108 protein-coding genes, 1 tRNA gene and 2 pseudogenes (2 of these 111 cut by a window edge) are annotated in these 112427 nt (G+C 64.8%); 48 read left to right on the top strand and 63 right to left on the bottom strand.

All coding sequences use genetic code 11. The features are described from left to right. The 5 genes from V0R59_RS08150 to V0R59_RS08130 all read left to right on the top strand — a co-directional run. Positions 1-2407: the 3' portion of a bifunctional diguanylate cyclase/phosphodiesterase gene (locus V0R59_RS08150; protein ID WP_330074359.1), read on the top strand. The gene continues 1337 nt to the left of window position 1, outside the view; 2407 of the gene's 3744 nt are visible here — the last part of the coding sequence; the start codon falls outside the window, past its left edge; it ends in the stop codon at positions 2405-2407. A gap of 13 nt (positions 2408-2420) precedes the next feature. Further along, a tRNA-Ile gene (locus V0R59_RS08145) sits at positions 2421-2497 on the top strand. Positions 2498-2634: 137 nt separating this feature from the next. Next, on the top strand, positions 2635-2889 hold the full coding sequence (locus tag V0R59_RS08140) for a type II toxin-antitoxin system RelE family toxin (protein WP_330074358.1): 255 nt from the start codon (positions 2635-2637) through the stop codon (positions 2887-2889). Continuing rightward, positions 2873-3199, top strand: a complete 327-nt coding sequence (locus tag V0R59_RS08135; protein ID WP_330074357.1) for a helix-turn-helix transcriptional regulator — start codon at positions 2873-2875, stop codon at positions 3197-3199. The genes V0R59_RS08140 and V0R59_RS08135 overlap by 17 nt, the downstream gene beginning before the upstream one ends. Before the next feature lie 176 nt (positions 3200-3375). After that, on the top strand, positions 3376-4134 hold the full coding sequence (locus tag V0R59_RS08130) for a FadR/GntR family transcriptional regulator (protein ID WP_330074356.1): 759 nt from the start codon (positions 3376-3378) through the stop codon (positions 4132-4134). 44 nt (positions 4135-4178) lie between these two features. On the opposite strand, the gene V0R59_RS08125 is transcribed toward V0R59_RS08130, so the two are convergent. The 4 genes from V0R59_RS08125 to kdgD all read right to left on the bottom strand — a co-directional run bounded on the left by V0R59_RS08125 (position 4179) and on the right by kdgD (position 9904). Continuing rightward, the gene (locus tag V0R59_RS08125) at positions 4179-5762 is read right to left on the bottom strand and encodes an aldehyde dehydrogenase (NADP(+)) (protein WP_330074355.1); all 1584 of its coding nucleotides are present in this window, start codon (positions 5760-5762) and stop codon (positions 4179-4181) included. A gap of 121 nt (positions 5763-5883) precedes the next feature. Then, positions 5884-7437: a galactarate dehydratase gene (gene garD / locus V0R59_RS08120; protein ID WP_330074354.1), complete on the bottom strand. Its 1554-nt coding sequence runs from the start codon at positions 7435-7437 to the stop codon at positions 5884-5886. A gap of 81 nt (positions 7438-7518) precedes the next feature. Then, positions 7519-8886 (bottom strand): MFS transporter, encoded by a 1368-nt coding sequence (locus V0R59_RS08115; protein WP_330074353.1) that lies wholly within the window; start codon positions 8884-8886, stop codon positions 7519-7521. 106 nt (positions 8887-8992) lie between these two features. Further along, on the bottom strand, positions 8993-9904 hold the full coding sequence (gene kdgD, locus V0R59_RS08110; RefSeq protein WP_330074352.1) for a 5-dehydro-4-deoxyglucarate dehydratase: 912 nt from the start codon (positions 9902-9904) through the stop codon (positions 8993-8995). A gap of 268 nt (positions 9905-10172) precedes the next feature. Here kdgD and V0R59_RS31860 point away from each other — a divergent pair. The 4 genes and pseudogenes from V0R59_RS31860 to V0R59_RS08095 all read left to right on the top strand — a co-directional run. Next, positions 10173-10940: pseudogene (locus V0R59_RS31860) on the top strand (MCP four helix bundle domain-containing protein); the annotation flags it as partial. Next, positions 10935-11798, top strand: coding sequence for a methyl-accepting chemotaxis protein (locus V0R59_RS31855; RefSeq protein WP_375547356.1), 864 nt, complete (start codon positions 10935-10937; stop codon positions 11796-11798). The pseudogene V0R59_RS31860 and the gene V0R59_RS31855, both read left to right, overlap by 6 nt. 35 nt (positions 11799-11833) lie before the next feature. Beyond that, on the top strand, positions 11834-12715 hold the full coding sequence (locus tag V0R59_RS08100) for a LysR family transcriptional regulator (protein ID WP_330074350.1): 882 nt from the start codon (positions 11834-11836) through the stop codon (positions 12713-12715). Positions 12716-12892: 177 nt separating this feature from the next. After that, complete coding sequence (locus V0R59_RS08095; protein ID WP_330074349.1) at positions 12893-13864, top strand: cyclase family protein; 972 nt, start codon at positions 12893-12895, stop codon at positions 13862-13864. On the opposite strand, the gene V0R59_RS08090 is transcribed toward V0R59_RS08095, so the two are convergent. Then, positions 13861-14646: an AraC family transcriptional regulator gene (locus tag V0R59_RS08090; RefSeq protein ID WP_330074348.1), complete on the bottom strand. Its 786-nt coding sequence runs from the start codon at positions 14644-14646 to the stop codon at positions 13861-13863. The genes V0R59_RS08095 and V0R59_RS08090 overlap by 4 nt on opposite strands. Positions 14647-14727: 81 nt before the next feature. On the opposite strand from V0R59_RS08090, the gene panB reads away from it, so the two are divergent. The 11 genes from panB (at position 14728) to V0R59_RS08035 (ending at position 26084) form a co-directional block, all read left to right on the top strand. Beyond that, positions 14728-15549, top strand: a complete 822-nt coding sequence (panB, locus tag V0R59_RS08085; protein ID WP_330074347.1) for a 3-methyl-2-oxobutanoate hydroxymethyltransferase — start codon at positions 14728-14730, stop codon at positions 15547-15549. Positions 15550-15591: 42 nt separating this feature from the next. Beyond that, positions 15592-16053: an Lrp/AsnC family transcriptional regulator gene (locus V0R59_RS08080; RefSeq protein ID WP_330074346.1), complete on the top strand. Its 462-nt coding sequence runs from the start codon at positions 15592-15594 to the stop codon at positions 16051-16053. Between the two features lie 217 nt (positions 16054-16270). Then, on the top strand, positions 16271-17953 hold the full coding sequence (locus V0R59_RS08075) for a flavin monoamine oxidase family protein (RefSeq protein WP_330074345.1): 1683 nt from the start codon (positions 16271-16273) through the stop codon (positions 17951-17953). A gap of 13 nt (positions 17954-17966) precedes the next feature. Then, complete coding sequence (locus V0R59_RS08070; protein ID WP_330074344.1) at positions 17967-18764, top strand: carbon-nitrogen hydrolase family protein; 798 nt, start codon at positions 17967-17969, stop codon at positions 18762-18764. A 42-nt stretch (positions 18765-18806) separates the two neighbouring features. Then, positions 18807-20948 carry a pyrroloquinoline quinone biosynthesis protein PqqF gene (gene pqqF, locus V0R59_RS08065; protein WP_330074343.1) on the top strand — a complete coding sequence of 714 codons (2142 nt, stop codon included), beginning with the start codon at positions 18807-18809 and terminating at the stop codon, positions 20946-20948. Positions 20949-21108: 160 nt separating this feature from the next. Then, on the top strand, positions 21109-21180 hold the full coding sequence (gene pqqA / locus V0R59_RS08060) for a pyrroloquinoline quinone precursor peptide PqqA (RefSeq protein WP_003243383.1): 72 nt from the start codon (positions 21109-21111) through the stop codon (positions 21178-21180). Positions 21181-21248: 68 nt separating this feature from the next. Then, positions 21249-22160, top strand: a complete 912-nt coding sequence (gene pqqB, locus V0R59_RS08055; protein WP_330074342.1) for a pyrroloquinoline quinone biosynthesis protein PqqB — start codon at positions 21249-21251, stop codon at positions 22158-22160. 8 nt (positions 22161-22168) lie between these two features. After that, positions 22169-22918 (top strand): pyrroloquinoline-quinone synthase PqqC, encoded by a 750-nt coding sequence (pqqC, locus tag V0R59_RS08050; protein WP_330074341.1) that lies wholly within the window; start codon positions 22169-22171, stop codon positions 22916-22918. After that, a complete protein-coding gene (gene pqqD, locus V0R59_RS08045) occupies positions 22915-23190 on the top strand; it encodes a pyrroloquinoline quinone biosynthesis peptide chaperone PqqD (protein ID WP_110971515.1) in 276 nt (91 codons plus the stop codon). Before pqqC ends, pqqD begins: the two co-directional genes overlap by 4 nt. Further along, complete coding sequence (gene pqqE / locus V0R59_RS08040) at positions 23162-24313, top strand: pyrroloquinoline quinone biosynthesis protein PqqE (protein ID WP_330074340.1); 1152 nt, start codon at positions 23162-23164, stop codon at positions 24311-24313. The genes pqqD and pqqE overlap by 29 nt, the downstream gene beginning before the upstream one ends. Further along, positions 24279-26084: a S9 family peptidase gene (locus tag V0R59_RS08035; protein ID WP_330074339.1), complete on the top strand. Its 1806-nt coding sequence runs from the start codon at positions 24279-24281 to the stop codon at positions 26082-26084. The genes pqqE and V0R59_RS08035 overlap by 35 nt, the downstream gene beginning before the upstream one ends. Before the next feature lie 107 nt (positions 26085-26191). Here the strand turns inward: V0R59_RS08035 and V0R59_RS08030 are convergent, their stop codons facing one another. From V0R59_RS08030 to V0R59_RS07950, 17 genes are all read right to left on the bottom strand, one after another. After that, positions 26192-26350, bottom strand: coding sequence for a YqaE/Pmp3 family membrane protein (locus V0R59_RS08030; RefSeq protein WP_009681539.1), 159 nt, complete (start codon positions 26348-26350; stop codon positions 26192-26194). A 369-nt stretch (positions 26351-26719) separates the two neighbouring features. Then, positions 26720-26965, bottom strand: a complete 246-nt coding sequence (locus V0R59_RS08025; RefSeq protein WP_028240142.1) for a DUF2274 domain-containing protein — start codon at positions 26963-26965, stop codon at positions 26720-26722. Next, positions 26962-28245, bottom strand: coding sequence for a TrbI/VirB10 family protein (locus V0R59_RS08020; protein ID WP_028240143.1), 1284 nt, complete (start codon positions 28243-28245; stop codon positions 26962-26964). The genes V0R59_RS08025 and V0R59_RS08020 overlap by 4 nt, the downstream gene beginning before the upstream one ends. Positions 28246-28247: 2 nt before the next feature. After that, positions 28248-29240 (bottom strand): P-type conjugative transfer protein TrbG, encoded by a 993-nt coding sequence (trbG, locus tag V0R59_RS08015; protein WP_028240144.1) that lies wholly within the window; start codon positions 29238-29240, stop codon positions 28248-28250. Next, on the bottom strand, positions 29237-29941 hold the full coding sequence (trbF, locus tag V0R59_RS08010; protein WP_028240145.1) for a conjugal transfer protein TrbF: 705 nt from the start codon (positions 29939-29941) through the stop codon (positions 29237-29239). Before trbF ends, trbG begins: the two co-directional genes overlap by 4 nt. A 12-nt stretch (positions 29942-29953) precedes the next feature. Further along, entirely contained in the window at positions 29954-31330 is a 1377-nt protein-coding gene (trbL, locus tag V0R59_RS08005; RefSeq protein ID WP_028240146.1) for a P-type conjugative transfer protein TrbL, read from the bottom strand. Beyond that, on the bottom strand, positions 31327-31668 hold the full coding sequence (locus V0R59_RS08000; protein ID WP_028240147.1) for a hypothetical protein: 342 nt from the start codon (positions 31666-31668) through the stop codon (positions 31327-31329). Before V0R59_RS08000 ends, trbL begins: the two co-directional genes overlap by 4 nt. Positions 31669-31679: 11 nt before the next feature. Further along, positions 31680-32405, bottom strand: a complete 726-nt coding sequence (trbJ, locus tag V0R59_RS07995) for a P-type conjugative transfer protein TrbJ (RefSeq protein ID WP_028240148.1) — start codon at positions 32403-32405, stop codon at positions 31680-31682. Continuing rightward, complete coding sequence (gene trbE, locus V0R59_RS07990; protein WP_028240149.1) at positions 32402-34855, bottom strand: conjugal transfer protein TrbE; 2454 nt, start codon at positions 34853-34855, stop codon at positions 32402-32404. Before trbE ends, trbJ begins: the two co-directional genes overlap by 4 nt. A 15-nt stretch (positions 34856-34870) precedes the next feature. After that, entirely contained in the window at positions 34871-35143 is a 273-nt protein-coding gene (locus V0R59_RS07985; RefSeq protein WP_023083647.1) for a VirB3 family type IV secretion system protein, read from the bottom strand. Further along, entirely contained in the window at positions 35140-35523 is a 384-nt protein-coding gene (locus V0R59_RS07980; protein WP_003103996.1) for a TrbC/VirB2 family protein, read from the bottom strand. Before V0R59_RS07980 ends, V0R59_RS07985 begins: the two co-directional genes overlap by 4 nt. Then, complete coding sequence (gene trbB, locus V0R59_RS07975) at positions 35520-36572, bottom strand: P-type conjugative transfer ATPase TrbB (protein ID WP_028240150.1); 1053 nt, start codon at positions 36570-36572, stop codon at positions 35520-35522. Before trbB ends, V0R59_RS07980 begins: the two co-directional genes overlap by 4 nt. Beyond that, complete coding sequence (locus V0R59_RS07970) at positions 36569-37033, bottom strand: ribbon-helix-helix protein, CopG family (RefSeq protein WP_028240151.1); 465 nt, start codon at positions 37031-37033, stop codon at positions 36569-36571. Before V0R59_RS07970 ends, trbB begins: the two co-directional genes overlap by 4 nt. Next, on the bottom strand, positions 37030-39030 hold the full coding sequence (locus tag V0R59_RS07965) for a conjugal transfer protein TraG (RefSeq protein WP_028240152.1): 2001 nt from the start codon (positions 39028-39030) through the stop codon (positions 37030-37032). The genes V0R59_RS07970 and V0R59_RS07965 overlap by 4 nt, the downstream gene beginning before the upstream one ends. 236 nt (positions 39031-39266) lie before the next feature. Continuing rightward, positions 39267-39545, bottom strand: a complete 279-nt coding sequence (locus V0R59_RS07960; RefSeq protein ID WP_028240153.1) for an EexN family lipoprotein — start codon at positions 39543-39545, stop codon at positions 39267-39269. Beyond that, positions 39542-40486, bottom strand: a complete 945-nt coding sequence (locus V0R59_RS07955) for a LysR family transcriptional regulator (RefSeq protein ID WP_017677032.1) — start codon at positions 40484-40486, stop codon at positions 39542-39544. Before V0R59_RS07955 ends, V0R59_RS07960 begins: the two co-directional genes overlap by 4 nt. Before the next feature lie 67 nt (positions 40487-40553). Next, positions 40554-41405, bottom strand: coding sequence for an MFS transporter (locus V0R59_RS07950; RefSeq protein ID WP_051231742.1), 852 nt, complete (start codon positions 41403-41405; stop codon positions 40554-40556). 65 nt (positions 41406-41470) lie between these two features. On the opposite strand from V0R59_RS07950, the gene V0R59_RS07945 reads away from it, so the two are divergent. The 4 genes from V0R59_RS07945 (at position 41471) to V0R59_RS07930 (ending at position 44901) form a co-directional block, all read left to right on the top strand. Continuing rightward, complete coding sequence (locus V0R59_RS07945; protein WP_028240154.1) at positions 41471-42412, top strand: chromate resistance protein ChrB domain-containing protein; 942 nt, start codon at positions 41471-41473, stop codon at positions 42410-42412. Positions 42413-42450: 38 nt separating this feature from the next. Continuing rightward, the gene (chrA, locus tag V0R59_RS07940; protein WP_051231744.1) at positions 42451-43779 is read left to right on the top strand and encodes a chromate efflux transporter; all 1329 of its coding nucleotides are present in this window, start codon (positions 42451-42453) and stop codon (positions 43777-43779) included. An 11-nt stretch (positions 43780-43790) separates the two neighbouring features. Further along, on the top strand, positions 43791-44390 hold the full coding sequence (locus V0R59_RS07935) for a superoxide dismutase (RefSeq protein ID WP_028240156.1): 600 nt from the start codon (positions 43791-43793) through the stop codon (positions 44388-44390). 61 nt (positions 44391-44451) lie between these two features. After that, positions 44452-44901, top strand: coding sequence for a chromate resistance protein ChrB domain-containing protein (locus V0R59_RS07930; RefSeq protein WP_017677027.1), 450 nt, complete (start codon positions 44452-44454; stop codon positions 44899-44901). 234 nt (positions 44902-45135) lie between these two features. Here V0R59_RS07930 and V0R59_RS07925 read toward each other — a convergent pair whose 3' ends face one another. The 9 genes from V0R59_RS07925 to V0R59_RS07885 form a co-directional block, all read right to left on the bottom strand. Beyond that, entirely contained in the window at positions 45136-47121 is a 1986-nt protein-coding gene (locus V0R59_RS07925; RefSeq protein ID WP_028240157.1) for a relaxase/mobilization nuclease domain-containing protein, read from the bottom strand. Between the two features lie 448 nt (positions 47122-47569). Then, positions 47570-48169 (bottom strand): S26 family signal peptidase, encoded by a 600-nt coding sequence (locus V0R59_RS07920; protein ID WP_028240158.1) that lies wholly within the window; start codon positions 48167-48169, stop codon positions 47570-47572. Beyond that, positions 48166-48723 carry a DUF2840 domain-containing protein gene (locus V0R59_RS07915; RefSeq protein WP_015476696.1) on the bottom strand — a complete coding sequence of 186 codons (558 nt, stop codon included), beginning with the start codon at positions 48721-48723 and terminating at the stop codon, positions 48166-48168. The genes V0R59_RS07920 and V0R59_RS07915 overlap by 4 nt, the downstream gene beginning before the upstream one ends. After that, on the bottom strand, positions 48720-48983 hold the full coding sequence (locus V0R59_RS07910; RefSeq protein WP_023094609.1) for a hypothetical protein: 264 nt from the start codon (positions 48981-48983) through the stop codon (positions 48720-48722). Before V0R59_RS07910 ends, V0R59_RS07915 begins: the two co-directional genes overlap by 4 nt. Further along, positions 48980-49618, bottom strand: coding sequence for a ParA family partition ATPase (gene parA / locus V0R59_RS07905; protein WP_015476698.1), 639 nt, complete (start codon positions 49616-49618; stop codon positions 48980-48982). The genes V0R59_RS07910 and parA overlap by 4 nt, the downstream gene beginning before the upstream one ends. 241 nt (positions 49619-49859) lie before the next feature. Beyond that, a complete protein-coding gene (locus V0R59_RS07900; protein ID WP_156867395.1) occupies positions 49860-50717 on the bottom strand; it encodes a replication initiator protein A in 858 nt (285 codons plus the stop codon). Positions 50718-50743: 26 nt separating this feature from the next. Continuing rightward, complete coding sequence (locus tag V0R59_RS07895) at positions 50744-51013, bottom strand: helix-turn-helix transcriptional regulator (protein ID WP_003488056.1); 270 nt, start codon at positions 51011-51013, stop codon at positions 50744-50746. Between the two features lie 90 nt (positions 51014-51103). Further along, positions 51104-51901, bottom strand: coding sequence for a DUF2285 domain-containing protein (locus tag V0R59_RS07890; protein ID WP_028240160.1), 798 nt, complete (start codon positions 51899-51901; stop codon positions 51104-51106). Positions 51902-52236: 335 nt separating this feature from the next. Continuing rightward, positions 52237-52587, bottom strand: a complete 351-nt coding sequence (locus V0R59_RS07885; RefSeq protein WP_015476702.1) for a DUF2958 domain-containing protein — start codon at positions 52585-52587, stop codon at positions 52237-52239. 318 nt (positions 52588-52905) lie between these two features. Here V0R59_RS07885 and V0R59_RS07880 point away from each other — a divergent pair, with 318 nt between their 5' ends. Further along, on the top strand, positions 52906-53199 hold the full coding sequence (locus V0R59_RS07880; protein ID WP_015476703.1) for a helix-turn-helix domain-containing protein: 294 nt from the start codon (positions 52906-52908) through the stop codon (positions 53197-53199). 70 nt (positions 53200-53269) lie between these two features. Here V0R59_RS07880 and V0R59_RS07875 read toward each other — a convergent pair whose 3' ends face one another. From V0R59_RS07875 to V0R59_RS07860, 4 genes are all read right to left on the bottom strand, one after another. Further along, the gene (locus V0R59_RS07875; RefSeq protein ID WP_014646114.1) at positions 53270-53584 is read right to left on the bottom strand and encodes a DUF736 domain-containing protein; all 315 of its coding nucleotides are present in this window, start codon (positions 53582-53584) and stop codon (positions 53270-53272) included. Between the two features lie 758 nt (positions 53585-54342). Beyond that, positions 54343-54552 carry a hypothetical protein gene (locus V0R59_RS07870; RefSeq protein WP_028240162.1) on the bottom strand — a complete coding sequence of 70 codons (210 nt, stop codon included), beginning with the start codon at positions 54550-54552 and terminating at the stop codon, positions 54343-54345. A 61-nt stretch (positions 54553-54613) separates the two neighbouring features. Beyond that, entirely contained in the window at positions 54614-56677 is a 2064-nt protein-coding gene (locus tag V0R59_RS07865; RefSeq protein ID WP_028240163.1) for a ParB/RepB/Spo0J family partition protein, read from the bottom strand. Positions 56678-56756: 79 nt separating this feature from the next. Next, the gene (locus tag V0R59_RS07860; protein ID WP_028240164.1) at positions 56757-57584 is read right to left on the bottom strand and encodes a DUF932 domain-containing protein; all 828 of its coding nucleotides are present in this window, start codon (positions 57582-57584) and stop codon (positions 56757-56759) included. Between the two features lie 625 nt (positions 57585-58209). On the opposite strand from V0R59_RS07860, the gene V0R59_RS07855 reads away from it, so the two are divergent. From V0R59_RS07855 to V0R59_RS07840, 4 genes are all read left to right on the top strand, one after another. Next, entirely contained in the window at positions 58210-58686 is a 477-nt protein-coding gene (locus tag V0R59_RS07855) for a TIR domain-containing protein (protein ID WP_033041353.1), read from the top strand. A gap of 105 nt (positions 58687-58791) precedes the next feature. Then, on the top strand, positions 58792-59394 hold the full coding sequence (locus tag V0R59_RS07850; protein ID WP_033041352.1) for a TIR domain-containing protein: 603 nt from the start codon (positions 58792-58794) through the stop codon (positions 59392-59394). 14 nt (positions 59395-59408) lie between these two features. Then, positions 59409-60578, top strand: a complete 1170-nt coding sequence (locus V0R59_RS07845; RefSeq protein WP_158407679.1) for a toll/interleukin-1 receptor domain-containing protein — start codon at positions 59409-59411, stop codon at positions 60576-60578. After that, entirely contained in the window at positions 60575-61144 is a 570-nt protein-coding gene (locus V0R59_RS07840; protein WP_033041349.1) for an SLOG domain-containing protein, read from the top strand. The genes V0R59_RS07845 and V0R59_RS07840 overlap by 4 nt, the downstream gene beginning before the upstream one ends. Positions 61145-61226: 82 nt before the next feature. On the opposite strand, the pseudogene V0R59_RS07835 reads toward V0R59_RS07840, so the two are convergent. The 11 genes and pseudogenes from V0R59_RS07835 to V0R59_RS07785 all read right to left on the bottom strand — a co-directional run. Next, positions 61227-61337, bottom strand: a pseudogene (locus tag V0R59_RS07835) (JAB domain-containing protein); the annotation flags it as partial. 63 nt (positions 61338-61400) lie between these two features. Next, entirely contained in the window at positions 61401-62063 is a 663-nt protein-coding gene (locus V0R59_RS07830) for a uracil-DNA glycosylase (protein ID WP_071534888.1), read from the bottom strand. Between the two features lie 2 nt (positions 62064-62065). Next, positions 62066-63196 (bottom strand): nucleoside triphosphate pyrophosphohydrolase family protein, encoded by a 1131-nt coding sequence (locus tag V0R59_RS07825; RefSeq protein ID WP_028240166.1) that lies wholly within the window; start codon positions 63194-63196, stop codon positions 62066-62068. A 3-nt stretch (positions 63197-63199) separates the two neighbouring features. After that, positions 63200-63826, bottom strand: coding sequence for an Nmad2 family putative nucleotide modification protein (locus V0R59_RS07820; RefSeq protein ID WP_033045760.1), 627 nt, complete (start codon positions 63824-63826; stop codon positions 63200-63202). Next, positions 63826-64293 (bottom strand): TIR domain-containing protein, encoded by a 468-nt coding sequence (locus tag V0R59_RS07815; RefSeq protein WP_028240167.1) that lies wholly within the window; start codon positions 64291-64293, stop codon positions 63826-63828. The genes V0R59_RS07820 and V0R59_RS07815 overlap by 1 nt, the downstream gene beginning before the upstream one ends. Positions 64294-64372: 79 nt before the next feature. Next, complete coding sequence (locus V0R59_RS07810) at positions 64373-64675, bottom strand: helix-turn-helix domain-containing protein (protein ID WP_028240168.1); 303 nt, start codon at positions 64673-64675, stop codon at positions 64373-64375. Further along, on the bottom strand, positions 64659-65042 hold the full coding sequence (locus V0R59_RS07805; protein ID WP_028240169.1) for a type II toxin-antitoxin system RelE/ParE family toxin: 384 nt from the start codon (positions 65040-65042) through the stop codon (positions 64659-64661). The genes V0R59_RS07810 and V0R59_RS07805 overlap by 17 nt, the downstream gene beginning before the upstream one ends. 13 nt (positions 65043-65055) lie before the next feature. Beyond that, positions 65056-65355, bottom strand: coding sequence for a hypothetical protein (locus V0R59_RS07800; protein ID WP_033045758.1), 300 nt, complete (start codon positions 65353-65355; stop codon positions 65056-65058). Continuing rightward, complete coding sequence (locus tag V0R59_RS07795; protein WP_028240170.1) at positions 65352-66551, bottom strand: tyrosine-type recombinase/integrase; 1200 nt, start codon at positions 66549-66551, stop codon at positions 65352-65354. Before V0R59_RS07795 ends, V0R59_RS07800 begins: the two co-directional genes overlap by 4 nt. 250 nt (positions 66552-66801) lie before the next feature. Beyond that, entirely contained in the window at positions 66802-68070 is a 1269-nt protein-coding gene (locus tag V0R59_RS07790; protein WP_330074338.1) for an aspartate aminotransferase family protein, read from the bottom strand. Continuing rightward, entirely contained in the window at positions 68067-68765 is a 699-nt protein-coding gene (locus tag V0R59_RS07785; protein ID WP_330074337.1) for an MOSC domain-containing protein, read from the bottom strand. Before V0R59_RS07785 ends, V0R59_RS07790 begins: the two co-directional genes overlap by 4 nt. A gap of 103 nt (positions 68766-68868) precedes the next feature. On the opposite strand from V0R59_RS07785, the gene V0R59_RS07780 reads away from it, so the two are divergent. Next, positions 68869-69789 (top strand): LysR family transcriptional regulator, encoded by a 921-nt coding sequence (locus tag V0R59_RS07780; protein WP_330074336.1) that lies wholly within the window; start codon positions 68869-68871, stop codon positions 69787-69789. 232 nt (positions 69790-70021) lie between these two features. Here V0R59_RS07780 and V0R59_RS07775 read toward each other — a convergent pair whose 3' ends face one another. The 9 genes from V0R59_RS07775 to bioB all read right to left on the bottom strand — a co-directional run bounded on the left by V0R59_RS07775 (position 70022) and on the right by bioB (position 80407). Continuing rightward, positions 70022-71800 carry an acyl-CoA dehydrogenase C-terminal domain-containing protein gene (locus V0R59_RS07775; protein ID WP_330074335.1) on the bottom strand — a complete coding sequence of 593 codons (1779 nt, stop codon included), beginning with the start codon at positions 71798-71800 and terminating at the stop codon, positions 70022-70024. Between the two features lie 123 nt (positions 71801-71923). Next, positions 71924-73207: a GGDEF domain-containing protein gene (locus V0R59_RS07770; protein ID WP_330074334.1), complete on the bottom strand. Its 1284-nt coding sequence runs from the start codon at positions 73205-73207 to the stop codon at positions 71924-71926. A 235-nt stretch (positions 73208-73442) separates the two neighbouring features. Next, positions 73443-75248 (bottom strand): phenylacyl-CoA dehydrogenase, encoded by a 1806-nt coding sequence (locus V0R59_RS07765; RefSeq protein WP_330074333.1) that lies wholly within the window; start codon positions 75246-75248, stop codon positions 73443-73445. Positions 75249-75514: 266 nt separating this feature from the next. After that, on the bottom strand, positions 75515-75811 hold the full coding sequence (locus V0R59_RS07760; RefSeq protein WP_330074332.1) for a pyrroloquinoline quinone biosynthesis protein PqqE: 297 nt from the start codon (positions 75809-75811) through the stop codon (positions 75515-75517). A 137-nt stretch (positions 75812-75948) separates the two neighbouring features. Then, positions 75949-76629: a dethiobiotin synthase gene (bioD, locus tag V0R59_RS07755; protein WP_330074331.1), complete on the bottom strand. Its 681-nt coding sequence runs from the start codon at positions 76627-76629 to the stop codon at positions 75949-75951. Position 76630: 1 nt separating this feature from the next. Further along, complete coding sequence (gene bioC / locus V0R59_RS07750) at positions 76631-77455, bottom strand: malonyl-ACP O-methyltransferase BioC (protein WP_330074330.1); 825 nt, start codon at positions 77453-77455, stop codon at positions 76631-76633. Next, entirely contained in the window at positions 77448-78179 is a 732-nt protein-coding gene (locus V0R59_RS07745) for an alpha/beta fold hydrolase (RefSeq protein ID WP_330074329.1), read from the bottom strand. The genes bioC and V0R59_RS07745 overlap by 8 nt, the downstream gene beginning before the upstream one ends. Continuing rightward, positions 78172-79344 (bottom strand): 8-amino-7-oxononanoate synthase, encoded by a 1173-nt coding sequence (bioF, locus tag V0R59_RS07740; protein WP_330074328.1) that lies wholly within the window; start codon positions 79342-79344, stop codon positions 78172-78174. The genes V0R59_RS07745 and bioF overlap by 8 nt, the downstream gene beginning before the upstream one ends. 7 nt (positions 79345-79351) lie before the next feature. Next, positions 79352-80407: a biotin synthase BioB gene (bioB, locus tag V0R59_RS07735; RefSeq protein WP_330074327.1), complete on the bottom strand. Its 1056-nt coding sequence runs from the start codon at positions 80405-80407 to the stop codon at positions 79352-79354. A gap of 88 nt (positions 80408-80495) precedes the next feature. On the opposite strand from bioB, the gene V0R59_RS07730 reads away from it, so the two are divergent. From V0R59_RS07730 to rarD, 5 genes are all read left to right on the top strand, one after another. Next, the gene (locus V0R59_RS07730; protein WP_330074326.1) at positions 80496-81233 is read left to right on the top strand and encodes a ComF family protein; all 738 of its coding nucleotides are present in this window, start codon (positions 80496-80498) and stop codon (positions 81231-81233) included. Positions 81234-81291: 58 nt separating this feature from the next. Further along, a complete protein-coding gene (locus V0R59_RS07725; protein ID WP_330074325.1) occupies positions 81292-82056 on the top strand; it encodes a TOBE domain-containing protein in 765 nt (254 codons plus the stop codon). Positions 82057-82120: 64 nt separating this feature from the next. After that, positions 82121-84022, top strand: coding sequence for a PhoX family protein (locus V0R59_RS07720; RefSeq protein WP_330074324.1), 1902 nt, complete (start codon positions 82121-82123; stop codon positions 84020-84022). 153 nt (positions 84023-84175) lie between these two features. Continuing rightward, entirely contained in the window at positions 84176-85150 is a 975-nt protein-coding gene (locus V0R59_RS07715; RefSeq protein ID WP_330074323.1) for a serine/threonine protein kinase, read from the top strand. Positions 85151-85210: 60 nt separating this feature from the next. Beyond that, the gene (rarD, locus tag V0R59_RS07710; RefSeq protein ID WP_330074322.1) at positions 85211-86098 is read left to right on the top strand and encodes an EamA family transporter RarD; all 888 of its coding nucleotides are present in this window, start codon (positions 85211-85213) and stop codon (positions 86096-86098) included. 226 nt (positions 86099-86324) lie between these two features. Here rarD and V0R59_RS07705 read toward each other — a convergent pair whose 3' ends face one another. Next, positions 86325-86843, bottom strand: coding sequence for a glycine cleavage system protein R (locus tag V0R59_RS07705; RefSeq protein ID WP_330074321.1), 519 nt, complete (start codon positions 86841-86843; stop codon positions 86325-86327). Between the two features lie 440 nt (positions 86844-87283). Between V0R59_RS07705 and V0R59_RS07700 the strand changes: the two genes are divergently transcribed. Next, positions 87284-89461, top strand: a complete 2178-nt coding sequence (locus V0R59_RS07700; protein ID WP_330074320.1) for a malate synthase G — start codon at positions 87284-87286, stop codon at positions 89459-89461. 150 nt (positions 89462-89611) lie between these two features. On the opposite strand, the gene V0R59_RS07695 is transcribed toward V0R59_RS07700, so the two are convergent. Beyond that, positions 89612-90055 (bottom strand): response regulator, encoded by a 444-nt coding sequence (locus V0R59_RS07695; RefSeq protein WP_330074319.1) that lies wholly within the window; start codon positions 90053-90055, stop codon positions 89612-89614. A gap of 336 nt (positions 90056-90391) precedes the next feature. Between V0R59_RS07695 and V0R59_RS07690 the strand changes: the two genes are divergently transcribed. The 8 genes from V0R59_RS07690 (at position 90392) to V0R59_RS07655 (ending at position 99199) form a co-directional block, all read left to right on the top strand. Beyond that, the gene (locus V0R59_RS07690; RefSeq protein ID WP_330074318.1) at positions 90392-92329 is read left to right on the top strand and encodes a putative nucleotidyltransferase substrate binding domain-containing protein; all 1938 of its coding nucleotides are present in this window, start codon (positions 90392-90394) and stop codon (positions 92327-92329) included. Next, a complete protein-coding gene (locus V0R59_RS07685) occupies positions 92326-93036 on the top strand; it encodes a 3'-5' exonuclease (RefSeq protein ID WP_330074317.1) in 711 nt (236 codons plus the stop codon). The genes V0R59_RS07690 and V0R59_RS07685 overlap by 4 nt, the downstream gene beginning before the upstream one ends. A gap of 120 nt (positions 93037-93156) precedes the next feature. Next, entirely contained in the window at positions 93157-93675 is a 519-nt protein-coding gene (locus V0R59_RS07680) for an RNA polymerase sigma factor (protein WP_330074316.1), read from the top strand. After that, positions 93672-94649 (top strand): FecR family protein, encoded by a 978-nt coding sequence (locus V0R59_RS07675; protein ID WP_330074315.1) that lies wholly within the window; start codon positions 93672-93674, stop codon positions 94647-94649. Before V0R59_RS07680 ends, V0R59_RS07675 begins: the two co-directional genes overlap by 4 nt. A 196-nt stretch (positions 94650-94845) precedes the next feature. Further along, on the top strand, positions 94846-97272 hold the full coding sequence (locus V0R59_RS07670) for a TonB-dependent siderophore receptor (RefSeq protein WP_330074314.1): 2427 nt from the start codon (positions 94846-94848) through the stop codon (positions 97270-97272). A gap of 6 nt (positions 97273-97278) precedes the next feature. Further along, a complete protein-coding gene (locus V0R59_RS07665; protein WP_330074313.1) occupies positions 97279-98385 on the top strand; it encodes a PepSY-associated TM helix domain-containing protein in 1107 nt (368 codons plus the stop codon). After that, on the top strand, positions 98382-98537 hold the full coding sequence (locus tag V0R59_RS07660; protein ID WP_330074312.1) for a hypothetical protein: 156 nt from the start codon (positions 98382-98384) through the stop codon (positions 98535-98537). The genes V0R59_RS07665 and V0R59_RS07660 overlap by 4 nt, the downstream gene beginning before the upstream one ends. A 74-nt stretch (positions 98538-98611) precedes the next feature. Then, complete coding sequence (locus V0R59_RS07655) at positions 98612-99199, top strand: DUF2780 domain-containing protein (RefSeq protein WP_330074311.1); 588 nt, start codon at positions 98612-98614, stop codon at positions 99197-99199. Here the strand turns inward: V0R59_RS07655 and V0R59_RS07650 are convergent. After that, positions 99191-100078 (bottom strand): acyltransferase, encoded by an 888-nt coding sequence (locus tag V0R59_RS07650; RefSeq protein ID WP_330074310.1) that lies wholly within the window; start codon positions 100076-100078, stop codon positions 99191-99193. The genes V0R59_RS07655 and V0R59_RS07650 overlap by 9 nt on opposite strands. Before the next feature lie 179 nt (positions 100079-100257). Between V0R59_RS07650 and rloA2 the strand changes: the two genes are divergently transcribed. The 4 genes from rloA2 (at position 100258) to creD (ending at position 104361) form a co-directional block, all read left to right on the top strand. Continuing rightward, positions 100258-100755 carry a retropepsin-like aspartic peptidase RloA2 gene (rloA2, locus tag V0R59_RS07645; RefSeq protein ID WP_330074309.1) on the top strand — a complete coding sequence of 166 codons (498 nt, stop codon included), beginning with the start codon at positions 100258-100260 and terminating at the stop codon, positions 100753-100755. Between the two features lie 70 nt (positions 100756-100825). Next, positions 100826-101509: a two-component system response regulator CreB gene (creB, locus tag V0R59_RS07640; protein WP_330074308.1), complete on the top strand. Its 684-nt coding sequence runs from the start codon at positions 100826-100828 to the stop codon at positions 101507-101509. Then, positions 101509-102942 carry a two-component system sensor histidine kinase CreC gene (gene creC, locus V0R59_RS07635; RefSeq protein ID WP_330074307.1) on the top strand — a complete coding sequence of 478 codons (1434 nt, stop codon included), beginning with the start codon at positions 101509-101511 and terminating at the stop codon, positions 102940-102942. Before creB ends, creC begins: the two co-directional genes overlap by 1 nt. Positions 102943-103029: 87 nt before the next feature. Next, positions 103030-104361 carry a cell envelope integrity protein CreD gene (creD, locus tag V0R59_RS07630; protein ID WP_330074306.1) on the top strand — a complete coding sequence of 444 codons (1332 nt, stop codon included), beginning with the start codon at positions 103030-103032 and terminating at the stop codon, positions 104359-104361. A 175-nt stretch (positions 104362-104536) separates the two neighbouring features. On the opposite strand, the gene V0R59_RS07625 is transcribed toward creD, so the two are convergent. The 5 genes from V0R59_RS07625 to aceE form a co-directional block, all read right to left on the bottom strand. Continuing rightward, positions 104537-105163 (bottom strand): glutathione S-transferase, encoded by a 627-nt coding sequence (locus V0R59_RS07625; RefSeq protein WP_330074305.1) that lies wholly within the window; start codon positions 105161-105163, stop codon positions 104537-104539. A gap of 9 nt (positions 105164-105172) precedes the next feature. After that, positions 105173-105841 carry a peptide-methionine (S)-S-oxide reductase MsrA gene (gene msrA, locus V0R59_RS07620; RefSeq protein WP_330074304.1) on the bottom strand — a complete coding sequence of 223 codons (669 nt, stop codon included), beginning with the start codon at positions 105839-105841 and terminating at the stop codon, positions 105173-105175. Positions 105842-105928: 87 nt separating this feature from the next. Continuing rightward, a complete protein-coding gene (locus V0R59_RS07615) occupies positions 105929-108619 on the bottom strand; it encodes a putative bifunctional diguanylate cyclase/phosphodiesterase (RefSeq protein ID WP_330074303.1) in 2691 nt (896 codons plus the stop codon). A gap of 373 nt (positions 108620-108992) precedes the next feature. Continuing rightward, on the bottom strand, positions 108993-110639 hold the full coding sequence (gene aceF / locus V0R59_RS07610; RefSeq protein ID WP_330074302.1) for a dihydrolipoyllysine-residue acetyltransferase: 1647 nt from the start codon (positions 110637-110639) through the stop codon (positions 108993-108995). A gap of 13 nt (positions 110640-110652) precedes the next feature. Then, positions 110653-112427, bottom strand: the 3' portion of a protein-coding gene (gene aceE / locus V0R59_RS07605; protein WP_330074301.1) for a pyruvate dehydrogenase (acetyl-transferring), homodimeric type. The gene runs 871 nt beyond the window's last position; the window shows 1775 of its 2646 coding nt (coding positions 872-2646); its start codon lies beyond the right edge, outside the window; the stop codon is at positions 110653-110655.

The raw sequence follows: 112427 nt of genomic DNA, 5'->3' as shown, positions 1-112427 counted from the left end.
CCCGGACATCCTGGTGATCGCCCGCCTCAGCGACGGCTGCCTGCTGGAAGTCAACGAAACCTTCGAGGAGCAGATCGGACTCCAGCCCTCCCAGGTGGTCGGGCGTACCGCCACCGAGCTGAATATCTGGGGCATCGAAGGCATCGGCCCGAGCCTGCTTGAGCGGCTGCAACGGGGCAGTGTGCGCAACCTGGAAATGACCTTCCGGCGCAGCAACGGCCAGTTGTTCACCGGCCTGATCTCGGCCGAATCCTTCGACCTGGAAAGCACCCCGGCACTGGTGGTGGCGGTGCGTGACATCAGCCAGCTCAAGGAAACCCAGGAGCAGCTGCAGATTTCCGAAGAGAAGTTCGCCAAGGCCTTCCACGCCTCGCCCGATGGCATGCTGCTGTCGCGCCAGAGCGACGGCCTGCTGCTGGAAGTGAACGAAGGCTTCTGCCGCCTGACCGGCTTCGATGCCAGCACCTCGCTGGATCACACCGCCATCGACCTGGGCATCTGGGTCGATCTCAACGAACGCAGGCAAATGCTCGAAGTGTTGAAGCGGGATGGCTTCGTCCGCGACTTCAGTTGCAACCTGCGTCGCGCCGACGGTCAGATCCGTCTCTGTGAGTTGTCAGCCCGACCGCTGCCGATCGGCGGCACCGACTGCATGCTGACCATCGCCCGTGACATCACCGACCGCCACCAGATGCAGGAAAAGCTGCAACTGGCCGCCACCGTCTTCGAAAACACCGCCGAAGGCGTTCTGATCACCGACACCGACCAGCGCATCAGCGCGGTCAACCGCGCCTTCAGCGAGATCACCGGCTACAGCGAAGGCGAGTCCCTGGGTCGTACACCGCGCCTGCTCGCCTCCGGCCAGCACGACAGCGCCTTCTACGCCGCGATGTGGCACCAACTGAGCGCCGAAGGCCACTGGCAGGGCGAGATCCTCAACCGGCGCAAGGACGGCGAGCTCTATCCCGCCTGGCTGACCATCAGCGCCGTGCGCAACCCGGAACTCGGCACCACACATTTCGTCGCGGTGTTCGCCGACATCTCCAGCCTCAAGCACGCCCAGGCCAAGCTCGACTACCAGGCACATCACGACCCGCTCACCGGCCTGCCCAACCGCACCCTGTTCGAGAACCGCCTGCAGGCCGCACTGAGTTGTCCACAGGCCTCCAGCCGCCAGGGCGCGGTGCTGTTCCTCGACCTGGACCGGTTCAAGCACATCAATGACAGCCTCGGCCATCCGGTCGGCGACCTGCTGCTCAAGGCCATCGCCCACCGCCTGAAGGAACAGGTGCGCGATATCGACACCGTGGCCCGCCTGGGCGGTGACGAATTCATCATCCTCCTGCCCGGCCTGCACCAGGCAAGCGATGCCGAACATATCGCACAGAAAGTCCTGGCCTGCTTCAACGCTCCGTTCCAGGCCGGCGACCACGAATTCTTCTCCAGCGCCAGCATCGGCATCAGCCTGTATCCGCAGGATGGCAGCGATGTCGCGTCTCTGATCCGCAACGCCGACGCGGCCATGTACCGGTCCAAGGCCAAGGGCCGCAACCGGGTCGAGGCCTACACCCGCGACCTCACCGCCCAGGCCAGCGAACGCATCGCCCTCGAACACGAACTGCGCCGGGCCATCGAACGCAATGAGTTGAGCCTGTGCTTCCAGCCCAAGCTGAGCCTCAAGACCCGGCAACTGGTGGGCGCCGAGGCGCTGATCCGCTGGAAGAGCCCGACCTTCGGCGAGGTGCCGCCCGAGCACTTCATCCCGCTGGCGGAAGAGAACGGCATGATCCTGCAACTGGGCGACTGGGTGCTGGAAGAGGCGTGCCGGCAGATGCAGGCGTGGAAACGCCAGTACCAATCCTTCGGCCCGTTGTCGGTCAACCTCGCCGGCGCACAGCTGCGCCAGCCGGGCCTGGTGCGACGCATCGAACAACTGCTCAAGACCTGGCAACTCAAGGCCGGCGACCTGCAACTGGAGATCACCGAGAACTTCATCATGAGCCAGGCCGAGGAAGGCCTGGCCATCCTGCACCAGCTCAAGCGCCTTGGCGTGCAACTGGCGATCGACGACTTCGGCACTGGCTATTCGTCCCTCAGCTATCTCAAGCGCCTGCCGCTGGACATCCTCAAGATCGACCAGTCCTTCATCCGCGGCCTGCCGGACGACGCCAACGACGCCGCCATCGCCCGCGCCATCATCGCCCTAGGCCGCAGCATGCAGCTGACCATCATCGCCGAAGGCGTGGAGACCGAAGCCCAGCAGCAATTCCTCGCCGCCGAAGGCTGCGAACAGATCCAGGGCTACATCGTCAGCCTGCCGCTGCCGGCAGACGCCTTCGCCGAGTCGTTCCTGCGCATAGTACTTTCCGATCTTTCGGATGGCACTGCCTGGAATCCCTCGATATAATCCGCGGCCACTGGGGCCTATAGCTCAGTCGGTTAGAGCAGAGGACTCATAATCCTTTGGTCCACGGTTCGAGTCCGTGTGGGCCCACCAGATACGACGAAAGCCGCGCATTTTGCGCGGCTTTTGCGTTTCTGGGCTGTCACGCCCGGACAAGTATTCGCCCTTGTCTTCTTCGCTTGCAAAAACTTATATAAGCCTTATATTTTGCTTATCATGGCGCCGCAGGCATGAATACGATCTACTGGTCACGCAGGGCAGTGAAGCAACTCAAGAAGCTCAACAAGGCCGACCAGCCCAAGATCTATGACGCCGCCCAAGCGCTAGCCCACATGCCGAATGTCCAGAACATCAAGACGCTGATCAACCATCAACATGGCTACCGGCTTCGGACGGGCAACTACCGCATCCTCTTCGACTGGGATGGCGGAGTGAAGATCGTCAACATCGAAGAGGTCAGGAAACGCGATGAACACACCTACTAACGTGCAGATCATCAATGATGCAGAAGGGCGCCCCGCCTTCGTCGTGTTGCCCTATGCCGACTACATCGCCAGCCACCCGCAAAACGACCTCGTGCCTAACGCCGTAGTCGGCTACATGGTCAAGGACGGAATGACCGCGATCGCTGCATGGCGCAAGCACCTGGACCTGACTCAAGCAGAGGTCGCCGAGCGTCTGGGTATTTCCCAGTCCGCCTACGCCCAGCAGGAGGCCGCCGAAACACCACGCAAGACCACGCGACAGAAGATCGCCGTCGCTCTCGGCATCCCGGTGCAACTACTCGATATCTAGCATAAGCCACGTGCTACAGCGGGCCCGGATAGCCTGCTGAAAACAGTCCCCTGACAGGACCACTCGGCCCCGACAGGGGGCTGCTCATTTCTTTCCCAATACCCCATGCCAACTATGTGATCGTACAACCGCATCAGCTATGATGACGGTTATTTTTCAACATGAACGACACAGGCATGACAGAGCAGCAGGTACAGGCGCGGGGCCGGCGCAAGCCGCGTAGCCTGGCCCAGGAACTGGTCGCGGTACTGACCGAGCGCATCCGCAGCGGCCAGTTGAAGCGCGGCGACAAGCTTCCCACCGAATCGCAGATCATGGCCGAGGAAGGCGTGAGCCGTACGGTCGTGCGCGAGGCAATTTCGCGATTGCAGGCAGCCGGCCAAGTGGAAACCCGCCACGGCATCGGCACCTTCGTTCTCGATCAGCCAAGCGGCGGTGGATTCCGTATCGATCCGGCCACCATCGTCACCCTGCGCGAGGTACTGGCCGTCCTGGAGCTGCGGATCGCCCTTGAGGTCGAGTCGGCTGGCCTTGCGGCACAACGGCGCAGCGACGAGGCCTTGAGCGGAATGCGGGCTGCGCTGGATGAACTGAACGAAGGCGTCTCCCATGCCTCCGACGCCGTGTCGGCGGACTTCCAGTTCCACCTGCAGATCGCCCAGGCCAGCGGCAATCACTATTTCGCCGACATCATCAATCACCTGGGCACCAGCATCATTCCGCGCACGCGACTGAATTCGGCGCGGCTGGCCCATGATGATCAACCGCATTACATGAGCCGGTTGAGCCACGAGCATGAAGCGATCTACGAGGCCATCGCCCGCCGCGACAGCGAAGGCGCGAAAATGGCGATGCGCATGCACCTGAGCAACAGCCGCGAGCGCCTGCGCCAGGCCCATGAAGATGCCGAGCAGCAGCAAAACCAGACCGCCTGAAACGAAGAAGCCCCGCATTGCGGGGCTTCTTCTCTACGGCTGAATCAAGCGATCACGCCGTCATTCCACTGGCCGTTGACCAAGCGACGCAGCCCCAGCGGGTTGGCGTCACGCAGCGCCTCCGGCAACAGCGACTGCGGGTAGTTCTGGTAGCACACCGGCCGCAGGAAACGGTCGATGGCCAGGGTGCCGACCGAGGTGCCACGGGCATCGGAAGTGGCCGGGTACGGACCGCCATGCACCATGGCATCGCAGACTTCCACACCGGTCGGGTAGCCGTTGATCAGGATCCGGCCAACCTTCTCTTCCAGCAGCGGCACCAGCCAGGCAAAGGCTTCCAGGTCTTCCGGCTCGCCGATCAGGGTCGCGGTCAGCTGGCCGCGCAGGCCCAGCAGCGCGCTGCGCAGTTGCTCGTTGCCGTCGGCTTCCACAGCAACGGTGGTCGGACCAAAGACTTCTTCCTGCAACAGCGGATCGGACTCGACCAGCAGACGCGCGTCCGCCTTGAACAACTGGGCACGGGCCTGGCTGCCTTCCTGCGCCTGACCGGCAAGGTGCTGGATGCCGTCGTGGGCCTGCAGATGCTCCAGTCCACCGACGTAGCTGCGCAGCCCGCCGGCGTTGAGCATGGTCTGTCCGGCCTGCTGGTCCAGATGGCCGCCCAGGTCGCCCAGCAACTTGCTGAATTCAGGCGATTGCAGACCGATCACCAGGCCTGGGTTGGTGCAGAACTGACCAGCACCCATGCACACGGAACCCGCCAGCTCACGGGCGATGGTCTCGCCGCGCTTGGCCAGCGCCGCCGGCAGGATGATCACCGGGTTGATGCTGGACATCTCGGCGAACACCGGAATCGGTTGCGCACGCTCGGCCGCCATGCGGCACAGGGCGTCGCCGCCTTTCAGCGAGCCGGTGAAACCGACCGCCTGGATGGCCGGGTGCTTGACCAGCCACTCGCCTACCCCGCCACCAAAGACCATGTTGAACACGCCCTTGGGCATGCCGGTACGCTCGGCAGCGCGCTGGATGGCGCAGCCGACCAGGTCGGCGGTCGCCATATGGCCGCTGTGGGCCTTGAACACCACCGGGCAACCGGCGGCCAGGGCGGCGGCGGTGTCGCCACCGGCAGTGGAGAAGGCCAGCGGGAAGTTGCTGGCGCCGAAGACTGCGACCGGGCCGACGCCGATACGCATCTGGCGCAGATCCACACGGGGCAGCGGCTGGCGATCGGGCAGGGCCAGGTCGATGCGCGCACCGAGATAATCACCGCGACGCAGGACTTGGGCGAACAGGCGCATCTGGCCACTGGTGCGACCGCGTTCGCCCTGGATACGGGCAGCCGGCAGCGCGGTTTCGCGGCAGACGATGGCGACGAAGGCGTCGTCCAGTTCATCCAGTTCGGCAGCGATGGCGTCGAGGAATTCGGCGCGGCGGGCCGGGGCCAGTTGGCGGAATTCGGCGAAGGCAGCGGCGGCGGCCTGGGCAGCCTGGTCGACTTCGCTTTCGGTGGCCTGGGCAAAGCTGTACGGCAGGGCTTCGCCGGTGGTGGCGTCGAGGCTTTGCAGGCGTTGCGAGCCGGCGGCGCTGCGCTGGCCGGCGATGAAGTTGTGGCCGAGGATCTCTGGCATTTCGGGGCTCCTGTGGACAAAGGTGGAACGCGGACCCTGTGGGAGCGGGTTTACCCGCGATGGCGTCGGTGGCTTCACTGCCGTCATCGCGGGTGAACCCGCTCCCACATGAGAGAAAGCATCAAGTAATCGGGGCCGGGTTGAACAAGGTGATGTCGTTGTGCAGCTTGTGCTGCTCGGCCCAGGTCTGCTTGCGGCCGCTGGCGACATCCAGGTAGTAGTGGAACAACTCCCAACCCAGTTCCTCGATGGTGGCGCGGCCGGTGGCGATGCGGCCGGCGTCGATGTCGATCAGGTCGGGCCAGCGCTGCGCCAGCTCGGTACGGGTGCAGACCTTGACCACCGGAGCCATGGCCAGGCCATACGGCGTACCACGACCGGTGGTGAATACGTGCAGGTTCATCCCTGCTGCCAATTGCAGGGTGCCGCAGACGAAGTCGCTGGCCGGGGTGGCGCAGAAGATCAGGCCCTTGCGCTCGATCCGCTCGCCCGGCCCGACCACGCCCTGGATGGCGCCGCTGCCGGACTTGACGATGGAACCGAGGGACTTCTCGACGATGTTCGACAAGCCGCCTTTCTTGTTGCCCGGCGTGGTGTTGGCACTACGGTCGGCAGCGCCGCTTTCCAGATAGCGGTCGTACCAGTCCATCTCGCGGATCAGGGCGTCCGCCACTTCCTGGGATTCGGCACGGGAGGTGAGCATGTAGATGGCGTCACGTACTTCGGTGACTTCCGAGAACAGCACGGTGGCACCGGCCCGCACCAGCAGGTCGGAGGCATAGCCCAGGGCCGGGTTGGCGGTGATGCCAGAGAAAGCATCGCTGCCGCCGCACTGCATGCCGAGGATCAGCTCGCTGGCCGGCACCGTCTCGCGGCGGCGCTGGTCGAGCTTGGCCAGACGCGCTTCGGCCAGGGCCATGATCTGCTCGATCATCTCGACGAAACCCATGCTGGCGTCCTGCAAGCGGTACAGCCATGGCTCGCTGAGGTCCACCGACGGATCGTTGTCGTGCATCACCTGGCCGGCCTGGAGCTTTTCGCAGCCCAGGCTGATCACCAGGGCTTCGCCGCCCAGGTTGGGGTTGCGCGCCAGGTTGCGCACGGTGCGGATCGGGATATAGGCGTCGCGGGCATTGATCGCCACGCCGCAGCCGTAGCTGTGGGTCAGGGCGACCACGTCATCGACGTTGGGATACTTGGGCAGCAGTTCTTCGCGAATGCGCTTGACCGCATGGTCGAGCACACCGGTGACGCACTGCACGGTGGTGGTGATGCCAAGGATATTGCGCGTGCCAACGGTACCGTCGGCATTGCGGTAACCCTCGAAGGTGAAGCCTTCCAGCGGCGGCAGGGGCGCGGGAACGGCGTCGCAGCGCGGCAGGCTGTCCAGCTCCGGCGCGGCCGGCATGGCCAGTTGGGTTTCCTTGACCCAGCTGCCTTGCGCCAGGTCTTCCAGGGCGTAGCCGATGATCTGTCCATAGCGCCGCACCGGCTCGCCCTTGGCGATAGGGGTGACAGCCACCTTGTGGCTCTGCGGCACGCCTTCGACCAGGGTCAGGCCGTCGGCGAAGCGGGCGCCTTCACCCAGGCCGCCATCGTTGACCACGACCACGACATTGTCGTCGTCGTGCAGGCGTACATAGCGAGGCGAGTCGGAAGTTTCGATCAACTGCATGGTGGTGCCCTTCTTGTTGTCTCTCAGGCTTTGTTCATCCGCGAACGCCCGGTCAAACTGACCGGGCGCTGCGTGTTCTTCTTAGTTCGACGACTCGGCCAGCTTGCCCGATGACGCCGTTGTCGCTTCATCCTTCGGCGCATCACGCAGCTCGATGCGCTTGATCGGACCGACGATCACCAGGTAGCTGAACACCGCCACCAGGGCGTTGGCGCCCACATACACCAGGGCCCACTTGAACGAGCCGGTGGCGCTGATGATGTAGCCGATGATGATCGGCGTGGTGATCGAAGCGATGTTGCCGAAGGTGTTGAACATACCGCCCGACAGACCGGCGATCTGCTTCGGCGAGGTGTCCGAGACCACCGCCCAGCCCAGTGCACCCAGGCCTTTGCCGAAGAACGCCAGGGCCATGATGCCGACCACCATCCATTCGGCGTCGACGTAGTTGCAGATCACCATCGAGGTGGACAGCAGCAGGCCGATGACGATCGGCGCCTTGCGGGCGAAAGTCAGCGAGTTGCCGCGACGCAGCAGGTGGTCGGAGATGATCCCGCCGAGCACGCCACCGACAAAGCCGCAGATCGCCGGCAGCGAGGCGATGAAGCCCGCCTTCAGGATCGACATGCCGCGCTCCTGCACCAGGTACACCGGGAACCAGGTGAGGAAGAAGTAGGTGATGGCGTTGATGCAGTACTGGCCGAGGTAGACGCCGAGCATCATGCGGCTGGACAGCAGCTGCTTGATGTAGCCCCACTTCGGACCGCTGGCACCGGCCGCCTTGGGCTTGTCCATGTCCACCAGGCCACCGTTCTTCTCGATGTGCTCCAGTTCCTGGGCACCGATCATCGGGTGTTCCTTCGGGTTGTACACCAGCTTCAGCCAGACACCGGCGAAGAGGATGCCCATGACACCCATGACGATGAACACGTGCTCCCAGCCCCAGGCATGGACGATCCAGCCCATCAGCGGCGCGAACAGCACAGTGGCGAAGTATTGCGCCGAGTTGAAGATCGCCGAGGCGGTGCCACGTTCGGCGGTGGGGAACCAGGCCGCCACGATCCGCGCGTTGCCGGGGAACGACGGTGCCTCGGCGAAGCCGACCAGGAAGCGCAGCATGAACAGGGCGATGATCGCGTTGGCCACCGGCATGTAGCCGACGAAGCCTTGCAACACGGTGAACAACGACCAGGTAAAGATACTGAAGGCGTAGACCTTCTTCGAACCGAAGCGGTCAAGCAGCCATCCGCCAGGAATCTGCCCGAGCACATAGGCCCAGCCGAAGGCGGAGAAGATATAACCGAGGGTGACAGCATCGATGCCGAGATCCTTCTGCAGGCTCGAGCCGGCGATGGAGATGGTTGCGCGGTCGGCATAGTTGATCGTGGTCACCAGGAACAGCATGAACAGGATCAGATAGCGGACATGCGTCTTCTTAGTCGCGTGCATCTGAACTACTCCCACTAATTATTCTTGTGCGGGCTCTTGAGTTGTAAGCCGGAGCGGGGGTTTCCCGCTCCAGGGTGCGGCATTTGGCAGGCCGCGGGGTCGTCGCTTATTGCGGACCCATCTTGTCCATCAGGGCAGCAAGCATCTCGACTTCTTCAGGGGTCAGGTCGGTCAGCGGGGTACGCACGGGACCGGCGTCGAAACCGGCGATCTTCGCACCGGCCTTGACGATGCTGACGGCGTAGCCGGCCTTGCGGTTGCGCAGTTCCAGGTACGGCAGGAAGAAATCGTCGATCAGCTTGCCGACGGTGGCGTGGTCGTCACGGGCGATGGCGTTGTAGAAGTCCATCGCGGTCTTCGGCACGAAGTTGAACACCGCGGACGAGTAGACCGGCACACCCAGCGCCTTGTAGGCGGCAGCATATACCTCGGCGGTCGGCAGGCCACCCAGGTAGCTGAAGCGATCACCCAGGCGACGACGGATGGAGACCATCAGCTCGATGTCACCCAGGCCGTCCTTGTAACCGATCAGGTTCGGGCAACGCTCGGCCAGGCGCTCCAGCTGCACGGCGTTCAGGCGGCAGACGTTGCGGTTGTAGACGACCACGCCGATGTTCACCGATTTGCACACGGCTTCGACGTGGGCGGCGACGCCGTCCTGGCTCGCTTCGGTCAGGTAGTGCGGCAGCAGCAGCAGGCCCTTGGCGCCCAGGCGCTCGGCTTCTTGCGCGTATTCGATGGCCTGGCGGGTGGCACCGCCGACACCGGCGAGGATAGGTACGGAGCCGGCGCAGGTGTCGACGGCAGTCTTGATCACCTGGCTGTATTCGCTGGCGGCCAGGGAGAAGAACTCACCGGTGCCACCGGCGGCGAACAGGGCAGTGGCGCCGTAAGGGGCGAGCCATTCCAGGCGCTTGATGTAGCCGGCCTGGTGGAAGTCGCCCTGGGCATTGAAGTCGGTGACAGGGAAAGACAGCAAGCCATGGGAGAGGACAGTGCGCAGTTCTTGTGGAGTCATTGTTGTAGGCATCCTGTGGCGCTCGGGGGTGGAGAAGTGAATGTTTCGACCTGGATGTAGGTTATCGTACAAGTTGTACGATGACTAGCCCAGAAAACCACATAAATGCGCCAGTCATCCGATCTCCATCGACCGTTCATCCCCTCTTTATAGGTTTACCGAGCGTCTTGTGGCGTCGCCTCGCCTCAAGAAGGTCATTTTCTTGCCGATAGACAGGGACTGTTATCGTACAACTATAAAGACCTGCCCCCACGACGGATCACTGCCCATGAACCTGCGCCATCTCTCCATTGCCCGCCGTGCCGGCCTGGGCTTCACCCTCATTGCCCTGCTGGTCGCCCTGCTCGGCGGCTTCGCCGTGGTGCAGATGCAGGCCATCCGCCAGAGCGAGGTCGCCGTCGAGACCAACTGGGTGCCGAGCCTGCGGGTGATCGGCGATGTCCGCGAGATCATGTTGCGCATTCGCACTATCTCCCTGCGCATGGCGCTGGACCCGGACCCCGCCAACACGGCCACCTACCAGGGCCAGATGGACACGCGCCTGAAAGACCTCGACGCCAGGCTCGCGGTCCTCGAAGGCTTTATCGATACCCCACAGGAAAAGGCCCTGGCGGAAACCTTCCGCACCAGCCTCGGCGAATACCGCAGCGGGCTGAACCGCTCCTTCGAACTGGCACGCAACAAGGACCTCGCCGGCCTCAACAAGCTGCTGCTGGTGGACATGAAGCAAGTGGTGGACGCTTCGGGCAAGGCCCTGGCCGACTTCGGCGAGCTGTATGGCCAGCAGATCGATAGCGAGGGCAAGGCCGCCGAGCAGCAGTACCAGCGTTCGTTGCAGATCATCATCGCCTTCGTGGTGCTTGCCGCCCTGGCCACCATCGCCCTGGCCCTGTGGCTGACCCGCGGCATCGTGCGCCCGCTGGAACACGCGGTACGCGCCGCCGAGCAGGTGGCCGCCGGGGACCTCAGCCAGCCGCTCCAGATCGAAGGCAATGACGAAGTGACCCGCCTGCAACGCGCCCTGCAACAGATGCAGGCCAACCTGCGCGGGGCCATGCGCCATATCAGCGACTCCGCCACCCGGCTGGCCAGCGCGGCGACCCAGCTCAACTCGGTCACCGAACACAGCTACCGCAGCCTGCACCAGCAGAACGCCGAGATCGAACAGGCCGCCACCGCCGTCAACGAGATGACCTCGGCGGTGGAAGAGGTGGCGCGCAATGCCGCGTCCACCAGCGACGCCTCCCATCAGTCCAGCGCCTCGGCCAGCGCCGGGCAGTCGCGGGTGCAGGCCACGGTGCAGTCGATCCAGGTCCTCAGCGACGACGTGCAAGGCACCGCCGCGCTGGTGCGGACCCTGGTGGACCAGTCACAGGACATCGGCAAGGTGCTCGACGTGATCCGCGCCATCGCCGAACAGACCAACCTGCTCGCCCTCAACGCCGCCATCGAGGCGGCCCGTGCCGGCGAGTCCGGGCGCGGCTTCGCGGTGGTCGCCGACGAGGTGCGCGCCCTCGCCCACCGCACCCAGCAATCGACCCTGGAAATCGATGGCATGGTCGTCGCCATCCGCGCTGGCTCGGCGCAGGCGCTGGAAGCCATGCTCGGCAGTTGCCAGCGGGCGGCGTCGACCCTGGACATGGCCCGCGATGCCGGCGAGTCGCTGGTGCAGATCACCGAATCGGTCAGCCAGATTTCCGAGCGCAACCTGGTGATCGCCAGCGCTGCCGAGGAACAGGCGCAGGTGGCGCGGGAGGTGGACCGCAATATCGTCAACATCCGCGACCTGTCCGACGAGTCGACCCAGGGTGCGAACCAGATCAGCGCATCGAGCAACGAACTGTCGCGGCTGGCGGAAGACCTCAACCAGATCGTCACGCGCTTCCGGATCTGATGAAATAGCCCGCCTCCACAGCAAGGATGGCGGGCATGGACACCTTTACCCTGATGCGCTCGTTCCGGCGCATCGTCGAACTCGGCGGGCTGGGCAAGGCCGCCGATGACCTCAACCTCTCCGCCGCCGGGCTGAGCAAGCAACTGCGCGCCCTGGAAGCCCATCTCGGTACCGTGCTGCTGCAACGCACCACCCGGCGCATGAGCCTGACCGCCACCGGCCAGGCCTATTACGAACGCTGCTGCCAGTTGCTCGATCAACTGGAGGCCCTGGAGCGCTCGGTACACGAGGAATCGCAGCAGGTCAGCGGCAAGCTGCGGGTCAACGCCCCGCTGTCGTTCGCCCTGAGCACCCTCGCCCCCTTGCTCGCCGGTTTCCTGCGCGAGCACCCCGGAGTGGAACTGGACCTGGTGATGGAAGACCGCCTGGTGGAAGCGGTCAGCCAGGGCTTCGATGTGTCGATCCGCCTGGCACCCGCACTCCCGGACTCCTCGCTGATCGCCCGGCAACTGGCGTCATTGCGCCAGGTGCTCTGCGCCGCTCCCGCCTATCTGCAACGGCACGGCCATCCTGCTTCGCTCGCCGAGCTGGCCGGGCATGCGCAACTCGGCTACAGCCTGAGCCAGCAGGCCCCCGCCGGCCCGGCGCAGGACGCGCGCGTGACGGTGAACAACAGCCTGATGCTGCGCGAGCTGCTGATCGCCGGCCTGGGTATCGGCTGGCTGCCGTCATTCCTCGCCGACCCCGCGCTGGCCGACGGCCGGCTGCGCCAGGTGCTGCCAGACCACGCCGACGCCCCGCGCCAGGTCTACGCCGTCTACCCCACCAGTCGCCACCTGCTGCCCCGGGTGCGCGCCTTCGTCGACTACCTGGCCGAGCATCTGCCGGCCGCCATGGGCAGCGATCATCAACCCTGAGCGAAATATCCCTGCACCGTCGCGGCCTTAATCCCGCCGCGCGTTGCGCCTAGACTGGGCTCGTTTCGTCGGGCCCGACGCAGCCTCACTTTCCCGCCCTCGCCCATCGCCGCGACCGCCACTTGCGCGTCCGCGAGCCGTTGCGCCCGGGCATTCGCGAAACAGGAGCGACTGCTGATGAAAACCCCGCTGCTTGCCACCTTGCTGGCCCTGAGTGCCGTCGTCCACGCCGGTGAACCCCCGAAGGTCGGTACCAGCCCCTGGGGCCCGGAAGACGAGATCGGCCGCCTCAACCTGATCACCGACAAGTCCCGTGCCGCCGTGATGTCGCGGGTCGATGCGACCCGGGTCTACGACCTCGCCACCGAGTACTACATCGGCATGCCCAGCTGGCAGGCCGCCGGCGATCCGCACTACCAGTTCTGGATGACCCACACCCCGCGCGGCACCGTGGTCGACGACCCCCTCGGCGTCGGCCACGGCATGAACGCGCTGCGCAGCTACAGCGGCAGCGCCTTCTCCATGTACGGCCATACCGGCACCCATATCGACGCGCTCAACCACTTCGGCATCGACGGCAAGGTCTGGAACAACTTCAGCGCCGACGAACACCTCGGCGACCGCGGCTGGAAGAAGACCGGCGTGGAGAAATTCCCGCCGCTGGTAGCCCGTGGCGTACTGATCGACGTGGCGGCGGCCAAGGGCGTGGACATGCTGGCCGACGACTACCGCATCACCCGCCAGGACCTCGAAGATGCCCTCAAGCGCCAGGGCACCCAGCTGGAGCGCGGCGATATCGTGCTGATCCGCACCGGTCGCATGAAGCTCTACGAGCAACCGCAGGCCTACATGCGCCAGTCGCCGGGGATGGGCCTGGATGCGGCGCGCTTCCTGGTGGAGAGCGGCAAGGCGATGATCCTCGGCGCCGACAACCTGAGCTTCGAGGCCTTCCCGTCGGAAGTCGCCGATGACTACGTGCCGCTGCACAGCTACCTGCTGGCGCAGAAAGGTGTGCCGATCATGGAACTGGTGGCGCTGGACGAGCTGTCCCGGGACAAGGTCTACGAGTTCGCCTTCATCGGTGGACCCCTGAAGATCCGCGGCGGCGACTCGGCACCGTTGCGACCGGTCGCCATGCCGTTGCGCTAGAGCGCCTGGGAAGCCCAGGCGCCCGGCGTGGTGCCGTAGTGGCGCTGGAACAGGGCGATGAAGGCCGACACCGAGTCGTAGCCCAGTTCGTTGGCCACGACGGTCACGCTGCTGCCTTGGGCCAGCAGGGGCAAGGCGGTGAGCAGGCGCAGACGCTGGCGCCAGGTCTGGAAGGACAACTGCGTCTGCGCCTGGAACAGCCGCGCCAGGGTGCGCCGCGAGGCGCCGACCTGGCTGGCCCATTCCTCGATGGTGCGCCCGTCCTCCGGCGCCGCCTGCAAGGCATCGGTGATCCGCCGCAGGCGCGGGTCGCTGGGCAGCGGCAGGCTGAAGGGCGCCTCCGGCAGCTCGCGCAACTCATCCACCAGCACCTGCAGCAGCCGCGCCTGCGGGCCGTCCTCGGGATAGTCGTTGCCAAAGCCGCTGGCCCTGCCGATCAACTCGCGCACCAGCGGCGTCACCTGCACCACCGCGCAGTCGCGGCGATAGCCCAGGAGGATCGCGTCGGTGAGGTACAGGCTGCGAAAGGCCAGGGCCTGCTCGCTGTACACGGTGTGCCGCACCCCTGCGGGGATCCACATGCCGCATTGCGGCGGCAGCAGGTAGCTGTGGTCTTCGGTGAGCACCTGCATGATCCCGGCACTGGCGTAGGTGAACTGCACCCATTCGTGGGTATGCATCTGCACCCGATAGCCCGGCGGAATGTCGAACATGCGCCCGTGCACCGCCCGCCCGATGCGGTCCGGCACCGGCGGCACAAGGTCTTGGCCTCTTTGCGGCATTGATCGTCTCCTTTGCTCAAGTGAGCCATTAGCAGCGATGTTAGCCTGCGGCGCGTCTCGTTGACCAACAGGAGCCTTGTCATGAGCACGCAGATCCGCGAAAGCCGCCTGAGCATCCCCGCCATCCGCCAGCGCAAGGGCGCCGGCCGCCTGGTGGCGCTGACCGCCTACAGCCTGCCGATGGCGCGCTGGGTGGATGCCCACGCCGACATCATCATCGTCGGCGACTCGGTAGGCATGGTCCTGTATGGCATGACCAGCACCCTGGGCGTGACCCTGGACATGATGATCGCCCACGGCCAGGCGGTGATGCGCGGTGCGCAGCGCGCCTGCGTGGTAGTGGACATGCCGTTCGGCACCTACCAGGCCTCGCAGGAACAGGCCTTCCTCAATGCCGCGCGGGTACTGCGCGAAACCGGCGCACAGGGCCTCAAGCTGGAAGGCGGCGAGGAGATGGCCGACACCGTGGCCTACCTGTGCCAGCGCGGCATCCCGGTGATGGCGCATATCGGCCTGATGCCGCAACAGGTCAACGCCGAGGGCGGTTTCCGTGCCCAGGGACGGGACGCCGAAAGCGCCGCCAGGGTCCGCCGCGACGCCCTGGCGATGCAGGCGGCCGGCGCCTTCTCGGTGGTGCTGGAAGGCATCGCCGAACCGCTGGCCCGGGCGCTGAGCGAAGAACTGCAGATCCCCACCATCGGCATCGGCGCCTCGCCGGCCTGCGATGGCCAGGTACTGGTGACCGAGGACCTGCTGGGGCTGTTCGGCGAATACCAGCCCCGCTTCGTCAAGCGTTACGCCGAGCTGGCCGGGCCGATCGACCAGGCACTCGCGGCCTACGCGCAGGAGGTGCGGGGCGGCGCGTTTCCGGGGATGGAGCACTGCTTCAAGGCGCTGGGTTGACGGTACACTGGCGCGGTTCGCCACCTCGCCCTTGAGAAGCCCATGTCCGAAAGCCGCACCCACGCCCTCGACGAAATCGACCGCCAGTTGATTGCCGCCCTGCAGATCAATGCCCGCGAGAGCGTCGCCACCCTCGCCCGGCAACTGGGCATCGCGCGCACCACGGTGACGGCGCGGATTGCCCGGCTGGAGAAGACCAAGGTCATCAGCGGCTATGGCGTGCGCCTGGGGCAGCGGGTGATCGATGGCGGGTTGCAGGCGTATGTGGGGATTACCGTGCAGCCCCGGGCCGGGCGCGAGATCGTCCGGCGCTTGAGCGCCATGGGCCAGGTGCAGCAGCTGTGCGCGGTGAGTGGCGAGTTCGACTACGTGGCCTGGCTGCGCAGCGAGTCGCCGGAGCAACTGGACCAGTTGCTGGACCAGATCGGCAGCCTGGAGGGCGTGGAGAAGACCACCACCTCGATCATCCTCAGCAGCAAGGTGGATCGCGGGCAGCCTGTTTGATCCGTGGTGTATTCGATCGCTGGCAAGCCAGCGATGAGGCCATAAGAATCACCACAATCGTCACTCTGTAAATAAAACCGGTCATATCGACCAAAAACACCACAAAACGACAACACTCTGCATCTTAATAACGAACACCCGCCTCCCTAAAATTGACCCCCAGGCATTTCCTATACTCAGGCTGCGCACCCCGCGAAGCCCCCTGGCAAGGTCAATCATGAACAAGAACAACCGCCACCCGGCCGACGGCAAAAAGCCCGTCACCATCTTCGGCCCCGACTTCCCCTTCGCCTTCGACGACTGGATCGAGCATCCCGCCGGCCTGGGCAGCATTCCGGCCGAGCGGCATGGCGAGGAAGTGGCGATCGTCGGTGCCGGGATCGCCGGGTTGGTGGCGGCCTACGAACTGATGAAGCTGGGCCTGAAACCCGTGGTCTACGAGGCCTCGAAGATGGGTGGGCGCCTGCGTTCGCAAGCCTTCGCCGGCACCGAAGGAATCGTGGCCGAGCTGGGGGGCATGCGCTTTCCGGTATCGTCCACGGCGTTCTACCACTACGTCGACAAGCTGGGCCTTGAGACCAAGCCTTTCCCCAACCCCCTGACCCCGGCCTCGGGCAGCACGGTGATCGACCTCGAAGGCAACACCTACTACGCGCAAAAGATCAGCGACCTGCCCAAGCTGTTCCAGGAAGTCGCCGACGCCTGGGCCGATGCCCTGGAAGACGGCGCGCGCTTCGGCGATATCCAGCAGGCCATCCGCGACCGCGACGTGCCGCGCCTGAAAGAGCTGTGGAACACCCTGGTCCCGCTGTGGGACGACCGCACCTTCTATGACTTCGTCGCCACCTCGAAATCCTTCGCCAAGCTGAGCTTCCTGCACCGCGAGGTGTTCGGCCAGGTCGGCTTCGGCACCGGCGGCTGGGACTCGGACTTCCCCAACTCGATGCTGGAAATCTTCCGCGTGGTGATGACCAACTGCGACGACCACCAGCACCTCGTCGTCGGCGGCGTCGAGCAGGTGCCGCTGGGCATCTGGAAGCACGTGCCGCAGCGCTGCGCACACTGGCCCGAGGGCACCAGCCTCGCTTCGCTGCACCGTGGCGCACCGCGCCCGGGGGTCAAGCGCATCGCCCGCAACGAGGACGGCAGCCTGGCGGTCACCGACAACTGGGGCGACACCCGTAGCTACGCCGCAGTGCTGACCACCTGCCAGAGCTGGCTGCTGACCACCCAGATCGAATGCGAGGAATCGCTGTTCTCGCAGAAGATGTGGATGGCCCTGGACCGCACCCGCTACATGCAGTCGTCGAAGACCTTCGTCATGGTCGACCGGCCGTTCTGGAAGGACAAGGACCCGGAGACCGGCCGCGACCTGATGAGCATGACCCTCACCGACCGCCTCACCCGCGGCACCTACCTGTTCGACAACGGCGACGACAAGCCAGGGGTGATCTGCCTGTCCTACTCGTGGATGAGCGACGCCCTGAAGATGCTCCCGCACCCGGTGGAAAAACGCGTGAAGCTGGCCCTCGACGCGCTGAAGAAGATCTACCCGAAAGTGGATATCGCCGGGCATATCATCGGCGACCCGATCACCGTGTCGTGGGAGGCCGACCCGTATTTCCTCGGTGCCTTCAAGGGCGCCCTGCCAGGCCATTACCGCTACAACCAGCGCATGTACGCGCACTTCATGCAGCAGGACATGCCGGCCGAGCAGCGCGGCATCTTCATCGCCGGCGACGACGTATCCTGGACCCCGGCCTGGGTCGAGGGCGCGGTGCAGACCTCCTTGAACGCGGTTTGGGGCATCATGAACCACTTCGGTGGGCGCACCCACCCCGACAACCCCGGCCCGGGCGATGTGTTCGACGAGATCGGCCCCATCGCCCTGGCCGACTGACAGGAGAATCGCCATGCGTATCGCCCTCTACCAGGGCTCTCCGCAGCCGCTGGACCTGCCCGGCAACCTGGAGCGCCTGGAACACCAGGCCCGGCTCGCCGCCGCCCGCGGCGCCGAGCTGCTGGTGTGCCCGGAGATGTTCCTCAGTGGCTACAACATCGGCAGCGAAGCCGCCGCGCGCCTGGCCGAGGCCGCGGACGGTCCGTCGGCGATGCGCGTGGTGGAGATCGCCCAGGCCAACCGCCTCGCCATCGTCTACGGGTATCCCGAGGCCGCCGACGATGGCCGCGTGTACAACAGCGTGCAACTGATCGACGGCCACGGCCGCAGCCTCGCCAACTACCGCAAGACCCACCTGTTCGGCGGGCTCGACCGGGCCATGTTCAGCCCCGGTGCCAACCACTTCCCGGTGGTGGAGCTGAATGGCTGGAAGGTCGGCATGCTGATCTGCTACGACATCGAGTTCCCGGAGAACGCGCGGCGCCTGGCCCGGGACGGCGCCGAGCTGATCCTGGTGCCGACGGCGAACATGGAGCCCTACGACTTCATCTGCCAGGTCACCGTGCGCAGCCGCGCCTACGAGAACCAGTGCTACCTGGTGTATGCCAACTACTGCGGTGCCGAAGGCGAGATCCAGTACTGCGGGCACAGCAGCATCGTCGGTCCGGACGGCAGCATCCTCGCCATGGCCGGTCGCGACGAGGCGCTGCTCTCGGCGGACATCGAGCTGCAACGGGTGCTCGAAGGCCGCGCCAACACGCCCTACCTGCAGGACCTGCGCAGCGAACTGCACGACGCGCCACGGGACTGAGTTATCCGCTAGCATGACGGTTCGCGCGTTTTCGGAGCCGTCATGTCCAGCCCCCTCCAATACCTCACCCTGAGCAACGGCCTGCGGGCCAGGTTGTGCCATGCGCCGCACCTGAAGCGCTGCGCGGCGGCGGTGCGGGTACAGGCCGGCAGCCACGATGCGCCGGCGACCTATCCCGGGCTCGCGCACTTCCTCGAACACCTGTTCTTCCTCGGTACCACGCGCTTCCCGGTGGAAGACGGGCTAATGCGCTTCGTCCAGCGCCAGGGCGGGCAACTCAACGCCACGACCCGCGAGCGCCACACCGAGTTTTTCTTCGAGGTCCCGCTGAGCGCCTTGCCCGGCGCGCTGGAGCGCCTGTGCGACATGCTGGCCAATCCAGTGCTGACGCTGGAGCGGCAGCGCGCCGAACGCGAGGTGATCCACGCCGAATGGGTCGCCTGGTCCGGCAATGCCGAGGCGCAGCGCGAGTACGCCTTGCTGCGCAGCGTGTCGGCGCAGCATCCGCTCGCTGGCTTTCATGCGGGGAACCGGGAGTCGCTGCCCATCGACGAGCCGGCGTTCCAGGAGGCTCTGGCCGATTTCCATCGGCGCTTCTACCAGGCCGGGCAGATGCTCTTGAGTCTGAGCGGACCGCAGCCACCGGAGGCACTGGCAGCCCTGGCGCAGAAGTTCGGCGGGCTGTTCGCCACGGGATCGACAGTGGTGCAGACCGCCCCGCCGCCCTTGCTCGACAGGCCGCTGGACCCCGAACAGATCCCCGGCCAGCTGGACCTGCTGGTCGCCTTCGAGGATCTTCCCGCCGACGCCAATCTCGATTACTACCTCGCCGGCATCGCCGACAGCCGTCCCGGCGGCCTGGTGCATGAACTGCGCGCGCGCGGCTGGCTGGAGCATTTCAGCGCCACTGCGCTGTACCGGTTCGCCGGACAGGCGCTGCTGCAGGTGAAGGCGAAGCTGAGTTCAACGGCGGACCGCGAGGAAGTCGAAAAACTGATCCACGACTGGCTGGCATTCTTCGGCACGGCCGATCACCGCGAGCTGCTGCTGGAGCATGAGCGCCTGCAAGCCATCCGCTCACCCGGCGCCCTGGAACTGGCGAGGCGCGACGAGGGTGTGTCCACCGTGCCTAAGCATCCCGGCACCTCCCGGCACCCCTGGCAACTGCCGGCGCCGGAACCGCTGCTGACGGCGGTCATTCCCGCCACCGCAAGCACGCCCGTGCCGCCCGGCCTGGTGGTCAGCCCGGTCCTCCCGGCCTCGCGCAACTTTGCCGCGCTGTATCTGCGTTGGCAGGCCGGCCACTTGGGCGATGTGCTGAAACCCCTGGCCGAGCGCGCCAGCCGCGCCGGCGTGGAACTGCAATGGACCCGTAGCGCGAGCACCTGGCAATTGCGCTGCAGCGGATCCCCTGCCCCCGTGCTGGCGGTGATCGGGCAAGCACTGGCGATACTGGAGCACCCGGCGCCGGCCAGCGAACCTCATGAACCGCGCCTGATTCCGATCCGCCAACTGATGCAGCAACTGCCGCACCTGCTTGCGCCCGCCAATGCACCCGGCTGGACCGCGCTGGCGACCGGCTTCGATAACCAGGCGCAGAACGCCCTGAACCAGCTGCTGGCGCGCCTCGACGACAAGCCGCAACAGCCCGTCCCGCCGCCGCGCCTTCCGGCCGGGTGGTACCCATCCGGCGACACCGGGGACGAACAGGCCCTGCTGCTGTTCTCGCCCGTCGCTAACGAAGCCGCAGGGCGCCTGCTCGCCCAGCTGATCCAGGGCCCGTTCTACCAACGCCTGCGCAGCGAGCTGCAACTGGGCTACGCAGTATTCAGTGCCTTTCGTCAGATCCAGGGCCACAACGGCCTGATGTTCGGCGTGCAGTCGCCGAGCGCCAGCCACGGGGAAATCCTCGATCACCTGCGCGACTTCCTGGCCCGCCCCGCCCCGCTGCTGGACGCCAGCCGGGACACCCTGGCCGCACAGTTCCACGAGCCACTGATGCCCAACGCAGAAGTCGCCGAGTGGCTCTGGCAGGCGCATCTGGCGGGCAATCAGCTTGCCGATCCGGACGTTCTCGCCGCGCGAATCGAGCAACTGCAGCAGCACGATATCGATCGCGCCTGGGCCGATCTGGCCAGCGAAACGCACTGGCTGATCCTCGCCAACGGCCCCGCACCCGGCTGATCGTTACCGCCCGGGTAAAAGACCTTTCATTCTTGATTAACCATCCAGTTCAAAAACTCTTGTAAGATTGCGCAATCCCGGCGACTTGAACCCTTCATTCCCTGGGATGGACTAAATGAGTAGCTGTCCCTCACCAGACCTATCCGGAAGGAGTAATCCCATGTGGACCAAACCTGCATACACTGACCTGCGTATCGGCTTTGAAGTGACCATGTACTTCGCGAATCGCTGAGTCTTTTTGCGGTACGACGCCTCGGCCAGCCGGGGCGTTTTCATTTTCGGAGAAGGCGGGAGCCAACCATGTACATCCAGATCCTGGGTTCCGCCGCCGGCGGCGGATTCCCGCAGTGGAACTGCAACTGCGCCAACTGCAAGGGTTTCCGTGACGGCACCCTGCGCGCCTCGGCCCGCACGCAATCGTCCATCGCCCTGTCCGACGACGGCGTGCACTGGATCCTCTGCAACGCTTCGCCGGACATCCGCGCGCAGTTGCAAGGCTTCGCCCCGATGCAGCCGGCCCGCGCCCTGCGTGACAGCGGCATCGACGCGATCATCCTGCTCGACAGCCAGATCGACCACACCACCGGCCTGCTCAGCCTGCGCGAAGGCTGCCCGCACCAGGTCTGGTGCACCGACATGGTCCACCAGGACCTGACCACCGGCTTCCCCCTGTTCAACATGCTCCAGCACTGGAACGGTGGCCTGGCCTGGAACCGCATCGAACTGGACGCCAGCTTCGTCATCGACGCCTGCCCCAACCTGCGTTTCAGCCCCTTCCCGCTGCGCAGCGCTGCGCCGCCCTACTCACCGCACCGCTTCGACCCGCACCCCGGCGACAACCTCGGGCTGATGGTCGAGGACCTGCGCACCGGCGGCAAACTGTTCTACGCCCCGGGCCTGGGCAAGGTCGACGCCAGCCTGCTGCAACGCATGCACGACGCCGACGTGCTGCTGGTGGACGGCACCCTGTGGGACGACGACGAGATGCAGCGCCGCGGCGTCGGCACCCGCACCGGCAGCGAGATGGGCCACCTGCCGCAGAACGGCCCCGGCGGCATGCTCGAAGTGCTCGACGGTTTCCCGCGCCAGCGCAAGGTGCTTATCCACATCAACAACACCAACCCGATTCTCGACGAGGACTCGGCCGAGCGCGCCGAGCTGGACCGCCGTGGCGTGGAAGTCGCCTTCGACGGCATGAGCATCGAGCTTTAGGAGCCGCCATGAGCAAGCCGCTGTCCCCCGCCGAATTCGAACAGGCCCTGCGCGCCAAGGGCGCCTACTACCACATCCACCACCCCTACCACGTGGCGATGTACGAAGGCCGCGCGACCCGCGAACAGATCCAGGGCTGGGTCGCCAACCGCTTCTACTACCAGGTGAACATCCCGATGAAGGACGCGGCGATCCTCGCCAACTGCCCGGACCGGGAAGTGCGCCGCGAGTGGATCCAGCGCCTGCTCGACCACGATGGCGCGCCCGGCGAGGACGGCGGCATCGAAGCCTGGCTGCGCCTCGGCCAGGCGGTGGGCCTGGATCCGGACCAGTTGCGCAGCCAGGAACTGGTGCTGCCCGGCGTGCGCTTCGCCGTCGACGCCTACGTCAACTTCGCCCGCCGCGCCTGCTGGCAGGAAGCGGCCAGCAGCTCGCTGACCGAATTGTTCGCCCCGCAGATCCACCAGTCGCGCCTCGACACCTGGCCGCAGCACTACCCCTGGATCGACCCGGCCGGCTACACCTACTTCCGCACCCGCCTGAGCCAGGCGCGGCGTGATGTCGAACACGGCCTGAGCATCACCCTGCAGCACTACACGACCGTGGAAGGCCAGCAGCGTATGCTGGAAATCCTCCAGTTCAAGCTGGACATCCTGTGGAGCATGCTCGATGCCATGAGCATGGCCTACGAACTCAACCGCCCGCCCTACTACAGCGTCACCAGCGAGCGGGTCTGGCACAAGGGGATCGCGCTATGAGCTTCGACCGTCACCTGACGCCGCGCTGGCGTCCCGGCTACCGCTTCCAGTACGAACCGGCGCAGAAAGCCCATGTGCTGCTCTACCCCGAGGGCATGATCAAGCTCAACGAGAGCGCGGCGCTGATCGGCGAGCTGATCGACGGCGAGCGCGACGTGAACGCGATCATCGCCCTGCTCGACGAGAAATTCCCCGGTGTTCCGGAACTGCCTGAAGACATCGAGCAATTCATGGAGGTGGCCCGTGCCGAACACTGGATCACCCTTGAGTGACAAGCCCGAGGTGGGCCTGCCACTGTGGCTGCTGGCCGAGCTGACCTACCGCTGCCCGCTGCAATGCCCGTACTGCTCCAACCCGCTGGACTTCGCCGAGCAAGGCAAGGAACTGAGCACCGAGCAGTGGTTCAAGGTGATGGCCGAGGCGCGGGAAATGGGCGCGGCGCAGCTGGGCTTCTCCGGCGGCGAACCGCTGGTGCGCCAGGACCTCGCCGAGCTGATCGGCGAAGGCCGCCGCCTGGGCTACTACACCAACCTGATCACCTCCGGCATCGGCCTCACCGAGGAGAAGATCGCCACCTTCCGCAAGGCCGGCCTGGACCATATCCAGATCAGCTTCCAGGCCAGCGACGAGCAGGTGAACAATCTGCTGGCGGGCTCGAAGAAGGCCTTCGCGCAGAAGCTGGAGATGGCCCGCGCGGTCAAGGCCCAGGGCTATCCGATGGTGCTCAATTTCGTCACCCACCGGCACAACATCGACCGCATCGACCGCATCATCGAGCTGTGCATCGCCCTCGAAGCCGACTTCGTCGAACTCGCCACCTGCCAGTTCTACGGCTGGGCCCACCTCAACCGGGTCGGCCTGCTGCCGACCAAGGCACAGCTGGAGCGCGCCGAGCGCATCACCAACGAATACCGCGAGCGGCTCAAGGCCGAAGGCAATCCGTGCAAGCTGATCTTCGTCACCCCGGACTACTATGAAGAGCGGCCCAAGGCCTGCATGAACGGCTGGGGCAGCGTGTTCCTCACCGTGACCCCGGACGGCACCGCCCTGCCCTGCCACGGCGCGCGGCAGTTGCCGGTGCAGTTCCCCAACGTGCGCGAGCACAGCATGCAGCACATCTGGTACGACTCGTTCGGCTTCAACCGCTATCGTGGTTACGACTGGATGCCCGAGCCGTGCCGTTCCTGCGACGAGAAGGAACGGGATTTCGGCGGCTGCCGCTGCCAGGCGTTCATGCTCACCGGCGACGCCAGCAAGGCCGACCCGGTATGCTCCAAATCGGCGGACCACGGCGTCATCCTCAAGGCACGGGAGGAGGCCGAGACCGCCGCCCTGACCATCAAGGAGATGACTTTCCGCAATGAGCGCACCTCACGACTTATCGCCCGCGGCTGAACATTTCAGCGCGCAACAGGCCGTCGCGGCCGGCACCGACTTCGCCGAACTCGAAGCCGGCCGCCACGGCCTGTTCTGGAACGAATTCCGCCCCCGCGACGGCGCCTGCCGCATCTGGCAATGGCGGGATGGCCAGGCGCGCTGCCTGACGCCGGATGGTTTCAGCGTGCGCAGCCGGGTCTACGAGTACGGTGGGCGCTCGTTCTGCCTGGGCGACGACAGCCTGGTGTTCGTCAACGAGGCGGACCAGCAGCTGTATCGGCAGGGTCTGGACGGCAGCCCGCCACGCGCGCTGACCGAGGGCGAGCGGCGCTACGGCGACCTGGTCCGGGCCGGCGATCGGGTGCTGGCTGTCGAGGAAAGCGGCACCCAACATCGCCTGGTCGCCATCGCCGAACGCACACGCGAAGTACTGGCAGAAGGTGCCGATTTCTACGCCTCGCCGACCCTGAGCGACGACGGCCAGCGCCTGGCCTGGATCGAATGGAGCCGTCCCGATCAGCCCTGGACCGCCACCCGCCTGTACGTGCGCGAAGCCGATGGCCAGACCCGCTGCGTTGCCGGTGACAGCGGCCCGGCGCAGTCCCTGCAGCAGCCGCGCTTCGATACCGAGGGCCGGCTGTATTGCCTGTCCGACCTGAACGGTTTCTGGCAACCCTGGGGCGAAACCGCCCGGGGCTGGCAGCCGCTGCCGGCCGAAGCCGCCGACCACGCCGCCGCGCCCTGGCAACTGGGCGCCAGTACCTGGCTGCCGGTGGATGGCGGTTACCTGGCGACCTGGTTCGAGCAGGGCTTCTCACGCCTCGGGCTGCGCAAGGCGAACGGCGAGCTGGAAGCCTTCACCAGCGACTACAGCCGCTTCCGTTGCCTGGACCTGGACGGCGACTTCATCTACGCCGTCGCCGCCTCGCCGGTGCTGCCGGCGGCGGTGATCGCCATCGACCGCCACGATCACTCGGTGCAGGTGCTGGCCGGTGGCGTCGCGCCGCTGCCGGCCGACCAGGTCAGCCGGCCACGCGGCTTCACCTACCCCAGCGGTGACAGCGAGGCACATGGTTTCTTCTACCCGGCGATGAACGGCCGCAAGCCGGCGCCGCTGATCGTCTTCATCCACGGCGGGCCGACCTCGGCCTGCTACCCCGTGCTCGACCCGCGCATCCAGTACTGGGCCCAGCGCGGCTTCGCCGTGGCCGATCTCAACTATCGCGGCAGCAGCGGCTATGGCCGTGCCTACCGACAGGCGCTGCACCTGCGCTGGGGCGAGATCGATGTGGAAGATGCCTGCGCGGCGGTGCTGCATCTGGCCGCAGAGGGCCTGATCGACCCGTACCAGGCGTTCATCCGTGGCGGCAGTGCCGGCGGCTACACCACGCTATGCGCCCTGGCCTTCCAGGATGTCTTCCGCGGTGGCGCCAGCCTGTACGGGGTCAGCGATCCCCTGGCGCTGGCGCGGGCCACGCACAAGTTCGAAGGGGATTACCTGGACTGGCTGATCGGCGATCCCGAGCGGGATGCCGAGCGCTATCGCGCGCGCACGCCGCTGCTGCATGCGCGCAACATCCGCGTGCCGGTGATCTTCTTCCAGGGCGAGCTGGATGCGGTAGTAGTGCCGGAACAGACCCGCTCGATGCTTGATGCCCTCAAGGCCAACGGCGTCGAGACCGAGGGGCATTTCTACCCGGGCGAGCGACATGGTTTCAGGCGAGCCGAGAACCTGGCCCATGCGCTGGAAGAGGAATGGAAGTTCTACAGCCGGATTCTCGAAGGCTGACTTGATACGGACCCTGTGGGAGCGGGTTCACCCGCGATGACGTCGGTGGGCTCGCTACCCTCATCGCGGGTAAACCCGCTCCCACAAGGCTCGGTGTACAACCCGCCTCAGCGCTTGGCGATGATGTACACCGCATGCACGATCCCCGGGATATAGCCCAGCAGGGTCAGCAGGATATTCAGCCAGAACGCCCCGCCGAACCCCACCTGCAGAAACACCCCCAGCGGCGGCAGGATGATGGCGATGATGATGCGGATAAAGTCCATGGAAAGGCTCCCTAAGTGATGTTTTCCCTCTGACTCTGGCTCAAGCCCGGCGGTTCCGCTTGTTTCCCGCACACAAAAAAGTGCCGGTGTCAAGTCTTTCGTGTAAATCACGAAGGGCTTGAAACCGTATGTGGGGCAGTAGGTTAGCTCTTTTCGGGGCCGCTTTGCAGCACTGCGGCTTCGTGGGCTAGGAGCCACATAAGAGCGTCGGGAGGGGAAGCCGCATCGCACTGTGTCGTGCTTGATTGCCGAGGAACGGCGGGCCTGCCGCATCATCATAGCCCAAGAGGCTTGGCGGCATCCAGAACGAAGAACGCGCAGCCTTGGGGCTGCGCGTTCGATGGATGCGGCGGGCGATGTACGACACCATCATGCCGGCTTCGATGGCGCGCTCCGCGTGGCCGTGCCCTTCCTGAATCCCCTGTCTCCCGCCATGAAGGCTTCCAGCATGTGCGGGATCAGCGTCATGGCATCTACCGCCTCGCCATACGCCTGCGCGTGCAGCGCGGCGTAGCGATCGAGGTCGGCTTTCAGGCTGGCCGGACAGGCGAAGGTCAGCTTGACGCTTTCGGTCTTGGGCAGCGGCCCGAGCCGCAGCTTCTTGGTCGTGCTCATTGCGAAGCCCCCCGGTTGAAGAACAGCGGCTGGTACGGCCGCAGCACAAGATCCCGGTTGACGATGATCCGCACCGGCAGGCCGGGCCGGCTGGTCAGCGTGGGTTGGATGTTCATGTTGCGCCGGGTCATCTCCTGGCCGACCTGATTGATGCTGTCCTGTGCGCTGTCGCGTCCGGCGATGACGATGCGGTTGCCGTCCTGGCGGTTCTCCGGCGCGGCCAGCTCGGCGCCAACGCCCAGCAGCGTCGTCAGCACAGCACCGGCGACGATGCGATCCCAATGCCAGTCCACGTCGTCTTCCAGGCCGGCGTAGCCGGCCGGGTCGGTGCCCACGAGGTTGTCGAGCGTCAGCGAGGACGTATCGGGCAGGATGATCCGGTTCCACACCACCTGCACGCGGCTCTGCCCGTAGCTGACCTGGCTGTTGTAGCGCCCGAGGATGCGCGATCCCTGCGGGATCAGCAGGAACTTGCCCGTGGCCGTGTCATAGACCGGCTCTGTCACCGTGGCGATCACGTCGCCCGGCAAGTCCGACTTGATACCTGTCACCAGCGCGCCGGCGATCACCGTGCTCGCCATCACCTGATAAGGCGATGCCGGCAGCGCCAGGTTGCCGGAATTGCGGGTTTCCGTAGAGCCGCCTTTCAGGAATGCCTCTTTCTGGTCTTGCCGGTTCTGCACGGCGGTCGGATCGGCTGGCTGTGCAGCCACAGAGGCCGGCCCGGCAGCGAGTGGGTCGAAGGCCGCGAGCGCGCTGGCAGCGCCAGGCACCCCCGGCGCCGCCTGCGCCACCGTGGCGGCGGCCTGGCCTTGGCCGCCCGAGCGGAAGAACACCGACGAAGCCGCCGCCGCATCAGCTTCCTTGCGCAAGGCATCCTCGGGATCGTGACCCGGAGGCGTATAGGCCGGTGTCACCGGCTGCTGCGAGTTCACGATGGCCGGGCCAAGATCGCCCGGTAGTGGCGGCCCCAGTTCGGGTGCGGCGGGCGGCAAGGCCGGCAGCTTCGAGTAATCGGTTGGCAGCGCGTCCAGCCCTTCGGACTTCGACACGCGATCGACGTTGTAAAGCTCGGCCTGCTCGCTGGCTCCGCGCCGCTGCGGCTGCAATGACCAGATCGTGGCCCCGAACACGGCGACCGACAGGCCGCCGGCAAGGATGGCCAGCGTGCGCCGATTCAGGCGCGTGACCGGGCGCGGCTGGGCGCGCAGCGCCACCGCCTCGGGCGCTACCTTGCCCGCCTGCGGCGTGGCAAGGTCAGGGGCGTCGTCTTGGCTCATGGTCAGTTCCTCCGCGCAACGCCGTCCGTGCGCTCGATTCGCACCACGTCGCCCTTGTCACTGCCCAGGCGCAGTTCGGCCGCGCCGAACAGCCGATCCACGATGTAGTACGGCGAGCGGAAGCGGTAGTTCACCAGTTGTCCATCGCCCTGCGCGCCGATGACGAACAGCGGTGGCAGCTCGCCTTGCGCGATGCCCGGCGGAAACTGGATATAGACCTTCTCGCCGTCATCGAAGGCGCGCAGCGGCTTCCACGGCGGATTGCTGCCGCTGATCGCGTAGCGGAACCGCAGCTTCTCCAGCGACAGTCCGGTATCGACCGGGGCGGCGGCACTGGCCGCCTGCGCCTGGCGCTGCAATGCCAGCATCCGGTCGCGCGGGTACTCCCATGACGCCGACGCCATCCACGTCTTTTCCGTCGAGGTCAGCTCAAGCAAATAGGTGCGGCGGCTGGTAGTGATGACGAGGTTGGTCTTGAGGCTCGAGCGAATCGGCTTGACCAGCACGTTCACGCGCAACTCGGCGCCGCTGCCGCTGGACGTGTCACCCACGATCCAGCGCACGGTATCGCCGGCGGCTACCGTCACCAGTTCTTCGCCCGGCTGGAGCGAAATCACGGTCACGCGACCCACGGCGGCATAGACCTGATACAGCGCGCCATCGGTGAAGGGCCAGACTTGAATCGCGTTGACGTAGCCCTCGCGCGTGGGTGCGACGCGGGCCTCGGCATTGGCGCGCGAGACGCGCACCTTCTCGTCGGCCGGTTCCGGCGTGGGTTTGGCGTCTTCTGCTTCGGGCGCTGGCTTCAACTGCGCCGGCATCGGCAACACCTCGGGTACGGCCACCACCTCCACCGGCGCGGGCGGCTCGGGCAGCGGCTGAGCCTGCACCGGCTCATCGAGCGAAATCACCGGCGGCGGTTTGCCCTGCGTGGCGCAGCCCGCCAGGGCCGCAAGCATCAGCACGGAAACGTAAATACGGAAAGACAGGTTCATGGCTTGGCTCCTTCGGAAGAATCCAGTTCTCGGCTCCACGACAAGCCGTTGACGTAGATGCCCAGGGGGTTCTTGCGCAGGCGTTCTTCGGTGCGCGGCGGCTGGAGCACGATGGACACCACGGCCGTCCACCGCTCTAGGCCAGCCGCGGCGCCGTTGACGTAGCGGCGTTCCGTCCAGCGCACGTTGAAAGACGTGTCGCTGGCGCGCACGACGCTGGCGATCTGCACTGTCACCGACTCCCTGCCGATGCGTGCGAATGGGTCGTTGACCCGCGCGTAGTCGTTGAGCACGGCTGCGCCCTTGTCGGTCGTATAGTCGTAGGCGTCCAGCCAGTTTTGGCGGACGACGATGGGGTCGATGGACAGCGAGCGCACCAGCGTCACGAAGCGCGCAATGTGGTGCGCGGTCTGCGCATCGTTGGGCCGGTAAGGCGTGGCGGCTTCGCCGACGGCGCGCACCTGGCCCGCGCTGTCCACCTCCACCACGTAGGGCGTCACGATGGACTGCGCCGAGCGCCACACCAGGCCGCCAGCCATCAGCAGCGCGAGTGTCAGGCAACCGAAGGCCATCAGCCGCCAGTTCTTCGCCTGCACGCGCGGCGAGCCGATACGCTCGTCCCATACCTGGCCGGCAGCTTGGTACGGCGTGGCAGGCTGCGGCGTGTCGGCATAGCGCACCTGCGGTTTCTTGAATCGCATTGTCAGTTCTCCTTATGAATCGGAATCGCGCAGGCTCGGCCCCTGGCCGGAGCCGCCGCCGTCGCCGCCGCGCAGCGCATGGGCGGTGGTGGTCGCGGCATGGGTGAGTTGCTGGCGGCGATGCAGCCGCTTGGCCCAAGCGGGCTGTGTATTGGCTGCGCCGGACGTGGCCTCGCCTGCGGCGGCCTGGCCGGATGCTCCGGCTGCCGAGTCGCCGTCAGCCGCCTGGCCGTTCCAACCAGAGCGGAAGGGAGCTGCCATGCGTTGCCCAGCAGCGGAAGCACGGGATGCGATGCCGCGCCCGGCGGACTGCGCGCCGGTCTTGGCGACGTTGCCCAAGCCGGCCATCGCGCCCTTCGCGCCACCGCCTGCGGCGGCGGAACCGGCCTGAAACGCCGAGCGTGCGCTGCTGGCCGTCGAGGCGGCAGCACGCGCGCCGCTGCCAGCGAGCTTGGCGGCGGCAGGCGCCATGCGCGCCCCGGCCATGACGGCGCCGCCTACGCCCGTCGCGGCAGCGCCGACGGCAACGGCCGTGCCGGCGGCGCCGACAGCGGCCCCGGCCATCGCGCCCGCGCCGAGTTGCGGCGCACCGGACACCAGGCCCGTGGCGATACCGGGGCCGAAGATCCCGAGCGCCAGCAAGGTGAGCGAGGCCAGCATGATGACCAGCGCATGGTCGATGGAAGGCTCGGCGGGATGGACTTGGAACTCCGCGAACACGCCCGAACCGATGCCGACGATGACAGCCAGCACCAAGACCTTGACGCCAGACGACACCACGTTGCCAAGCACCTTTTCCGCCAAGAAGCTCGTCTTATTCCAGAGCGCGAAAGGCACCAGCACGAAGCCTGCGAGCGTGGTCAGCTTGAACTCGATCAACGTGATGAATAGCTGGATCGCCAGCACGAAGAAGCTCAAGACCACAATCAGCCAGGCGAGGAACATCACCGTGATGGCGTCAAGATTGACGAACACCTCGGGGAAGCCGGCCATCTCGCCGACTTGCTCCAGAATCGGCGCTCCTGCGTCGATGCCGGTTTTCGCCAGCCGGCCCGGCTGCAAGAAGTTCTCCATCGTGATGGCCGAGCCGGTGGCGGTGATGCCCAGCCCGGCGAAGGAGCGGAACACGATGCCGGCCAGCCAGTTGAAGTTGCCGATGATGTAGGCGAAGGCACCGACGTAGAGCACCTTGCGCAGCAGCTTGGCGATGACGTCCTCGCCCTGGCCGGTGGCGTGGCTCATCGCCCAATACAGTCCGGCGATCGTCATGTCGATGACGATCAGCGTTGCGGTGAGGAAGGCCACTTCGCCCTGCAACAGCCCGAAACCCGAGTCGATGTAGGCGGCGAAGATACTGAGGAAGCGGTCGATGATGGTCACGTCATTCATGGCGCGTCCTCTTGATCGGATGCGGCCGGCGATTCGCTGCCGTCGTCCGATTCGGCCGGTGCATCGAAACTTGGCGGGATCGGCGGCAGGTCGGCCAGCGTCTGGTACTCATCCGGCCCGGCCTGGCCGGAGAAGAAGCGCCGCCGGAAGGCTTCGGCGGCGGCGCGGCAAGCGTCCTCGCCCGTGGCCTGCCGGTCGGCCGCGCATTGCGCGCGCAATGCCTTGAGCCGCACGGGATCGGCGGTCAGGGCATCGGCAAGGTTGTCGGTCGGCTGCTCGCTGCAAGCGGCCAGCAGCGCCACAAGCAGCGAAACCGACAGGGCGAGGACGCATCGCATGGCGGCCTCCGTCAGTTGCCGTAGAAGTCCACGCGCTGCGGCGTGTACGGCGTGCCTTCACCCAGGAAGCGCCGCCGCACCTCGCGGGCGCGTTCGGTGGCCGCCGCCTGCCGCGCCAGCTCCAGCGAGGCGGCCCGGTCTTGCGTGATCTGGAGCCGCTGCGACTGGATCGACTGCTTGGCCTGCAAAGCCAGCAACTGGTTCATGGCCTGCATCGCCTGCAACGCGCCTTCGGCCGACTGGCTCTTGCCCACGAGGTCGGCCAGCACGCTTTCGTCTTCGCCCAGGTTCTGCGATACCTGCGCTTGCATCTGCATGGTGGTCTGCAAGCCGTGGAGCGTGTTCCTCCAACGCTCCTGCGCGTCGCGGTACATCTGGTCGCCGCTGACGGTGGCGGCGTACTGCTCGGGATACAGGCGCGCGAACTCCCGATCCAGATTCGTCACGTCGTAGGCCAGGCCGCGCGCCTGGGCGATTAGCCGCTCGGTCGTCGCCAAATTGGCGCGCAACTGGTTCACCACGCTGGACGGCAGGCTGGCGAGGTTGCGCGCCTGGTTCATCAACATCTGCGCTTCGTTCTGAAGCTGCTGGATCTGGTTGTTGATCTGTTGCAACGTGCGGATCGCGGTCAGCGTGTTCTGCACGAGGTTCGTGGGATCGACCACGACCCATTGCGCATGGGCGGTGGCGGTGCAAAGCATGGCCGCGATGGCGGCGGCGATAAGGCGCTTATTCATGGCAGGTTCTCCAGAGGTTGGTCAGCGAGGGAACCCGGCGCGAGGCCGGGGAACGAGGGCAGCAGGTCGGCCGCCCAATCGAGGCCGCGATGGCGCAGCCAGGCGCCCGCGAAGCCGGGCACGCCGGCGTCCAGCAGCACGCGGTCTATGTCGCGCTGGTCTTGCGGCGTGGAAGCGCCCGCAAACGCCAGAGCCGCCGGCCCCAGGTCGAGTTCGAACAGGCGGTTGCCGAGGCGGGATTGGTAGTAGTAGTCGCGCTTGGGCTGCGCGGTGGCGACGATCTCGATCTGCCGCCTGTTGAGGCCGAAGCCCTCGTAGATCGTGCGAATCTGCGGCTCGGTGGCCTGCGGGTTGGGCAAGAAAATCCGACTCGCGCAGCTCTCGATGATCGCGGGCGCGATGCTCGAATCCTTGATGTCGGCGAGGCTCTGCGTGGCGAAGATGACGCTGACGTTCTTCTTGCGCAGTGTCTTGAGCCACTGGCGGATACGCGCGGCAAACACCGGGTCATCGAGGAACAGCCACGCTTCATCAAGGATCAGCAGCGTGGGCGCCCCGTCGAAGCGTTCATCGAAACGCGCAAAGAGGTAATGCAGCACGGCCATGACGGCGGCCTTGCTGTGCATCAGCTCCTCCATCTCGAAGCACTGCACGTCGGCCATGCCCAGCCGGTCGTGGTCGGCGTCCAGCAGCTTGCCGTGGGCGCCACCCAGCACATAGGGCGACAGCGCTTGTCGCAGCGTGTTCGATTGCAGCAGCACGGAAAGTCCCGTCATCGTGCGCTGCTCCACCGGCGCACCGGCGAGACTTCCCAGCGCCGACCAGATAGCCGCCTTCTCGTCGGGGCCGATCGCCACGCCTTCGTGCAGCAAGCGGCCTTCGATCCATTCGGCGGCCCAGGTGCGGTAGCCCTCACGGTCGATGCGCGCGAGTGGCTGGAAGGCGATTTCGCCATCCGTGCCCAGGTCGTAGTGTTCGCCGCCCAGGCCGAGGATGGCGGCCCGCATGGAGCGGCCCATGTCGAAGGCGAAGATGCGCGAGCCGCGATAGCGGCGAAATTGCATCGCCAGCGTGGCGAGCAAGACCGACTTGCCCATGCCGGTCGGCCCCGCGACCAGCGTATGGCCCACGTCGCCGATGTGCGTCACCAGCCGGAACGGCGTGGCGCCGTCGGTGCGTGTCACGATCAGCGGGGGGCCGTCGAGGTGTTCGTTCTTCTCCGGCCCGGCCCATACCGCCGACACCGGCATCATGTGCGCCAGATTCAGCGTCGAGACGATGGGCTGGCGCACGTTGGCGTAAGCATTGCCGGGGAGCGAGGACAGCCAGGCATCCACGGCATTGAGCGTTTCAGGGATGGTGACGAAGCCCCGACCCTGGATGACGCGCTCCACCATGCGCAGCTTCTCGTCTGCGACGGCGGCGTCCTCGTCCATGACGGTGACGGTCGCCGTCAGATAGCCGAAGGCGACTTGATCGCTGCCCAACTCCTGCAAGGCGGCGTCGGCATCGGCGGCCTTGTTGTTGGCGTCGGTATCGACCAGCGGGCTTTCCTGCTGGAAGATCGTTTCGCGCAGCAGCGCGATGACGTTCTTGCGCTTGGCGAACCACTGGCGGCGCAGGCGGGAAAGTTCTTTTTCCGCCTCGGCTTTGTCGAGGCAGAGAAAGCGCGTGCTCCAGCGGTACGCAAAACCGAGGCGGTTGAGGTCGTCCAGAATCCCCGGCCAGGTCGAGGTCGGGAAGCCCCGCACCGACACCAGCCGCAGGTGCTGATCGCCTAGCATGGGCGCCAGGCCGCCGATCAGTGCGGAATCGGTGAGCAGCGCGTCGATGTGGAACGGCACTTCGGGCACGCCGACGCGGTAGCGCCGCGTCGAGATGGTCGCGTGCAGGTAGGTCAGCGTCTGCGCGTCATCGAGCCAGTCAATTTCCGGCATCACGCCGTCGAGCAGGTCAAAGACGCGATCCGTTTCCGCGACGAAGGCTTGCAGCCGCTCGCGCCAGTCCACGCCATTTGTCGGCGTGTTCTCGTAGAGCATCTTGGCTGCACGAGCACGGGATTCCTCCGGCGGCAGGTACACCAGCGTCAGGTGATAGCCGCTCTCGAAGTGATGGCCGGATTCCTCAAACGCGGCCCGGCGTTCTTCCTCCACCAGCCACGAAAGCGGCTCGGGAAACTCCGAGCGCGGATAGTCGGCGGCCGCATGGCGCTCGGCTTCGATGAATAGCGCCCAGCCCGATCCCATGCGGCGCAGCGCGTTGTTCAGTCGCGCCGACGTGGCGATCAGTTCGCCTTGCGTCGCGCTGTCGAGGTCAGGCCCGCGAAACCGGGCCGTGCGCTGGAAACTGCCGTCCTTGTTCAAGACGACGCCCGGCGCGACCAGTCCGGCCCAGGGCAGCCAGTCGGCCAGCAAGGCCGGGCGCTGGCGGTATTCGGCGAGATTCAGCATCGCGGCGTCCTCCCCTCAAACATCCAGCAGCGGCTTGTGTTTGATGTGGCGGGCGAACACGGCCATGAACTGCGGATCAAGGCGCGCGCCCCAGACCGCCAGCGAATGGCCGACGATCCAGAGCACCACGCCCGGTATCCACAATTGCAGGCCCAGCCCGACAGCGGCGGCCAGCGTGCCGTTGGCGATCGCCACGGTGCGCGGCGCACCGCCCAGCAGAATCGGCTCGGTCAGCGAGCGATGCAGCGGCACCTCGAAGCCGGCGGCGAAGGTGTCCGGGGCACTCATACGACGGCCCCGCCGGAGAAGCTGAAGAACGACAGGAAGAAGCTCGAAGCGGCGAACGCGATGGACAGGCCGAAGACGATCTGGATCAGCTTGCGGAATCCGCCCGACGTATCGCCGAAGGCGAGCGCGAGGCCCGTGGCGATGATGATGATGACGGCCACGATGCGCGCCACCGGCCCCTGGATGGATTCGAGGATGGATTGCAGCGGGCCTTCCCACGGCATCGAGGAACCGGCGGCCTGCGCGGTTCCGGCCAGGAACAACAGCAGCGCGGCCAGCAGCAGCCCTTGTCCCGCAGGACGGGCCAGGCAGCGCAGCCGCGCAAGACGCAAAGCCGGATTTGCAGAAAAACGGAAAGCAGGAATGGTCATCTGCGTCATGGCAGTTCTCCAAGTGAGTCAGGGGGTGGGGAAGTCGCCGCAGCGGGTGCGGCATCGGGAAGTGGCTGAAGCTCGGGAAACGGCGTTTCCAGCGCGTCCGCCAGTTGGTAGCCCACTGCGTCGAAGCCGACGACACGGGCGATGCTCTCGATGCGGCGCTTGCGCCCGCGTCCGGCGATGTGGATCACCACGTTGACCGCCTCGGCGATCAGCGCACGGGGCGGATTCACCGCCACTTCGAGAATCAGTTGCTCCAGGCGCAGCAGCGCGCCGAGCGCGGAGCCGGCATGGATCGTGGCGATGCCGCCGGGGTGGCCCGTGCCCCATACCTTGATGAGATCCAGCGCCTCGGCGCCGCGCACTTCGCCAACGACGACGCGATCAGGCCGCAGGCGCATGGACGAGCGAACCAGCTCGGTCATCGACACCACGCCTGCGCGCGTGCGCAGGGGAACGTGGTCACGGGCCGCGCATTGCAGCTCCACCGTGTCTTCGAGCACCAGCACGCGGTCGCCCGTGGCGGCAATCTCGGCCAGCAGCGCATTGGCCAGGGTCGTCTTGCCGCTGCTGGTAGCGCCGGCGATCAAGACGTTCTGCCGCTCGCGCACGGCGCGAACGAGAAAGCCCGCTTGCGCGCTGGTCATCATCCCGTCGATGACGTACCGCTCCAGCGGAATGACGCCGATGGCGCGCTTGCGCAGCGCGAAGGCTGGCCCCGGCGCGGCAGGCGGCAAGATGCCCTCGAAGCGTTCTCCCGTTTCCGGCAACTCGGCCGACAGCAGCGGTTGGCCGCGATGCACCTCCGCTCCGACATGGGCTGCCACGAGGCGGATGATTCGCTCACCGTCCGCTTCGGACAGTTCCACGCCCATCGGCGCCCGACCACTGGAAAGCCGATCCACCCAGAGGGTGCGATCGGGATTCAGCATCACCTCCACCACGTCCGGGTCTTCGAGTGCCGCGGCGATCAGCGGCCCCATCGCCGTGCGCAGCATCTGGAAGCGGCGGTCGAGCGACGTGGCGCTCATGGACTGCGGAACGGCGCTCATGACGCACGCTCCTGCGCTTGCGCGGCTGCCGCCGCGTCTTCCATCCGCATCGGGTCGGGATGCAGTTCTTCCACCACGTCGCGCACCAGGCTGCGCCCGCGCAGCAGGTGCCGGCCCAACTGTTCAACGAACTGCTCGAAGCGCGCTTTGCCTTGGGCGCGGGCGGCCTCTTGGTGTGCCTCGGGGACTGGCGTGCTGACCGTGAGGTAGTAGCGAATGAACAGCGCCAGCGTCTCGATCTGGATGTTCTGGTCGCGCTCCAGGCGTTCGGTTTGGCGCGACAGGCGATCCAACCGCTTGGCGATGGCCGCCTCGCGCTGGTCGGCGGCATCGGGCGACAGCCAGGACGCCAAGGCAGCGGCGACGATGGACGACTTGGACACGCCTTTCATGGCGGCCAGCTCGTCCAGGCGCTTGGCGTGCTCTGGCTGGATGAATAGGTTGAGGCGGTAGTGGCTCATAGCTCGATTCCGTCGTTGGGGTCGAGGGAAGCCAGCCGCGCCGTGCGCTGCATGACCGGGTCAAGCTGGCGAGGAAGGGGAAGCGGCAGGTCGTCGTCGTCATCGAGCAGCGCGAGGTCGGCAGTCGGCACGGCCAGCTCGGGGGCGTAGGTGACGGTTTCGGAGAGTTCGGGTTGGCGGCGCGGGCCGCCGTCATCCGTGGAACCCAGGCCATCGGCGGATGCCGTGGCCGGTGCGGCGGGCACGGCGGGAACCGCCAACCCGCTCCAGTCGTCGGGCCGCGATGGCGGCGCGTCTGCGTACTGCCCGCCCGCCAGTACGGGCGGCGACAGCACGCGACGCTTGAAATTGCCGTCCGCGTAGTAGCGCAGCTTCTTCGCCTTGATTGGCGCGACGCTGGACACCATCACCACCGCCTCGTCGGGCGGAAGCTGCATCACTTCGCCCGGCGTCAGCAGCGGGCGCGCGGTTTCCTGGCGCGACACCATCAGGTGGCCCAGCCACGGCGCGAGCCGATGGCCCGCGTAGTTGCGCTGGGCGCGCAGCTCGGTGGCCGTGCCCAGCGTCTCGGAGATCCGTTTGGCGGTGCGCTCGTCGTTCGTGGCGAACGTCACGCGCACATGGCAGTTGTCGAGGATGGAGTGGTTTTGCCCATACGCCTTGTCGATCTGGTTGAGCGACTGCGCGATGAGGAAGCTGCGGATGCCGTAGCCCGCCATGAAGGCCAGCGCCGTCTCGAAGAAGTCCAGGCGCCCCAGCGCAGGGAACTCATCGAGCATCAGCAGCAGCTTGTGGCGGCGCTCGATGCCATCGGAGCCATCGAGCGATTCGGTGAGGCGCCGTCCGATCTGGTTGAGGATCAGGCGAATGAGCGGCTTCGTCCGCGAAATGTCCGAAGGCGGCACCACGAGGTACAGCGATACCGGATGCTCGACCGCGATCAGGTCGGCGATGCGCCAATCGCAGCGCGAGGTGACTTCGGCCACCGTCGGGTCGCGGTACAGGCCGAGGAACGACATGGCGGTGCTCAACACGCCGGAACGCTCGTTGTCCGACTTGTTGAGCACTTCGCGCGCCGCCGAAGCGACGACAGGATGCGGCCCATCGCCCAGGTGGGGCGTGGTCATCATCCGGTGCAAGGTCAGCTCGAACGGGCTGGCCGGGTCGGAGAGGAAGTTGGCGACGCCGCGCAGCGTCTTGTCTTCGCCGGCGTAGAGCACATGCAAGATCGCACCGACCAACAGCGCGTGGCTGGTTTTCTCCCAATGGTTCCGGCGCTCCAATGCACCTTCGGGATCGACCAAAATGTCTGCGATGTTCTGAACGTCGCGCACCTCATGCGCGCCTCGCCGCACCTCCAGCAGCGGGTTGTAGGCCGCCGACTTCGCATCGGTCGGGTTGAACAGCAGGCAATGCGAGAAACGCGAGCGCCAGCCTGCGGTGATCTGCCAGTTCTCGCCTTTGATGTCGTGGATGACGGCGGATGCGGGCCAGGAAAGCAGCGTCGGCACCACGAGGCCAACGCCCTTGCCCGAGCGCGTAGGCGCGAAGGTCAGGACGTGTTCCGGGCCTTCATGCCGCAGGTACTGGCGGTCGTGCTGGCCGAGGAACACGCCGGCCGGTTGCGTGAGGCCCGCCTTGCGAATGTCCTGCGCGCTAGCCCAGCGCGCAGAGCCGTAGGTGGTAACGAGGCGAGCTTGGCGCGAGCGCCAGACCGACATGGCGATGGCAACGCCCACGGCGACCATGCCGCTGGTGCCGGCGATGGTGCCGCCGGTGTCGAATACTTCCGGTGCATAGGCCCCGAAGAAGAACCACCACTCAAACAGTTTCCAAGGGTGGTAGATCGACGTGCCAAGGAAGTCGAACCAGGGCGAGCCAAGGCGTACTTGATAGCCAAGGGCGGCTGCTGTCCATTGTGTGGCGCCCCACACGCCGGCGATCACGATGCCGAATACGACGGCGATCTGACCGAACAGCACGTTCGTCCCTTGCATGACCTGGCCTCCGATTTCTCCTGAGCTGATTCCTCATGGAAAGAGCGGCACAAAGGCGTGCCGCAGGCGTCAGGATCGGTGCCGGGTCAGTGCCGGTCAAAGACCGTTTTCAGCAGAAAGGTCGAGCAAAAAGACAGAATGAGTGTGACGGCGAGCCAAAGAAAAACGCCGCAAGCGAAGGCGCATTGCGGCGTGTCGAACAGAAAAATGAAGGCGATGCGGCGAATCGCCAACGATCAGAACTTGGGCGGTTCCTTCGGCGGCGTGTACGGCGTTTCGACGTCGCCATAGAACCGCTTGCGTGTGGCCTCGGCCACTCGGTTGCACAGCAAGTCGCCGAGCTTGGGGCGATCGGTCTTGCATTGCTGGCGCAACTCTTTGAGCCGTTCGGGGTTGGCCGCCAGTTCTTCCACTGTCGGGATATTCGCTTCCGACGTGTTGGCCTTCTGAGGCGTCTCGGACTGGCCGCAGGCAGTCAATGCGGCCACCAACAAGAATGGGACGGTCTTCTTCATGGCGGAGGCTCCTCTAGGAAATCGGAATGACGACCCGCCTTGGGCCTTGCGGGTTCCGGTGACTCGATGGCCTGCACGCGCTCAACGAACCGCGCCAGCACCTCGGACGGCTCGCCGTCGGGGTACAGCAGGTAGGTTGTCAGCGGCGGCACGCGCAATGCCAGCGGCCGGGCCACCACGCCTGAATCGGGATTGGCGGCAATGCGCGCGGCGCCAGTAAACCCAAGCGCGAGGCCGGCCGATACCAAGGCCATCATCAGATCGCACGTAGCGACACGCTCTGCGACCAGCGGCTCAATGTCGGCTCGGCGCAGCACCCGATCGACGAATTTGGCATGGCCTTCGCACACTTGTGGATCGCACAGAACCAGCGGATAGCGCAGCAGTTCCTCCAGAGGGATGCGCTTGTGTGCCAGCAGCGGATGCCGCGCTGGCACCGTCACGATGAGCGTGTCATTCCAGGCCGGCATGGTGGCGATGCCATCGCCCACGTCATCGGACTGTGCAAACCCCACGTCGTACATATCTTCATGCAGCCCCTTGATCTGCTGAGACAATGGCACCTCGAAGAATCGCAGTTCAACCTCGGGTTCTTCTTGGCGGCACAACGCCAGCAAAGCTGGCAGGCGCGATGGCGTGATGCCATCGGACAAGGCCACACGCAACTGCCCATGAAAGCCATTCGCCGCTGCTTTCACACTGTCGCGCGCTTGTTCCAAGGCGGAGAACACGCGGCGCACATGCACTATGAAGAGTTTGCCAGCACGAGTCAGCCGCGTACTGCGTGTGGTACGGGCGAGTAACACAACGCCCAATTCTTCTTCCAACTCCTTGATGGCTCGGGACAGGGGCGATTGCTCGATGTGCAGCTTCTCTGCGGCACGTGCGAAGTGAAGTTCCTCCGCTACAGCGAGAAAATATCTCAGGTGTCTCAATTCCATCGAATACTCACTCCCTGCGAACCAAGAAAGAAGCCGCTCCTTAACCATTGCCGGAACCTCGACTTGTTCATCCGGGCCAGCGCCGATGCAGCGTGTCGATGACAAACGGATGTGCGTGCGGCGCTACGCCATACGACCGAAGATGCGCATGGTCATCTGGAAGATCGCCATGCTCATGCACAAGAACTGATTGGTCGTCTCGCGGCCAGCTCCGAACTGCGGCAAGCATCCCAACGACCGCAAGGCAACTCAGAGCAGCCAAGGCAACGCCAAGACCGAACTTGAGGCCGACCCAGCCTGCCAATGGGTACGCCAGCAGCCAACAGATATGCGAGAAGGAGAATTGCGCGGCGAACACCGCTGGTAGATCCTCCTCGTGTGCCGACCGCCGTATCAAGCGCCCTCCAGGCGTCACCAATCCGGCATAGGCAACGCCCAACACGCCCCATGCCGGCAGCAGCAACGCCCAATCTCGCCAAGATGGCAATGCGATCCAGGCGGCAGCAGTGGCCAGCAGCGCAAGCACCATCATCGTCGCGGCGGACAACATCACGCAGCGATCAGAGATTCGGTCAAGCACCTTGGGCAATAGCAGCGCGGCCAACGTGGAACCGCCTCCGAAGGTCGCAAGCGCCAGTGCAACCTGCTGTTCGCTGCCATCCAAGAAGTTCCGAACGATCACGATGGTGTTGACGAACACCATCGCCCCACCGGCCGCCGCGCAAAGATGCAATGCCAGCAGACCGCGCAACCGTGGCGTTTGGAGGTAGATGCGTGTTCCGCGAAGGAGTCTTTCGCCGAATCCACCGTTGCGCCTACTAGCGACGACGACTGCCGGAAGCGCCGCCGCCTTAATCAGTCCGGCCGAGAACAGAAAGCCGAAAGCCGTACCTACTAAGCCAGCAAGGTGGATGCTCATGTGACCCTCCGCCTCAGAAAAAAATGTTGTAGAGTATTATTCTACATTGAGATAATATCTACAACATGAAGATGATCACCCTGATTCTGTCTTTGCCCACCGAGAACGCCACAGCCCGGCAACGGGTCTGGCGTGCCCTCAAGGCATCCGGCGCCGCCGTCCTGCGCGACGGTGTCTACCTGATGCCGGAACACGAAGATTGCCGCACCACCCTGGAAGGGCTGGCGGCCGAAGTGCGCGAGGGAGGAGGGAGCGCCCATGTGCTGCACATCGAGGAGCCGGAGGGAGAGAGCTTCGTCGCCCTGTTCGATCGCGGCGCTGAATTCACCGCCCTGTCAGCCGAAGTGGCACAGGTGCGGGAAACGCTGACCCCCGAGACCGTTCAAGACGCGCTCAAGCAAGTGCGCAAGCTGCGCAGGGCCTTCACCAATCTAATCGAAATCGACTTCTTCCCCGGCGAAGCGCAACGGCAGACGGATGCCGCCCTGTGTGAACTGGAACTGGCCTGTGCGCGGGCCTTGTCCCCGGACGAACCGCAGGCGATGAACGGCGTGATTGAGCGCCTGGGCCTGTCCGACTATCAGGGCCGTACCTGGGCGACGCGGCGCCGGCCCTGGGTGGACCGGCTGGCCAGCGCCTGGCTAATCCGCCGTTTCATCGACCCGCAGGCGCGGATTCTGTGGCTGGACAGTCCTGACGACTGCCCGCCCGACGCGCTGGGCTTCGATTTCGATGGTGCCACCTTCAGCCACATCGGTGGTCGCGTCACCTTCGAGGTGCTGGCTGTGAGTTTCGGGCTGGAACAGGCTGCCATCGCACGGCTTGGCCTACTGGTGCATTACCTCGATGTCGGTGGCATCCAGCCGCCCGAGGCGGTCGGCATCGAGAGCGTACTCGCCGGGCTGCGCGAAACCCTTACCCAAGACGATTCGCTGCTGGCCGCCGCATCTGCTGTCTTCGACGGCTTGCTCGCCAGCTTTGACAACAAAGGAGCAACCATAACGTGACAAATAACGTGACAGAAAGTTTGACGGAGGACGTTGTAGTGGCGGCTCCGCCGCCGGTCGGTTTTTGGGAGGCTTTTCGTCTCTGGCTAAAACTCGGTTTCATCGGCTTCGGCGGCCCCGCCGGACAGATCGCCCTCATGCACCGGGAACTGGTCGAACAGCGCCGCTGGATCAGTGAACGCCGTTTCCTGCACGCGCTCAACTACTGCATGCTGCTGCCGGGTCCGGAAGGGCAGCAGTTGGCCACCTACATGGGCTGGCTCATGCACCGTACCTGGGGAGGCATTGTGGCGGGCACCCTGTTTCTGCTGCCGGGGCTGGGCTTCCTGATCCTGTTGTCGTGGCTCTACATCGCCTACGGCGACACGGCCCTGGTGGCGGGACTGTTCTACGGCATCAAGCCCGCCATCACGGCGGTCGTGGTGCAGGCCGTGCATCGCATCGGCTCGCGGGCACTCAAGAACAGCGTGATGTGGGCCATTGCCGCCGCCGCTTTCGTGGCCATCTTCGCGCTGAACGTGCCCTTCCCCTACATCGTTGCCGGCGCCGCACTGACCGGCTACATCGGCGGGCGCATTGCACCGCACAGGTTCAAGACGGGTGGTGGTCATGCCGCAGCGGACAAGTCCTACGGCCCGGCACTGATTGATGACGACACACCAACGCCCGAACATGCCCGATTCCGCTGGTCCGGCCTGTTGCGCGTGGCCGTCGCCGGCTTTCTCCTGTGGTTGATTCCCATGGCGCTGCTCACGGCAGGCTACGGCTGGGATCACAGCCTGACGCAGATGGGATGGTTCTTCACCAAGGCGGCCCTGCTGACCTTCGGCGGCGCCTATGCGGTACTGCCCTACATCTACCAAGGCGCGGTTGGCCATTACGCCTGGCTCACCCCGACGCAGATGATTGACGGCCTGGCCCTCGGCGAAGCGAATCCGGGGCCACTGATCATGGTGGTGGCTTTCGTCGCCTTCGTGGGCGCCTATGTGCAGGCGCTGTTCGGTCCCGACCTTCTGTTCGTCGCCGGTGCCGTCGCGGCGGCGCTGGTGACCTGGTTCACCTTCCTGCCTTCCTTCATTTTTATTCTCGCCGGCGGACCGCTCGTCGAATCGACCCACGGCAATCTTCGCTTCACGGCGCCCTTGACCGCCATCACCGCAGCCGTCGTCGGTGTGATCCTGAACCTGGCCGTGTTCTTCGCCTATCACGTGCTATGGCCCGAGGGCCTGGCCGGGCGCTTCGACTGGATATCGGCGCTGATGGCGCTGGGAGCGGCTGTAGCCCTGTTCCGCTTCAAGCGCAGCGTCATCCAAGTCATTGCCGCCAGCGCTGTCGTGGGCCTGGTGTTGAAAACCCTGATTCTGTGAGGAACGAAGCCATGTCACTTGAAATACGCGCCTTGCCAATTGATCCAACCAGTCTCAGGGGTCTATCGGAACGACTGATTGTCAGCCACCATGAAAACAACTATTCAGGCGCGGTCAAAAGACTCAATGCCATTCGCAGAAAGCTCGCAGAACTTGATTACTTGAATGAGGCTGGATTTCTGATCAATGGCCTCAAGCGAGAAGAACTGGTGGCCTACAACTCGATGGTGCTGCATGAAGTGTACTTTGCGGCGCTGGGCGGTGATGGCCAGTTGCCGCCCGGCGACTTACGGGACGCCATTGAGCGCGACTTCGGAAGTCTGGCTCGCTGGCAAACCGAGTTCTCTGCAATGGGCAAAGCATTGGCGGGGGGTTCTGGCTGGGTGCTGTTGGTCTGGTCACCGCGTGATGGTCGGCTCAGCAATCAATGGGGATCTGATCACTGTCACGCCATGGCAGGGGGAACGCCCATACTGGCCCTGGATATGTATGAACACGCCTACCACATCGACTACGGCGCGAAGGCAGCAGCCTATGTAGATGCATTTATGGAAAATATCCTGTGGGATGAAGTGGCCAACCGATATATCCAGTGCGCCCGGACAGCCTGATCAGCATCTGCGCTTTGATGAAGGGTTCGATCAAGTCAGCCGAGTCACGAAGGAGGCAATGATGAAGTGGATTACACGTGAACGTCCCAAAATCGACCGTATCGCTTGTCCCTGGCTAATTCTGCGCTTCATCGACCATGATGCCGAGTTCCTTTACGTACCCGCATCAGAGGTTCTAGCCATTGCAGAGAAAACGGGTGCGATACCCTATGACATCCCAGGAGTAGAGTTTAGCCACGTCGGGGAGCAATGCAGCTTCGATGCCTTCTTGGCAAAGTACCAGCTAACCGAACCAGCACTCGTGCAGTTGGCCAACATCGTGCGCGGTGCCGACACTTCACGCCTCGAACTCACACCACAATCGGCGGGCCTCTACGCGATCTCGCTCGGCCTATCGCGCATGTTCGTGGACGACCACGAGATGCTGCGCCACGGCCTGGTGATGTATGACGCCCTCTATGCTTGGAACCGAGAGGGTCAAGACGAAACCCATAACTGGCCGCCTGCCTGAATGAACCCAAGCCCTTGGGATCAACAACCCCCAGGCGGCCTGGCAACACATTGAATCAGGAAGTGCCCTTTCGAATAGGCTGGCACTCCACTTCCGATGTCAGCTAGCAACGCACGACGTTCGTGAGGCTGCGATAGGAATATTCTGCGTATGCCAGACAGATTTCTATAACCAAGCTCTTTATGACAAGACCTGCGGTTTCATGTTGACGCTGGATGGATCTATATCAGGAGATCAGCCAACGGCAGGCCCACGCTGCCGTCCTATCTCCCAGGACACCCCGCCGCCGCGCACCGTAGCGGCAAGCTGCTGGCCCAGCCGCTGCTCGACCACCGGCCGCCACGGCACCAGACTGAACCCCTTGCCGTCATCGAGCATGGCGTAGCGCCCGCTGGCGAGCATGACGCTGCGCCGGTAGATACCGGCCACGCGCTGACCGTCACCCGCAGGCCGATATTCCAGGCCGGTTTCGGCCGCAATGTCCCTGGCGGCCTGCGCCAGCTCCCGATTGCGCAGCGTGCCCAGCAGATTGCGCGCCAGGATCACGCGCTGCCCACGCCGCTCTGCCAGCCCCTGTTCGGCCAGGAAGTCGGCACGGTGCTGCATCGCCTGTTTGGCCTCGCTGCCAAAACCCAGGTCACCCAGCCCCGACCCGCCACCGATCAACTGCTGGTCGAGCCAAGTGGCACCGATCACGCGGGCCTGCCGCTCGATGGGCAGGTGCGATTTCAGTTCCACCGCCACGCCGCCCAGGCGCTGCGCGTCATAGCGGCGGCCCTGTTCGGCCAGGTCGTTCGGCACCTTCCATAGCCCCTCGGCCACGCGCTCCACGATGCCGGCGCGGCGCAGGGCTTCCAGCCGGCGGACGTGGGCCGCGACGACTTCGTGCGAATCGCGGCCCGGCACGGCCTGACCCTGCGCGACGGCCAGGTGGTGGTCAGTGCGGTACAGGCCATCGCTCGCCAGCGCGGCGATGTTCTTGTCGGCCGCGCGCACGTCGGCCGACCCCTTCACCTCCACCACGGCGCCAGTCGGGTAGTTCGCCAGCTCGTCGCGGGCATTGAGCGCGACGTAGTGGGCCTTGCCGTCCACGCCGTCGATGACCAGATAGCCCCGGTCGCGCAGCTCGTCGGCCAGTCCCTTCGCGGCCACGCGGCCGAGGATGGTTCGGCCCTCGTCGCCCGGCTCGAACACCGCCAGTTCGCGCGGCTCGCCGCGCATCGCCCGCTGCATGGTGCGGATGATGTCGCCACGTTCGCCCAGGGCGCGCAGGGTCTTTTCCGCGTCGGCATGGACGGCCCAGGTGCCCGGCTGCATCTCGTCGGCCAGGCCCAGGCGCTGCAAGCGTTGCAGCCGGCCGATCAGCAGCAGGCGCTGGCGTTGCAGCCCAGGTTCGTTGAACCGTTCGATCTGCACCCGACCATCCTCGCCGGCCTCTCGTTGCAGGGTACGGTCGAGGCTCGTCCACCGTTCCTGCTCCACCTCGCGTTGCAAGGTCTGCTGGATCTCCAGCTCGGTGCGCGGCCCCAGCCATTCGGTCGCCAGTTCGGCGGCGCGATGGCGGAAGCCATCGGCGATGTAGTCGCCCGCGATGATGAGGTCTTTGCCGGTGTCGTCGCGTCCGCGCACGACGATGTGCGTGTGCGGGTTGTCGGTGTTCCAGTGGTTGACGGCTACCCAATCGAGGCCCATGCCCAGGTCGGCCTCCATGCGGCCCATGAGGTGCCGCGTGTAGGTGCGCAGGTCTTCCAGCTCGGCGCCGTCCTCGGGCGAGAGGATGAAGCGGAAGTGATGCCGGTCGTCGGCGCAGCGTTCCTTGAAGGCGTCGAGGTCGGCGGCATCGGTCTGCGGCCCGTAGGCTTGGCCCGGCTCGCCATCGCGGCCTACGCCATCGCGCTCGATGTAGCGCAGGTGCTTGGCGAGCGACTGCGGGCTGGCCTGGCGCTGGTTGACCAGCAGCGTCTTGATGGTCACGCGCCGCGACATGGGCGTCAGCTTCGCCCCGGCGAAGCGCGCCGCCGTGTGGCCGCGACCCAGGCGCGAGCCGGGCCGCTGGCCCGTGCCCCTCCCGGAGCCGCCGGCAGCACCAGGACGACGCACCGACGACTTGCCGCTGCTGGCCTTGCCTGCCTGCTTGAGCACCTTGGAGACGAAGCCCTGGCCCCGGTTCTTCGGGGCGCTGGGGCGGATGCGGAAATCATCGTCGCGGCGGTCGGTCATGGCTGCGCCCCCTGCAAGCTCTGGCGTGTCCGGTCGTGCGAAGCACGCGGACACGCCCGCATCGGCGCGGGCTTCGCGCCCCACGCGGCACGGCGGCGAAGCCGCTCCGTGCCGCGCAACCCCCATGTGCAGACTGGCTTTCGACGCGGCCCGGTGCCGCGTCCTTTTGTCTTGCCTTCCGCCTTTGCCCCTCGCTGTCGCTCCGGGCGTCGGCGGCCCGGCGGCGCTGCGCTGCTTGCAGCCAGCCCGCCGGCGAACGCGCCAATGGCCGCAGGCCGGGCGCGTTCGAGGCAAGACACCTGCACGCTGGACGGCTGCGCCGGATGTTGCGCGAGGCGCGGCGCGAATGCGCCCGCGCTGCACGCGCGACGACACGGCGGCAGCCACTGGAACGACATGCTCGATGGCACGACGAGAGGCACGGCAACGTGCAGCGAATCGACGGCCATCATGGGCGTGTCTCCAGCCAGACCGGGTGCGCGACGCCGATCACGGCGGATGCGCTGACCGGGCCGAAATAGCGGCTGTCGAACGATGCCGGATTGGTCACGCTCAACAGGAACAGCTCGCCCGGTTCGAGGCGGCGGCAAAGCTGCAAGGATGGCAGCGGCCGGCCCAGCCGGTCGGCAGGCAGCGAGGCGGCCGCAGGCACGCCGTCGATGCGTACCTGCCCGGCGACCATGCAAACGTGTTGCGGCGCGACCGCGCCCACACGTTTGAGCAGCGGAACGCGGGTCGGCAGGTAGCCGCGCTGCGCAGCCAGCATGGCGGCCCTGTCGGGCAGCGGCACCAGCACGATGCTGTCCACGGACAACGGACGTGGCAGCGAGGCGGTGCGCGGGTCGAACGGTTCGATGCGATACCAGCCGACCGCCACGCTGTCGGACGGGTTGTAGGTCAGACGCGGCAGCGGCGACACGAAAGCCGCCCAGGCCAGCGCAGCGAGGCCGACGGCAGCGAAGCCCGCCAGCACGATGCGAACGCGCAGGCGCGAGCGAGGATGCGGCGCGGCTTCGTGCGTGCATGTGGTGTTGGATTGGGTCGTCATGGCAGCGCCTTTCCGGCCAGCCAGGCGGCGTGCCGCTCGGCGGTGTATTCGGGCAGCGCCAGGCGGGCCGCCAGACGGTTGCCCAGCGTGCGCCAGTACGCGGGCGACACGTCGATGGCGGCGATGCCTTGCCCTTCGATGCCGTCGATGCGTTCCAGCACGGCAGGCACCGCGTTTTCGCCTTCGGCGTGCAGCAGCAGGCGTGCGCCCGGCCGCACGCCGGGGATGCGCTGCATGTCGTCCAGCGGCGTGGCGGCTTGCATCACCATGAGTTGCCAGCGGATCGTGCCGTAGTCGTTTGCTTCCCAGCGCACGCGGCAGAACATTGCACGCGGCAGGAACACCGCGCAGCGCCGCCAGCGGTCGAGCCGCAGCGTGCGCGCCGGCTCGCCGAAGCGCAGGTAGAGCTTGAAGCGCGGTTCGATGTAGGCGAGCGATACGCGAGTCAGCGGCACGCTGCCAGCTTGGTCGGCGAGCGTCGAAAGCGAAGGCGGCGGCGCAGCAGCCGGTGCAGCCGTCGCCGCATGAGCGGCAGGCAAGGCGGATCCGTTCATGGCAGGTTCTCCGGGCGCTTGTCGGGAAACTCCCGCTCCAGCAGGCCGCGCAGCAGTTCGGCCACGGTCACGCCCTGGCCGAAGGCGGCGATCTTGATGCGCGCGCGCAGCGCAGGCGTCACGTCGAGCGTCAGGCGTGCGGTGTAGAGGTCGCCTTTGTTGAGTGCATCGGCATCGCCCTGGCGAATCCACGCCTCGGCGTGCGGATTCGCGGGCGGACGTGCGCCGATGCCGACGCGCTTGCTGCGCGGGCTGCTCATGTCGGCCACCGCAGCAGTTCATCGGTGAGCACGGCAATCTCGCGTGCGGCGGCGCTGTCGGGCGCGGTTTCGCGGGCGAGCCGGCCAGCGGCCACGCTGTCGGCGAAGACGATGCGCTGGCGCACTTCGCTGTGCAGCGCCGGCAGCGGCTGTTCGGCCAGCGATTGCCGTGCTTCCCTGCCGATGATGGTGGTACTGACGCGCCGATTGATGACGAAGGCCGCGCGCAGCGCAGGCCGGAACACCTGTGCCTCGCGGATCAGCGCCACCATCTCGGCGCTGGCCCAAAGGTCATACGGGCTGGGCTGCACGGGAATCAGCACGCGCTCGGCCGCCAGCAGCGCGGAACGCGCCAGGGCGGCGATGCGCGGCGGGCCGTCGATGATGATGTGATCGGCGCGGCGGGCCAGCTCCGGCGCTTCCTGATGCAGCGTTTCGCGGGCGAGGCCCACGGCGCTGAACAGCCGTGGCAAGCCCTGCTGGCTTCTGCGCTGCGTCCAGTCCAGCGAAGAACCCTGCGGGTCGGCGTCCAGCAGGATGACGTGCAGCCCGCGCATCGCCAGCTCGCCCGCGATGTGGGTAGCGAGTGTGGTCTTGCCGACGCCGCCTTTCTGGTTGAGAAACGCGAAGATCATGGCGCGGCCCTCCCTGCTGGAAAGCCGGCCTGGCCGTGCCGTTTCGTGGTTGTCCACCGAAACGACGCGTTTCTACTAAAAGTTAGAGATTTATAGTTAGGTAAGTTAGAGGGGTCGCAAACCCGCGCCGTTACTGGCTTTGCGGCGTTTTCGTACTCCTGATAGCACGATAGGCGTACTCCCGATAGCACGATACCCGGCACTCCTGATAGCACGAGGCCGTCCACAGCTTTTCCCGCAGTTATCCCCGTGCCGTGAACGGCACGGGCCGGAAGGTCAGCAGTTCCAGCTTCTCGTCCGGCATCGACTCGATGCCCAGGACGTAGCCGGGCAGCGACTGCCGCGCGACCAGCACGCGCAGGTCGTAGGCGAAGTCCGAGAAGCGCGCCGCGCTGCCGGACTTGCGGTGCAGATGCCGGAAGTCGAATTGCCAGCCGTGTTCCTGCCGCCCGCCGTGCTTGCGCACCAGGCGATACAGCCAGCGTTCGATGCCACCTTTCAAGCGGAAATAGGCCGGGTCGATGGTCAACACCAGGGCGGCATCGAGCACGCCGGCATAGAACCAGTCCGGCAGGATCAGCTCGATGCCCAGCGGCGTGCCGCTGGCGTCGGCCAGCTCGCGCCATTCGTTCACCCACGAAAAGCGGTGCAAGCGCCTCCCGGTGGTTTCGCGGATGGAAGTCGCCACGCTGGTCGATTGCAGCCGGTCGAGCGCGGCTTTCAGGCGCTGGTAGTCGTTCAAGGACGTGCCGCGCCCGATGAAGCGCAGGATTTCGTAGGGCGTGGCGTGTATCCAGCGCGACGGGCGAATGCCTGCGTCGCGCGCCTCCACGATCTGCGAGGCCGCCCAAATCAACACGTCGGCATCCCATATCGTGGCGATGCCGTGCTCGGCCGTGCCTTCCACGCGGATGGTGATGTTCCCGCTGCGGAAGTCGATCGGCGCCGTGCGCCGCGACTTCGCCAGCGAGAAGAACGGAAAGGCCATCAAGTCCTGGCTGTCGCGCGGCGCCATGCCGTCGCCCGGCAGCGCGCGGAACAGGTCGAGCTGTTCCCGCTGCTGCGATCGCTGCCCCGACGGCAGCGATGGGCTGGACATGACGATGGCCACCGGCGAGCCGACGATCAGCGGCCATCACGGTAGTCGCCCGCGTGACGCTCGGCATATTCCGGGTCGGACGTGGCCTCGTAGCTGCGCTGGTCGGCCCAGGCATCGAGGTCGGCCACCGCGTACATGACGCGGCGGCCGAACTTGCGGAACTTCGGGCCGCCGCCGATCACGCGCTGTTTCTCCAGCGTGCGCGGCGACAGACGCAGGTATTCGGCGGCTTCGTCGTTGGTCAGGTAGCGTTGGGGCTGCACGGGCGCAGCGACAGCAGCGGCGGCAGGCCGCAAGGGAGCGGGTCGCATGGGATGTACCTCCATCAAGCCCGGCCACACCACGCGGCCGGATAGAGGCACTTTCAAGAAAGCAAGGCTTCCTGCTCAGGGACGTTTTGCAGGGGATGCAGCGCGTCCCTGTGCAACGGGCGGAAGCTGTGCCAGGCGGCGATAGCCGCCGCGCATCAGCGCATCGCCCCGGTGCACCAGTCGCCGCACGCGGGCGCGCAAGGCGCTATCGGCGTACCAGTCGGCGGCGACAGCATCGACGCCGAACAGCCCTTCGGCCACGTCGCGCAGGGACGCGCCCGCGAGGGTGCCGTCGAGCGCCTGGAGCGTGTTCAACTCCAGCAGCGCAGCGGGTGCCGGCCGCGACCGTGCCGTTCCCGCTGGCGCTGCATCGCCAGCGGCGGCCAGCTTGTCCAGTTCGGCCGCCAGCGCCTGATAGCGTCCGCAGGATGCGGCGCAGGCGCGAATGGCATAGGCGTAAGCCATGCCGTCGGCCAGGCCGGGAGCGATCACCAGCCGCAGGCAGCAGCCCAGCCAGCGTGTCAGCAGCACCAGGCGCTTGCCGTCGTGGATCAGGTGCTTCTGGCCGGGAAGGCACCAGAACGCGAAAGCCACCGCGTCGGGCGGCGGGTCGGCGTCCGGGTAGAGCTGCACTACCGCATCGTGATCGGGGAACCAGGCCGGGTGCGCGTCGCGCGCATCCAGGGCGGGATCTTCCAGCAGGCGCAGTCCCCAGCGCGCGGCGGCCTCTGGCCGGCGGCGGCGGCGCAGCCAGTCGCGGCGGTAGTCGGGGTGGCGACGCAGGTATTCCCACGCCAGCGCGGGGCCGTCGAGGTGCAGCATGTAGAGATACGCGGCGGTCGGATACCAGTGTTCGGCGCTCGGGTCAGCCATGACGCAGCCTCCTGTCATTCAGCAGGAACGTCGCCACGGATTCCGCTGTGCGGGAGCTATCGAGTCGCCATCAAGTCGTCATCGAAATCGGGGTACTCTGTAACTGCGGTGTCAAGACCGATTGGCTCCAGGGCATTGCGGAAATCGTCTGAATGCGACGGTTGCGCGCCACAAAAATGGTGCGCAGCATGGAGCACCGTGCAGCAGCCCGCGCCATAGATCATGACTGTTTGCATCAGAAGCGCACCGCTTCGGTGCAAGAGTGCGGATTCAGACCAATCAGGTCTTGGGTAAGACTGAAATAGTCAGAATGCGCCGTCGTTGGCTGGGACTGCTCAGTCGGTGATCGAACCGTTTTCCTCGGCCAGCCGCAGGTACTCCGACAGCCGCCGCACGGGCTGGAAGTAGCGATCGCGCATCACAGGTTGCTTGTGCGGCCCGACGATGGACGCCAGATCGGACAGCTTCACATGGCCCAGGCCGGGCATGCCTATTCCCAGGTCGATCAGCCCCCATGCCGTATCGCCATCGGCCGGGTCGAGCGCGGCCAGCAGCCAGGTGGCGTGCGCGTCGGGGGTGAACAGTCGCACCGCCGGCATTGGGTCGATGCTTCGGCCAGCGGCGCGTGCCGCGCCGACGGCGAGCAGTTGCGCCCGCTGTTCAGCGGTGACGAGCGGCTGGGTCATGGCCCGAATCCCCACGCATCCGAGGATGCACGGATACGATTTTCCACCGAAGCGCGGAACCGCCGAAGCGGATGCGTGCTTTGGCGGGAAAGCACGAAGGCGCAAGCCATCGAATCCGTACATGCACGGAAACGCGGAAGCGGAATTGCGCAGGCCAGGAAAGACACAGATGCGGTTCCCAGATTCTGTCGGAATCCGCCCATGCGGATTTCTGCAAAGGCACGAATACGGAAATCAACGACACCAAATGCGCACTATAGTTTGTAGCCCTATAGTGCGCAATCGGCTGTCATCTTGGTTTTCTAAGGAAAACCATAGGTGGCGGCGAAAGACTCATTGGCGACAGCAATACGGACGGTCAGGAAAGCGCGCGGCTTGAGCCAGGAAGCGTTCTCCGACGTGTCCAGCCGTACCTACCTGAGTTTGCTGGAGCGCGACCTGAAGAGCCCGACCATGCACAAGCTGACCGAGCTGTGCGAGGTCATGGACGTGCATCCGCTCACGTTGCTGACGCTGGCCTATGCCGGCGACAGCACGCGCAGGGCCGATCAGCTTCTGGCGCAGGTGCGCCAGGAGCTGGAGGCGGTGTTGAAGGAACGCGACACGCCGTAGGCGCGTGCGTGACGTGCTGCGCCAGCAGCACGGCGCCCCGCCGCAATGGACGGGGCGCGGTGGGCGGCCGTCAGGCTGCCTTGGGCTTGCTGCGCGACCAGATCAGGTCGTGCGTGCCGTCCTCGTTCTCGATCAGGCGGGCATAGACCGTCGCCGGGAACGAAGGGTCGTCGATGCTCACGGACAGGTACTCGCGCCCGGCCTCACTGGTCTTCTTCCACGCCGCGCCGATCTCGTGGCCGGCCGCCTGAAGGTGGAAGTCGGGGGCGTTCTCGCTGTCGCCCTTGTCGTTGGGAACCAGCTTGACCTTGACGTTCAGGGTCAGGGTGCGGAGCTGGCCGGTGAAGCCGTCTTTCTCTGCGGTGAAGGTGCCGATGTTAGCCATGATGTTTCTCCTTTCGGGTTGAACAAGGTCGCGCCAGTGCGTCCTTGTTGTGATCCGGCCGGCGGGGGATGGGCTGGCCGCACCGCGCAGCGGTCGCAACACCGTGGAGAACCTGGAAGCGAAAAGAATTTGCCGCGCGAGGAAGCCGCGCAGCGGCGGGGAAATTGTTTTCGCTGGAAGGTTGCGGCCATGAAGCCCAAGGCGTAGCCGTTCCCTCGCCAGGATTCACGACAAGCCAAGGACGCACGGGCCGCCCGCCCCCGAAAGGAGACATGGCCGACTCGGCATCCCCGCGTGACGGCTGCACCGGCTTGCGCCCTGACGCGAACCAGGTCAAAGCCCCGACGACAAGGCCAGAGCGCCCCTGCCGCAGCGCGCGACCACATGCTTGAGGCGTGGTGTGGATGCTCCATAGCGAGGCCGGGTGGCGTGTCGGTGAATCGCCCTTCGTGACGTACAGGCGCGAATCGCCAGCGTCGGGGACGGCACGCTATCGCACAACCTGCCGCAGCAAGCCGGGGCGTAGCCCTACAAGCCCCGCCCATTGCGGCGGGGCGCCATCGAAACCTTGCCCGCGCCAGCGGGCACCGATGGACGTGTCGCGTGCAAGGCACTTGCACGTCCGCCCCGTTGCCGCCTGGACGAAGGCGGCAACGGGGCGATTTTGACTTCGACGTTGGAACCGGGCGCGGCCACCGACGCCCCGGATTTTTGACCACCGGCCCCAAGGCGGAACGGCTTGGGGCCGGTGCTGCTCGTTATTCCTTGGTTTCGACAATCCACCACGCGGCACGCGGCAAGGTGTGGCCGGTAATGGGATGTAGGTCGGTCAGGTCGGCGCGGGCCGTCCAGCCACGCGGCGGACGGTAGCCGCGCACGTCGCCATCGCCGTGCCAGCGGCGGGCGCGTACCGTACCGGGGGCATAGATCGCCGCCATGCGCGGGCGGTCCGTGGTGTTGCGGCTCATGATAGGAATCCTTGGCGTGAAGCGCCCCGGCCGGAACCGGGGCGCTATCTGCGGTGCAGGATCACGCGGCCAGTGCCTCGGCCTGCGGCAGCTCATCCGCCACGGCGGCGACTTCCTCCGGCGCTTCGGCGCCCGCATCCACTGCCACGGCCTGCGCGTCCTGTTGCGGGCTTTCGGTGCGGAAGATGGCGGGCATCCAGCCCGTACCATCGGCCAGCCGTTCCGCTTCGCTGGCAATGTCGGCCTTCTTCAACTTCGCCAGCCGTGCAGCGTGCGACGGTGCGAACTCGCCCACGGCTTCCAGAATCGCGGCCTTCGGCACATGCTGGAAATACCCGTCTGCGGTGGGCTGCCACCATGCGGCCATGTCCAGCCCCACAGCCTGCGCCAGTTCCGCGCCCGGCTGGTGCGCAGTGGCGCGAGGCGTCACCACGTCCACGGTCGCCGCTACGCATACCGCCAGCAGCCGCACCAGTTCGCCTTGCTCCATCGCCAGCAGCGCGACGAACAGTTCGGCGCTGTCCTGCGGCAGCGCTTCGCCCGCGACCTGCTGCAACTCGCGCTGGGCGACGGCGGCGGGCGACTCGGGCCAGTCGGGGGCCATGCCTTCCAGCCGGTCTTGCACTTTCAGGCTCACGCCCAGCGGCAAGTCGTGGCCGTAGTGGTTGTCCTGCAAGACGCTCTGCACCATGCCATGCACCAGCGCGGCCAGCGCGACTTGCGGATGCCGGGCGACTTCGATTTGCAGCGCGGCGGTGCGGTGCGCGCTCAACCGCTGCGCCAGCCGGTCGGACAGGCTCGCGGCCTTGGGCTGCTCGGTGTCCTCGCCTTCGTCGTCGTTCCCGGCCTCGCCTTCCGCGCTGCCGAAACCCTGCCGCAAGCGTTCCAGCGTGCGCAGCGCCTTGGCTTCTGCCTCGCGCAGCAGCCCGCGATGAATCACGGCTTCGCCGCTGCGGTCGAGGGTGACGATGGCGCCGGCCACGGCGCGCACATCCGGGGCGTAGCCCTGCAAGGCTTCCTCCACGGCTTGCAGTTCCCCGGCAACCTGTTCGCGGCGCGGTTCCAGCGCTTCGGTCTTGTCCTCGTCCTCGGCGTCGTAGGCTTCTTCCAGTTCGGTGTCGATCTTGTCGAGGCGGGTTTGCAGCGAGGCGATGCGGCGGGCTTCGCGGGCGCTCGGTTCGCGGCGCTGGCGCGGTGCGTTCTGGAACGCCTGCCGCTCGGCGTAGCTCATGTGCGGCACGGCTTCGACCCACGCCCAACCCTCGGCGCGCACGTCCCCAGCCAGCGCATCCAGCTTGCCGCGCACCAGCGTTTCCAGCAGCGTGGCGTCGGTCAGGTAGGTTCCGGCATCGCCTTCCGCGAACAGGTCGCGGCGGATGCCGCCGCCCGCCGCCGTGTAGGCGTCCAGCCCGGCGAAGCGCACCAGCGGATGCGTGGCGTCGATTTCGCGTTCGGTCAGGCGTTCGCGCAGCGCGGACGCGCCACGCTGCCATTCTGGCGCACCGTAGAACGCGCTTTCCTGCGCGGCGTGGTCGTCGGTGATGGTCAGGGCCATCAACTGTTCCAGGGTGACGGCTCCGGCGCGGTAGTCGGCCAGCAGGCGCGGCGAGACGTTGGCGAGTTTGAGACGGCGCTGCACCACCAGCGGGGTCACGCCGAAGTCGGCGGCAATGTCTTCGATGGGGCGGCCTTCCTTGACCAGTGCGGCGAACGCCTCGAACTGGTCGGCCGGGTGCATCTGCTCGCGCAGCAGGTTTTCCGCGAGGCTGACGGTACGGGCCGAAGCATCGGGCACCAGCAGGCACGCCACTTCGTAGTCGGCAGGGATGCGCTTCTTCTTCGCCAGCAGCTTCAACGCGGTCAGTCGGCGGTCGCCGGCCACCACTTCGTACTGCTCGCCATCGGCGGCGAGGATGACGACGAGATTTTGCAGCAGGCCGATGCGGGCGATGCTCGCGGCCAGTTCGGGAATGGACAGGCGCGGGGTCTTGCGTGCGTTGCGCTTGGAGCGGCGCGGCAGCAACTGCGAGAGTGGAACCAAAATCAGGTTCTTGCTCGGGTCGGCCACTTCCAGCGGCGCGGCAGTTTCGATGGCGCGGGTTTCGGTTTGGGTAACGGCGTTCATGGTGATAACTCCTTGCGGTTAGGGATGCAGCAGCGAGAGAAGCGGCAAGGGCTGCTGCCTGCCCCTGCCGCGTGGGGGTTCAGGCTTTCAACTGGCGCATGCCATCGGCCAGCAGCCAAAGCGCACGGTTGAGGCGGATGTTCTGGTCGATGCCCTGTACCGGGCGGGTTTGCTGGCGGCGTCCGTTGGCGCTGCGCCCGCGCAGGCCGCCTTGGGTCAGGTTCTCTTGCGTGCGGTTGAACACGCTCCACAAGTCCGGGCGGCGGTCATCAAAGCGGCGCGGCATCAGGATTTGCGATTCCGTGATGGGCGCGGGCTTGTCGGGGTCGTCGTACTTGAGGGCCAGCGCGGCGCGGGCGAACACTTCGGATTCGCCATCGTTCAAGGTGATGGCGCGCATGGAATCGCGGGATTCCTGCACGCGGTCGAAGCCGCGCAAGACTTCGTAAGCGCCTTCGATGACGGAACCGGCCACGTCGCCTTTGTGGGGCACGCGCACGTCCGCCACCGTGTCGCCGCAGACAAGGCCATTGCTGCACACGAACCGGAACATTCCGGCCAGCATCTGATAGCTGCTCGTGCCGTCATGCGAGTTCAGCAGCACGATTTCGTTAGCCTCCGCGCCGTTGATCTGGCTGGCGTGGCGCAGGCGCAGCATGTGTTTGGTGTAGTCGCGGCGGTCGTCGTGGCGCACGCGGGTTTGCGCTGCCATGAAGGGTTCAAACCCTTCCTTGCGTAGTTCCGCCAGCACGGCGGCGGTGGGGATATAGGCGTACCGTTCGGAACGGCTTTCGTGCGGCGCGTCCGCGAAGATGGACGGGGCCACACGGCGGATTTGGTCATCGGACAGCGGGTAATCGCTGCGCAGCGACGGGGAACGGGAAGCGAATCGGGATGCGAGTTGCATTGCATTTCTCCTGACGAAAAGGGTTTGCTGTTCAAACCGCACACCGGATTCCTAGATTCGGAGCCCAGCCTTTCGGCTGTTCGGTGCGGTCGGCACGAGGAACCCGGTTGGCCCTGTTGCCACCGTCTTTCCTGAGTTCATCGCCCGCGGCCAAAGGAGCGCGCGGACGGGGGCCGTCAAGGAGACAAGCGCAGGGTTGGTGCGGCCCGCAGGCGCAGCCGAGGACACGGCCCTGCGCGCCTTGACGGCACACGGGAGCGGGCTACGGTCGCGGGTAAGGTGATGAAGTCAGGGGAGACGGCTGGACAAGGCAACGGCCATCCCTTTGTGCTGACCGCACGCAAGCGAAGCGCGCAGGCCCGAAGCTGGAAGCCGGGCCGGAGGCGTCAGGGATGTGGAAGGCTGGCGAATGCCAGTCCCGTCAGGGATGAGCGAATAGCGAACCTGGAGCAGCGCGGTCCGCGAAGCGGAGACGCAGGCGCACACTTTCAGCTATCATTTGTAAGGAAATTTACAAGAAAGTATTTCAAGCCAGCGATTAATTACGACTTCAGTTAAATAACTATCGCAATCCTCAATTCGAGATTTGCTTCATCGAAGCACCAACGACAAATGGAGATAAGTCATGGCGAATAAATGCTTTCTGAGCTTTCACTATAAACAGGATAGTTGGCGCGTGTCGCAAGTTCGGCAAATCGGAGCTATCGAAAAACAGCCTCTACTGGATTCGAACAAATGGGAAGAAATCAAGAAAGCAGGCGATGATGCCATCAAAAAATGGATCGCCGACAACATGAAAGGCAAAGAATGCCTTGTCGTACTTGTGGGCGAGAAGACTGCCAGCCGCCGCTGGGTCAAACACGAGATAAAGAAAGCCTGGAAGGACGGGCTGGGTGTACTCGCCATCCATGTCCACAATCTGAAAGACTCAGACGGAAATCAGTCGTCGAAAGGATCTAATCCGTTTACAGGCCTCACCGTTGATGGAGAAGCTGTCACGGGTAAAGTCTACGATCCGCCATACACCACCAGCACCAATGTGTATGACTACATCAAGTCGAATATTGAAACTTGGGTCAGCGACGCTATAAAGGCACGATGAACCGGCAATATCTGAATTGCATCCTGCGAGGTGTCGTTTGCTGTGGAGGATGCGGGTCACCTACATCCAAATTTGCCTGGGTTTAGTGTAATAGATGGAGTCAAAATGCCACGCAGAACATTCTTTTCTTTTCACTATGAGCCTGATGTATGGCGCGCCTGGAATGTCCGCAACAGTTGGGTTGTGAAGGAATCCGATGAGGAAAGCCGGGGCTTCTTTGACAGCAGCGTGTTTGAGGCATCGAAAAAAGAGAGTGACGATGCACTAAAGACTTTTCTCCGCAAGGGGTTGGAGAATACTTCGGTAACTTGTGTCCTTGCTGGAACCCATACATGGTCACGGCGATGGGTGCGCTACGAAATTGCTCGCAGTGTTATCAAGGGAAACGGCTTGCTAACCGTTTTCATTCACGGTGTCCAGAATAAAGACAAAGCGACATCTACAAAGGGTGCTGATCCATTGGCGCAGATGGGACTTTATAGAACCGATCGCGGCATATATCTCGCCGAGTGGAAGGACGGAAAGTGGGTGGCCTACGCAGATTACACGCTTGCGATTCCTGAGGGTGATCTGTGGTTCACAGCACCAAAAACGAATAGCGTAGTCCAACTGTCAAATCACTGCCTGAGTTACGATTTCATAGGCCAGGATGGCAGGAAAAATATTGGCGGATGGATTGAAACTGCTGCGGGAATGGCTGGCCGATGAGCGAGAACTCAAGCATGAGATCACCCTACCAGCTTATCCTGCTGGGTGCGGTCCATGGGCATGACACTCGCCTCCGCCGTAGCGTTGATCTGGCGCTTCAGGGGCTCGGGATTCCGAGCAACGCAATTACGTTTCTCAGCGATGCCAACGCCTCTAACCGCAGCTTAAAATCGCCGGTGATGGCAGTATTTTTCGGCTCGTCGGAAAGCACTGCCGATACCGCACTTGTGACGGAGTTGATTGATGACTCGATCGTTATCGCTCCGGTCGTTTCGGATTTGTCCCAGGTTCATGCAGAAATTCCGCCGCAGCTCAGACATGTCAATGCTATTGTATTGGGCACCAACGATGAAGGCATCACCCGCCTCGTTACGCTAGTCCTTGAGACATTTAGGCTGTTGCGACGTGAGCGACGACTTTTCATCAGTTACAAACGAACAGGGTCTCAGCCGCTGGCCGATCGGTTGTACGATGCGCTCGATGCTCGTGGCTTTGACGTTTTCATCGACGTGAGGTCAGTGCCTCCAGCCGCAGATTTCCAATCACAACTCTGGCACAGGATGTCGGATTCCGATGTCGTGGTGCTGATCGACACACCTGGCTTCAGAGAAGGTCGTTGGACGGCTGAAGAATTGGCGCGCGCAAACGCGACCAATGTGCAAATCTTGCACCTACTATGGCCGGGGCAAAAGGAAGACCCTGCATCGTCCTTCAGCCACTTCATGAAGCTTAGGCGTCGGGACTTCTTTGGATTTATTCCAATGCGGGGGCGTTGGGCCACGAAGGGATTGGTGACGAGAATTTGCGACGAGGTCGAACGGCTACGCGCACCAGCAATTGCCGCCCGCCACCGATATTTGGTCGATAACTTTTGCGACGCCGCCCGCGACGAGGGACTTGATCCAAGTGTTCAGATTGAAGGCTGGATTTCTCTCAAAACCGAGTCCAATCGAACGCTGGCGATCGTACCGGCAGTGGGAATACCAACCGCTGATCGCATCAACGAAGTGTTCGAAGCCATTACCAACCCCACTGTTGAGACGAGAGAAATATGGGTGATTTACGACAATAGAGGTGTACTGAGAACGTGGCTCTCTCACCTAGATTGGCTTGACTCGTATTTGCCGATCCGGGCCGTGCAAATGTCGAAGGCGCCACAACTTCTGAAGGAGCTCACCGCATGATAGATATATTTCTATCTGCCAGCGTGCCTTTGCCTGATCGCAATCGGGTATTTTTCGACACCGCCGATGTTCTTGCTATACGGGAAGCAATCAAGGCTTTGGTTGAAGTAGTGTTGCCGATTGGACGAATCACGTGCGGCGGCCATCCGGCGATAACGCCGCTATTGGCTCTCTTTTCCCGCGAGGCAAACCTTGACCGCAACAGGGTGGCGATTTACCAAAGTAAGCTTTTTGAGGGTCGATTGCCTCCTGAGCTAGCGGAGTTCGTCGACGTGCATATGGTGCCAGCGGTTGATGGCAACAGAGAAGCCAGTTTGACGGCCATGAGGCAAGCAATGATCGAAAGCCGCCGTTTCAGCGCAGCGGTGTTCGTCGGCGGCATGGAGGGGATCTATGAGGAGCATAAATTGTTCGTCGAACACCATCCCAAAGCTACAGTGCTCCCGCTTTCAACAACAGGGGCCGCCGCCAAAATAATTTATCAACAGGGAGAATATGATCCAATTTTTTCACGCGACCGAACCTATTCCAGCTTATTTCGTCGAAAGCTTCTGCCTGTGGATTAGCCGGGAAATTTTGCAGTAACTGCGTTCAGTAAGCTTGATGGAGCGAATAAAAAAATGGGGCCGCCTGTGCAGCCCCCTCGGTTCACAATAGCCCTCGCTCTGCAAATGAAGTTGTTTCCTGCCCGGCCACAACGACGTGATCCAGTGTGCGCACCTCCACCAGCGTCAGAGCCTCTTTCAGTCGCTGCATCAGTGAAAACCTGGCGAGTTGGATAGAAGGGGCGGTATCCGCTCGCTAAAATGCTGGAGCAATTCGTCAGAACAGCGATCCAGTCTTCATTGGATGTCCATACAGTTCAGAGATTTGCCCTTGAAACTGCGTCTGTCCGCCATAGCTCGGATGCCTCACGCAGATAACAGGCACGCTATCCGTGATTCGATGAGCGGCTGCGGCAGCATCGTTGCCGATGGCGACGATGCGCGAGGGACGAAGCAGAACGATGAGCTGTTGTAGTAGCTCTTCGCCGGCTCGCCTTTCACGGGCGTTGTGTTGCCGGTTGGTGAACGGATCCCCTGATTCATGAGGGTGAAGTGGGAAAACATTCCAGAGAAAGATGCGAGCATCAATGTGCTCTAGCATTCCCCATATAACCGCAGCGGTTCGCTCGGCTACGGCATTGCCGACTGTGGGCCGTTCTGGAGCCAGATCGACATTCCAACGTTTGGCATGTTGGCTCATGTGAACATCGTCAGTCAGGGCCAACCCAGTTCGGCGGCCTCCGCGATACCCCAAATCTCGACCGATCCAAATCGCATCTACAGGCTCCTCTGAAGCGCGACGCAATAATGCGGAAAGTGCGGCGGCGCGGCGGCGGGGCGCGTCTCGACGATCATGAACTTCACAGCGATCAGAATAAGGATTGAAGCAGTCCTCAAATTGCAGCGAGGAAACTGATTCAACAAAGGGGTGGATTTTCATTCTTAAGACTCAAGCGGCATATATTGTAGGGTGCGTTCTTTTCGGTTGCCGATGATCCAGCCGCCTTGATTTTTCTTGATTTGACGGAATACGGAATATCCGTCCATGATGGCTTTTTCCCAAAGCTTTAGCGGGCACTTCTCAACCTCATAGCCACTCACAAACTCTTCAATGGTTTTGAGAATCCCAAGGGAAACCTTTTCTTGATTCTCAAAATAGTTTAATTCCTTGGCTCTAGAGAAAATCCATGCCGTAAGCCCTTCCTCAACGACGATTGCCCGGCCGCTGTCTTGCTCTTCATCATATTTGGACTGGCTCTTTCGCTTGTGCTTGATCAATGCCCGTATTACAGGTGACCAATGCAAGATGGCTGCATATGCAAAATGGAAAACATCATGAAATCGGTAGCCATCTCGGTCAGCGATGTTGTCGGTCAGGGGATCACCTATGAATACGCCATTCCATTGGAGATAGCTTTTGCCGCTACCGCGTTGATTGACTCGGATCTTGAACTCTCTAGGGAGCTGCTCTTCTATTCCAAACTCGCTATCGAAATCAAGGCCAATCAGGTCAACCGCCTGTGGCTCCAAGAATGCACCCCTAGCTTTCCGGAGGTTCCCCCGCGCTACGTCCGAGAACGCCAACTCTGCGGCATGGATTGCATCGAGATAGGCTCGCGCGAAGGTGACCACGTCATTGCGCGCAGGCCCACTTCCCAGCAGAGCTGCGGCCGCCTGCCCCAAGCGTACCAAGGTAATGTCCAACGACGCAGGGGCCGCCACAGGCATGGCGATGTAAGCGAATGCACCTTCGGCTATGTCGCTTGCTGCCCCTATGTTCTTGAAGTTCCCGTGATTCGCCGCCTCGGCAAAGATATCTTCAAGTGGAGCTTGCATGCGCCGGCAGATCGCAGCCAAATACCAAAGCGTATCACCGAATTCTTCTTCCGCCGCCCTTCTGAAACCAGGGTACGCAGATTTTTCCCGGACATGTTTTTTGACAGTAGACATTATTCCACCGACTTCCCCATAAAGCCCTTGAAGGACAGGATTGAAATCGGTTGGACTGAGTACATCCGTAGCTGCAATTTCCGAAGCGTAGTCCGAAAGCAGCAGAGAACCTTCCTTGTGCATCGGTTACCTCCGAAGCGTCAGCCATTCGAATGGAGCGCCCTGATATCCATTCAGCCCAAAGCTACGAACCCATTGCTCTAGGTTCGCAATCAGTTTTGGATCGTCAAAAGTAGTTAGACCTATTCCTGTTTTGCATAGAGACCGGCCTTGCTGGTCTTTTAGCTCTTCCGGGAACTCCGGCCCCTCTCCTCCGAAGTACACGAAGTCATTGCTGATGAGAACCCTGTTTACACCCGTGTCGCGAGTGACGTGATCAGGATTAAGTGAACCATCGGGGCGAGAGTGAAAGGAATCTCGTTGCTGCCAGACGGCCGCTGGTGCGGCTCTGAAGTAGATATTGTCCCCGCAACTTTGCTTCCGACTACCGTTGCGATAGGGCTTTTTAGATTCAAACCGTGGATCTGCCCCATATTCATCAAATGTCATCGTTTCGGTGACTTGCATCGCATAAACCAGATACCCGCCTCGCCGAACACTTCGATCATTGCTGCCACTGCCTACCACCCAATCACCGATGTCAGCGCCCTTGCGGATATTTGGCTTGCAGGTTGCAAGCGTGCAGTATTCGTAAAAGGGATTGGGTGCGAAACCACTGTCGTACCGCACCACGTAGGAGTGGACACGTGCCATCAGCAGGGATGCCTTTTCAGAGGAACCGGATCACAGGCGCCACCGTCGGGTTTTTCCCATGTATCTTTTCCGTTGATCGCATCAATGATTGAGTCACCATTCCAGCCGACCAAGGCATCGGCGTATTCTTTCAGTGCCTCAGGAATGTCGCATTCCTTCTCACCATGCTCCCAGATGCCAACAATACGTTTGCCTTGCTTGGCTGCATATTCGATTTCCCAGGTCACCCAGTCGCTATCTTTCGTCTGGGGTGAGACGTAGCAAATAAATACGCCCGCCCAGTTTATCGCTGGGGCCAGAATCTGCGTCTTGATGTAATGCTCATCCGTGGCGTTGTTGAACTTTCCTGTATGGATGGAGGAGTCCCTTACATCCATCCCTTTCGGAGCCAGCAGATCTTTGAGCTTTTGGAGCCCATGATCGTCCTTATGGACATGGCTGATAAACACGTTCCTTTTCTCTGCCATCTGTCACCTCCATCGACGTTTTGATAGCGTAAAAGATCGTAACTGAAATTAGGTGGTTATGGCAGAAAACGCAGATCAATCAAAGGATCGCCCGGAGCCCCTTGTCGGCGATGATGTTGAGCAGCTTCAGCGCCGGGCCAGCGGGTCGGGTTTCACCTTGCTCCCACTTGCGCACGGTCGAGGCCGAGGTGTGCAGGTGATGCGCGAACACCGGCTGGCTGAATTTCAGCGTCTCCCGTAGGCGCCTAATGTCCTCGGCGCCAAACTCCCGCACTGGCGGCGGGCAGATCGCGTCGAACTCGCGCATCGTCACCTTGCTGATCGCACCCACTTCATGAAGCGTGGCCAGGTCGTCACGCAGGGATTCAATGATCTTGCTCACAATGCACCTCCAATAACACGCCCGACTGCAACGCCTTCGATAACGTTTCCCCGGACAGTTGCAAGAACGCTTTGCCGGCGAATTGCAGCGCCTTCTTCTCGTCCTGCGTGATGTTCGCCTTGTCGTTCTTCGGGAACCCATGCAGGAACACGTAGCGGCTGCCGATCCTGGCCGATACCAGTGTGCGGTAGCCGCCGCTTTTACCACCACCGGGGCGGGCCACCCGCTTCTTGTAGAGGGAGCCGCCCAAGTCCGCGTCGATCAGACCGCTTTCCATCTCCTGAACCGCCTTGCACAACGCGGCATCGGACAGCTTCTCGCCCGACTGCCAGCGTGCAAAGTCCTTGCGCTTGAGGATGACCGTCATTTCGACCTCCAAACTATACCCGAAACGGGCATACTTTTCCAGTCTCCGGTGTAGCACCTAGATAGAAGGGATGGCCCGCCCGATTGTCGTGACGCCGGCACGACAATCGGAGCCGACTGGACGGGATGCCGGCCACCGATCCGCGGGCATCCTTGACCGAAATCAGCAGCGCATAGGCCGACCACGGCAGCGTGAAGACCTTGGCCAGCTCGGCGAGGCCGAATTTCCCAGACACTGTCTCGGAAATTGCGGAACGGGGATAGTCGGCCGCCAAGGCAGCGGGGGGCGCCACCGAAAGCGTCCTCTTGCTCATGCCGTGGCCTCCGCAGGGCGCCGCGCGCCCGTGATGGCCTGCCGCCGACTCGCCACCAGTTCGGCAGCATCCCGCACCGGCTTGTCCTCGGTGTGGACGTAGTGCATGAACATCGCCACGGTCTTGTGGCCCGTCAGCTTCATGCCTACCTTGGTCGGCACTCCCGAATTGGCAATGTCGGTCGTGGAGCGGTGGCGGATGCCGTGCGTGCCGACGTGTGGGACGCCGGCTGCCTTGAGCACCCGGCACCATCCGCCATAGTGCTCGCCAAAGGTCAGGTGCTTGGTCGGGTCGTTGGGCGAAGGCAGGACGTAGGGGCAACCTTCTCGGCGCGGTGCCGTCGAGAACAGTCGATAGGCTTCCGCGCTCATGGGCTTGGAGAGGCCGCCGGTCTTGCTGTCGGGCCAGACCACGCGCCGGTTCTCCAGATCGACCCAATCCCATTCAAGCATGCAGATTTCGGAGCGGCGGCCGGCGAACTCGAATTGCAGGCGAATCGCCAGCGGGATGACGTAGTTCTCCAGTCCTTCCGCCTCCAGCTTCTCCAACTGGCGGAAGATCAGCGCCAGTTCGTCGTCCACGATGAGCCGGGTTTCCTCGCCGGGCGGGTACATCGGGACGTGGCGGCACGGGTTCGTGCCGTCCGGGCGGTAGCCCCACACTTCGGCCAGGTTGAACATCTTGCGCAGCACGCCGAAGGCGTTGTTCGCCTCGGCGGGCTTGTAGGCCAGTTTCTCCATCAGCCCGGCAATGTCGGGCCGCTTCACGTCCTGCACCTTCTTGCGGCCGATCAGCGGGACGATGCAGCGGTCGATGACGGCCTGATAGCCGCGCTGCGTGCTCGGCTTGTTGCGCTTCTTGGAGTAGTCCTCCATGAACTTCTTGCACAGCGCTTCGACCGTGGGCGCCTTGCGCGCCTCGGCCTTGGCGCCGCCGGGGTCGCCGCCTCGGCGAACCTCGGCCAGCCAGTCCTGCGCCATGACGCGGGCCTGCTCCACGGTCAGTTCCCCGAACAGGCCCAGCGAGGGCTTGCGGGGCTGCCCGGAGTTCGTGCGGTACTGGAGCATGAACACCCGACGGCCCTTCGGGGTAATCTTGCAGAGGAAACCCGGCACCACGGTATCCCGTAGTTCGATGTCCTTGGCCTGGGGTTGCGCCGACTCTACGGCGGTCTTGGTGAGCTTGATCTTCGCCATGATGACTCCTTGGAACGACCCGAATTCCAAGAGCCAGATAGGAGCGGCGCGAGGGAAAACCGGGTCAAGTTTCAGAAAGCACCGGCATATGATGGACGCGCGTAAGTCCTTGATAAACCTGCTTCATCGAGCTACGGCGCAGTCCAGCGAAGTACCGGGCTGGAGTCATCGTCAAACAAAAAAACGCCCCGGACCAAAAACAACAGGTCCAGGGCGACGCGCAGACACGCGAGACGGTTCGTTTGATTCGTTACGAGCGGCGTGGCCGGCTCAGTTGCGCGGTGTGTACCCGGGCAAAGGCCCGAGCCAGACGCAGGAGCATTTCGTCGATATTGCCGTGGCTGATGGTCAGCGCCGGCGAGAAGCGCAACACATCAGGCCGTGGCGCATTGAGCAGCAGGCCTTCCTGCAACGCGGCCTTGACCACCTCGGCCGCCAGCGGTTCGGGCAGCTCCAGGCCCCAGAGCAGGCCCTGGCCGCGCACCTCGCCCAGGCCATAGCGCCCGGCCAGGCGGCTGAGTCCGTCGCGCAGGTGCCAGCCGGCATCGCGGACCTGGTCGAAGAAGCCCTTTTCCAGCACGGTCTCCAGCACCGCCAGGCCGGCGGCGCTCATCAACGCGTTGCCATGGTGGCTGCCTTCCAGCTCGCCAACCTCGGCACAGCAGGCCGTGCCCCGGGCCAGCAGCGCGGCAATCGGCACGCCGCCGCCCAGGCCCTTGCCGAGGGTGAGGATATCGGCGCGCACGCCGTAGGTTTCCTCCGCCAGCAGGGCGCCGCAGCGGCCCACGCCGGTCTGCACCTCATCGAGGATCAGCAGGATGCCCAGCTCGCGGCACAGGCGCTCGACGCCCTTGAGGTAATGCCGGGTCGCCGGGATCACCCCCGCTTCGCCCTGGATGGGTTCGAGCATGATCGCCACGGTGCGCGAGTCCACCGCGGCATGCAGCGCCGCCAGATCGTTGAACGGCACTTTGCTGAAGCCCGGCAGGCCAGGCTCGCAGCGGTTGCACGGCGGCGGGTCGGAGGCCGACAAGGCACCGAGGCTGCGACCATGGCTGCCCTGGCTGGCGCTGATGATGTGGTAGGCGCCATTGCGATGCAGTTGGCCCCATTTGCGCGCCAGCTTGATCGCGCCTTCGCAGGCTTCGGCCCCGCTGTTGAGCAGGTAGGCCTGGTCACTGCCGGTGCTGCGGCACAACAGGTTGACCAGCTTCAGGTGGCCGCGATTGTGAAATCCCGCGCCCGAGTTGATCAGCGCCTGCGCCTGTCCGCTCAGGGCTTCGACCAGCGCCTTGGGGCTGTGGCCGAGGCTGTTGACCGCATTGCCCTGGGTGAAGTCGAGGAAAGCCCGGCCTTCGCTGTCCCACAGCCAGGAACCCTGGCCACGCACGAAGACTTGCTCGGCACGCTGGATGGCGGGCATCAGGTGCTCCCGGGAAAGCGGATCGACGGGATCGGCCGCCAGCGGCGCCTCGTCGATCACCGGGGCCGCCTGACGCCGCAGGTTGAACAGGTTCATGCGCGCAGTCCTTCCAGCGGCAGGCCGAGCAGGCGGGCGCTCCAGTCCTCGATCCGGCCAGTGCGCAGGCGCTTGATCGCGATATCGCGCCAGCGTGACGACAGGGCCGGACAATCCACCAGTTTCTTCAAACCCACATGCTCCAGAGGTTCACGGTAAAAAGCGTGCAGCGCCCAGGCCACGGTGAGGCCCGGATAGCTGCGCTGTATCAGTTCAAATGGCTCGTCGGCGCTGACGAAGCCCGGTTTCAGGACGCGGTAGAACCAGCCGCAACGCCCGCTGTCCTGGGCGTCCTGCGGCAGGTTCTGCAGCCCCCAGCGGTGGCTGAGGCGATAGCACGGCGAACGCGGCTGGCTGATCTGCAGCAGCGCGCCGCCCCAGCGGAACAGGTCGCCCAGGCACACGTCGTGTTCGTCGATGCCATGGGTCGACAGGTTTTCGCCGAACGCCGGGGCCTGCCAGGCGATCTGTGGATAACGTTTCCGCCACCAGGCGTAGTGCTCGGCCGGATAGTGGTGCAGGGCCCGTTCCGGGCCGGTATGGAAACGTGGGTCGCCGTGTTCGTCGCTTCCCAGCCCCTGCGGCCATAACCAGAGCCGCCGTGCAACCTCTTCCTTGTCGATATCGGTCATGAGCCCATAACCGAGATTTTTAGCCTTGCCTATGTAAACGCCATCCACATGTACGGTGTTCATCGCGCCCTCGGGGCCTGTAAACCTTGTGAATACGGGCGTAGAGTAGGCGCGACCAGGCCTTGGGGCCATTTCGTTTTTCGAGCATTTTCGATAAGTAAGTCTTATGGATTTCCGCCAACTGCGTTATTTCGTCGCGGTGTATGAAGAAGGCCATGTCGGCCGCGCCGCCGAACGCCTGTCCCTGTCCCAGCCGGCCCTGTCGCAGCAGATCCGCCAGCTGGAACACAGCCTCGACGTCAGCCTGTTCGAACGGGGCAACAAGCGTCTGCTGCCGACCCTGGCCGCGCACACCCTGTACAACCACGCCCTGCCCCTGCTCGACGGCATGCAGCGCGCCCGCGAGGCCCTGCGCAACTTCAAGGGCCAGGCCCTGCGCACCCTGGCCATCGGCGTGCTGCAGACGGTGCGGCCGAGCCTGGTGCCGCAACTGCTGGACCGGGTGCGCAAGGCGCAGCCGCACCTGGTGGTGCAGATCTACGAACTGTCGGGACTGGAGATCGAACGGCGCCTGCTCAACGGCAGCCTGGACATCGGCATCAGCTACCTGCCGCCGCGCCAGCCGGGGTTGCACGGTCTGTTGCTGTACGAAGACGAGTTGCAGGTGGTGATTCCCCGCACCCACCCGCTGCGCGAGTTCAAGAAGGTCTCGCTGAAGCAGGCCGCCGAGTTGCCGATGATCCTGCTCGGCGAGGAATTCCAGGTGCGGCAGATCTGGCAGGGCCAGTTGGCCAACCTCGGCCGGCGACCGCAGGTGCAGGCGGAGATGAACAACATGGGCGGGATTCTCGACAGCCTGCCGCATACCTCGCTGGCCACGGTGCTGCCAGGCCGGGCGCAGGAGGCCTCGGAAGATCCGGAACTGTTATGGAAACCGCTGAGCGAGCCGCGAGTGCCGCTGAAGGTCGGCCTGGTGTTTCGCGATGCACAGCGCCAGCAGGCGTCGGTTGAGCTGCTGCGCACGTTGCTGGAGGAGGAGATCGATCCGCGACAGATGGGCGTATCGCCCCTGGATGTGCTCGGATAAAAAAACCGGGCAAAAGAAAACCCCGCCGAAGCGGGGCTTTACAGACTGTTTCCCTTTGACTTCCCTTTCGTCCCACCGTCCCGGGCAGGTCTCCTTTCGTTCCGTCCTTGTGATGTACTTTGCGCGTCCTGCGCTTCGTCCATGTGAGAAAGATTAACTGTGGATCCAATCTTGGGAAAGAGGCTAAAAGTCACCACGTCATGTAAGCAAATGCTTACATGACGCAATTACTTCAGAACTGCTCCGCATCCAGGAGATACAGGGATTCGCTGCCGGCTTTCACCGAGGCGCACAACGACTGCAGGCGCGGCAACAGGCGGGCGAAGTAGAAGCGCGCAGTGCCCAGCTTGCTGGCGTAGAAGCTGTCCTCGCCCTGCTTCTGCAGCGCGGTGCGGGCCATCAGCGCCCACATGTAGGCGTAGGCGGTATAGCCGAAGGCGTGCAGGTACTCGACCGACGCGGCGCCGATCTCGTTGGGGTTGCCCTTGGCGCGGTCGAGGACCCAGGCGGTCAGGCTGTCCAGGTCGTCCAGGGCTGCGTTCAGCGGCTTGACGAACTCGCCCAGTTCGCTGCCGGCGGTGGCGGTGAAATGGCGAATCTCGTCGGCGAACAGCTTGTACAGCGCACCGCCGCTGCCGACGATCTTGCGTCCCATCAGGTCCAGGGCCTGGATGCCGTTGGTACCCTCGTAGATCTGGGTGATGCGCACGTCACGCACCAGTTGCTCCTGGCCCCATTCGCGGATGTAGCCGTGGCCACCGAAGACCTGCTGGCCATGCACCGCGGCTTCCAGGCCGAGGTCGGTGAGGAAGGCCTTGGCTACCGGGGTCAGCAGCGCCACCAGGTCTTCCCCGCGCTTGCGGGTGGTGGCGTCTTCACTGTACTTGGCGGTGTCCAGTTGCATCGCCACGTAGGTGGAGAAAGCGCGACCGCCTTCGTTCAGCGCCTTCATGGTCAGCAGCATGCGCCGCACGTCCGGGTGGACGATGATCGGGTCGGCAACCTTGTCCTTGGCCTGCGGGCCGGTCGGCGCACGGCTCTGCAGGCGGTCACGGGCGTACTCGACGGCGTTCTGGTAGGAGCGTTCGGCCGAGGCCAGGCCCTGGATGCCGACGCCCAGGCGCTCGTAGTTCATCATGGTGAACATGGCCGCGAGGCCCTTGTTCGCCTCGCCGACCAGGTAGCCGGTGGCTTCGTCGAAGTTCATCACGCAGGTGGCGGAGGCCTGGATGCCCATCTTGTGCTCGATCGAGCCGCAGGTAGCCGGGTTGCGGGCACCGAGGCTGCCGTCGGCATTGACCAGGATCTTCGGCACCAGGAACAGCGAGATGCCCTTCGGCCCGGCCGGTGCGTCCGGCAGCTTGGCCAGCACCAGGTGGATGATGTTCTCGGTGAGGTCGTGTTCACCGCCGGTGATGAAGATCTTGGTCCCGCTGACCTTGTAGCTGCCGTCGGCCTGAGGCTCGGCACGGGTGCGGATGATGCCCAGGTCGGTACCGGCATGGGGCTCGGTCAGGCACATGGAGCCGGCCCAGACACCGGCGTACATGTTCGGCAGGTATTTTTCCTTGAGCTCGTCGCTGGCGTGGGCGTTGATCGACAGGCAGGCACCGGCGGTCAGCATCGGGTACAGGCCGAAGGCCAGGCTCGACGAGTTGACCATTTCCTCGACCTGGGCCGAGATCACCTTGGGCATGCCCATGCCGCCGTACACCGGGTCGCCACCGACACCGACCCAGCCGCCTTCGGCGTAGGTCTGGTAGGCCTCGATGAAACCGGCCGGGGTGCGTACGGTGCCGTTGTCCCAGTGGCAGCCTTCCTCGTCGGCGGCGCGGCTCAGCGGGGCGATGGTCTTGCCGGTGACCTTGCCGGCTTCTTCCAGCACCGCCATGGCGGTGTCTTCGTCCACCGCCTCGGCCAGCCCGGGCAGAGCTGCCCAGAGTTTCGAGACTTCGAAGACTTCGTTGAGGACGAAGCGCATATCGCGCAGCGGCGCTTTGTAGTCAGCCATGGCAACCTCTCACACCTTGAGTCGTGGGCAGTCCCTTGCAGGACCGGTACTAAGGTCTCGGAGTGTAACTGAACAACTTTTGCGACACATAGGGTCATCTAGAGACTGACAAGTCAGTTTCGGTCACGCCACGCGCAGTGCGCCTCGCTTCTCCTTCTGCCCATGCGCCATCACGCAGTTACGCCCCGCGCCCTTGGCCGCGTACAGCGCCTGGTCCGCGGCTTTCAGCACTTCATCGGGAGTCCGCTGCTCGGGCTGGCGCTCGCAGGCACCGATGCTGACGGTCACCGACACGCTGCCGCCTCCTGCCGAGCCGCGTCGCTGGCGACCTTGCTGGTCATCCTGCGGACGGTTCTCCTGATTGCGCAGCTGGATAGCGTAGTTGGCAATCATCTCGCGCACCGCCTCCAGATGCGGAATGCACTCTTCCATGGTCTTGCCAGCGAATACCAGGGCGAATTCCTCGCCGCCGTAGCGGTAGGCACGCCCGCCGCCGGTGACCTTGGACAGCTTGCTGGCCACCAGGCGCAGCACCTGGTCGCCGACATCGTGGCCGTGGGTGTCGTTGAATTTCTTGAAGTGGTCGACGTCGGTCATCGCCAGCACGTAGTTGCGCCCCAGGCGCTGCATGCGCTCGTTCAGCGCGCGGCGCCCCGGCAGGCCGGTGAGCTCGTCGCGGAAGGCCATCTGGTAGGCCTCGTGGGAAACCGCCGCGGCGATCATCAACATCACCTGGCTGCACATGATGTTCAGGGTGAAAGGCAGGATGAAGGTTTGCGGCAGCATCCAGAAGATGCCGATCACGCCGGTGACCTGCGCCGCGTGCAGCGGACGCGGCTCGCGCAGGTACTGGACGACGGCGACGACGAAGGCGAGGAAGAACACCGGGTAGGACATCTGGATCAGGCTCATCCACGAGCCATGCAGCGCTGGCCAGCGGATCTCCACCAGCCAGGCCAGCAGGGCCTGCGGATAGCTTTGCTCCATGCCCAGGGCGACGCTGCCCACCGCCAGCAGCACGGCGAAGCGCGCCACCATGTCCTGGAACAGGTGGGTGCGCTCCTGCCAGGCGCCGAACAGGGCGAACAGCATCGGCAGCAGCAGGCAGACAAGGTGGAACACCACCGCGGCGTCTTCCCGCACACGACCGTGGTCGCGGAAGTAATCGGTCTGGGTATCGAGCAGGTAGTAGGCGATGTACACGGTGATCATCAGGAACAGCTCGCGCTGCCGCCGGTACACCGCGCAGTAGGCGCCGCCCAGCAGCAGCACCAGGGTCGGCAGGACGTTGAACAGAGAAGTGAAGAACACCGACAGGTCGCGCACATAGGCGGCCGCCAGCCCCGAGAGCAGGAGGAACAGGCTCGGCAGGAAGTGACTTGGTCTTACAGCGGAAAAACGAAACAAGAGAGCTCTCCGATCCAGCAGATCGACAATGGCATTGTGCCTTCACTGTATCGGCAATGCACATGAATAGATAAATTTTTGGCGCCAATTTATTTAACGGCACCAAGGGACTGGAGCTTGAAGCTCATTTGCTGGATCAATTCAGGGATGTATCGCCAAGGCCCTCAAGGCTTTCGCAGGGCGAAAAAAAAACGCCTGCCGGTAAGGGCAGGCGTTTTTCAGTGCAGCAGATGACTCAGTACGACAGGCCGAAATGCTCTTCGTCCATCTCCATCAGGTTGTTCGCACCGGACAGCATGGTCGCCACATGGGTGCGGGTACGCGGCAGGATGCGCTGGAAGTAGAAGCGCGCGGTCTGCAGCTTGGCGGTGTAGAAGGCTTCCTCGCTGGTGCCGGCAGCCAGTTTCTCGGCGGCCAGGCGGGCGATGTCGGCCCAGAAGTAGGCCAGGCAGGCGTAGCCGGAGTACATCAGGTAGTCCACCGAAGCGGCACCCACTTCCTCGCGGTCCTTCATGGCGGCCATGCCGACCTTCATGGTCAGTTCGCCCCACTCCTTGTTGATCGCGGCCAGCGGCTCGACGAACTCCTTGACGGCTTCGTTGCCTTCCTGGGCCTGGCAGAACTTGTGCACGATCTTGGTGAAACCCTTCAGCGCTTCGCCCTGGGTCATCAGCACCTTGCGACCCAGCAGGTCGAGGGCCTGGATGCCGGTGGTGCCTTCGTACAGCATGGAGATACGGCTGTCGCGCACGTTCTGCTCCATGCCCCACTCGGCGATGAAGCCGTGGCCACCGTAGATCTGCACGCCGTGGTTGGCGGCTTCGAAGCCGACTTCGGTCATGAACGCCTTGGCGATCGGAGTCATGAAGGCCAGCAGTGCGTCGGCCTTCTTCTTCTCTTCCTCGTCCTGGCTGTACTTGACGATGTCCACCTGCTTGGCGGTGAAGTACACCATGGCGCGGTTGCCTTCGGCGAAGGCCTTCATGGTCAGCAGCATGCGACGCACGTCCGGGTGGACGATGATCGGGTCAGCGGCCTTGTCCGGTGCCTTGGGACCTGTCAGGGAACGCATCTGCAGGCGGTCGCGGGCGTATTTCAGGCCACCCTGGAACGCCACTTCGGCATGGGCCAGGCCTTGCAGCGCGGTACCCAGGCGAGCGGTGTTCATGAAGGTGAACATGCAGTTCAGGCCTTTGTTGGCCGGGCCGATCAGGTAGCCGGTGGCCGCGTCGAAGTTCATCACGCAGGTGGCGTTGCCGTGGATGCCCATCTTGTGTTCCAGGGAGCCACAGGTCACCGCGTTGCGCTCGCCCACGCCTCCTTCGGCGTTGACGTGGAACTTCGGCACGATGAACAGGGAAATGCCCTTGGTGCCGGCCGGTGCGTCGGGCAGGCGGGCCAGGACGATATGGACGATGTTGTCGGCCATGTCGTGTTCACCGGCGGAGATGAAGATCTTGGTGCCGGTGATTTTGTAGGAACCGTCGGCCTGGGGCTCGGCCTTGGTGCGCAGCATGCCCAGGTCGGTACCGCAGTGCGGCTCGGTCAGGCACATGGTGCCGGTCCACTCGCCGGAAACCAGCTTGGTCAGGTAGGTGTGCTGCTGCTCGGCGGTGCCGTGGGCGGACAGGGTGTTCATCGCGCCGTGGGACAGGCCAGGGTACATGCCCCAGGACCAGTTGGACTCGCCGACCATCTCGCTGATGGCCAGGCCCAGCGACTCCGGCAGGCCCTGGCCGCCGTGGTCGACGTCATGGGCCAGGCTCGGCCAGCCGCCTTCGACGAACTGCTTGTAGGCTTCCTTGAAGCCGGTCGGAGTCTTCACGCCCGACTCGCTCCAGGTGCAGCCTTCCAGGTCACCGACACGGTTCAGCGGGGCCAGTACCTGTTCACAGAACTTCGCGCCCTCTTCGAGGATGGCGTCGACCATGTCCGGGGTGGCGTCCTGGCAACCCGGCAGGCTCTGATAGTGCGCTTCATAGCCGAGCAGTTCATCACGGACGAAACGAATATCACGCAAGGGGGCTTTGTATTCAGGCATAGCGATGAACCTCTGCTGATGAATCCTTGTTAGGGGAGAGACCACACCGACCAGCTCTAGGCGGCTTTCGGTCAAACAGTTGTTTGAAACTTACGTTTAAGCCCGAAGCTTGTCAAGCACCCCGCCGATGGCGCTTTTGCCATCGTCCATACGTGTTAGAAGGCAAAGAAATGTCTGAAAAACGCGCAGGCGAATGCCCGGCTCAATGGCCAAGGCACTGATGAATAAAGGCTAGCGGGGAAAGATGAAGCCTGAGGCGTCGCGCTTCAGGCGTAGGTATCGATGAGGGTGCCGAGCATTTCGTCCGATGCTTTGGCCACTTTGACACCGAGTTCGACCTGGTGCTTGCCCAAGGCCTGCTCAACGGTGGCGGTGGCCATGTCCATCTGCTGGCTGCGGTCGACGGCACGCAGGCGCTCGGCCTGGAAGTCGCTGGACTGGCTGGTGGCGGCGCGCTCTACGGTGTTGTTGGCAATCTGGCTGGCGGCCTGGTCGACACGCTGCTGTCCGGCCTGAATGGCGCCCAGGCCGGCATAGAATGCGGAACTGCCCGAGATTTCCATGGCAAAGACTCCAAGGTAGAGAGTGGCAATACAGTGGCCTATTGAAGCAGAGACGGGCCGGAAATGCCCTTGAAAAACACTAATGGCAGAAGGCCCTGCAATAGAGAGGGACTAGCAGCCCTGTGCAAAACCCTGGATCAATCCAGAAGGTCGATCTGCAAATGCTCCGCCACCGCCTCTGCCGAAGCGATCTTCAGCTTCGGCACCCGCCCCAGGCACGGCGCCGGCAGGCGCTCGGCCAGGCTGGCCAGGTTCTCTTCCAGCCTCGAGGTCCGTGCATCGACGATATTGGCCACCCAGCCCGCTAGTTGCAGGCCGTCCCGGGCAATCGCCTCGGCGCTGAGCAAGGCATGGTTGATACAGCCCAGGCGCACCCCCACCACCAGGATCACCGGCAGTTTCAGGGCCATCGCCAGGTCCGACAGGTTGGCCTGGTGCGACAGCGGCACGCGCCAGCCGCCCGCCCCTTCGATCAGGGTGAAATCAGCGCCCTGCGCCAGCACGTCGCGCATCGGCCCGAGCAGACTCTGCACGCTCAGGTCGACGCCGGCCTCCCTCGCCGCCAGATGCGGGGCGATCGCCGGCTCGAAAGCATAGGGATTGATCCGCTCGTACGGCAGCTTCAGCGAACTCTGCTCCATCAGCGCCAGCGCATCGGCATTGCGCAGGCCCTTGGGCGTGACCTCGCAGCCCGAGGCCACCGGCTTGGCGCCGAGGGTACTGAGGCCGGCCTGCTGCGCCGCATGCAGCAAGCCGACGGCGATGGTGGTCTTGCCCACGTCGGTGTCGGTTCCGGCGATGAAATAGGCCGAGCTCATGTCACTCCCCTTCTGTCAGCGGCTTGCGCAGCACCCCGTAGACCACCTGGTAGGTGGCCGGCAGGCCCTGCGGCTGGCGAAATTGCTCGTAAGCCTGCAGCAGTCCCTGCATCCGCGCCCGTCCGGTGAGCCCGGCGGGTCGGCCGGGATTGAGGTTGTGCGCGCCCAGGGCCTTCAGTTCATGGGTCAGATTGCGCACATCAGGGTAGTGCAACACATGGGGTTGTGCCTCCAGGCCCAGCACATCCAGGCCACTCTCGCCGCACAGGCGCTGGTAATCCTCGAAACGCCGGAAGCGATTCACATGCACCAGGCCGTCCACCGCTTCCCAGCTCGCTCGCAGCTCGTGCAGGGTGCCGACGCACAGGCTGGAGAACGCCAGCACGCCGCCGGGCTGCAGGACCCGCCGCGCTTCGCCCAGCACTGCGCGGAAATCCGCACACCATTGCACCGCGAGGCTGGAGAACACCAGGTCGGCGCAGGCCTCGCGCAGCGGCAGGCGCTCGGCATCACCGGCCACGTGATAACTCGCGCCACCGGCTTCGCGGGCATGGCGTAGCATGCCTTCGGCGATATCCACGGCGACGCCGAGGCCTTGCCCGTAGTGCGCCTGCAACGCCCGACTGAAATGCCCGGTGCCGCTGCCCAAGTCGACCCAGCAGCGCGGCTGCAGGTCTTGTGGCAACTGCGCCAGCAGATGGCTGCCCACCGCCCGTTGCAGCTCGGCGACGCTGTCGTAGCTGGCAGCGGCACGGGAGAAGGACGCGGCCACCTGGCGCTTGTCGGGCAAGGCGCCGGGCAGGTCCGGTTGGGAAAGATCAGTCATCACCACTCTCATGCAGGAAGGTCTTGATACTGGCGGCCAGCTCTTGCGGGTATTCGAGGATGAAGGCGTGGGACACGCCTTCGACCAGGCCCACTTCGACGTCCGGCAGCCATTCGCTCAAGGCGTGGGCAGCTTTGGCCGGGACCAGTTCGTCGGCACCGGCGAACAGGTGCAGTTGCGGACCGCCATAGGCTTGCAGCGCCGCGCGGGTATCGAGGCGACCCAGCACTTCCAGGCCTTTCACCAGCAGCACCGGATCGGTGTCCGGCACGCCGACGCCGAGTTGCCGGATCAGGCTGCGCGGTTCCTGCGCGCCCTCGCTGCACAGCGACTTGAAGCGCTTGAGGGTCACTCCGGTATGACTGCGGCAACCGTCGACGAAGGTTTCGAACGTGTCGGCGGGCATGCCGTCCGGCCAATCGGCGCGGGCGACGAAGCTGAGGTTGCTGCCGAAGGTCAGCAGGCCGCAGCAATGATCGCCACGCCGCGCCGCCAGCTCGGCGGCGAGCATGCCGCCCAGCGACCAGCCACCGAGCCAGGTGTCCCGAGGCAGGCGGCGGTCCAGTTCGTCGAGCCAGGCCTGCGGATCATCGCTGACCAGGTTCGGCAGCGGCGCGAGTTCGACTTTCAGTCCGGCATCCTGTGCCCGCAGACTTGCTGCCAGCGGTTCCAGCGCCGCGCAGCCCAGGCCCCAGCCCGGCAGGAGAATCAGGTGGTTACGCATCGACAGGCTCCAACAGCGGATAGCACTCGGCCAATGCATTCAACAATAGCTGGACCTGCGCGGAGCTGTGCGCGGCGGTCAGGGTCACGCGCAGACGCGCGCTGCCGGCGGGCACGGTGGGCGGACGGATCGCGGTCACCAGCAACCCGCGCTCGCGCAGCATGCGCGACAGTTGCACGGCGCGCCCGGCATCGCCGATGAGGATCGGCTGGATCGGCGTGAAACTGTCCATCAGTTCCAGGCCGATCGCCTCGGCGCCGGCCCGGAACTGGGCGATCAACGCCGCCAGGTGCTCGCGGCGCCAATACTCGTCGCGCAGCAATTGCAGGCTTTTCAGGGTGGCGCAGGCCAGCGCCGGTGGCTGGCTGGTTGTGTAGATATAGGGGCGGGCGAACTGCACCAGGCTTTCGACCAGCTCTTCGCTGCCGGCGACGAAGGCGCCGGCGGTACCGAAGGCCTTGCCCAGGGTGCCGACCAGCACCGGCACGTCCTCCACGCCCAGGCCGAAATGTTCGGCCACGCCGCCGCCGTGGCGACCGAGGGTACCGAAGCCATGGGCATCGTCGACCATCACCCAGGCGTCCCTGGCCCGGGCACGCGCGACCAGTTGCGGCAGGTCGGCAATATCGCCGTCCATGCTGAACACGCCGTCGGTGACCACCAGGGTATTGCCCTCGGCCTTGTCCAGACGCTTGCCTAGGCTGTCGGCGTCGTTGTGCAGGTAGCGGTTGAAGCGCGCGCCACTGAGCAAGCCGGCGTCCAGTAGCGAGGCATGGTTGAGGCGGTCCTGCAGCACCGTGTCGCCCTGCCCCACCAGCGCCGTGACGGCGCCGAGGTTGGCCATGTAGCCGGTGGTGAACAGCAGCGCCCGCGGGCGTCCGGTGAATTCGGCGAGGGCTTCTTCCAGCTCATGGTGCGGCGTGCTGTGGCCGACCACCAGGTGCGACGCACCACCGCCGACACCCCAGCGCTCGGCACCGGCGCGCCAGGCGGCGATCACGTCGGGATGGTTGGCCAGGCCCAGGTAGTCGTTGCTGCAGAACGCCAGCAGCGCCTGCCCGTCCACCACCACCTCGGGCCCCTGCGGGCTCTGCAACAGCGGACGCTGGCGATACAGGTCAGCGGCGCGCCTCTGTTCGAGGCGCGCACGGAGATCGAAGCTCATGCTGACCTCAGGCCGACGCGTTGTAGAACAGCTCGCTGCTCTTCTGCTCGATCAGCGCCTGCTCGATGGCCGCCTGGTGCACTTCGTCGGCGTGCTCCTCGCGAGCCTCGGGCTTGATGCCGAGGCGGGCGAACAGCTGCATGTCCTTGTCTGCCTGAGGGTTGGCGGTGGTCAGCAGCTTCTCGCCGTAGAAGATCGAGTTGGCCCCGGCCATGAAGGCCAGCGCCTGCATCTGCTCGTTCATCTGCTCGCGACCGGCGGACAGGCGTACATGGGACTGCGGCATGAGGATCCGCGCCACCGCGAGCATGCGGATGAAATCGAACGGATCGACGTCCTCGGCGTTTTCCAGCGGCGTGCCGGCAACCTTGACCAGCATGTTGATCGGCACCGATTCCGGGTGCTCCGGCAGGTTTGCCAGCTGGATCAGCAGGCCGGCGCGGTCGTCCAGCGACTCGCCCATGCCGAGGATGCCGCCGGAGCAGATCTTCATCCCGGCGTCACGCACGTAGGCCAGGGTCTGCAGGCGCTCGCTGTAGGTGCGAGTGGTGATGATGCTGCCGTAGAACTCCGGCGAGGTGTCGAGGTTGTGGTTGTAGTAGTCCAGGCCGGCCTCGGCCAGGGCCTGGGTCTGCTCCTGGTCGAGACGGCCGAGGGTCATGCAGGTTTCCAGGCCCATGGCCTTGACCCCTTTGACCATTTCCAGCACGTAGGGCATGTCCTTGGCGGACGGGTGTTTCCACGCCGCGCCCATGCAGAAGCGGGTGGAACCGATGGCCTTGGCCCGGGCGGCTTCCTCCAGCACCTTCTGCACTTCCATCAGCTTCTGCTTGTCCAGGCCGGTGTTGTAGTGACCGGACTGCGGACAGTATTTGCAGTCTTCCGGGCAGGCGCCGGTCTTGATCGACAGCAGGGTCGAGACCTGGACGCGGTTGGGATCGAAATGCGCGCGATGCACCAGCTGCGCCTGGAACAGCAGGTCGTTGAACGGCTGCTGGAACAGGGCTTTGACTTCGGCGAGGGACCAGTCGTGACGAAGCGTTGCAGTTGTGCTGGCGCTCATGGGCGTTTCCTTGTTTAGGCTTGTACTGGCGCCGGGATCGGATTGCCCGCAGCGCATCACGGATAGCCCGCATAGTTAAGGAAGCCTCATGCGCTGTCAACCACGCAAGAAACCACAAGTCGACATCTGTACAAATACTAACCACACCTGCTTGCTGTGCGATGAGCCCGCCGGACAGGCCCAGCCCATTTGCGTCCCCTGCGAAAGCGAACTGCCCTGGCTCGACGAGCGCTGCCGCCTGTGCGCCCTGCCTTTGCCGATGAACGGTCTGCTGTGCGGTCAGTGTGCGCAGCGACGGCCAGCGTTTCGCCAGGTCGAGGCGCCCTGGCACTACGGTTTTCCGGTCGATGCCCTGATCACCCGCTTTAAGCACCAGCGCCAGTGGCCACTGGGCCGGCTGCTGGCGCAGATGCTCGGCAACTGGCTGGCACACCGCTTCAGCGAAGGTCTGCCGCGCCCGACCCTGTTGCTGCCGGTGCCCATGGCCACGCGACGCCTGCGCCAGCGCGGCTATAACCAGGCGGCGATGCTGGCCGAATGGCTCGCCGCACAACTGGCGATCCCCTGTGCCGGCCACCTGTTAAGTCGCCTGCGGGACACCCCGGCGCAGCAGGAACTGGACGCCCGCGCCCGCCGCCGCAACCTCAAGGACGCCTTCGCGCTCACCGATCACGCGGCCATCGAAGGCCGCCACCTGGCACTGGTGGACGACGTCCTGACCACCGGCGCCACCGCCCAGGCCCTGTCCCGCCTGTTGCGCGACGGCGGTGCCGAACGGGTCGACGTGTACTGCCTGGCGCGTACGCCACGGCCCGGCAATGCTTGACTTGGCGCGGAGGGGCGGGCACTTTCCTGCCGATCATCGTCAGCTTTCGTACCGACCCATGCCCTTGCCCGCACCCCTGACCCAGCACATCGTCCGCCGTCCGCAACGCATCGCCCTGTTGCAGCACATTGATGAGCAAGGCTCCATCACCCGTGCCGCGAAAGCCGCCGGCATGAGCTACAAGGCCGCGTGGGACGCCATCGACGAACTCAACAACCTGGCCGCCCGCCCGCTGGTGGAACGCAGCACCGGTGGTCGCGGCGGCGGCGGCGCCCGTCTGTCGGATGAAGGGCGGCGGGTGCTGCGCCTGTATCAACGCCTGCAGATCCTCCAGGCGCAGATCCTCGAAGAAGCCGAGGACAGCAGCGACCTCGACCTGCTCGGCCGCCTGATGCTGCGCACCAGCGCACGCAACCAGCTGCACGGGCGGGTCAGCGCGATCCACCCGCAGGGGCGCAACGACACCATCGAGCTGACCCTGGCCGGCGGCCTGCGCATCGAGGCGCAGATCACCCACGACAGCACCCACCGCCTGGAGCTGGAACAGGGCACCGCGGTGGTCGCGCTGATCAAGGCCGGCTGGCTGGAGCTGGCAACCGCCGGCTCACCGGTGCCGCCGGGCACCAACAGCCTGGACGCGGAAATCGAGGAGTTGCAGGACGATCCCCAGGGCCCCAGCGAACTGCGCCTGACCCTGCGCAGCGGGCAGATTCTCTGCGCCTTCGCCGAACAGCGGTGGCTGAAGGAACACGGGCTGGGTGTAGGAAATGTGGTACAGGTCCGCTTCCTGCCAACCTACGTGCTTCTCGGAACGCCTGTCTGAATTTCGCCACAAAACCGTCATAACGGCTGATTAAGGTGACTGCCAAAACCGCAGGAAGCCTGTCATGAACCTATTAGAAGAAAACCAGCCGACCGATCTCGAACAGATGGTCGGCCTCAGCCGTCGCCGCTTCATCGGTGCCGGTGCCTTGTGTGGTGCGGCGCTGTTTCTCGGTGGCAACCTGCTGAGCCGCAGCGTCCTGGCCGACAGCGTGAGCGCGGCCAATGGTGGCCTGCTCGGCTTCACCGGCATTCCCTCGTCCACCGCCGACGGCATCAGCCTGCCGCCGGGCTACAAAGCCTCGGTGCTGATCAGCTGGGGCCAGCCGCTGCACACCGACTCGCCGGCCTTCGACCCGTCCGGCAAGGGCACGGCCAAGGCCCAGGAAATGCAGTTCGGCGACAACAACGACGGCATGAGCCTGTTCCCTTTCCCCGGCGATGAAAACCGGGCGCTGATCGCGATCAACAACGAATACACCAACTACCGCTACCTATTCGATCACGGCGGTGCGCCGGCCAATGCCGAAGACGTGCACAAGGCCCAGGCCGCCGAAGGCGTGTCGGTGATCGAGGTGCAGCGCAAGAACGGCCAGTGGCAGTTCGTCCAGGGCTCGAAGTACAACCGCCGCATCCACGGCAACACGCCGATCCGCCTCAGCGGCCCGGCCGCCGGCGATGCCTGGCTGCGCACCGCCGCCGACAACAGCGGCAGCAAGGTCCTCGGCACCTTCCAGAACTGCGCCAACGGCAAGACCCCGTGGGGCACCTACCTGACCTGCGAAGAGAACTTCACCGACTGCTTCGGCAGCAGCGATGCGCAGCAGGCCTTCGATGCCGGACAGAAGCGCTACGGCGCGTCGGTGGCGGGCAAGGAGGTCAACTGGCACCAGCACGATCCGCGCTTCGACCTGGCGAAAAACCCCAACGAACTGAACCGCCATGGCTGGGTGGTGGAGATCGACCCGTTCGATCCGAAGTCCACGCCGATCAAGCGCACCGCCCTCGGCCGCTTCAAGCACGAGAACGCCGCCCTCGGCGAAACCCGTGACGGGCGCGCCGTGGTGTACATGGGCGACGACGAGCGTGGCGAGTTCATCTACAAGTTCATCAGCCGCGATCGCATCGACCACAAGAACCCCACGGCCAACCGCAACCTGCTGGACCACGGCACCCTGTATGTGGCCCGCTTCGACGCTGGCGACGGCAACCCCGGGCATCCGAAGGGCAAGGGCCAGTGGCTGGAACTGAGCCACGGCAAGAATGGCCTGAATGCCGCCGCCGGCTTCGCCAACCAGGCCCAGGTACTGATCCACGCGCGCCTGGCCGCGAGCCTTCTCCAGGCCACGCGCATGGACCGGCCGGAGTGGATCGTGGTCAGCCCCAAGGATGGCCAGGTCTATTGCACCCTGACCAACAACGCCAAGCGTGGCGAGGAAGGCCAGCCGGTGGGCGGTCCGAACCCGCGGGAGAAGAACGTCTACGGGCAGATCCTGCGCTGGCGCGAATCCGGCGACGACGCCGCCTCGATGGCATTCGACTGGGACCTGTTCGTGGTCGCCGGCAACCCGCAGGTACACCCCGGCGCGCCGAAGGGCGGATCGGACAACGTCACTCCACAGAACATGTTCAACAGCCCCGATGGCCTCGGCTTCGACCCGGACGGGCGGCTGTGGATCCTCACCGACGGCGACTACAGCAACGCCGGGGATTTTGCCGGCATGGGCAACAACCAGATGCTCTGCGCCGACCCGGCGACCGGCGAGATCCGTCGCTTCATGGTCGGACCGGTGGCCTGCGAGGTGACCGGCATCGCCTTCGCGCCGGACCAGAAGACGCTGTTCGTCGGCATCCAGCATCCGGGTGAAACCGGTGGCTCGACCTTCCCCGAGCACTTGCCCAATGGCAAGCCGCGGTCTTCGGTGATGGCGATCACCCGGGAGGATGGCGGCATCATTGGCGCCTGATAGCGCTTGACCTATAGACAGGGGGCTGGCTTGCCAGCTCCCACAAGGTTCTCCGAAAGCCTTGAGAATTGGACCTCTCCTGGGATCCGCCCCTGAGTTACCATGCCGGAATCGATGCGGCCCTTTTTCCCTGCCGCACTGCCGGAGTCGCGCATGCCCCACCCCTTCGACACCCTCACCCCCGACCTGGTCCTGGATGCCATCGAAAGCCAGGACCTGCTCAGCGATGCCCGGGTCCTGGCGCTGAACAGCTACGAAAACCGTGTCTACCAGGTCGGCATCGAAGACGCCGAGCCGGTGATCGCCAAGTTCTACCGCCCCGGTCGCTGGAGCGATGCGGCGATCCTCGAAGAACACGCCTTCACCGCCGAGCTCGCCGAATGCGAAGTCCCCGTGGTGGCCCCGCTGCTGCTCAACGGCAAGACCCTGTTCGAACATGCCGGCTTCCGCTTCGCCCTGTTCCCCCGTCGCGGTGGCCGCGCCCCTGAGCCGGGCAACCTGGACCAGCTCTACCGCCTCGGCCAGCTCCTCGGCCGCCTGCACGCGGTCGGTGCCAGCCGTCCCTTCGAACACCGTGAACACCTGGCTGTGGACAACTTCGGCCACGCCTCCCTGGCCACCCTGCTCGACGGTGACTTCATCCCGCACAGCCTGCGACCCGCCTTCGAATCCACCGCCCGCGACCTGCTCAAGCGCATCGAGGCGATCTACGCGCGCACCCCGCACAAGGTCATCCGCCTGCACGGCGATTGCCATCCCGGCAACATGATGTGCCGCGACGAGGTCTTCCATCTCGTCGACCTCGACGATTGCCGCATGGGCCCGGCGGTGCAGGACCTGTGGATGATGCTCGCCGGCAGCCGCGAGGAACGCCTCGGCCAACTGGCGGAGCTGATGGATGGCTACAACGAATTCCACGACTTCGACCCGCGCCAGCTGGCCCTGATCGAACCGCTGCGCGGCCTGCGCCTGCTGCACTACAGCGCCTGGCTGGCACGGCGCTGGGACGACCCGGCATTCCCCCGCAGCTTCCCCTGGTTCGGCCAGGAGCGCTATTGGGGCGACCAGATCCTCGCGTTGCGCGAACAGCTCGCCGCGCTGGACGAAGAACCCCTCAAATTGTTCTAGAAGCGGCAACCCGCCTGTCTACAATAGCCGCGCATTTAGCTAGCTAAGCAAGGAATAACAATGACTGCCGCCAACCCGCGTCGCGGGTACATCCTCGGCCTCACCGCCTACATCATCTGGGGTCTTTTCCCGCTCTACTTCAAGGCGCTGCAAAGCGTGCCCTCGCTGGAAATCATCGTGCACCGGGCGCTCTGGTCCGCGCTGTTCGGCTCGCTGTTGCTGCTGGTCTGGAAGCACCCGGGCTGGTGGCGCGAGCTGCGGCAAAACCCGCGCCGCCTGGCGGTCCTCGCCCTGAGCGGGGTGCTGATCGCAGCCAACTGGCTGACCTACGTCTGGTCAGTGAACAACGGCCGCATGCTCGAAGCCAGCCTCGGCTACTACATCAACCCACTGGTCAATGTGCTGTTGGGGATGCTCCTGCTCGGCGAGCGCTTGCGCCGCCTGCAATGGATCGCGGTCGGTCTCGCGGTGGTGGGAGTGGCACAGCAGGTATGGCAGGTCGGCAGCCTGCCCTGGGTGTCGCTGGTACTCGCGCTGACCTTCGGTTTCTACGGCCTGATCCGCAAGCAGGCACCGGTGGCAGCCTTGCCGGGCCTGGTGGTGGAAACCTGGATGCTGGTACCGCTGGCCCTGGGCTGGCTGCTTTTGCACCCTGAAGCCCACAGCATGCAGCCCGACTTTTTCCAAAGCAGCGAAATGCTCTGGCTGATGGCCGCAGGCCCGGTGACCCTGGTTCCGCTGGTGTGCTTCAACGCTGCCGCGCGCCACCTGCCCTACACCACCCTGGGCTTCCTGCAGTACCTGGCACCGACCCTGGTGCTGCTGCAGGCGGTGCTGCTGTTCGGCGAGCACCTGTCGAGCAGCACGCTGGTCGCCTTCATGTTCATCTGGGCCGGCCTGGCCCTGTACAGCGTCGACGCCTGGCTGAGCCTGCGCAAACGCGCCTGATCAATAATTGATCAAACATCTGCAGGCCACGTCGTTCGTGGCCTGTAGCGACCTCTCCCAAGGTTATCCACACCCTCATCCCCGCGCTTTGTGCACAAGCTCCTGATTTCTGGCGATTTTTTGCTCAATCGCCGGAAAGCCGCGGCGTGCCTGGCCTGGCACGGGAGTTCCCCAGCTTATCCACAGACCGATCCCCGTTAAAACGGGATAAGTGAATTGGGGATAACTATTCCTCAGGCCGCAGTTCCAGCTCCACCATCAGGTCGTCGGCAAGGTCTTCGAGGCGTGCCTGCAGGGTGTCCAGCGACAGGGTCAGCGGCACCGCCAGCAAGGCATCGGCATGGAACAGCGGCTCGCTGCTCATCGGCGCCGGACGCACATCGGTGCTCAGGCGCTCGACGTTGACCCCCTGTTCCGCCAGCAGACGGGTAATATCGCGAACGATCCCGGGGCGATCGTTGCCCACCAGGCTCATGGCGATCGGCTTCCAGGTGCACGACGGCTCGATGCCGCTTTCCGCGATCAGCACGCGGATGCCGCTCTCGCCCAGCGCCTGCAGGGCATCGACCAGTTCGTCATGGGACTCGGCCGGCACCGCGACCCGCAGGATCCCGGCGAACTGCCCGGCCATCCGCGACATGCGGCTCTCCAGCCAGTTGCCATTGTGATTGGCGATGGTCTGGGCGATACGCTCGACCTGGCCGGCCTTGTCGGCGGCGATGACGGTGAGGACAAGATGGTTCACGCGGACGACCCTCTGCTGGAAAACCCGTGGAAACGCCCGTGGCAGCTGGGGCGTCGGGAAAGTATAGGCAAGGCGCGGCAACCTGCCGCAGGCGCGGCGAAAATCAAATCGTGTACTGTTTTAAGATTTATCTGGAACAATCCACCAGTTTTTTGCGAACATATGCCCTCCCAGCGTGACCCCATGCGACCAAACGGTCGCAGAACGACGTATTTAGTCTGATTTTCACATGCGCAGCGCATCATGTAGTATGCCGCGGCGTGGACTACAAAACGTCCCGATCCGATGTCTGCCAAGCGCCTGTGAAAATGCGCACCGCTCGCCGGCCCGTCTGGCGGGCCGCATCCAGCCGTCCGTCAGGACACGCACTGGTGCCGTGTTTAGAGAAGCGCGTAAGGCGTAAATAGAAAGCGAAATAGCTGAGCAGAGTGAGGCAAGCAATGACTGAACACGTTCAAGTCGGTGGCCTTCAGGTCGCCAAAGTCCTGTTCGACTTCGTGAACAACGAAGCCATTCCCGGAACCGGCGTCAGCGTCGAACAGTTCTGGGCAGGCGCGGAAAAGATCATCAACGACCTCGCTCCAAAGAACAAAGCCCTGCTGAGCAAACGCGACACCCTGCAAGCGCAGATCGATGCCTGGCACCAGGCGCGCAAGGGCCAGGCGCACGATGCCGTGGCCTACAAGGCCTTCCTCCAGGAAATTGGTTATCTGCTGCCAGAAGCGACGGATTTCCAGCTATCCACCCAGAACGTCGATGACGAGATCGCCCGCGTGGCCGGCCCGCAGCTGGTGGTCCCGGTGATGAACGCGCGCTTCGCGCTGAACGCCTCGAACGCCCGCTGGGGCTCGCTGTACGACGCGCTGTACGGCACCGACGCCATCAGCGAAGCCGACGGCGCCGAGAAGGGCAAGGGCTACAACAAGGTCCGCGGCGACAAGGTCATCGCCTTCGCCCGCGCCTTCCTCGACGAGTCCGCGCCACTGGCCGCCGGCTCCCATGTCGACGCCACCCGCTACAGCATCGACGGCGGCAAGCTGGTCGTGGCCCTCAAGGGCGGCAGCAACAGCGGCCTGCGTGACGACGCGCAACTGATCGGCTTCCAGGGCCAGGCCTCCGAACCGACCGGCATCCTGCTCAAGCACAACGGCCTGCACTTCGAAATCCAGATCGACCCGACCACCCCGGTCGGCCAGACCGACGCCGCCGGCGTGAAGGACATCCTGGTCGAAGCCGCGCTGACCACCATCATGGACTGCGAAGACTCCGTCGCTGCCGTGGACGCCGACGACAAGGTCGTGGTCTACCGCAACTGGCTGGGCCTGATGAAGGGCGACCTGTCGGAAAGCGTGAGCAAGAACGGCCAGACCTTCACCCGCACCATGAACCCGGACCGCGAGTACACCGCGCCGAACGGTGGCACCGTCACCCTGCACGGTCGCTCCCTGCTGTTCGTGCGCAACGTCGGTCACCTGATGACCATCGACGCGATCCTCGACAAGGACGGCAACGAAGTGCCGGAAGGCATCCTCGACGGCCTGGTCACCAACCTCGCGGCGATGCACAACCTCAACGGCAACACCACCCGCAAGAACACCCGTACCGGCTCGGTGTACATCGTCAAGCCGAAGATGCACGGCCCGGAAGAAGCCGCGTTCACCAACGAGCTGTTCGGCCGCATCGAAGACATGCTGGGCCTGCCGCACAACACCCTGAAAGTCGGGATCATGGACGAGGAACGCCGTACCACGGTCAACCTCAAGGCCTGCATCAAGGCGGCCAGCGAGCGCGTGGTGTTCATCAACACCGGCTTCCTCGACCGTACCGGTGACGAGATCCACACCTCCATGGAAGCCGGCGCCATGGTGCGCAAGGGCACCATGAAGACCCAGAAATGGATCGGCGCCTACGAGAACTCCAACGTCGACATCGGCCTGGCCTGTGGCCTGCAGGGTCGCGCGCAGATCGGCAAGGGCATGTGGGCCATGCCGGACCTGATGGCGGCGATGCTGGAGCAGAAGATCGCCCACCCGCAGGCCGGTGCCAACACCGCCTGGGTGCCGTCGCCGACTGCCGCCGCGCTGCACGTGCTGCACTACCACAAGGTCAACGTCCAGGAGCGCCAGGCCGAGCTGGCCAAGCGCGCGCCGGCTTCGGTCGACGACATCCTGACCATCCCGCTGGCGCCGGACACCAACTGGTCCGCCGACGAGATCCGCAACGAGCTGGATAACAACGCCCAGGGCATCCTTGGCTACGTGGTGCGCTGGATCGACCAGGGCGTGGGTTGCTCGAAGGTGCCGGACATCAACGATGTCGGCCTGATGGAAGACCGCGCCACCCTGCGTATCTCCGCCCAGCTGCTGGCCAACTGGCTGCGTCATGGCGTGGTGAGCGAGGCCCAGGTGCTGGAAAGCCTGAAGCGCATGGCGCCGGTGGTGGACAAGCAGAACGCCAACGACCCGCTGTACCGCCCGCTGGCTCCAGACTTCGACAACAACATCGCCTTCCAGGCGGCGGTCGAGCTGGTGGTCGAGGGTGCCAAGCAACCGAACGGCTACACCGAGCCGGTGCTGCACCGTCGTCGTCGCGAGTACAAGGCGCGTAACGGCCTGTAAGTGATGGGCCGGCCAGGCAATGATCATTGCCTGGTTCGGCGAGTATCTGTGGGAGCGGGTTCACCCGCGATTGCATCAGTGACTTCAACACCGTAATCGCGGGTAAACCCGCTCCCACAGGATTCGCGCAAGGCTTTCGATAGCCTGTTGTCAGCTGATTCCCAACTCCCGCCGCACCAGCTCCATCAATTTCCCCACCTCGATCGGTTTGAGCAGGAAGTCCACCACGCTCAGATGCATGGCCGTGATCGCATCCTGCACCTCGGCATCCCCGGAAATAATAATGATCGGCAGTTCCGCACGCTCCGAGCCGCGTACCTTGCCAATCAATTCCAGGCCATCGAACGGCTCCATCCGCAGATCCGTGATCAACAGACCAATGCGCCGGTCCCGCAGGATCGCCTGCAACGCCTCGCGCGCGTCGGTCAGGGCCACGCTTTCGATGCCCTCGGCCTGGAGGTACTGGGCCAGCAGCTCGCTGGCGTCCTCGTCGTCATCGACGATCAGCACTTTCTGAGGCAGGACGGCAGGCGCAGTCACCTGCGCAAGAGCCTCGCGCTCGGCATCACTCAATAAGTCGTCGTGGTCAGGCATCGGTATCTCATCGTTCCGGAGCCCGCAAAAGGCTCGCTCAATCAAGTTCAGACCGCAATCCAGGGCCTTGCAACCTGCATTTCGTCGGCGCCCTTGGCTTTGTACGAAAAGTCGCCGAGCGGCGATCAGGCAAGGCGAAAACAGGCGAGGAAGCGGAGTTTGCTGGTTGCAAATGAGCATTCCGAGCCTGTTTTCAACGCAGCCTGATCGTCGCGCAGGCACTTTTCGTACAAAGCCTAGACTTACGTCCAATGGGCACTCAGTTTTCGGCAGCCGACCATGGTGGCAATAACAACAATCGGTTTCGCCCAACGAGACCCCGAGACGGTGCCGCTGATGAGCAAAATGGACGCGTTCGACCAGGCCGGTAAAACCGCGGTAATGCAGAACATCCAGGGGACCATGCAGTTCCTGCAACGCTTCCCGCCGTTCAACCAGATGGAGAACGCCCACCTGGCGTACCTGGTGGAACAGTGCCAACTGCGCTTTTATGCCGCCGGGGACAGCATCATCAAACCCGCCGACGGTCCCGTCGAGCATTTCTTCATCGTCAAGCAAGGCCGTGTGGTCGGCGAGCGCACCCATGTGGCCAAGGGCGGTACCGAAACCACCTTCGAGATCACCCGTGGCGAGTGCTTCCCGCTGGCCGCCCTGCTCGGCGAGCGGGCCACCCGCACCGAGCACCGCGCGGGCGAGGACACCTTCTGCCTGCAGTTGAACAAGGCCGCGTTCATCCGCCTGTTCGCCCTGTCCGAGGTGTTCCGCGACTTCGCCCTGCGCGGGGTGAGCAGCCTGCTCGACCAGGTCAACCAGCAAGTCCAGCGCCGCGCCGTGGAAACCCTGGGCAACCAGTATTCGCTGAACACCCGCCTCGGTGAGCTGGCCATGCGTCATCCGGTGGTGTGCACGCCGGCCACCAGCCTGCGCGAGGCGGTGCGGCTGATGGACGAAAGCCAGGTCGGCAGCATCGTCATCATCGACGAGCAGCGCTTCCCGGTGGGCATCTTCACCCTGCGCGACCTGCGCCAGGTGGTGGCCCGTGCCGAAACCGACTTCGACTCGGCGGTGTCCGGGCACATGACCGCCTCGCCGTTCTACCTCACGCCCCAGGCCAGCGCCTTCGACGCCGCCATCGCCATGACCGAGCGGCATATCGCCCACGTCTGCCTGGTGGAAGACCGGCGCCTGTGCGGCGTGGTCTCCGAACGCGACCTGTTTTCCCTGCAACGCGTCGACCTGGTCCACCTGGCCCGCACCATCCGCAGCGCACCGCGCCTGGACAGCCTGGTGGCGCTGCGCGGCGAGATCGGCCAGCTGGTGGAGCGCATGCTCGCCCACGGTGCTTCGTCGACGCAGATCACCCACATCATCACCCTGCTCAACGACCACACCGTGTGCCGGGTGATCGAGCTGGCGATCGCGGAAAAAGGCGACCCCGGCGTGCCCTTCACCTGGCTGTGCTTCGGCAGCGAAGGCCGCCGCGAACAGACCCTGCACACCGACCAGGACAACGGCATCCTCTTCGAAGCCCGCGATGCGGTGGAAGCCGCCGAGATCCGCGGCCGCCTGCTGCCCCTGGCGCAGCACATCAACCAGAGCCTGGCGCAGTGCGGCTTCAGCCTGTGCAAGGGCAACATCATGGCCGGCAACCCGGAGCTGTGCCTGTCCCGCAGCGAGTGGGCGCGGCGCTTCTCGGCGTTCATCCGCGAGGCGACGCCGGAGAACCTGCTGGCCTCCAGCATCTACTTCGACCTGCGCGTGGTCTGGGGTGATGACCAGAGCTGCGAGCAACTGCGCCAGGGCATCCTCGACCAGGTCGCCGACAATCGTCTGTTCCAGCGCATGATGGCGGACAACGCCCTGCGCCAGAAACCACCGGTGGGGCGCTTCCGCGAGTTCGTCCTGACCCGCAGCGGCAACGACAAGGCCGCCACCCTCGACCTCAAGGTCCAGGGCCTGACGCCGTTCGTCGACGGTGCGCGGCTGCTGGCCCTGGCCAACGGCATCAGCGCCAACAACACCCTGGAACGCCTGCGCCAGCTGGTGGAAAAGCAGGTCATCGACCCGCTGGACGGCGGCGCCTTCGAGGAGGCCTACCATTTCATCCAGCAGACCCGCATGCAGCAGCATCAGATCCAGACCCGGCAGAACCTGCCCTACTCCAACCGCGTCGACCCGGACAACCTCAACGACCTCGACCGGCGCATCCTGCGTGAATCCCTGCGTCAGGCCCAGCGCCTGCAAAGCAGCCTGGCCCTGCGGTATCAACTATGAGTCTGTTTGCCTGGCTGCGTCCCAGCCAACCCGAGCTTGCCGAAGACCAGCGCCAGCGCCTGGAAGGGCTGGCCGCCGCGCCGACCTGGAACGACCTGCCGCTGCGCCAGCAGCGCTGGGTGGTGCTGGACCTGGAAACCAGCGGCCTCAACCTCAACCGCGACCAGGTGCTGTCCATCGGCGCCGTGGTGATCGAGGACGGCGCCATCGATTTCAGCCAGCAGTTCGAACGCACCCTGCACCGCCACGACCACAAGCTCGCCCCCAGTACGCTGATCCACGGCCTCGCCCCCAGCGCCATCGCCGCCGGCTGCGACCCGGCGCAAGCCCTGCTGGACCTGATGGACTTCATCGGCGACAGCCCGCTGCTGGCCTTCCACGCCGGCTTCGACCAGCGCATGCTCGCCCGCGCCCTCAAGGACAGCCTCGGCTACAAGCTGCAGCACCCGTTCATGGATGTGGCCGAGCTGGCGCCCCTGCTCAACCCCGACGTGGTCATGCGCGACGCCGGGCTCGATGACTGGGTCAACCATTTCGGCCTGCTGGTGGAAGAGCGGCACAACGCCAGTGCCGACGCCCAGGTTACTGCCGAGCTGGCGCTGATCCTGTTCAGCCAGGCCCGGCGCCAGCTGCTGGACAGCCCGAAACAGCTGGAACAGCGCCTGCTCGGCTGGCGCCGCAAGCGCCAACACAGCCACGGCTTGTAATACCTTTCCCGGAAAGCCCCACGAGTAATCCGATGAGCGTTAATTGCACAGTGCCACGTGCCCTGACACAATCGCGAATAATTCTCGTTAGTTAACACTTTCTTCTTTCCGGGGAACGCCTTGTCGTCGGTACCTAGCCCTCACAACGAGCTGGTTGGCGCGCTGTATCGCGATCATCGCGGCTGGCTGCTGACCTGGTTGCGCCGCAACCTCGCCAGCGCCGAACGCGCCGAAGACCTGAGCCAGGACACCTTCGTGCGCCTGCTCGGCCGCGACGAACTGCCAGCGCCGCGCCAGCCGCGAGCGTTCCTCCTGGCCGTGGCCAAGGGCCTGTTGTTCGACCACTTCCGCCGCACCGCACTGGAACAGGCCTACCTGGAAGAACTGCTGCTGGTGCCGGAGGCCGAACAGCCGTCGCCGGAAGCCCTGCATCTGATCCTCGAAGACCTCAAGGCCATCGACCGCCTGCTCGGCAAACTGTCGAGCAAGGCTCGCGCGGCGTTTCTGCACAACCGCCTGGACGGCATGACCCACGCCGAGATCGCCGAGCAGCTCGGCGTCTCCGTACCCCGGGTGCGCCAGTACCTGGCACAAGGCATGCGCCAGTGCTACATCGCCCTGTATGGCGAGCCGACATGAGCGCCCTGAATTCCAGCCCGGTATCCGCCCGGGTCCTCGATGCCGCGATCAACTGGCAGCTGTGCCTCGACTGCGGCAGCGGCAGTGCTCAGGAGCGCGCCGAATTCGAGCGCTGGCACGCCGCCAGTGAAGAACACGCCCGCGCCTGGTCGCAACTGGGCATGCTCGACCAACGCTTCGCCGCGGCCGCAGGCCCCGCGCGCAAGGCCTTGCAGCAATCTCGCGTAAGCCTGCGCCAGCGCGTGCGCAAGCTGGGTGGCGGGCTGGCCAGCCTGGCCCTGGTGGCCGGCCTGCTGGGCTGGATGAACGCGCACCAGAGCCTCGGCTACTGGCTTGCCGACCAGCGCACCGCCACCGGAGAGACCCGCAGTCTGCGCCTCGACGACGGCACGCTGATCAGCCTGAACACCCACTCCGCGGTAGATATCCGTTTCAGCGCCAAGGAACGCCTGATCGTCCTGCACGACGGCGAGATTTCCATCGAGACCGGGCACAAGGACAACGACAGCCGTCCGTTCGTCGTGGTGACCGATGACGGCCGCATGCGCGCCCTGGGTACGCGCTTCCTGGTGCGCCTGGAAGACCAGGGCACGCGCCTGAGCGTGCTGCAGTCGGCGGTTGCGGCCAAGCCGCAGGAGAGCGGCGACGAGCAGGTACTGCACGAAGGCCAGCAAGTGCTGATGAGCCATGACCGACTCGGCCGCATCGACAAGCTGGGCGTCGGTGCCGATGCCTGGACCCGCGGCATGCTGGTGGTGGACAACGTGCGCCTGGGCGACCTGGTGGAAGAACTGGGGCGTTATCGCAGCGGTTACCTGGGGGTGGCGCCGGAAGTCGCCGACCTGCGCATCACCGGCAGTTTCCCGCTGAACAACACCGACCTGGCGTTGCAGTCGCTGCTGCCGACCCTGCCGGTGCAGGTGCAGCAGCGCACGCCGTGGTGGGTGACCGTGGTGCCTCGCGCCGAGAAATAGTCGCTGATCTTTCGGACCCCATCGCGGGTAAACCCGCTCCTACAGGGGATCTTTGTAGGAGCGGGTTTACCCGCGATGGGGCCCTGAAGCCCACCACCGAAATCTAAATCAAAAATATTTTCACTAACCCCTATCACTTTTCGTTTCTCGCTCGGCATGGAGGCTAGTCAGTACAAAATTCCCGTCGAGGATCCGCATGACCCGCTCAATCGAAAGCTTCCTGCGTCCAAGCCTGCTGGCCATGGCCATCGCCATTGCCGCCCCCTTGGCCAGCACCCCATTGATCGCCGCCGAAGCGCGCAGCTACAACCTGCCTGCCGCGCCCCTGGCCAGCACCCTGAACCAGATCGCCAGCCAGGCCGGCATCGCCCTGGCCCTCGACCCGGCCCTGGCCAACGGTCGCACCTCGGCGCCGGTCAACGGCCAGTACGATGCGGTCGGCGCGCTGCAACAGGCGCTGCGTGGCACTGGCCTGCAACTGCAGCAGAGCAGTGCCGGGACCTACAGCCTGGTTGCCGCCCCGGACAGCAGCGTTGCCCTGCCGGAAACCAACGTCAACGCTACTGGCAGCTATGAAACCGCCTGGGGCGCGGTGGATGGTTATACCGCCACGCGCACCGCCGCCGGCAGCAAGACCGATACCGCCATCGCCGAATTGCCGCGCTCGGTGACCGTGGTCACTCGCCAGCAGATGGAAGACCGCCCGGTACTCAACCTCAACGACGCCCTGCGCTACGCCGCCGGCGTGCAGAGCAGCGGCTACGGCTCCGACTCGCGCAGCGACTGGCTGCTGGTGCGCGGCTTCGAGCCGACCCAATTCCTCGACGGCCTGCCCCTGCCACGCGGCAACTACGCCACGCCGAAGATCGAAACCTGGAACCTCGACCGCGTCGCCGTGCTCCGCGGCCCGGCGTCCTCGGTCTATGGCCAGACGCCACCCGGCGGCCTGGTGGACATGGTTACCCGCCGCCCTCAGGCCGAGAGCAGCCACGAAATCGAAGTCCAGGCCGGCAGCAACGAACACAAGCAGATCAACTTCGACAGCACCGGCAAGATCGACGACCAGGGCCAGTTCCTCTATCGCCTGAGCGGTACCGTGCGTGACAGCGGCTCGCCGATCGACCATGTTCCGGACAAGCGCTACAACCTGGCGCCAAGCGTTACCTGGAACATCAACGACGACACCAAGCTGACCTTCATCTCGCAATTCACTCGCGACGATACCGGCATCACCGGTCAGTTCCTGCCGCTGCAAGGCACCAAACTGGACAGCGCAGCGGGCAAGATTTCCCACCACAAGAACCTCGGTGATCCGGACTGGGAATCCTACGACCGCACCTACTACGCGCTGGGCTATGCCTTCGAGACTCGTCTCAACGACATGTGGCAGTTCCGCCAGAACCTGCGTTACACCCGCAACGAACTGGACTTCAAGGGCATTACCGCCGGCGGCATGATCTGGCCAGCAGGCCCTGACGAGGCGGTACTGCCCGACGGCACCGTCAACCGCACCGCCGGTATCGTCGAGGAAGACATCAGCCAGTTCGCCGTGGACAACAACTTCCAGGCCGACTTCCAGACCGGCGTGATCAGCCACACCCTGCTGCTAGGTCTCGACCACCAGCGCTCCAACTCCAATGCGCGCTGGCGCTGGGGCTCGGGCGGCGTGCCGTCGAGCAACATCCATAACCCGATCTACGGCCAGGACTTCTCCAATGTCCAGTACTTCGACATGTACGACTACACGCAGAAGATCCAGCAAACCGGCCTCTACGTGCAGGACCAGATGGCCCTGGACAACTGGCGCCTGACCCTCGGTGGTCGCGAAGACTGGGTACACAACGGCACCACCTTCCACAACATGGGCGATGCCACCACCACCCAGCGTGACAAGAAGTTCAGCGGCAACGCGGCGTTGAGCTACGTCTTCGACAACGGCATCACCCCGTACATCTCCTACGCCGAGTCCTTCCAGCCGGCCATCGGCACCCAGGTCTCCAGCACCAGTGCGTTCAAGCCTACCGAAGGCAAGCAGTACGAACTGGGCATCAAGTACCAGCCACCGGGCAGCAAGACCCTGCTGACCGCAGCCGTGTTCGACCTGACCCAGAAAAACCTCTCGGTGACCGAAGCCAACATCACTCGCCAGGTGGGCGAAGTGCGCAACCGCGGCCTGGAACTGGAAGCCACTTCCGACGTGACTGAAAGCCTGAAGCTGGTTGCCTCGTACACCTACAACGACAGCGAGATCATCAAGGGCAACGACGGCGAGAAAGGCAATCGCCTCAAGCAGGTCCCGCGCAACCAGGCCACCGCCTGGGCTGACTACACCTTCCGCAGCGGCCTGCTCGACGGTTTCGGCGTCGGTGCCGGCGTGCGCTACGTGGGCGACACCTATGGCAACACCACCAACACCGATTGGGGTCATGTCGGCTCCTACACCGTCTACGACGCCTCGGTTCACTACGACCTGGGCCGCGTCAACAGCAGCCTGAAGGGCGTGACCGTAGCCGTGGATGCGAAGAACCTGTTCAACAAGGACTACCTGTCCACCTGCGACGGCTACTACTGCTACTACGGTGACGAGCGCAACGTGGTGGCCAGCGTGAACTACAAGTTCTAAGCCAGGATGAAGAGCAAGACCATCCGCACCTGGTCCGGGATACACACCTGGACCAGCCTCATCTGCACCCTGTTCCTGCTGCTCCTGGCAGTGACAGGGTTGCCGCTGATCTTCCATCACGAGATCGACCACCTGCTGGGCGACGCGCCCGAGCTCAAGGTGATGCCCGCCGACACCCCGAGGCTGGACCTCCAGCAGTTGGTGCTGAAGGCCCAGGCCCACCGCCCGGGCGAGGTGATGCAGTACTTCGGCTGGGACGAGGACGACGCCAACGGCGTGGTCGCGATCATGGCCGCGACCGCCGGCACCGAGCCGAACTCATCGCACACCTTCATGCTCGACGGGCGTACCGGCGAGGCCGTGGAGATGCCTTCGGCCAACGGCGGTTTCATGATGATCATGCTGCGCCTGCACGTGGACATGTTCGCCGGCCTGCCGGGCAAGCTGCTGCTGGCCTTCATGGGCCTGCTGTTCGTGCTGGCGATCATCTCCGGGGTGGTGCTGTATGCGCCGTTCATGCGCCGGCTGGACTTCGCCACGGTGCGCCACGACAAGTCGCGGCGCCTGCGCTGGCTCGACCTGCACAACCTGATCGGCATCGTCACCCTGACCTGGGCGCTGGTGGTGGGAGTGACCGGGGTGATCAGCGCGCTGTCCGACCTGGTCATCGCCGCCTGGCGCAACGAAAGCCTGACCGCGATGGTCGCACCGTACCGCGATGCGCCGCCGCTGACCGAGCTGGCCCCGGTCAGCCGGGTGCTGGATATCGCCGCCGAAGCCGCGCCGGGCATGCAGCCGGACTTCATCGCCTTCCCCGGTACGCGGTTCTCCAGCGAGCACCACTATGCGGTGTTCATGAAGGGCAGCACGCACCTGACCTCCCACCTGCTCACGCCGGTGCTGATCGATGCGAGCAACCTGAAGGTCACCGCCGTGGGCGAGCGCCCCTGGTACATGGACGCCATGGGCCTGTCGGGGCCGCTGCATTTCGGCGACTACGGCGGACGGCCGATGCAGATTCTCTGGGCGGCGCTGGATGTGCTGACCATCGTTGTGCTCGGGAGCGGCCTGTACCTGTGGTGGGTGCGCCGTCGCACGGAGGCGAGCCGATGAACTGGAAGATCTTCGGCATGCCGCTGCTGATCGGCGTGCTTGGCGCGGCCGGGCTGTTCGCGGCCCTGCTCGGTGATGGCTGGTGGGACGCCCTGGCCTGGCTCGGGCTGGGGTTGCCGGCGTGGTATGGCTTCAGGGGTTTCATCAGGTAGCGGGAACATTGCTCCTGAAATCCACTCCAAGACCTCGTTTTCCCTGCCTTTCACGGCTGACGAGGTCCCTCCCCATGAAACGTTTCGCCCTGGTCACCCTGGTGGCCCTGGCCGCCAGTTCGGCCTTCGCCTTCAACCTCAACGATGCAGCCAGTGCCATTTCGGCCATTCAAGGCCAGCAGGACAAAGCCCCCATCCAGGCCCCGGAAGCCTCGGCCAACCTGCTCAACACCCTGGGCAAGGACCTGAACATCACCCCGGAACAGGCCATCGGCGGCACCGGCGCCCTGCTCGGCCTGGCGCGCAACCAACTGAGCAGCGGCGACTACGCGCAACTGAGCAAGGCCGTACCAGGCCTGGACATGCTCTCCGGCGAGAACGCCCTCGGCGGGCTGGCGGGATTGGGCGATTTGCTGGGCAAGAGCGGTGAGTCATCGGCCCTGAGCAATGCCCTGGGCGGCAATGTGAAGAACAGCGAGGACCTGAGCAGCGCCTTCAGCGCCCTGGGCATGCAGGACGGCATGATCGCCCGCTTCGCCCCGCTGATCCTCCAGTACCTCGGCCAGCAGGGCGTGGCCGCGTCGTTGCTGCAGAACCTTGCCGGCATCTGGGGCAACGGCGTCACCGCGCCTCTCGCCCCGACGCCGCACTCGTCAGTCTGATTCGCCGCGCAGACGCTCGATCCGCGCGTCTTTCTCCTGCCACAGCTGGTTGACCCAGGCCTGCACGGCCTGGCGTACCGCCGGGTCGGTCTCGTAGTCGCCAGCCCACAGCGCCGGGTCCAGCTCGCGCACTTCGATATCGACGATCACCCGTGGAATCGAGCCGCTGACCAGGTCCCAGAAACCCGGCGCCTTGTCGCCGGGGTAGACGATGGTCACGTCCAGCAGCGCGTCCAGCTGCTCGCCCAGCGCCGCCAGCACGAACGCCACGCCGCCCGCCTTGGGCTTGAGCAGGTGCTGGTAGGGCGAGCCCTGGGCCTGGCGCTTGGCCTGGGTGAAGCGGGTGCCTTCCAAATAGTTGACCACGGTCACCGGCTGGCGCTTGAACAGCTCGCAGGCGGCCTTGGTGATCGCCAGGTCCTGGCCTTTCAGGTGCGGGTTCTTGTCGAGGAAGGCCTTGCTGTAGCGCTTCATGAACGGATAATCCAGCGCCCACCAGGCCAGGCCCAGTAGCGGCACCCAGATGAGTTCCTTCTTCAGGAAGAACTTGAAGAACGGGATCTTGCGGTTGAGCACCTGGATCAGCGCCGGGATATCCACCCAGGTCTGGTGGTTGCTGACGCACAGGTAGGAGGTATCCAGCCGCAGGTTGGCGTTGCCGCGCACGTCCCAGACCGTGGGGATGCACAGGGCGAAGATCAGCTTGTCGATCTCGGCCCAGGTCTCGGCGATCCACATCACCGCCCAGGATGCGTAATCGCGGTAACGCCCGGGCAGGACCAGCTTGAGCAGGGCGAAGACCAGCAACGGCCCGATCAGGACCAGCGTGTTGAGCAACAGCAAAAGGGTGACGAAACTGCCGGTGAGCAGGCGACGCATAAGTCCACTCTTGTCGTGGGAAAACAGTCGGCCATTTTAAGCAGCCGGCTGCGGAACACCAAACGCCACTGGCATACGGTCACAGACAAATGTTTCACATTGTGTGCACTACCCTGTCTTGCCGAACCAACCGCGCGACGGCAGTCTAATCCCCTGTCTTGTCCAAGGAAGCCTTTCCCTTGAAACCACTGATCGCCCTGCTCGGCCTGCTGTCATTGCCCGTGATGGCCGCCGAACCCACTCTCTACGGTCGCTACGAATACATTGCCGTGTCCGACATCGGCGAAACCTTCAAGGCCAAGATGGACACCGGTGCCCTCACCGCTTCCCTCTCGGCAAAGGACATCGAGCAGTTCACCCGCAACGGCGAGGACTGGGTGCGCTTCCGCCTGGCCACCAAGGACGCCGACGGCAAGGTCTACGAGCACAAGCTGGCGCGCATCAGCAAGATCAAGAGCCGTGCCGACGAAGACGAGGAAGAGAACCTCGATCCCGCACACCGCCCGGTGGTCGAGCTTGAGCTGTGCCTGGGCGACGTCAAGCGCACCGTCGAGGTCAACCTCACCGACCGCAGCAACTTCAACTACCCGCTGCTGATCGGCGCCAAGGCCCTGCGCGAGTTCGGCGCCGCAGTGAACCCGGCCCGCCGCTTCACCGCCGGCAAGCCGGAGTGCTGACAGCGCAGCGGCAAGCCCGGGCGGATCGCTTACACTTGCAGCTTTCCACTTGTCGCTTGCCGCTGCCCTCATGCCCCATATCCTCATCGTTGAAGACGAAGCCGCCATCGCCGACACCCTGATCTTCGCCCTCCAGGGCGAAGGCCACAGTACCGAGTGGGTGACCCTCGGCCAGGCCGCGCTGGACCGCCAGCGCCAGCAGCCGGCGGACCTGGTGATCCTCGATATCGGCCTGCCCGATATCAGCGGCTTCGAGACCTGCCGCCAGTTGCGCCGCTTCAGCGAGGTGCCGGTGATGTTCCTCAGCGCCCGCGACGGCGAGATCGACCGCGTGGTAGGGCTGGAGATCGGCGCCGACGACTACGTGGTCAAGCCGTTCAGCCCGCGCGAGGTCGCCGCCCGGGTCCGCGCCATCCTCAAGCGCATGGCGCCGCAAGCCACTGCCAGCGTGAACGCCAGCACGCCGTTCAGCCTCGATACCCTGCGCATGCAGATCCACTACCGCGAACAGTTGCTCAACCTCACCCGCCACGAGTTCCGCCTGTTGCAATGCCTGCTGGAGCAGCCGGAACGGGTGTTCAGCCGCGAGCAGTTGCTGGATGCCGTAGGCGTGGCGGCCGATGCCGGCTACGAGCGCACCGTCGACAGCCATATCAAGAGCCTGCGCGCCAAGCTGCGCGGGATCGCCGCCGATGCCGAGCCGATCCAGACCCACCGCGGCCTGGGCTACAGCTACAACCCGGCGCTCAGCTGATGCGCCTGGGCATCCGCATCTTCCTGGTGTACTTCCTGTTCGTCGGGCTCACCGCCTGGTTCGTGCTCAATACCGTGCGCGAGCAGGTGCGCCCGGCGGTGCGCCAGTCCACCGAAGAAACCCTGGTGGACACCGCCAACCTGCTGGCCGAGATCCTCCGCGACCAGGTCAAGGCCGGCACCCTGGCCCAGAGCGACCTGCCCGAACTGCTCAAGGCCTACGGCCAGCGCCGGCCCAACGCGCAGATCTGGGGCCTGGCCAAGACCGAGGTGAACCACCGCATCTACGTCACCGACGCCAAGGGCATCGTCCTGCTCGACTCCAGCGGCGACGCGCTGGGCCAGGACTACTCGCGCTGGAACGACGTCTACCTGACCCTGCGCGGCCAGTACGGCGCGCGCTCGACCCGCAGCGAGCCGAACGATCCGGATTCCTCGGTGATGCACGTGGCCGCGCCGATCCGCGACGGCGACCAGGTGATCGGCGTGGTCACCGTGGCCAAGCCCAACCGCTCGCTGCAGCCCTACGTCGATCGCTCGGAACGGCGCCTGATCGACCTCGGTATCGGCCTGATCGTGCTGGGCCTGTTGGTGGGGGCGGCGCTGTCGTGGTGGCTGGCGCGCTCGCTGCGGCGCCTGACCCGCTACGCCCAGGCGGTCAGCGCCGGCGAGCGGGTGGCCCTGCCGCATTACCGCGGCGGCGAGCTGGCGGTGCTGGCGGCGGCAGTGGAACGCATGCGCAGCCGCCTGGAAGGCAAGGACTACGTCGAACGCTACGTGCACACCCTGACCCATGAACTGAAAAGCCCGCTGGCGGCGATCCGCGGCGCCAGCGAACTGCTCCAGGGTCCCATGAGCGACGAACAGCGCCAGCGCTTCGCCGGCAATATCGAAAGCGAAAGCGCGCGCATGCAGCAGTTGATCGAGCGCCTGCTGGGCCTGGCCCAGGTCGAGCAGCGCCAGGGCCTGGAAGAGCAGCAGCAGGTGGCGCTGGCGGCGATGATCGACGAGCTGCTGCTGGCCCGCAGCGTGCGCATCGAGAGCGCCGGGCTGCAGGTGCGCCAGCGCGTGCCGGCCCTGGCGCGGCTGCATTGCGAGCCGTTCCTGATGCGCCAGGCCATTGGCAACCTGCTGGAGAACGCCCTCGACTTCACCCCGCCCGGCGGCCTGCTGGCGTTCGAGCTGGAGCACGAGGCGCAGCGCGTGGCCCTGAGCCTGTACAACCAGGGCGAGGCGATTCCCGACTACGCCCTCGGCCGTCTCAGCGAGCGCTTCTACTCGCTGCCGCGGCCCGGCACCGGGCGCAAGAGCACCGGCCTGGGCCTGAACTTCGTCGAGGAAGTGGTGCAACTGCACGGCGGCTCGCTGGAGATCGCCAACGTCGAAGACGGCGTGCGCGTGCGCCTGTGGCTGCCTGCCAGTCGCTTGAGCTGAGTTTCTCCACACAATCTCCACATTGGCTCCCAAGCCACTCCACACAGCGCCAGCAGACTGGGCTCCTTCTCAAGCGGAGCCCTATGCATGAACAAGAACCTGAGTCTAAAACTCGGCACCATCGCCCTGCTGGTGCTGGCCTTGCTGATACCGCTGCTGATGATCGGCGGCCTGATCGACGAGCGGCAGTCCCTGCGCGACAGCGTGGTCGACGACATCGCCCAGAGCTCCAGCCATGCCCAGCAGATCAGCGGGCCACTGCTGGTGGTGCCGTACAGCAAGTACGAGCGGGTGTGGAAGGTGCAGGACGGCAAGAGCTTCCAGGAAACCCGCATGAACCACGGTTTCCTCACCTTCCTCCCGGAGACCTTCCTTCTCGACGGCAGCGCCAGCACCGAGCTGCGTTCCCGAGGCATCTACGAGGCGCGGCTGTTCCATGCCAGCAGCCGGATCAGCGGCCAGTTCCGCATCCCGGCCAACTGGGGGATCAAGAGCGACCTCGACGACTACCGCTTCGACACGCCGTTCATCGCCGTGGGCATCAGCGATATCCGCGGCATCCAGAACGGCCTGCAGCTGCAGCTCAACGGCAAGACCCTGGATTTCGTCGCCGGCAGCAAGCTGGACTGGCTGGGCGGCGGCGTGCACGCCCTGCTCGGCGAGTTCGACCGCAGCAGCGAGCAGCGCCTGGACTACGCCTTCAACCTGAACCTGCAAGGCACTGGCCAGTTGCACGTGCTGCCGGTGGGGCGCAGCAGCAGCGTGACCCTCAGCGCCAACTGGCCGCACCCGAGCTTTATCGGCAACTACCTGCCGAACAGCCGCGAGATCGACGGCAAGGGCTTCAAGGCCCAATGGCAGACCTCGTTCTTCTCCACCAACCTGGAAGAAGCCCTGGCCAGCTGTGCGTCTCGCGAAAGCTGCGCCGACTTCCAGGGCCGCGCCTTCGGGGTCAGCTTCGTCGATCCGGTGGACCAGTACCTGAAGAGCGAGCGGGCGATCAAGTACGCGCTGCTGTTCATCGCCCTGACCTTCGCCGGCTTCTTCCTCTTCGAGGTGCTGCGCGACCTCAGCGTGCACCCGATCCAGTACGCCCTGGTGGGTGCGGCGCTGGCGCTGTTCTACCTGTTGCTGCTGTCGCTGTCGGAGCATATCGGCTTCGGCATGGCGTACCTGGTGTCGGCGGGGGGCTGCGTGGGGTTGATCGGGTTCTACCTGTGCCATGTGCTGCGCAGTGCCGTGCGCGGGCTGGGTTTCGCTGCGGGGTTGGCGGTGTTGTATGCGCTGCTCTACGGGCTGCTGAGCGCCGAGGACTACGCGTTGCTGATGGGGGCGTTGCTGCTGTTCGCGCTGCTCGGGGTGTTCATGGTGCTGACGCGGCGGCTGGACTGGTATCGGGCCGGGCAGGTGCGGGCATGAGCGGGTTGCGGGAGGAGCGGGAGTTCGGGGAGGCGTTGGTTCAGGGGATCAGGGTCTTGTGGAGAGAGGAAGCTTGCGGTGGACACGTACCCTGTGGGAGCGGATTCATCCGCGATTACGGTAGTGAACGCACCGACGCAATCGCGGGTGAACCCGCTCCCACAGTTCCTCATCATCAGGCCGGAGCAGTAGCCTTCATCGAGTCCCGCTGACTCACCTCGGCATACCACGCCGCCAGCTTCGGCTGCCGCTCGCGCCAGCCGAAGTCCGGCATGCGCAGGTCGATGTAGCCCAGGGCACAGGCCAGGCCGATCGCCGCAGCGTCGAAGCCCGAGGCGATTTCGGCGTGATGGTTGTCTTCAAGGTCCGCCAGGCCCCGGCGGATCTTTTCCGACTGCGCCTCGACCCACTCGTCCCAACGCTTTTCCGGCGGACGCAGGAAGGTTTCGTAGCGGGTCAGCACCGCCGCGTCCATGATCGCGTCGGCCAGCGAGGCCAGGGTCAGGCGCCGCCAGCGCGCCGAACCTTCACGGGGAATCAGCGGCATGCCGACATGCTGGTGATCGAGGAAATCGACGATCACCCGGCTGTCGTGCAACACGCTGCCATCGTCCAGGCGCAGTGCCGGGAGCTTGCCCGCCGGATTGCCCTGGTTGAGGTCGGCATCCGGGCTGACCGGGCTGACATTGACCGATTGCAGGGCGACCCGATCGATCTGGCCGGTCTCGTGCAGCACCACCAGGACCTTGCGCACGAAGGGCGACAGCGGCGAGTGGAACAACGTCATGCTCGGTGTGGCCATGGTGGCTCCTCAGTTGCCTTGCAGGCTGGGTGGCAGGCAGACGCCGGTACCGCCGATGCCGCAGTAGCCATCGGGGTTCTTCGCCAGGTACTGCTGGTGATAGGCCTCGGCGAAGTACACGGTCGGCGCCTGGGCGATCTCGGTGGTGATCTCGCCGAAACCGGACTTGGCCAGCTCGGCCTGGTACTGGTCGCGGCTTGCCTCGGCTTCCTGCAACTGCTGAGGCGAGGTGCAGTAGATCGCCGAGCGGTACTGGGTGCCGATGTCGTTGCCCTGGCGCATGCCCTGGGTCGGGTTGTGCAGTTCCCAGAACATCGCCAGCAGCTCGCGGTAGCTGACCTTGTCCTTGTCGAACACCACCAGCACCACTTCGGTGTGGCCGGTCAGGCCCGAGCAGACTTCTTCGTAGGTCGGGTTGGGGGTGATGCCGCCGGCATAGCCGACCACGGTGCTGACCACGCCGTCACGCTGCCAGAAGCGCCGCTCGGCACCCCAGAAGCAACCCAGGCCAAAGATGGCGAAGTCCACGGCGCTTTCAAAGAAAGGACCGAGCAGCGGCGTCTCGGTGAAGACGAAATGCTTTTCCGGCAGCGGCATCGGGGTTTCGCGGCCAGGCAGGGCCTGTTCCGCGGTAGGCAGGACGTTTTTATTCACGAGAATCTCCGAACGCAGGACCATTACCCATTCCTCTTGTCAGGCAGGCGGCATCGGCAGCGATGCCATCATTGGGATAGACCGGTAGTGTGCCCGAGTGTTGCGTGGCTGTCAGGCCGTCGGACCGCGGGGATAGCGCTTGAGCTTGTCGACCAGTTCATCACCCGGGATCGGCTTGTCGAACAGGTAGCCCTGGCCGACGTCGCAGCGGTGCCGCCGCAGGAATGCCAGTTGCTCGGCGGTCTCGATGCCTTCGGCGACCACCTTGAGCTTGAGGTTGTGGGCCATGGCCACCACCGCCGAGGTGATCTCCATGTCGTCCTGGTTGTCCGGGATCTCGTTGATGAAGCTGCGGTCGATCTTGATGATGTCGATCGGGAATTTCTTCAGGTAGCTCAGCGACGAATAGCCGGTGCCGAAGTCGTCCATGGCCAGGGTCAGGCCCAACTGCTTGAGCTGGTCGAGCTGGCGACGGGTGTCCTCGGTGGCTTCCAGCAGCAGGCCCTCGGTCAGTTCCAGCTCCAGCAGGTGCGGCGGCAGCGCCTCTTCCTGGAGGATGTTGGCGATCGAGGCGACCAGGTCCGGATCGGAGAACTGCTTGGGCGACAGGTTGATCGCCACCTGCAGGTTGCCCATGCCTTCTTCTGCCAGTTGCTGGCTCATGCGGCAGGCCTGGCGCGCCACCCACTTGCCGATGGGGATGATCAGGCCGGTTTCCTCGGCGACGCTGATGAACTGGTCCGGGCGGATCATGCCCTTCTCCGGATGGTTCCAGCGCAGCAGCGCTTCCAGGCCGAGCAGGCGGCCGGTGCGCAGGCACAGCTTGGGCTGGTAGAACACCTGCAGCTCGTTCTGCGCCAGGGCACGGCGCAGGTTGTTCTCGACGAACAGCTTGTAGCTGGCCTCGGCGTTAAGCGCCTCGGTGAACACCTGGACCTGGTGCTTGCCGTTGGCCTTGGCCTTGTGCAGGGCAAGGCCGGCGTTCTTCATCAGGGTCTGCGGGTCGCGGCCATGCAGCGGCGCGCAGGCCAGGCCCACGGAGCCGGTGACGTTGATCAGCTGGTTGTCGACGAACATCGGCTTGTCGAGCGTGTTGAGCAGTTGCTGGGCAATCTGCTGGCCGCTTTCCAGGTCGGTGTTGTCCAGCAGCACGGCGAATTCGTTACTGGCGAAGCGCGCCAGGCTGCCGCCCGGGCTGAGGCTGTTGCGCAGGCGCCGGGCCAGGCTCACCAGCAGCTTGTCGCCGGTCTGGTGGCCGAGGCTGTCGTTGATCCGCTTGAAGTTGTCGATATCCACCAGCAGCAGGCAGATCGGCGTGTCGCTGTCGCGGGCGAAACGCTCGTCGAGGTTGCGGATGAACGCCGGGCGGTTGCCCAGGCCGGTCAGGTTGTCGGTGTAGGCCAGGCGCTCGATACGCTGCTGGGCCAGCTTGGTCTGGGTGATGTCTTCGTAGATGCCGATGTAGTGGGTCAACTCGCGGTTGTCGCCGTACACCTTGGAAATCGACAGCTGGCCCCAGTAGGGTTCGAGGTTCTTGCGCCGGCTCTTGAACTCGCCCTGCCAGCTGTTGCCCATGGCCAGGCTGGACTCATCGAACAGCAGTTCGCTGAGGTTTTCCAGGGCCGACAGCTCGGACAGGCGATGGCCCTGCACTTCCTCGGAGCTGTACTGGGTGATCGCGGTGAAACTCGGGTTGACGTACTCCACCACGCCGTCGCGGTTGACCAGCAGGAAGGCGTTGGCGCTCTGCTCTACTGCCCGCTGGAACAGGTGCAAGGCGCTGGTGGCGGCGCGACGGTTGTGATTGTTGATGACCTGGGCGAACTGGTCGGCCAGCTCGCCGGCAAAGGCGATCTCGTCGGCCTGCCAGGCCCGCGGGCTGCCACCGTGTTCGAGGCAGAGCACGCCGACCACCTGGCCATCGATGCGGATGCTGGCGTCGAGCATGGCGATCACGTCGCGGGGCCGCAGGCTCTCGGTGATGTCGCGGGTGCGCGGGTCGTGGCTGGCATTGTGCGCGTCGATCGCACGGCTGCTGTGCAGGGCTTCCAGGTAGTCCGGGAACAGGCTCGCGTCGATCGGCTTGGGCATCCGGTACTCGCGGGTCTCGCGGTAGAACGCCGAAATCGGCTCCAGGCGCTGGCCTTCCAGGTACCACAGGCTGGCGCATTCGATCCGGTAGATGTCGCAGGCGCTGCGGGTGATCAGCTCGGCAGCTTCCTGCAGCGAGTTGCTGGCGCTGTAGCGATGCCGCGCGAGGTGCAGGATCAGGTCCTGCTGGGCGCGCACGCGCTCCAGGTGTTCGAGTTGTTCCTGCTGTGCCTGCTGGTTCAGCTTGAGGGCGATCTGCAGGCGGCTGTTGCGGGTTTCCAGGTCTTCGGCGCTGAGCTCGGGGCTGATGCCGTCCTGCTCGTCCAGCACCAGCAGGTAGCCGCGCAGCAACTGGCGGTTGTGCTGCTTGTAGGCCTCGCCCAGTTCGAGCAGGTTCAGGGGCCCGTTGCCGGTGTGCAGGGTGTAGCGGCTGACGTAGTGATTGCTCACCGCCAGTTGCGCCTGGATGGCGTCATGCAGCTTGTAGCGGGCTTCCGGCTCCATGAGGCTGGCGTAGGGCGAACCCACCAGGGCACAGAGTTCCACGGCCGGCAGGCCGAACTGGCGTTCGCAGCCCGGGTCGAGGAAGAGCATCGCCCAGCTCGCTTCGTTCAGCCGCTCGAAACGCAGCATGCCGAGCCGTGATGGCACCGGTAACTGCGTCACTACCTCGGCCGCCGGACGGCTGGCGGCATCGGTTTGGCTCTTCATGGGAAGCTCGCTCGAATAAGACTGATGGCACGGGCTTGGCACTTTGCTATGCACGTTCGGGCAAGGTTGCATCATGCGCCGGAGGCTGACAAGCAATTGGTTCGATGCTGGTTTGATCTATGTCGGCATGGTGCCGCATTTCTTCAACCAACGAACCGACACTACGCACCCTGTGGGAGCGGGTTTACCCGCGATTGCACTGGTGAATCCACTACCGCCATCGCGGGTGAACCCGCTCCCACAGGGGTCGCGGCGCCTTTTCCTGCAGGCAAAAAAAGCCCCGCCAGATGACGGGGTTGAGGTACGAGCGTGGCAGCTCGAAAGGGTCAAGCCCTGTCTCCCCCGGCAGAGGGAGACAGGTAACAGCTTTTCGTTACAGCAGCATGGTGCGGATGTCGCCCAGCACGTCGCCCAGACGCTTGGTGAAGCGGGCGGCGGCAGCGCCGTTGATCACGCGGTGATCGTAGGACAGCGACAGCGGCAGCATCAGCTTCGGCTGGAAGGCCTTGCCATCCCAGACCGGCTGCATGGTGGCCTTGGACACACCCAGGATCGCCACTTCCGGCGCGTTGACGATCGGCGTGAAGCCGGTGCCGCCAATGTGGCCGAGGCTGGAGATGGTGAAGCAGGCACCCTGCATGTCGTCCGCGGACAGCTTCTTGGTCCGGGCCTTCTCGGCCAGGGCAGCAGCTTCGGCAGCCAGTTGCAGCAGGCTCTTCTGGTCGACGTTCTTGATCACAGGGACCAGCAGGCCATCCGGGGTGTCCACGGCGAAGCCGATGTGCACGTATTTCTTGCGGATGATCGCCTTGCCGCTTGGCGCCAGCGAGCTGTTGAAGTCCGGCAGTTCCTTGAGCAGGAAGGCGCAGGCCTTGAGCAGCAGCGGCAGCACGGTCAGCTTGACGCCAGCCTTCTCGGCCACGGCCTTCTGCGCAACGCGGAAGGCTTCCAGCTCGGTGATGTCGGCGGAGTCGAACTGGGTCACGTGCGGCACATTCAGCCAGCTGCGGTGCAGGTTGGCGGCACCGACCTGCATCAGGCGGGTCAGGGCCACTTCTTCCACTTCACCGAACTTGCTGAAGTCGACGACCGGGATCGGCGGGATGCCCGCGCCACCGGTAGCGCCGCCAGCGGCAGGCGCTTCCTTGGCCTTCTGCATCATGGCCTTGACGTAGACCTGCACGTCTTCCTTCAGCACGCGGCCGTGAGGACCGGTCGGCGACACGGCGCTCAGCTCGACGCCGAACTCGCGGGCCAGCTGGCGAACAGCAGGACCGGCGTGGACTTTCGCACCGCTTGGCGCAGGCGCGGCGGCCGGAGCAGCAGCGGCTGGCGCCGGTGCGGCAGCAGCAGGGGCTGGTGCGGCAGCCGGGGCAGCGGCCGGAGCCGGAGCGGCGGCGGCAGGTGCCGGGGCAGCAGCGGCTGGCGCAGCGCCCGCGACTTTCAGTTTCAGGATCAGGTCACCGGTGCCGACTTCGTCGTCCAGTTTCACGATCACGGCTTCGACCACGCCAGCGGCAGGCGACGGGATCTCCATGGAGGCCTTGTCGGACTCCAGGGTGATCAGCGACTGGTCGGCTTCGACGGTGTCGCCGGCCTTGACCAGCACTTCGATGATCTTGGCCTTGCCCGACGAACCGATGTCCGGCACGTGGATGTCTTGCACGGCAGCAGCGGCCGGAGCAACTGGAGCCGCCGCCGGTGCTGGCGCAGCTGCGGCCGGTGCGGCGGCAGGCGCGGCAGCGGCAGGAGCGGCGGCAGGTGCCTCGGGGGCCGCGGCAGCGGCACCCTCGACTTCCAGTTCCAGCAGTTCGTCGCCTTCTTTCAGGCGGTCGCCCAGCTTGACCTTCAGCGCCTTGATCACGCCGGCCTTGGGCGCCGGGATCTCCATGGAAGCCTTGTCGGACTCCAGGGTCAGCAGGCTCTGGTCTGCTTCGATACGGTCACCGACCTTGACGAACAGCTCGATGATTTCACCTTCACCGCTGCCGATGTCAGGTACGCGAATGATTTCGCTCACTTAAAAATACTCCTCAGCAGTCCAGTGGGTTGCGCTTGTCCGGGTCGATGCCGAACTTGACGATGGCGTCGGCCACCACCTTCGGTTCGATCTCGCCACGGTCAGCCAGGGCTTCCAGGGCAGCCAGCACGACGAAGTGACGGTCGACTTCGAAGAAGTGACGCAGCTTCTTGCGGCTGTCGCTGCGACCGTAGCCATCGGTACCCAGGACCTTGAACTCTTTGCTCGGAACCCACTGACGGATCTGTTCGGCGAACAGCTTCATGTAGTCGGTAGACGCGATGACCGGACCTTTGCGGCCGCTCAGGCATTCTTCGACATAGGTGCGCTGTGGCTTCTGACCAGGCTTCAGGCGGTTTGCGCGCTCAACGGCCAGGCCGTCGCGACGCAGTTCGTTGAAGCTGGTGACGGACCAGACGTCGGCACCGATGTTGAACTCTTCACGCAGGATCTTCGCGGCTTCGCGGACTTCGCGCAGGATGGTGCCGGAGCCCATCAGCTGTACGTGGTGCGCGGCGTCGCGGGTGTCTTCTTCCAGCAGGTACATGCCCTTGATGATGCCTTCCTCGGCGCCGGCCGGGATGGCTGGCTGGGTGTAGGCTTCGTTCATCACGGTGATGTAGTAGAAGACGTCCTGTTGCTCTTCGGTCATCTTCTTCATGCCGTCCTGGATGATCACCGCCAGCTCGTAGCCGTAGGTCGGATCATAGGTGCGGCAGTTCGGGATGGTGGCAGCCAGCATGTGGCTGTGACCGTCTTCGTGCTGCAGGCCTTCACCGTTCAGGGTGGTACGGCCGGCGGTACCGCCGATCAGGAAGCCACGGGTGCGGCTGTCGCCAGCGGCCCAGGCCAGGTCGCCGATACGCTGGAAGCCGAACATCGAGTAGAAGATGTAGAACGGCAGCATCGGCTGGTTGTGGGTGCTGTACGAGGTACCGGCAGCGATGAACGACGACATGGCGCCGGCTTCGTTGATGCCTTCCTCGAGGATCTGGCCCTTCTTGTCTTCGCGGTAGAACATCACCTGGTCTTTGTCGACTGGCTCGTAGAGCTGGCCGACGGACGAGTAGATGCCCAGCTGGCGGAACATGCCTTCCATACCGAAGGTACGGGCTTCGTCCGGGATGATCGGGACGATGCGCTGGCCGATTTCCTTGTCCTTGACCAGTTGCGCGAGGATCCGCACGAAGGCCATGGTGGTGGAGATTTCGCGGTCGCCCGAGCCGTCCAGGATCGCCTTCAGGGTTTCCAGTGGCGGAGTCGGGATGCTGATCGACTTGCTGCGGCGCTGCGGTACGAAACCGCCCAGTGCGGCGCGGCGCTCGGCCAGGTAGCGAGCTTCGGCGCTGCCTTCTTCAGGCTTGAAGAACGGCAGGTTTTCCAGGTCTTCGTCCTTGACCGGGATGTCGAAGCGATCGCGGAAGTGACGCAGGCTGTCGACGTCGACCTTCTTGGTGTTGTGCGCGGTGTTCTTGGCTTCGCCAGCACCGGTGCCGTAGCCCTTGATGGTCTTGGCCAGGATGACGGTAGGCTGGTCCTTGTGGTTGACCGCCTGGTGGTAGGCCGCATAGACCTTGTACGGGTCGTGGCCGCCACGGTTGAGCTTCCAGATCTCGTCGTCGGACAGGTCGGCGACCATGGCTTTGAGTTCTGGAGTATTGAAGAAGTGCTCACGGACGAACGCGCCGTCCTTGGCCTTGTAGTTCTGGTACTCGCCGTCGATGACTTCGTCCATGCGGCGCTGCAGGATACCGTCGGTGTCCTTGGCCAGCAGTGGGTCCCAGAAGC

Origin of the sequence: Pseudomonas ulcerans, from assembly GCF_036324125.1 — a bacterium.
Lineage (GTDB): Bacteria > Pseudomonadota > Gammaproteobacteria > Pseudomonadales > Pseudomonadaceae > Aquipseudomonas > Aquipseudomonas ulcerans.
This window is presented reverse-complemented; position numbering and strand designations above follow the sequence as displayed.

Coding starts and splice junctions, on each gene's coding strand:
- V0R59_RS07685 (WP_330074317.1), top strand. CDS start 92,326: ATGAGTCTGTTTGCCTGGCTGCGTCCCAGCCAACCCGAGCTTGCCGAA.
- V0R59_RS07615 (WP_330074303.1), bottom strand. CDS start 108,619: ATGAAGAGCCAAACCGATGCCGCCAGCCGTCCGGCGGCCGAGGTAGTG.
- V0R59_RS07840 (WP_033041349.1), top strand. CDS start 60,575: ATGATAGATATATTTCTATCTGCCAGCGTGCCTTTGCCTGATCGCAAT.
- V0R59_RS07900 (WP_156867395.1), bottom strand. CDS start 50,717: ATGTCCAGCCCATCGCTGCCGTCGGGGCAGCGATCGCAGCAGCGGGAA.
- V0R59_RS07655 (WP_330074311.1), top strand. CDS start 98,612: ATGAAACGTTTCGCCCTGGTCACCCTGGTGGCCCTGGCCGCCAGTTCG.
- V0R59_RS07790 (WP_330074338.1), bottom strand. CDS start 68,070: ATGAACCTGTTCAACCTGCGGCGTCAGGCGGCCCCGGTGATCGACGAG.
- V0R59_RS08140 (WP_330074358.1), top strand. CDS start 2,635: ATGAATACGATCTACTGGTCACGCAGGGCAGTGAAGCAACTCAAGAAG.
- panB (WP_330074347.1), top strand. CDS start 14,728: ATGAGCACGCAGATCCGCGAAAGCCGCCTGAGCATCCCCGCCATCCGC.
- V0R59_RS08135 (WP_330074357.1), top strand. CDS start 2,873: ATGAACACACCTACTAACGTGCAGATCATCAATGATGCAGAAGGGCGC.
- V0R59_RS07625 (WP_330074305.1), bottom strand. CDS start 105,163: ATGGCCACACCGAGCATGACGTTGTTCCACTCGCCGCTGTCGCCCTTC.
- creC (WP_330074307.1), top strand. CDS start 101,509: ATGCGCCTGGGCATCCGCATCTTCCTGGTGTACTTCCTGTTCGTCGGG.
- bioC (WP_330074330.1), bottom strand. CDS start 77,455: ATGACTGATCTTTCCCAACCGGACCTGCCCGGCGCCTTGCCCGACAAG.
- V0R59_RS08100 (WP_330074350.1), top strand. CDS start 11,834: ATGGACACCTTTACCCTGATGCGCTCGTTCCGGCGCATCGTCGAACTC.
- V0R59_RS07760 (WP_330074332.1), bottom strand. CDS start 75,811: ATGGAAATCTCGGGCAGTTCCGCATTCTATGCCGGCCTGGGCGCCATT.
- V0R59_RS08075 (WP_330074345.1), top strand. CDS start 16,271: ATGAACAAGAACAACCGCCACCCGGCCGACGGCAAAAAGCCCGTCACC.
- V0R59_RS07945 (WP_028240154.1), top strand. CDS start 41,471: ATGAAGATGATCACCCTGATTCTGTCTTTGCCCACCGAGAACGCCACA.
- V0R59_RS07930 (WP_017677027.1), top strand. CDS start 44,452: ATGAAGTGGATTACACGTGAACGTCCCAAAATCGACCGTATCGCTTGT.
- V0R59_RS08070 (WP_330074344.1), top strand. CDS start 17,967: ATGCGTATCGCCCTCTACCAGGGCTCTCCGCAGCCGCTGGACCTGCCC.
- creB (WP_330074308.1), top strand. CDS start 100,826: ATGCCCCATATCCTCATCGTTGAAGACGAAGCCGCCATCGCCGACACC.
- V0R59_RS07660 (WP_330074312.1), top strand. CDS start 98,382: ATGAACTGGAAGATCTTCGGCATGCCGCTGCTGATCGGCGTGCTTGGC.
- pqqB (WP_330074342.1), top strand. CDS start 21,249: ATGTACATCCAGATCCTGGGTTCCGCCGCCGGCGGCGGATTCCCGCAG.
- V0R59_RS07805 (WP_028240169.1), bottom strand. CDS start 65,042: ATGACGGTCATCCTCAAGCGCAAGGACTTTGCACGCTGGCAGTCGGGC.
- V0R59_RS08095 (WP_330074349.1), top strand. CDS start 12,893: ATGAAAACCCCGCTGCTTGCCACCTTGCTGGCCCTGAGTGCCGTCGTC.
- V0R59_RS07935 (WP_028240156.1), top strand. CDS start 43,791: ATGTCACTTGAAATACGCGCCTTGCCAATTGATCCAACCAGTCTCAGG.
- V0R59_RS07860 (WP_028240164.1), bottom strand. CDS start 57,584: ATGCAACTCGCATCCCGATTCGCTTCCCGTTCCCCGTCGCTGCGCAGC.
- V0R59_RS07765 (WP_330074333.1), bottom strand. CDS start 75,248: ATGCCTGAATACAAAGCCCCCTTGCGTGATATTCGTTTCGTCCGTGAT.
- V0R59_RS07845 (WP_158407679.1), top strand. CDS start 59,409: ATGAGATCACCCTACCAGCTTATCCTGCTGGGTGCGGTCCATGGGCAT.
- V0R59_RS07715 (WP_330074323.1), top strand. CDS start 84,176: ATGCCCCACCCCTTCGACACCCTCACCCCCGACCTGGTCCTGGATGCC.
- V0R59_RS07920 (WP_028240158.1), bottom strand. CDS start 48,169: ATGACGACCCAATCCAACACCACATGCACGCACGAAGCCGCGCCGCAT.
- V0R59_RS07830 (WP_071534888.1), bottom strand. CDS start 62,063: ATGAAAATCCACCCCTTTGTTGAATCAGTTTCCTCGCTGCAATTTGAG.
- V0R59_RS07865 (WP_028240163.1), bottom strand. CDS start 56,677: ATGAACGCCGTTACCCAAACCGAAACCCGCGCCATCGAAACTGCCGCG.
- V0R59_RS08080 (WP_330074346.1), top strand. CDS start 15,592: ATGTCCGAAAGCCGCACCCACGCCCTCGACGAAATCGACCGCCAGTTG.
- V0R59_RS08090 (WP_330074348.1), bottom strand. CDS start 14,646: ATGCCGCAAAGAGGCCAAGACCTTGTGCCGCCGGTGCCGGACCGCATC.
- msrA (WP_330074304.1), bottom strand. CDS start 105,841: ATGGTCCTGCGTTCGGAGATTCTCGTGAATAAAAACGTCCTGCCTACC.
- V0R59_RS07855 (WP_033041353.1), top strand. CDS start 58,210: ATGGCGAATAAATGCTTTCTGAGCTTTCACTATAAACAGGATAGTTGG.
- V0R59_RS08030 (WP_009681539.1), bottom strand. CDS start 26,350: ATGGACTTTATCCGCATCATCATCGCCATCATCCTGCCGCCGCTGGGG.
- V0R59_RS07925 (WP_028240157.1), bottom strand. CDS start 47,121: ATGACCGACCGCCGCGACGATGATTTCCGCATCCGCCCCAGCGCCCCG.
- V0R59_RS07885 (WP_015476702.1), bottom strand. CDS start 52,587: ATGACCCAGCCGCTCGTCACCGCTGAACAGCGGGCGCAACTGCTCGCC.
- V0R59_RS07825 (WP_028240166.1), bottom strand. CDS start 63,196: ATGCACAAGGAAGGTTCTCTGCTGCTTTCGGACTACGCTTCGGAAATT.
- garD (WP_330074354.1), bottom strand. CDS start 7,437: ATGCAGTTGATCGAAACTTCCGACTCGCCTCGCTATGTACGCCTGCAC.
- V0R59_RS07775 (WP_330074335.1), bottom strand. CDS start 71,800: ATGGCTGACTACAAAGCGCCGCTGCGCGATATGCGCTTCGTCCTCAAC.
- V0R59_RS07955 (WP_017677032.1), bottom strand. CDS start 40,486: ATGGAATTGAGACACCTGAGATATTTTCTCGCTGTAGCGGAGGAACTT.
- pqqC (WP_330074341.1), top strand. CDS start 22,169: ATGAGCAAGCCGCTGTCCCCCGCCGAATTCGAACAGGCCCTGCGCGCC.
- V0R59_RS07950 (WP_051231742.1), bottom strand. CDS start 41,405: ATGAGCATCCACCTTGCTGGCTTAGTAGGTACGGCTTTCGGCTTTCTG.
- V0R59_RS07690 (WP_330074318.1), top strand. CDS start 90,392: ATGAGCAAAATGGACGCGTTCGACCAGGCCGGTAAAACCGCGGTAATG.
- creD (WP_330074306.1), top strand. CDS start 103,030: ATGAACAAGAACCTGAGTCTAAAACTCGGCACCATCGCCCTGCTGGTG.
- V0R59_RS07730 (WP_330074326.1), top strand. CDS start 80,496: ATGCGCTGTCAACCACGCAAGAAACCACAAGTCGACATCTGTACAAAT.
- V0R59_RS07675 (WP_330074315.1), top strand. CDS start 93,672: ATGAGCGCCCTGAATTCCAGCCCGGTATCCGCCCGGGTCCTCGATGCC.
- trbE (WP_028240149.1), bottom strand. CDS start 34,855: ATGCTGAATCTCGCCGAATACCGCCAGCGCCCGGCCTTGCTGGCCGAC.
- bioD (WP_330074331.1), bottom strand. CDS start 76,629: ATGAGCTCGGCCTATTTCATCGCCGGAACCGACACCGACGTGGGCAAG.
- V0R59_RS07670 (WP_330074314.1), top strand. CDS start 94,846: ATGACCCGCTCAATCGAAAGCTTCCTGCGTCCAAGCCTGCTGGCCATG.
- V0R59_RS08025 (WP_028240142.1), bottom strand. CDS start 26,965: ATGAGCACGACCAAGAAGCTGCGGCTCGGGCCGCTGCCCAAGACCGAA.
- V0R59_RS07785 (WP_330074337.1), bottom strand. CDS start 68,765: ATGAACACCGTACATGTGGATGGCGTTTACATAGGCAAGGCTAAAAAT.
- trbL (WP_028240146.1), bottom strand. CDS start 31,330: ATGAATGACGTGACCATCATCGACCGCTTCCTCAGTATCTTCGCCGCC.
- V0R59_RS07965 (WP_028240152.1), bottom strand. CDS start 39,030: ATGCAAGGGACGAACGTGCTGTTCGGTCAGATCGCCGTCGTATTCGGC.
- V0R59_RS07725 (WP_330074325.1), top strand. CDS start 81,292: ATGCCCTTGCCCGCACCCCTGACCCAGCACATCGTCCGCCGTCCGCAA.
- V0R59_RS07780 (WP_330074336.1), top strand. CDS start 68,869: ATGGATTTCCGCCAACTGCGTTATTTCGTCGCGGTGTATGAAGAAGGC.
- V0R59_RS07890 (WP_028240160.1), bottom strand. CDS start 51,901: ATGGCTGACCCGAGCGCCGAACACTGGTATCCGACCGCCGCGTATCTC.
- V0R59_RS08020 (WP_028240143.1), bottom strand. CDS start 28,245: ATGAGCCAAGACGACGCCCCTGACCTTGCCACGCCGCAGGCGGGCAAG.
- bioF (WP_330074328.1), bottom strand. CDS start 79,344: ATGAGCTTCGATCTCCGTGCGCGCCTCGAACAGAGGCGCGCCGCTGAC.
- V0R59_RS07870 (WP_028240162.1), bottom strand. CDS start 54,552: ATGAGCCGCAACACCACGGACCGCCCGCGCATGGCGGCGATCTATGCC.
- V0R59_RS07745 (WP_330074329.1), bottom strand. CDS start 78,179: ATGCGTAACCACCTGATTCTCCTGCCGGGCTGGGGCCTGGGCTGCGCG.
- V0R59_RS07915 (WP_015476696.1), bottom strand. CDS start 48,723: ATGAACGGATCCGCCTTGCCTGCCGCTCATGCGGCGACGGCTGCACCG.
- V0R59_RS07970 (WP_028240151.1), bottom strand. CDS start 37,033: ATGAGCCACTACCGCCTCAACCTATTCATCCAGCCAGAGCACGCCAAG.
- V0R59_RS07820 (WP_033045760.1), bottom strand. CDS start 63,826: ATGGCACGTGTCCACTCCTACGTGGTGCGGTACGACAGTGGTTTCGCA.
- rarD (WP_330074322.1), top strand. CDS start 85,211: ATGACTGCCGCCAACCCGCGTCGCGGGTACATCCTCGGCCTCACCGCC.
- V0R59_RS08115 (WP_330074353.1), bottom strand. CDS start 8,886: ATGCACGCGACTAAGAAGACGCATGTCCGCTATCTGATCCTGTTCATG.
- V0R59_RS07910 (WP_023094609.1), bottom strand. CDS start 48,983: ATGAGCAGCCCGCGCAGCAAGCGCGTCGGCATCGGCGCACGTCCGCCC.
- bioB (WP_330074327.1), bottom strand. CDS start 80,407: ATGAGCGCCAGCACAACTGCAACGCTTCGTCACGACTGGTCCCTCGCC.
- trbG (WP_028240144.1), bottom strand. CDS start 29,240: ATGAACCTGTCTTTCCGTATTTACGTTTCCGTGCTGATGCTTGCGGCC.
- V0R59_RS07695 (WP_330074319.1), bottom strand. CDS start 90,055: ATGCCTGACCACGACGACTTATTGAGTGATGCCGAGCGCGAGGCTCTT.
- V0R59_RS07795 (WP_028240170.1), bottom strand. CDS start 66,551: ATGGCGAAGATCAAGCTCACCAAGACCGCCGTAGAGTCGGCGCAACCC.
- V0R59_RS31855 (WP_375547356.1), top strand. CDS start 10,935: ATGCAGGCCAACCTGCGCGGGGCCATGCGCCATATCAGCGACTCCGCC.
- V0R59_RS07665 (WP_330074313.1), top strand. CDS start 97,279: ATGAAGAGCAAGACCATCCGCACCTGGTCCGGGATACACACCTGGACC.
- kdgD (WP_330074352.1), bottom strand. CDS start 9,904: ATGACTCCACAAGAACTGCGCACTGTCCTCTCCCATGGCTTGCTGTCT.
- parA (WP_015476698.1), bottom strand. CDS start 49,618: ATGATCTTCGCGTTTCTCAACCAGAAAGGCGGCGTCGGCAAGACCACA.
- V0R59_RS07720 (WP_330074324.1), top strand. CDS start 82,121: ATGAACCTATTAGAAGAAAACCAGCCGACCGATCTCGAACAGATGGTC.
- pqqF (WP_330074343.1), top strand. CDS start 18,807: ATGTCCAGCCCCCTCCAATACCTCACCCTGAGCAACGGCCTGCGGGCC.
- trbF (WP_028240145.1), bottom strand. CDS start 29,941: ATGCGATTCAAGAAACCGCAGGTGCGCTATGCCGACACGCCGCAGCCT.
- V0R59_RS07875 (WP_014646114.1), bottom strand. CDS start 53,584: ATGGCTAACATCGGCACCTTCACCGCAGAGAAAGACGGCTTCACCGGC.
- trbB (WP_028240150.1), bottom strand. CDS start 36,572: ATGAGCGCCGTTCCGCAGTCCATGAGCGCCACGTCGCTCGACCGCCGC.
- V0R59_RS07850 (WP_033041352.1), top strand. CDS start 58,792: ATGCCACGCAGAACATTCTTTTCTTTTCACTATGAGCCTGATGTATGG.
- V0R59_RS07700 (WP_330074320.1), top strand. CDS start 87,284: ATGACTGAACACGTTCAAGTCGGTGGCCTTCAGGTCGCCAAAGTCCTG.
- V0R59_RS07650 (WP_330074310.1), bottom strand. CDS start 100,078: ATGCGTCGCCTGCTCACCGGCAGTTTCGTCACCCTTTTGCTGTTGCTC.
- V0R59_RS07960 (WP_028240153.1), bottom strand. CDS start 39,545: ATGAAGAAGACCGTCCCATTCTTGTTGGTGGCCGCATTGACTGCCTGC.
- V0R59_RS08130 (WP_330074356.1), top strand. CDS start 3,376: ATGACAGAGCAGCAGGTACAGGCGCGGGGCCGGCGCAAGCCGCGTAGC.
- V0R59_RS08035 (WP_330074339.1), top strand. CDS start 24,279: ATGAGCGCACCTCACGACTTATCGCCCGCGGCTGAACATTTCAGCGCG.
- V0R59_RS07815 (WP_028240167.1), bottom strand. CDS start 64,293: ATGGCAGAGAAAAGGAACGTGTTTATCAGCCATGTCCATAAGGACGAT.
- V0R59_RS07980 (WP_003103996.1), bottom strand. CDS start 35,523: ATGACGCAGATGACCATTCCTGCTTTCCGTTTTTCTGCAAATCCGGCT.
- trbJ (WP_028240148.1), bottom strand. CDS start 32,405: ATGAATAAGCGCCTTATCGCCGCCGCCATCGCGGCCATGCTTTGCACC.
- V0R59_RS08000 (WP_028240147.1), bottom strand. CDS start 31,668: ATGCGATGCGTCCTCGCCCTGTCGGTTTCGCTGCTTGTGGCGCTGCTG.
- V0R59_RS07985 (WP_023083647.1), bottom strand. CDS start 35,143: ATGAGTGCCCCGGACACCTTCGCCGCCGGCTTCGAGGTGCCGCTGCAT.
- V0R59_RS07800 (WP_033045758.1), bottom strand. CDS start 65,355: ATGAGCAAGAGGACGCTTTCGGTGGCGCCCCCCGCTGCCTTGGCGGCC.
- pqqD (WP_110971515.1), top strand. CDS start 22,915: ATGAGCTTCGACCGTCACCTGACGCCGCGCTGGCGTCCCGGCTACCGC.
- V0R59_RS08125 (WP_330074355.1), bottom strand. CDS start 5,762: ATGCCAGAGATCCTCGGCCACAACTTCATCGCCGGCCAGCGCAGCGCC.